This window comes from Stenotrophomonas indicatrix (assembly GCF_050573115.1).
Taxonomy (GTDB): Bacteria; Pseudomonadota; Gammaproteobacteria; order Xanthomonadales; family Xanthomonadaceae; genus Stenotrophomonas; species Stenotrophomonas lactitubi_A.
Genome location: NZ_JBNYZT010000008.1, coordinates 1 through 112641, shown reverse-complemented (window position 1 = coordinate 112641; position 112641 = coordinate 1). Strand labels below are relative to the sequence as shown.

The following is a 112641-nucleotide window of genomic DNA, read 5'->3' as shown; positions in this document are numbered from 1 at the left end:
TGTCGGCGCCCAGCGCTTGGCGCACCGCGTCCAGATCGGCGATGGCCTCAGTGGTCGTATAGAAGCGCGGGTCGGCACGGCCCTTCAGCGACGCAGCGCAGCGTTCCGCGTACTCGCGCAGCAGCACTTCGCTGGGCGCAGCGTCTTCATCCATCGGCAGCTCCTTGCCGTCCGCGCCCAGGCAGTTGAGCGGATTGGAGCCGCCGGTGCCGCGCTGGTCGATCAGGAAGACGTCGCGCTGCTTGCGCACCTGGCGCAGTGCCATATCGACGATGACAGCCACCTCGCTGGCCGCCTGGCCGGGGCCGCCGGCCAGGAAGAACACCGGGTCTGGCAGGCCCGAACCGCTGTTGCCCGACTCCAGCCAGGCCACGCGGAGGTCGATCCTGCGACCCTCCGGCTTGCTCCGGTCCTCCGGCACCTGGAACGTGGCGCACTGCGCCTCGACGTTGTCGTTGGCGCCTTCGGTGGCCAGCGTACAGGGGCGGAAATCGATCTGGCCGTAGCGGCGGCTGGGCGTATCGTCTGCGCCGTCGGTGCCTGCCTGCGGCGGTGCGCTGCAGCCGGCAATCAGCATGCTGGCCAGCAACCCGGCCCGCGCGAAATGGTGTCGTTGCATCGTGCGTGATTCCCCTGGGAATGTTCCTGTCCACCACGACGGTGTGCCGCGGCAGATGTGACCAAACAGATGTGACCCAACTTACACGCGCCGGGCGCTGGCGGCGACAGGTGGATGTCCTAGGCCGGCGTCGGCACCGCCACCAGGCGGTTGCGGCCCTCGGCCTTTGCCCTGTAAAGAGCGGTGTCGGCCAGCGCGATCAAGCCGGAAAGATCGGTCCGGCCATCGTCCAGCACCAGCCCGATGCTGGCGGTCACCGCCACCGGACCGGTATCGAGCAGGGCTGGACGTTGCTGCAGCCCGTGGCGGATCGCGTCGGCCAGCGCTGTCGCCTCATTGCCGTTGCTGCCTGGCAGCAGCAACAGGAACTCCTCGCCCCCATAGCGGCTGAGCAGATGCACGCGGCCGATCGCGCAGCGCTGCAGCACCCCGGTGAAATGCTGCAGCACGTGGTCACCCGCCAGATGACCCCAGCGGTCGTTGACCTGTTTGAAATGATCCACATCCAGCAGCAGCACTGCCAACGGCGTAGCGTGCCGGCGCCCCTGTTCCAGCTGCAGCTGCCCATCCGCCAGCACCGCGCTGCGATTGAGCAGGCCGGTGAGGCCATCGATCCGCGCAGCCCGGCGCAGTTCCACCAGCATGCGTTCGACCAGCAGCAGCACCAGCGCGAAGCAACGGGCCAACTCCAGCATCACCCCGGCCAAGTAGGTCACGAACATCGGCGTGCCGGTGCGCATGATGTCCTCACCTGCGCCGGCAGCCACGGGCAGGAACAGGCGCACCACGTACAGCAGGCCCTCGGCGAGGAATACCGCAGCGGCCAGCCTGCAGCTGGTGCGCTGCTGTGGCGGGGCATGGCGCAGCAGCAGCCAGGCGATCCAGCCGTCGATGATCGCAGCGAACACACTGAATACATGCAGGCGCACCAGCAGGTTCGGCCACGGCACCAGGAACAGGAAGATGCCGGCCATGAACGCGGCCACCAGCAACAGTGGTCGCCATGCCGGCAGGGGTTGGCCCAGATGCAGGGCCATGCCCCGCAGCAGCAGCACCGCGCAGGCGGCCATCGCCGCGTTGCCGGCCAGAATCGCCGGCACCTGCGGCAGGTAGGGACGCAGCGCCAGCAGGGTCACCCCCAGGGTCAGGGCCCACAGGCTGAGCGTCCACAGCCGCAACACCGGTTGCCCGCGCAGTACCACCAGCAGCAACGAGAACCCCAGCGCGATGCCCACGCAGAGCAGGAAGCCAAGCACGGCGACGGTGGGAAAATCCAGGGACATGCGGCGCTGCAGGAAGGGCGGCGCGCGCATCTTAGCGCCTTGCGGCGGCCGCACGGACCGTTGCACCTGGGCAGGGCCAGGCGCGCCATCGAATCCGGTGGCGGAAAATGGCGAGCACGCGGTCCGTGGCACCGACAGAATGCGCGGAAAACCGGGAGACACTCCATGCATGCGTGGCAACTCAGTGGCATCGACCACCAGCCGTTCGAAGCGCTTTTCGAAACCAGCGACGACGCCTTGGCCGCACAGGGAATCGTGCGGCGGCGCGCCGGCGACAGCGGCGGCTTCCCCTGCAGGGTCAGCCTGACTGACGCGCCCGCGGGTGCGGAACTGCTTCTGCTGCCTTACAGACACCTGGCCACGCATTCGCCTTACCGCGCCTCGGGTCCGATCTTCGTGCAGCGCGGTGCGACCCGCTGCGTGCTGCCGGCAGGCGTGGTACCCGCCTACGTGCACCGTCGGCTGATCTCGGTGCGCGCCTATGACAGCGCGGACTTCATGCTGAGCGGCCTGGTCTGCCAGGGCACCGAGGTTGCCGCGCACCTGGACCGGTTGTTCGCCGATGCGACGGTGGCCTTCGTACAACTGCACAACGCAGGGCATGGATGCTTTTCGTGCCAGGTGGATCGGGCAGGCAATCAACAGTCATGACGGTGCGCGCGAACGTGATCGCCGCCGCGCTGCAGGCGTGACCGCCAGCGTATCCGTTCAGCGTGGCGTGAAGCCTGCGGGAAGGGCTTCACACACGTAGTCACGGATCGGCGTTGACGTGGTTTCCCACTGTGCACGGCAGCTCGATACTCGCGGCGGTACCGCTCATCGTCCGTCGCGCGGCTCAGCGCGGGTGCTGCGGTCACCGCTCCCTTCGACGACCACAAGGATGCGCCATGTCTCTGCGATACACCCCATTGCTGTTGGCTACCGTCTTCGTTGGCGCCGGTGTTGGCGTTGCCGGCAACGCGGCCGCACACGGCACGATGATCACCCCGGTCAGCCGCGTCTATGCCTGCTTCCAGAGCAACCCGGAGAACCCCACCAACCCGGCGTGTGCGGCAGCCAAGGCAGTGGCCGGCTCGCAGGCGTTCTACGACTGGAACGGCATCAACCAGGCCAACGCCAACGGCAACCACCAGGCCGTGGTGCCCGACGGCAAGCTGTGCAGCGGCAACAACCCGACCTTCCGCGGCCTGGACCTGGAGCGCAGCGACTGGCAGACCACGCCGATCCAGCCCGATGCGAACGGCAAGTTCACCTTCGTGTTCAAGGCCACCGCCCCGCATGCCACGCGTGACTGGAAGTTCTTCGTCACCCGCGCCGGTTGGCAGCCGGGCAGCCCACTGCGCTGGGCCGACCTGCAGGAATTCTGTTCGCTGGGCAATACGCCGCTGTCGGCCGATGGCACCTACAAGCTGCAGTGCACGCTGCCGCAGCGCAGCGGCCAGCATGTGATCTACAACACCTGGCAGCGCTCGGATTCGACCGAAGCGTTCTACACCTGCATGGATGTGCGCTTTGAGGGCGGCGGCGGTACCACGCCGGTGCCGCAGTGGCAGGATGCCGGGCCGGTCACCGCGCGTACCGAGCTGCCCGTGGGCACCACGTTGGCATTGCGGGTGTTCAATGCCAACGGCAACGACGTGGAACGTGTGGAAGCAACGCTGGCCGCAGGCCAGACCACGCCGGCGCAGTGGCCGTTGGCGCTGGCCCGCAAGGTCAATGCCAGTGCCCAGCATGCGCGCGTCGGCGTGCTCAGCAACGGCGCGATCACGCCGGCCTCCTCGGCCACCGACAACCGCGTGTACCTGAGGGACGGCAACCGCTTCCAGCTGGACACGAAGGTGCCAGACCCGGGCACGCCGTCCCCCGGCGGTGACTTCGACCACGTATACCCCGCCGGCATCGGCAGTTACGTGCCGGGCCAGACCGTGGTGAAGGGCAGCGATGGCAAGCTGTATGCCTGCCGCCCGTTCCCGGAAGGTGCATGGTGCAACGTCAATGCTGAGGCATATCGGCCTGGTGCGGGTGCCGCCTGGCGCGATGCGTGGGTGCCCTACTGAGATGTCATTCGGGGAACGGCGGAAGAACGCCGTTCCCCGAACAATGTGAGCTTCATCTCAGCAAAGTAAGCGCACCTTCCCCTTTCAAACTATTCCTATAGCGACCAGGGGAACGCGTGTCGAAACTCCGCGGGGTTCCATCACCCACAGGAGATTCTCCATGCATTTGTCCCAGCGGGCCGTCCTCGCGCTATCCGTTGTCGCGGGTGTAGCCGTATCTGGCGGCGCTTTCGCACACGGCACTCTGTCCAAGCCATCCAGCCGCGTCTATTCCTGTTACCAGGGCAACCCCGAGAACCCGACCAACCCGGCCTGTGCCGCCGCCAAGGCCATCGGTGGCGCACAGCCGTTCTATGACTGGGCCGGCATCAACCAGGCCAACGCCAACGGCAACCATCAAGCGGTTGTTCCAGATGGTGAGCTGTGCAGCGGCGGCAACAGCAAGTACCGCGGCCTCGATCTGAACCGCAGTGACTGGCCGACCTCGCCGATCCGCGCCGATTCGCGCGGGCGTTACACCTTCGAGTTCAAGGCACCGGCGCCGCATGCCACACGCGAGTGGAAGTTCTACGTCACCCGCGACGGTTGGCAACCGGGCAGCCCGCTGCGCTGGGCGGACCTGCAGGAGTTCTGCACGCTGGGCAACGTGCCGCTTTCCGGCGACGTCTACAAGCTGGACTGCCCGCTGCCCGAGCGCAGCGGCCAGCACATCATCTACAACACCTGGCAGCGCTCGGATTCGGGCGAAGCGTTCTACACCTGCGCGGACGTGCGCTTCGAGGGGGGCGGTGGCGTGACCCCGCCGCCGCAGTGGCAGGATGCTGGTCCGGTGACCGCCCGCGGTGCGCTGGACGTTGGCACCACCGTGACCCTGCGCGTGTTCAATGCCCAGGGCAACGACCTGGAACGCCCGGAGATCACCCTGGCAGCCGGACAGACCGCTGCGAACCAGTGGCCGCTGGCGCTGGCCCGCAAGGTCAATGGCAGCGCCCAACAGGCACGCGTGGGCGTGATGAAGGATGGCGTGATCACGCCCGTCGTCTCGGCCACCGAGAACCGTGTCTATCTGAGGCCGGGCAACCTGTTCCAGCTCGATACCCGCTTGCCGGGTCCGGTCGATCCGCCGCCGGGTGACGACTACGACTTCGTGTATCCGGCCGGTATCGGCAGCTACAAGCCGGGCGAGACCGTGGTCAAGGGCACCGACGGCAAGCTGTACGCCTGCCGCCCGTTCCCGGAAGGCGCCTGGTGCAACATCAATGCAGAGGCGTACCGGCCGGGCGTGGGTTCGGCCTGGCGCGATGCCTGGGTGCCGTACTGAAGCGGGGCGCCGGGGCGGTGTGATGCCGCCTCCGGTGTGCGGGATTGCCGGCCAGCGGCCGGCACTACCCGGGTTCGTGGGGTTGCCGGCCAGCGGCCGGCACTACCCGGGTTCGTGGGATTGCCGGCCAGCGGCCGGCACTACCCGGGTTCGTGGGATTGCCGGCCAGCGGCCGGCACTACTTGCTGCTGACGTACTTCTCGCGGCGGATCTGCGGATTGCCCAGGCCGGCTGCCTTCAATGCTTCGGCGCAGGCATCGACCATGTCCGGGTTGCCGCACAGGTAGGCGATGTCGGTGGCCGGGTCCGGCGTGAATTCCGCCAGCGCCTGCTGCACGTAGCCATGGTGTACGTCCGGGTGCGGCTCGGACGGCAGTTCCCGCGACAGGCACGGCACATAACGGAAGTTCGGCTGCTTTTCGGCGAAGCTGTAGAAATCGTCGCTGTACAGCAGCTCCCCCGGGCTGCGTGCGCCCTGCAGCAGGACCACCTGCACACCGCGCTCGACCATCGCCGTCGCCAGCAACGGCAACATCGAGCGGTACGGGGTGACGCCGGTACCGGTGGCGATCAGCAGGTAGCGGCCATTGTGGTCGCCGGGGTTCAGGCAGAACCGGCCGTAGGGGCCGGACGCGCTGACCTGGCCGCCGATGTCCAGCGCCTCGAACAGCGCCGTGGCGGCGCCACCGGGGACGAAGCTGACCGCGATATCCACCGCCTCGCCCGGGCCCAGCGCGTGGTCGTGGATGGTCGCCAGCGAATAGCTGCGCTTGGTTTCAGTGCCATCGGCATAGCTGAAATGGACCTGGATGAACTGGCCGGGCTGGAAATCCAGCGGCTGGCCGTCGTCACGCACGAACTGGTAATGGCCGATGGAGGGCGCCAGCATGCGGCGGTCGACCAGTTTGATGGGGAATTGGACAGGCACGACTTTTCGGGACAGTGTGTAGCCGGGGCAAGCCCTCGGGGTCTTCTATAATAGACCTTCCCCGCCCCTCTCCAGCGCCAGCCCATGGGCGCGAAGGCTTCGAGCTTGGCTTCCCAGAACGATACGGCGCCCGCCCTGCGCGTGCGCGACCTGCGTAAAACCTATGACAACGGCACCCAGGCCCTGAAAGGGGTCTCGCTGGAAGTGGCCCCGGGCGACTTCTTCGCCCTGCTGGGCCCGAACGGCGCCGGCAAGTCCACCCTGATCGGCATCATCAGCTCCCTGGTCAACCTCAGCGAGGGCCAGGTGGAAGTATTCGGCAGCGACCTGGTGCGCAACCGCAGCGCCACCATGCGCCTGATCGGGCTGGTGCCGCAGGAGATCAACTTCAACCTGTTCGAGAAGCCCTTCGACATCCTGGTGAACTACGCCGGCTTCTACGGCGTGCCGCGCGCGGAAGCCGAGCAGATGGCCGAGGTCGAGCTCAAGCGCGCCCACCTGTGGGAGAAGGCGCAGGTGATGAGCCGCACCCTGTCCGGCGGCATGAAGCGCCGGCTGATGATCGCCCGCGCGATGATGACCCGGCCACGCCTGCTGATCCTGGACGAACCGACCGCGGGCGTGGACATCGAGATCCGTCGCGACATGTGGCGGGTGCTGAAGGAGATCAACGCCGCCGGCACCACGATCATCCTCACCACCCACTACCTGGAAGAGGCCGAGCACCTGTGCCGCAACCTGGCCATCATCGACCATGGCCAGATCGTCACCCAGGGCCCGATGCGCGAACTGCTGGCCAAGCTTGATGTGGAAGGCTTCCTGCTGGATATCGACGGCGCCCTGCCCGCCCAGCTGCCGGTGATCGAGGGCGCGACCCTGATCGCCACCGACGGCCATACGCTGGACATCGACATGCCGCGTGCGATGGATCTGAACCGCGTGTTCGAGGCACTGAACGCGGCGGGCATCCGCGTGCGCTCGATGCGTACCAAGAGCAACCGCCTGGAGGAACTGTTCGTGCGCCTCACCGGCAACCAGGAGACATCCGCATGAGCAGCACCCCGACCCCGGTCCTGACCGACGGCCAGCGCAACCGCATCGCACTGATGACCATCGTGCGCCGCGAAGTCGCCCGCATCATGCGCATCTGGGGCCAGACCCTGGTGCCGCCGGCGATCACCATGACCCTGTACTTCCTGATCTTCGGCGGCCTGATCGGTTCGCGCGTGGGCGACATGGGCGGCTACACCTACATGCAGTTCATCGTGCCGGGCCTGGTGATGATGAGCGTGATCCAGAACAGTTACGGCAACATCAGTTCGTCGTTCTTCGGCGCCAAGTTCGGCCGCCACGTGGAAGAACTGCTGGTCAGCCCGATGCCGAACTGGGTGATCCTGTGGGGCTATGTATCCGGCGCAGTGCTGCGCGGGCTGATGGTCGGCGTGATCGTGTTGATCATCGCGATGTTCTTCACCCCGGTGCGGATTCCGCATCCACTGGTGACGCTGACCACGGTGATCCTGGGCGCGACGATCTTCTCGCTGGCCGGCTTCATCAACGCGGTGTATGCGAAGAAGTTCGATGACGTGGCGATCGTGCCGACCTTCATCCTGACCCCGCTGACCTATCTGGGCGGTGTGTTCTATTCGGTGAAGCTGCTGCCGCCATGGGCGGAGGCGGCCACGCACGCGAACCCGATCTTCTACATGGTCAACGCGTTCCGCTACGGCCTGCTGGGCAGCAGCGATGTGCCGGTGGTGGTGGCGTATGCGCTGATGATCGGTTTCGTGGTGGTGCTGACGGCGCTGGCGCTGTGGTTGTTGAAGCGTGGCGTAGGCATGCGCAGCTGAGGATGCCCTGCAGGGCCTGCGGCCCTGCACCCGCGGGTAGTGCCGGCCGCTGCCCGGCAACAGCAACGTCAACGTCAAAGGCGAGCTATCCGTGGGTTGGCGGGGTGGTGTCGGGTTGTGGGTACGCCGCAAGTACGTCCTTGTAGGCTTGGCCGCGCCATCCATGGCGCGGACACCCCGCAACCCGACACCACCCCGCCTTCGACAGTTTCCCGCTACTGCTGGAACGGCGGTCTGTGCTGCTGTTGGTGGGTGTCGACCTTGGTCGACACAGTAGATCCACGCCATGCGTGGATGGCTGGAGATCATGTAGAGCCGAGCCAATGCTCGGCTCTTTTTGTTTGCGATCTGATGGATATGGATCCACCGGAAAGATGATCACGAGAAACGAGCGGAGCGACCCGCTGTTGCTTTTGATTTTCTTCTTTGTTTTCCGTGGTGGACGCACTCGGAAACTGTCGGGGGTCGGGCGGGATGGGCTCGCGGGGGTGTCCGCGCCATGGATGGCGCGGCCAAGCCTCCATGGACGGATTCACGGCGTCCCCCGCGAGTCCATCCCGCCCGACCCAAACACGGCTTGTGCTTCAAACCACCACGAGGGGCTCCGCCGTTGGCCGCAAACTCCGGCACAATCACTGTAGTGAATCCCCCAACTGCAGTGAGCGTGCAATGCGTATCCTGATCCTCGGCGCCGGCGGTACCGGCGGTTACTTCGGTGGTCGCCTGGCCCAGGCGGGCGTGGACGTGACCTTCCTCGTGCGCCCTGCCCGCGCCGCGCAACTGGATCGCGATGGCCTGGTGCTGCGCAGCCCGGTGGGTGACGCCACGTTCCCGGTGCAGCACGTGACCGCTGACGCGCTGGCGACGCTGGCTGCGGGCAAGCCGTTCGATCTGGTGATCCTCAGCTGCAAGGCCTACGACCTGGACAGCTCCATCGATGCCATCGCACCGGCCGTGGGCGCGAACACCTCCGTGCTGCCGATCCTCAACGGCCTGCATCATTACAACGCGCTCGACGCGCGCTTCGGTCGCGAGGCAGTGCTCGGTGGGCTGTGCTTCATCAGTGCGACCAAGGCGCCTGATGGTGCCGTGCTGCACCTGGGCAAGCCGGCCAAGCTGACCTTCGGCGAACGCGATGGCGGCGCGGTCTCCGCGCGCGTGCAGGCATTCGCTGCAGCCTGCGCACAGGCGAATCTCGATCATCTGGCCAGCGAACACATCGGCCAGGAACAGTGGATCAAGTACACGTTCCTCACCGCGCTGGCGGCGGCCACCTGCCTGCTGCGTGCGGACATCGGCACCATCGTGGCCACCGACGACGGCGACGCCATCGTGCGCGGCCTGTACGATGAATGCCTGGCGGTGGCCGAAGCTGCGGGCGAACCGGTGCCGGAGGCTGCGCAGGACACCGCGCGCGGCACATTGACCCAGGCGGGTTCGGCGTTGAAGGCGTCGATGCTGCGCGACCTGGAAGCAGGCCAGCAGGTGGAGGCGGCTCAGATCGTCGGCGACATGCTGGCGCGTGCACGCACGGCCGGCCAGGAGGCGCTGCTGCTGCAGGTAGCCTACAGCAGTCTGCAGGCCTATCAGGCCCAGCGCGCGAGCTGAGCCGATGAACATGCCTGGCCCGTTGCCGAAGCGGGTACTGATCCTCGGCATGGGCTGGAGTGCGCGCGTGTTGGCTGCGCACCTTCAGGCCCAAGGCGTGCAGGTGGAAGGCACGGTGCGCGATCCGGCGTCGGCACCTGACGATGGCCTGCAGCGTCATCAGCTGCAGGCCGACGCTGCGCTCTCACCCGCACTGCTCGATGCAATCGTGCACGCCGACGCGGTGCTGTGCAGCGTGCCACCCGATGCCGAGGGCGACCCGGCGCTGCGCCTGCTGCATGCCGCGTTGCGTGACAGCGTTTCCTTGCGCTGGCTTGGCTACCTGTCGTCGACCTCGGTCTATGGCGACCGCGACGGTGGTTGGATCGACGAGAGCAGCGTTGTCGATGCCACAGAACCCGTGGGCATGCAGCGTCAACTCGCCGAAACGCAATGGCGTGCGCTGGTGGAGGCACGCGGCATCGCCTCGGCCGTGTTCCGACTGCCGGGCCTCTATGGGCCCGGGCGTAATGCGCTGCTGCAGCTGACGCAGGGCCGCGCGCGGCACGTGGTGCGGCCGGGGCTCGTGTTCAATCGTCTGCATGTCGAGGACATGGCAACCGTGGTGATCGCCGCGATGCGGCGCCCCATGGCCAATGCGCTGTATCTGCCGAGTGATGACGAACCGGCGCCGTCGCAGGAGGTACTGGCCTTCGCGGCGCAGCTGGGGGGTTTTGCCATGCCGCCCGCAGTGGCCTGGGATGATCCATCGCTCAGCGCGACATTGCGGCGCTTCTATCAGAGCAACAAGCGCATCGACAGCCGGGGCACGCGCGAAGCGCTGGAGTGGACGCCGCGGTTTCCGACGTACCGGGAAGGGCTGACGGATCTTGCCGCCTCGCTCGCCGGGCATGGCCCGGCGCTACCGGATCCGGGCGTTCCCGGCTGACGGGTAGTGCCGGCCGCTGGCCGGCAGCACAATTTGTTTGCCGATCAGGCGGCGTCGGGCAGGCGGAAGAACGCACGCGTGGCGGCCGTGGCGTTCGCTGCCGTGGTCTGCACATCCTCGCCACGATCCCGCGCCAACTCTTCCACGACGTGCGACAGGAACATCGGTTCGTTGCGGCGGTCCTTCGGCATCGGCTTCAGGGTGCGCGGCAGCAGGTACGGTGCGTCGGTCTCGATCATCAACCGGTTCGCCGGGATGTTCTTCACCAGCTCACGCAGGTGTCCACCGCGTCGCTCGTCGCACAGCCAGCCGGTGATGCCGATGTACCAGTCCTGGTCCAGGTAATCGAACAATTCCTGCCGCTCGCCGGTGAAGCAGTGCACCACGGCCGGACCGATGCGGCCTTCGAAGTTCTTCATCTGCGCCATGAAATCGGCATGCGCGTCGCGCTGGTGCAGGAACAACGGCTTGCCATTGTCCGCAGCCAGCTGCAGCTGGCGTTCAAACGCGCGGTGCTGCGCCGGGCGCGGCGAGAAATCGCGGAAATAATCCAGCCCGCACTCACCCACCGCCACCACTTCAGCATGGGCGTGCAGCGCGCGCATTTCCGCATCGCATTCGTCGGTGTACTCCACCGCGTGGTGCGGGTGCACGCCGGCGGTGGCGTACAGGAACCCCGGGTGCTGCTGCGCCAGCTGCAGGGCCAGCGGCGAATGCTCGCGGCTGGCACCAGTGATGATCATCTGCACCACACCGGCCTGGCGTGCGCGGTCCAGCACGGCATCGCGGTCGCGGTCGAAGGAGTCGTGGGTCAGGTTGGCGCCGATATCGATCAGATGCATGGGGGCAGCAGGGGCAGGAAAACCCGCGCATTGTACCCGTGCCCGCCACGGCCCCTTATCCTTTGCAGATGAACGTCCCGCAATTCCCCATCTCCCCGCTGCTGCCGCAGATCCAGCAGCACCTGGCCGCGCACCCGCGGCTGGTGCTGGAAGCCCCGCCCGGCGCCGGCAAGACCACCCAGGTGCCGTTGGCGCTGCTCGATGCGCCGTGGCTGCAGGGCCGCAGGATCATCCTGCTGGAACCGCGCCGGGTGGCCGCGCGCAGTGCCGCGATGTTCATGGCGCGCCAGCTCGGCGAGGAGGTCGGCGGCATCGTCGGCTACCGCATCCGCTTCGAGAACAAAGTATCGGCGCGCACCCGTATCGAGGTGGTCACCGAGGGCATCCTGACCCGGATGCTGCAGGACGACCCGATGCTGGAAACCGTCGGCGCGATCCTGTTCGATGAATTCCACGAGCGCCACCTCAGCGGCGATCTCGGCCTGGCGCTGGCCCTGGACGTGCAGTCGCAGCTGCGCGACGACCTGCGGCTGCTGGTGATGTCGGCGACGCTGGACGGTGAGCGCCTGGCGCGCTTCCTCGATGCGCCGCGACTGAGCAGCGAGGGCCGCGGCTATCCGGTGGCAATCAGCCACTTCCCGGCGCGACGTGACGAGGCACTGGAGCTGCAGGTGCGGCGCGCCGTACAGCAGGCGCTGGGCGAGCATCCAGGTGACGTGCTGGTGTTCCTGCCCGGCCAGCGCGAGATCGCGCGCGTACAGGCCGGCCTGCAGGACAGTCTTGATGGTGCTGCAGTGGAGGTGCTGGCCCTGCACGGTGAACTGCCGGTGGAACAGCAGGCGCGCGTGCTCCAGACCTCCAGCGATGGCCGTCGTCGCGTGGTGCTTGCCACCAACGTGGCCGAGTCCTCGGTGACGCTGCCCGGCGTGCGGGTGGTGATCGACAGCGGTCAGGCGCGCGAGCCACGCTACGACCCCAACGGTGGCTTCACTCGCCTGGACGTGGTCGCCATCGCGCAGGCCTCGGCCGACCAGCGTGCAGGCCGTGCCGGGCGTGTGGCCGAGGGCGTGGCCTGGCGGCTGTGGCCGCAGTCGCAACGGCTGGAACCGCAGCGTCGCGCCGAGATCGACCAGGTTGAACTGGCCGGCCTTGCGCTGGAACTGGCCGCCTGGGGCAGCAGTGACCTGCGCTTCCTCGACCCGCCACCGAGCGGGCCGATGGCCGCCGCACGCGAACTGCTGCAGCGCCTGGGTGCGTTGTCCAGCAGCGGCGCGATCACTGCACTCGGCCGTCGCGTGCTGGCGCTGGGCACCCATCCGCGGATGGCGGCGATGCTGCTGGCCGCACCCAATGCCCGCGCACAGGCCCTGGCCGCCGATCTTGCGGCATTGCTGGAAGCCCGCGACCCGTTGCGCCAGGGCGGTGATGCATTGGCCGCGCGCTGGCGTGCACTGGCGGCCTTCCGTAATGGCCGTGCGCCCGCCGATGCCAATCGCAGCGGCCTGGCCGCCATCGATGCCGCTGCCAAACAGTGGCGCCGCCGCCTGCGCTGTGAGGCCGCGCCACCGGCCAGCATCGAGGCGCACGAACTGGGCGACCTGCTGGCCCATGCCTTCCCCGACCGCATTGCCTTCCAGCATCCGAACGATCCGCTGCGTTACCTGCTAGCCAACGGCCGCAGTGCCAGGCTGCATGAACTGAGCGACCTGCGGGGCGAGCCGTGGCTGGTGGCCAGCGAACTGCGCTTCGAGGCGCGCGACGCGCTGCTGCTGCGCGCCGCACCGGTGGATGAAAGCTATCTGCGCAGGAACTGGCCCGACCGCTTCGTGACCGAAGACGCGGTGCGCTGGGATGACACACGCCGCGCCCTGGTCGCGCTGCGCGAAACGCGCTTCGACCGCATCGTGATGGACAGTCGTTCGGCCGGCCGGGTTGATCCGCAGCTGGCCGCGCACGCGCTCACCGATGCCGTTGCCGAGCTCGGCCTGCAGGCATTGCCATGGACCGAGGGCCTGCGCCAGTGGCAGGCGCGGGTGGAATCGCTGCGGCGCTGGATGCCGGAGCTGGGCCTGCCCGACTGCAGTGACGTCGCATTGCTGGCCAACCGTGCGCAATGGCTGCAGCCGGCATTCGCTGGCAGGACACGTCTGGATGCGCTGGACGAGGCCAGTTTCGGCGAAGCGCTGAAGTCGCCACTGGAGTGGTCGCAGCGGCAGCTGGTCGAGCGCCACGCGCCCACCCGGATCACCGTGCCGTCAGGGCTGGAGCGGCCGATCACCTACGCGCTGGACGGCGAAAGCGGCGAGCCGCTGCCGCCCGTGCTGGCGGTGAAGCTGCAGGAATTGTTTGGGCTGGCCGATACGCCGCGCATCGCCGATGGCCGGGTGCCGCTGACCCTGCACCTGCTGTCACCGGGCGGCCGACCGTTGCAGGTCACCCAGGATCTGCGCAATTTCTGGGAGAACACCTACGCCGAGGTGAAGAAGGAGATGAAGGGCCGTTACCCGCGCCACCCGTGGCCGGATGATCCGTGGACGGCCACGGCGACCCACCGGGCCAAGCCTCGCGGGACCTGAGTGGCGGGGTCGGATCCCTTTGCATGGCAAAGGGCTCTGACACCAAGGATGCGCGCCGGGGTCAGAGCCCTTTCCCAACGGAAAGGGATCCGACCCCAGCCCGCCCGTTCCTGAATGGCTGCGGTAGAGTCACACCACGCGCCCGCCTGACTGACATACCGTTTACGGGCAACAGGCGACACTGGACTTCGACCCGAGGCAAGGACACCCCCGCATGAGCAAACTGACCGTAATCACCGACCGCGCCCTGGAGCGCGCCCTCGACCTGGCCCACACCGCGGGCGATGGCCTGAAGAGCGCTGGCGGCAGCCTGCGCCACCTCGGCCCGCAGGCCAGCGACTGGATCAAGACCGGCGCCGCGCTTGGCGCAGTGAAGACCGGCGGCAAGGTCGCCACCAAGTTCGCCCGCCGCAACCCGGCGGTGACCATCGCGGCGGCTGCCGTGGGCGTGGGCCTGCTGGGTTATGCGCTGTACCGCAAGCAGCAGAAGAAGAAGGCCGCCAATGGCCAGGTCGTGAATGGCCAGGCCCAGCGCATCAATGCGCGCGATCGCCGCAACGACACCGTGGTCGACGAACACAGCGATATCGGCAGCGACGCCTGATTGGCCGGGATCGGATCCCTTCCGCAGGAAGGGCTCTGATCCCATGACGCTGCACGAGGGTCGGACGCCGCGAGGCCTCCGGCCCTTTTTCGTTTCAGCCGATCTGCCGCCACTGCCCCGGCTGCAGGTCATCCAGCCGGTACGGCCCCATTGCAGCGCGTACCAGGCGCAGCGTCGGCAGGTTCACGGCAGCGGTCATCCGCCGCACCTGGCGGTTGCGTCCTTCGCGGATCGTGATCGCCAGCCAGCTGTCGGGCACCGTCTTGCGGAAACGCACCGGCGGATCGCGGGGCCACAGCTCAGGCGCAGGATCGAGGCGCTCGATCTTCGCCGGCAGCGTCGGCCCATCATTGAGCACCACGCCATTGCGCAGCTGCTGCAGCTGCTCGTCGCTGGGCGTGCCTTCCACCTGTACCCAGTAGAGCTTGTCCGCCTTGTGCTTCGGGTCGGTCAGCTTGTGCGCCAGCGTGCCGTTGTCGGTCAGCAGCAGCAGTCCTTCGCTGTCATGGTCAAGGCGGCCGGCTGCGTAGACACGCGGCGGCAATCCAAAACCCGCGAGGGTCGGCCGCGGCGGCACGCTGCGATCGGTGAACTGGCAGAGCACGTTGAACGGCTTGTTGAAGGCAATCAGCATCGCGGGGACGACAGGCAGTGGTGACGCATTGTCCCATTTCGGCCTGTCAGCCGAATACCTGCCACTTCAGCATGAAGGACACCAGCACCAGGGCGATGCCACAGGCACTGACGATGTTCGCCCGGCGCCGTCCAGTGCCCTGCGCAGGAAGGGCCTGCCTGCCGGCACGCTGCTCCAGCACGATGCCCAGCGCCAGCAGACCGAAACCTGCGGCACCCACCAGGTCATGGGCATTGCCACCGTAGAAGATGTAGTCGATCAGGCGGATCGCCACCAGCACCGCGACAATGACCAGCAACAGCTTTTTCAAGATTCCGCTCCATGGACGTGCGACCGGTGGCGTCGGGCACTTCCCGACGCCACCGCTGCGATGCGTTACGGCTTCACGAAACGCAGGGTCATGCGGTCGCTTTCACCGATGGCCTGGTACTTGGCGTCGTCCGCCTTGTCGTGCTGGTTGGTCGGCGGCAAGGTCCAGACGCCATTCGGATGGTCCTTGGTATCGCGCGGGTTGGCATTGACCTCGGTACGCGCGTCCAGCTTGAAACCGGCGGACTCGGCCATCGCGATCACCTGCTGCTGGCCGACATAGCCGGTGTCGTCAGCGTCGGCCACGTCGGCCTTGGCGCGGTGCTCGACCACACCAAGCACGCCGCCCGGCTTGAGCACGTTGAAGAAGCCCTGGAACATGCCCTGCGCCTGGCCGGCCTTGCGCCAGTTGTGCACGTTGCGGAAGGTCAGCACCACATCCGCCGAGTTGGCCGCGCCGAACACCGGCTTGGCCGGGTCGTAGGCGACCACGGCGGTCTTGTCGAACTGTGCCGGTGCGGCGGCGTACTTCTTTTCCAGACTGTCGCGGCTGCGCTGCTGGTAGTCGCGGCCGCGGCCTTCCGCCACGGCCTGCGGATCGACCACCGCGGCGATGTAATGACCCTTTTCGCGCAGCAGCGGCGCCAGGATTTCCGAGTACCAGCCATTGCCGGGCGTGATCTCGATGACGGTCTTTCCCGGCGCCACGCCAAAGAAGCCCAGCGTCTGCGCAGGATGACGGAAACCGTCGCGCTTGACGTTGGCCGGGTCGCGGGTGGAGGCCTTCACCGCCGCATCAATCGCCGGCGACACCTGGATCTTTGCCGGTGCGACCGTGGCCGGTGCAGCGAATGCGGGAACAGCGACCAGCAGCGCCGAGGCAAGCAGCACACGGCAACCACGCAGGGATGAGGCAGCAATCATCGGGCGACTCCAGCGGAAGATGCGGCGAGACTAGCAGCCGCCGCGCCGCAGGTGTTCACAAAACGTTAGCCGCGTGCGCGTCGCGGAACACAGTTTTGTGGTCAGCGCCGCAGCGCGGTCACACATCGCGCTCTATCCTGAAGGACTTCCCCCAAGGAGTCCGTGCCCATGACGGCAATCCGCGAACTGGGCCGTTCCGGCCTGCATGTAGCTCCGCTCGCCTTCGGTGGCAACGTGTTCGGCTGGAGCGCCGATGAGAAGGCCAGCTTTGCGCTGCTGGATGCCTTCGTCGATGCCGGCTTCAACCTGGTCGACACCGCCGACGTGTACTCGGCGTGGGTACTTGGCAATCAGGGTGGCGAGTCGGAGACGCTGCTCGGCAAGTGGTTCGCGCGCAGCGGCAAGCGCGACAAGGTGGTGCTGGCGACCAAGGTGGCCAAGTGGGCCGAGCGGCCCGGCCTGACCCCGGACAACATCAATGCGGCGGTGGAAGATTCGCTGCGTCGCCTGCAGACCGAGGTGATCGATCTGTACCAGGCCCACGAGGACGATGAGTCGACGCCGCTGGAAGCCACCCTGGCGGCGTTCGGTCGCCTGATCGAAGCGGGCAAGGTGCGCGCGATCGGTGCGTCCAACTACAGCGCCACGCGCCTGGCCGAAGCGCTGAAGGTGTCCACCGACTACAAGCTGCCGCGTTACGAAACCCTGCAGCCGGAGTACAACCTGTACGACCGCGCCGGCTACGAGAAGGAGCTGGAGCCGCTGGTGCAGCGCGAGCAGATCGGCGTGATCAATTACTACGCACTGGCAAGTGGCTTCCTCAGCGGCAAGTACCGCACGCCGGACGATGCCAGCAAGAGCAGCGCGCGTGGCGCTACCGTGGTCAAGCGCTATCTGAACCCGCGCGGCCTGCGCATCCTGCAGGCGCTGGATGACGTGGCCAGCAAGCACAACGCCACTGCTGCGCAGATCGCGCTGGCCTGGCAGATCGCACGGCCGTCGATCACCGCACCGATTGTCAGCGCCACCAGCGTGGAGCAGCTGCACGACCTGCTGGCGGCGGCGAACGTTGCGTTGAGCGTGCAGGACGTGGCGCAGATGGATGCGGCCAGCGTGGAAGGTTGAGGAAGGGCGGTGCCGACCAACGTCGGCACCGTTCAGTAGATCCACGCCACGCGTGGATGCAGTAGCTCAACGCGGCAGACTATCTTCGCCGACCAGCGCATGGTGCACGCCGATACCCGCGCGCACGCCTTCGGCCATGGCCAGGGTGATGTTGCCGACCGTGGTCGCATCACCGGCCGCATGGACGTTCGGCACCGAGGTCTGTTTCATCATGTCCACCTCGATCAGCACGCCCAGCGGACTCTCCACCAACGCGCAGCCCAGTTGCTGTACCAGCGGCGTGGCCATCGCCTGACCGGCAGGCACGAACAGCGCGCGCTGGGCGATACGGCGGCCATCGGCCAGCTCGACCTCCAGCCAAGTGGGCTGATCGCCCTGCACGCCGATGACCGGCGTGGTTTCGATCTGCACACCACGCTGCTGCATGGCGGCCAGTTCCTCGTCGCTGATCGGCAGGCCCTGGCTGAAGAAGGTGACGTTGCCCCAATCGGCGAACAGCGGCGCCTTGCCAGCCGACATCGGATGGCCGCCGAGCAGGCCGATCGAACCGCCACCTACTTCGTAACCGTGACAGTACGGGCAGTGCAGCACCGTGCTGCCCCAGCGTTCGGCCATGCCGGGCAGGTCGGGCAGCTGGTCGGCGATGCCGGTGGCCAGCAGCAGCTTGCGCGCGGTCAGCACCTGGCCGTCGGCGGTATGCACCTCCACACCCTCGGCGCCGGCCGTGGCCCGCACCGCTTCGGCATTCAGCCAGCGCACGGTCGGATAGTCCAGCAGTTGCTGGCGTGCGTTCCTAAGCAACTCAGCACCACTGATGCCGTCCATACCCAGCACGCCGTGCGAATGGCTGGCGAAGCGGTTGCGCGGCGAACCCGCGTCGATGATCGTGACCGGCCGACGCGCACGCGCCAGGATCAGACCGGCGGCGATACCGGCGTAGCTGCCGCCGACGATGAGGACATCAGGATTCATGGTGACCTTCCAGGGAACGGTGATGGGCAAGATGGCGGGCGAAGTCGGCGCCGAGCTGGTCGAGGGTGGTTGCCTGCAGCCGCTGCTCGAGCAGGCGCTGTGCTTCGCGGGCACTCTCCAGCAGGGCCTGGTTGACCAGCTGCTGGATCGGGCAGCCGCCCATGCCTTCGCGGGTACCGACCTGGACCATCGGCGGCGCGCCGATGGCCTGGTAGACGTCGTACAGGGTGATCGTCGCCGCGTCGCGGGCGAGCTGGCTGCCACCGCCGTGGCCGCGCGTGCTGCGGACCAGGCCGGCCTTGTGCATCTGCGCCAGCAGGCGGCGGATCACCACCGGATGGGTCGGCAGGCAGGTGGCCAGCTGTTCGGAGGTTCGCGGCCCGGGCTGGCCGACCAGATGGGCCATCACGTGCAGGGCGTCGGAAAGCGGATTCGCGGATTTCATGTAACTACGATAGTTACATTTAAACCAGCTGTCGAGGGTCTGCTTTCGTTCCATATGGACACATTTGTCCTATGAAACACATTCTTCACATCACTAAACAGAACGGGAATGTGACACGCATCGCACTTCAGAGACCTAAAGGATGGTCGATACCGCATCGCACCCCTTCCGAGATCTCGTCCCATGAAAGCCTCTTCCCATGCGCCGCGGCTGCAGTCGAAGCTGCTCGGCGCCGTTTCTGTTGGTCTGGCCGTTGTCCTGGTATGCGCCTTGGCGGGCCTGGCGTCTGCCTGGTTGAAGCTGTCCACCGAAGTCCCCCCGGAGGTCACCCACAGCCGCGACGCCGAGCGCCTGCAGCGTGAGTTCCGCGGGCAGGTGCAGGAATGGAAGAATGTGCTGCTGCGTGGTCACGATGACGCGTTGCGCCAGCACCACCTGCAGGCCTTCGACAGCGAAGGCCGCCTCGTTGCCGAACTGGCCAAAGGCCTGGCCGCCAGCCCCGATGCGCGCACGCGTGAACTGGCTCAAGCGTTTTCCGGCCTGCATGCTCAATTGCAGCTGGATTACCACGCGGCACTGCAGGCCTTCGCTGACGCCGACTACGATCCTGCGGCCGGCGATTCACTGGTACGTGGCAAAGACCGACCGGTGGCGACCGCGCTGGATGCGCTGGGTACGCAGGCCTCCCAGGTGGCCGAAGCCGCGGTGACCGCGCGTTCGCAGCAGGCACGGCAGACGCTGCTGCTGTGCGCTGCGCTGACCATTGGCGCGGCCGTGCTGCTGTTGATCGGCCTGGGCTGGTGGCTGCGGCGCGCCGTGGTGCAGCCGGTGCTGGCCGTGGAAGCGGCCGCGCGTGCGGTCGCTGCTGGCGATCTCGACTACCGCGTGCAGGTGCGCAGCCGCGACGAGATCGGTCGCCTGGCACAGGCGATGCAGGCCGTGCAGAGCACCGTGCGCGGCGTGCTCGACGCGCAGACCGCGATGGCGAAGGCACACGATGCCGGCACGATCAGCCACCGCATGGACAGCAGCGCCTTCCCCGGCGCCTACGGCACGATGGTGGCCGATACCAACACCCTGGTCGATGCGCACATCCAGGTGAAGATGCGCGCGATCGCGATCATGGGCCGCTATGCGGTGGGCGACCTCAGCCTGGACATGGAGCGTCTGCCGGGCGAAAAGGCGGTGATCACCCAGGCACTGGATGCGGTCAAATCCAACCTCGGCGCGATCAACAGCGAGATTCGTCACCTGGCCGAAGCCGCTGCCGCAGGTGACTTCAGCCAGCGCGGCGACAGCGCGCGCTTCGAGCATGATTTCCGCGCGATGGTCGATGGTCTGAACCGGTTGATGCAGACCACCGAACACAACCTCGGCGAGGTCTCGACCATGCTGCGCGCCATTGCCGATGGTCGCCTGGGTGCACGCATGCACGGCGATTTCCAGGGCGTGTTCGCGCGCATTGCCGGCGATGCCAACACCACGGCGGCACAGCTGGCCACGATCGTCACCGACATCAAGCACGCCTCGGGCAACATCCACACTGCCGCCGCCGAGATTGCCGCCGGCAACAACGACCTGTCGCGCCGCACTGAACAGCAGGCGGCGAACCTGGAAGAAACCGCTGCGTCGATGGAAGAACTGACCTCCACGGTGCGTCAGAACGCCGAGCATGCGCGGCAGGCGAACCAGCTGGCGATCGGTGCACACAGCGTGGCCTCACAGGGCGGTGAAGTGGTGGGTCAGGTCGTGGCGACGATGGACGCGATTGAAGGCTCCTCGCGGCAGATCGCCGACATCATCAGTGTGATCGACGGCATCGCATTCCAGACCAATATCCTGGCGCTGAACGCGGCGGTGGAAGCGGCACGTGCCGGCGAGCAGGGCCGCGGCTTTGCGGTGGTCGCCAGTGAAGTGCGTACGCTGGCACAGCGGTCGGCGGCAGCGGCCAAGGAAATCAAATCGCTGATCGAGGCGTCGGTGGAACAGGTTGGCCACGGTGCGCAGCGTGTGCGCCAGGCCGGCGACACCATGGCCGAGATCGTCGCTTCGGTGCAGCGCGTGACCGACATCATGGCCGAGATCTCCGCTGCCTCGCAGGAGCAGTCGGCCGGCATCGAGCAGGTCAGCCAGACCATCATCCAGATGGACGGCACCACCCAGCAGAATGCTGCGCTGGTGGAAGAAGCGAGCGCGGCGGCACGCAGCCTGGAACAGCAGGCGAACCGGTTGATCGACTCGGTGGATGTGTTCGATCTGTCGAACACGGCGGCGAGCAAGGGTGCGCTGGCGCGCGCGGCGTGATTGTGTCGTGTGCCGGCCAGCGGCCGGCACTACCGGTAGTGCCGGCCGCTGGCCGGCAACCCACACAATGCATCAGCGCAGGTAATCCGATGCGGCCATCGCTTCACCCAGGTAATCCAGGAACGAGCTGATCCGCGCCGATACGGCCGTGTTGCGGTAGTACACCGCGTGGATCGGCTGGTACACATCCAGCGTCTGTGCGGCCAGCACCGGCACCAGCGTGCCGGCCGCACGATCGCGTTCGGTCACGAAGTCGGACAGGCAGGTGATGCCCACGCCTTCCACCGCCAGCGTGCGCAGCGTCTCGCCGCTGGATACCGCGATATCCGGGCGCACCAGCAACTGCCCGTCGGCATCGCCCGGCAGCGGCCAGCGGTTCAGCGATTCCGGTTCGTTGAAGCTGAGCAGCGTGTGCTGGCCCAGCGCCGCCACGCTGGCCGGTTCCCCGTGCGCAGCCAGATAGCCCGGGCTGGCCAGCACCTGCAGCCTGCAGCGCCCCAGAGCCCGCGCATGCAGCGTGGAATCAGCCAACGGGCCGATGCGGATCGCCAGGTCGGTACGCCGTTCCAGCAGGTCGATGTAGCGCTCGGAACTGTTCAACTCCAGCTGCACTTCCGGATAGCGCGCGCGGTAGCCGGCCACCAACGGCGCGATCACGTGCAGCACGAACGGCATCGCCGCATCCACCCGCAGCCGGCCAGCCGGGCGCTCGCGGCGCGCAGCCATCTGCTCCTCGGCCGATTCCACTGCATCGATGATCGCCCGCGCATGACGCAGGTAGGCCTCGCCCTCGGCGGTCAGGTGCAGGCGGCGCGTGGTACGGGTCAGCAGGGTCGTGCCCAGCTTGTCCTCCAGCCGACCCAGCGCGCGGCTCACGCCTGAAGGCGTCTGTCCCAGCTGCTCGGCAGCCGCGCTGATCGAACCGCTGTCGATCACCGCCAGGAAGGCCTGCATTTCGTCGAGGGTGGTTTTCATGACGCCATTATTGACCACCAGGCAAGAGTGATTGGCGTGAAGACCGGTTTTTCGGCAAAGGTCGGCCGCGCACACTGCGCCCCTTCCTTCCCTCTGGACACTGTCATGATCCGTGGCATTCCGCTCGCCCTGCTGGCGCTGACCCTCGGCGCCTTCGCCATCGGCACCACCGAGTTCGTCATCGTCGGCCTGATCCCGACCATCGCCGCCGACCTGCAGGTCAGCCTGCCGTCGGCCGGCCTGCTGGTGTCCCTGTATGCGCTCGGCGTGGCCGTCGGCGCACCCGTGCTCACCGCACTCACCGGCCGCGTGCCGCGCAAGACCCTGCTGGTCGCGCTGATGGTGCTTTTCACCCTCGGCAACGTCATCGCGTGGATGGCACCGGGCTACACCTCGCTGATCGTCGCCCGCATCCTCACCGGCCTGGCCCACGGCGTGTTCTTCTCCATCGGCTCGATCATCGCCACCGCGGTGGTGCCGAAGGAGAAGGCCGCCAGTGCCATCGCCATCATGTTCACCGGCCTGACGGTGGCGCTTGTGACCGGCGTGCCGCTGGGCACCTTCATCGGCCAGCACCTGGGTTGGCGCGCCACGTTCCTGGCCGTGGCCGGGCTGGGCGTGATCGCGCTGCTGGGCGCTCTGCTGTTCGTACCGCGCGGCCTGGCGCAGAGCGCGCCGGCCACCTTCCGCCAGCAGCTGGGCGTGCTTGCGCAGCCGCGCCTGCTGATGGTCTACGCCATCACCGCACTCGGCTACGGCGGCACCTTCCTGTCCTTCACCTACCTGACGCCGATCCTGCAGGACGTCACCGGCTTCTCGGCCAACGCGGTCAGCCTGGTGCTGCTGGTGTATGGCGTGTCGGTGGCGATCGGCAACCTGTGGGGCGGCCGCATGGCCGACCGCATGGGGCCGGTGCCCGCACTGAAGCGCATCTTCGCGCTGCTGGCCGTGGTGCTGCTGGTCATGACCTTCACCGCCCACAACACCTGGCTGATGCTGCTGACCGTACTGGCATTGGGCGCAGTAGCGTTCGGCAACGTGCCCGGCCTGCAGGTGTATGTGGTCAAGCAGGCACAGCGCTACGCACCGCAGGCCACCGATGTGGCCTCGGGCCTGAACATCGCCGCCTTCAACATCGGCATCGCGCTGGGTGCATCGCTGGGCGGCCTGGTCGTCGAACACATCGGCCTGATGCACACGCCGTGGCTGGGTGCACTGGTGGTGGTCGGCGCGTATGGCCTCACCGTACTGAGTGGCCGTCTGGACCGTCGCGACGGTATCGATGATCGCGCCGACGGCATCACGGTGGCGGCACATTGATGAGCGCAATGCACCGTTGCCGGCATGCACACGGCCCCTGCCCTACCCTTTGTGATCACCTCCTTCCCCCGCTTTGGAGTTCCCCATGACCGTTCCCGCTTTCGGCCTTGGCACCTTCCGCCTGAAAGACCAGACCGTGATCGACTCGGTGCGCAACGCACTGGACGTCGGCTACCGCGCCATCGATACCGCGCAGATCTACGGCAACGAAGCCGAGGTCGGCCAGGCCATCGCCGAGTCCGGCGTGCCGCGTGACGAGATCTACCTGACCACCAAGGTGTGGATCACCGAGTTCCAGCGCGACGCGCTGCTGGCGAGCCTGCGCACCAGCCTGGAAAAGCTGCGCACCGATCATGTCGACCTGGCGTTGATCCACTGGCCGTCGCCGAACGACAAGGTCGACACGCCGATGGAGGAGTATCTGACCGCGCTGGCTGAAGCCAAGGCACAAGGGCTGACCCGCGAGATTGGCATCTCCAACTTCACCATCGCCCAGACCCGCAAGGCGATTGAGATCCTCGGTGCCGATGCGATCGCCACCAACCAGATCGAGATCCACCCGTACCTGCAGAACCGCCTGCTGGTGAAGTTCCTGCAGGACAACGGCATCCGCGTCACCGCGTACATGAGCCTGGCCTATGGCGAGGTGATCAAGGACCCGGTGATCCAGGCCATCGCCGGCCGCCATCAGGCCAGCCCGGCGCAGATCGCACTGGCATGGGCGCTGCAGCAGGATTACGCGGTCATCCCTTCGTCGACCAAGCGCGAGAACCTGGCCAGCAACCTGGAAGCGGCAGCGATCCGCCTGACCGAGGACGACATGGCGCAGATCGCCAAGCTGGACCGCGGCCATCGCCTGGCCAACCCAGAAGGCATTGCGCCGGCCTGGGATTGATCCCAGCGTCGGGCACGGGCAGGTTTTGGTAGATGCCGACCTTGGTCGGCGCTTTCCTCTGGTCGATCGATGAAACACCGTGCCGACCAAGGTCGGCACCTACCAGAAGCGTAGGTTCAACCCTCGCCCTGCAACAACCACCCGCGCATCGCTGCACTCACCTCTTCCGGCTTTTCCATCGGCGCCAGATGCCCGCAATCGGGCACCACCACCAGCTGCGAATGCGGCACCAGCGCATGCATTTCCTCGCTCACCGCCAACGGCGTGATGCGGTCGTTCGCACCACAGACGATCAGCAGCGGATCGCGGTAGCCGGCCAGTACGTCGTGGCCATCAAGGCGCTCCAGCGCGCTCTGGCGCAGGAACACTTCCGCACCCAATCGCGCCGTCATGTCGCGCACGCGCTGCACCAGCACGTAGTCGTCCAGCCGCGAGGCGTCGATGTAGCTGCGCATCAGCGTATCGCCGAAGCCGTGGAACTTACCGGGCAGGCGCACGCTGGCACGCTGGCTGCGGCGCTGTTCGGCGCGTTCCGGGGAATCGGCATGGATAGAGGTATCGATCAGGGCCAGCTGCATCACGCGCTCCGGCGCGATGCGCAGGATCTGCTGGGCGACGAAGCCTCCCAGTGAGAACCCAGCCAGCGCGAAACGCGCGGGCGCCTGCGCCAGCACGTCCTCGGCCACCGCCTGCAGGGTCTCGCCTCGGGTCTGGTCGCCCACGGTGCAGTCGGCGATATCGGCCAGGTCGGCCAGCTGCGCGCGCCAGAGTTCGGCGTCGTTGAGCAGGCCGGGGAGGAGCAGCAGGGGAATGCGGCAGGTCATGGGGCATTGTCGCGCCAGTACAGTGACAGGGCCATTCCGCAGATGGCCTACTGCGTTGCAGGGCGAGCCCGGCAGCGAACCGGCGCGGTAGGATGCGGCTCTCCACCCTACCCTGCTCCACGGACGCGACCATGGCTGACCCCTACAACAGTGGCACTCCCACCACCTCCGCAGCGCGCTTCGATGATTCGATGGTGACCACCGCCTTCGAGCTGCCCGGCTACCGCATCGAGCGCAACCTGGGCGTGGTGCGCGGCATCACCGTGCGCTCGCGCTCGATCGTGGGCAACTTCCTCGGCGGCATCCAGACGATCTTCGGTGGCAACATCACCATCTACACCGAGCTGTGCGAGCAGGCACGCGAGGAAACCTACCGCGACATGGTCAAGCACGCGCGGCAGCTGGGCGCCAACGCGGTCATCGGCATGCGCTATGACGCCACCGATGTGATGACCGGCCTGACCGAAGTGCTGTGCTATGGCACGGCGGTGGTGGTCGAGCCGCTGCGGTAACCTGCGAAACCCTGCCATGATGGATGTGAGGATCTACCGTCCCTGCGAGGCCAGTGATGTCCAGAGTGCCGACGATTGTGCTGTTCCTTTGCTTGGCTTGCCCTCCCTCCTCAGGTGATGCCTCCGCCAGGGATGGTCTGGCCACGCTGCCTGCGGCGGTAAGAGCCAACATACTGGCTGCGCAGAAGCAGCCCGAATGCGTACGTGTCGTGGAGGCCTACGTCCGGCGTACCAGGGCTTGGAATACGACAACGTATCTCGTAGCCACATCGCCCCCCGTATCCGGCGGCCGCGGTTTTGCCGTGCTGCATCAGGAAGATCTTGCAGATCCGCTGTCCATGCAGGAACGCAGATCGTTCCATCTGGAGCTGGATCAGTCGTGCAGCAAGGTTATCGAGGAGTTCTGGTTCCAGTAGAAGCGCCAAGGTGAAATGAACGAGGTGCCGATCACACGGGAACGTCGGGCACTTCCACCTGCTGCACCGGCAACGTCACCATCATCACCGTCGGGTCGTCCGGGTCCAGTTTGGTCTTGAAGCCCAGGCTCTGGCACATCGCCAGCATGGTGCTGTTTTCGCGCAGCACCTGGCCTTCCACCACGTCCAGGCCCAGCCACTTGGCGTACTCGATCATGATCGCCATCAGGCGCCAGCCGATGCCATGGCCCTTCAGGTCCGAGCGGATCAGGATGCCGTACTCGCCGCGGTGATAGTCCGCATCGGCATGCAGTCGCACCGCGCCGAGCATTTCGCCGCTGCGCGGTTCAATGGCCACCAATGCAATCGAGCGCGCGTAATCCAGCTGGGTGAGGCGGGCGATGAACTCGTGGCTGAAGTGCTTGACCGACTGGAAGAAGCGCAGGCGTAGATCCTCGTCGCTGACGCGCGCGAAGAACGCGCGGAACAACGCGTCATCTTCCGGCCGCACCGGGCGTACGAACGCGCGACCGCCGTCGGACAGCTCGATGGTGCGCTCCCATTCCTTCGGGTACGGGAACACGGCGAAGCGCGGATGGCCACGCCCTTTGTGCAGGATGCGCGACGGGGCAACCGCCACGCGCGCGTCCAGCGCCAGGATGCCCTTGCTGTCGACCAGCAGCGGGTTGATGTCCAGCGTGCGCACTTCGGGAATATCTGCTGCAAGCTGCGCCAGTTTGACCAGCGCCAGCGCCAGCGCGCGCTCGTCGGCCGCCGGCACGTCACCGTAGGCCTTGAGGATGCGTGAGGCCCGGGTCTGGCCGATCAGCTCGTGGGCCAGGCGCAGGTCCAGCGGCGGCAGCGCCAACGCCTTGTCATTGATCACTTCCACCGCCGTGCCACCACGGCCGACCACGATTACCGGGCCGAACGTGGCGTCGTCGGCGATGCCGACGATGAGCTCGCGTGCCTTCGGGCGGACGATGGTCGGCTGCACCAGCAGGCCGTCGATGCGGGCGTCCGGTCGCAGCTGTCGCGCACGGGCAAGGATCGCCTTCGCAGCGCTCTGCACCGCCGGCAGCGTCGCCAGATTCAGGCGCACGCCATCCACTTCGGATTTGTGCGGAATATCGGGCGACAGGATCTTCAGCGCGACGGTCGCGCCACGCTCCAGCAACGGTTGCGCCAGGTCCATCGCCTCGTGTGCATCGCGTGCGTGCATCACCGGCGCGGAGGGGATGCCATAGGCCTTCAGCAGTTCGTGGGTGGCCAGCGGATCCAGCCAGCCTTGACCGTTGGCCAGCGCGGCCTCGACCAGCGCGCGTGCACGCACGGTATCCACGCTGAAGTCCTGCGGCAGGCTGGGCGGCGTTTCCATCAACGCGTTCTGTGCTTCGCGGTAACGCACCAGATGCTGGAAACCGCGCACGGCCTCGGCTTCGGTGGGATAGGTCGGCACGCGTGCCGCATTGAGGGTGGCGGTGGCCTGGTCGTCGTTGCCCAGCCACACCGCGAACACCGGCTTGTCACGGTGATGGCGCGGGCGCAAGCCCAGCGTGCGGGTCAGTGCCTGCGCGGCGTCGGCCGAGGAGGTGAACGCCGTGGGCACGTTGACCACCAGCACCGCGTCGTTCTCGTTGTCGGCCAGCAGCGCCTCGATGGCCGTGGCATAGCGATCACCATCGGCATCGACCACGATGTCGACCGGGTTGCTGCGCGACCAGCCCTGCGGCAGTACTGCATCGAGCTTCTGTACGGTGCTGTCGGACAGTTGCGCCAACGTGCCATGCAGGGCGATCAGCTGGTCCACTGCCAGGTGGCCGACACCGCCACCGTTGCTGAGGATGGCCAGACGACGCCCGGGGAAGGTCCCCAGGCGGCCCAGCGACTCGGCCGCGGTGAACAGTTCGTCCAGCGCGCTCACCCGCAACAGGCCGGCACGGTTGAATGCCGCGCCGTAGACATCATCGGCGCGTGCCAGTGCCTGCACGTGGGTATCGGCGCTGCCCGGCTGCACCCGTTCGGCGCGCCCGGACTTCACCACCACCACCGGCTTGGCACGCGCAGCGGCGCGTGCGGCCGACATGAACTTGCGGGCGTCCTTGATCTGCTCGACGTAGAGCAGGATGGCGCGCGTGCGGTAGTCGGTGGCGAAATAGTCCAGCAGGTCGCCGAAGTCCACGTCCATGGTGTCGCCCAGCGAAACCACGGCGGAGAACCCCACCGAGCGCGCCACGCCCCACTCCACCAGGGCGGCGGCGATCGCCGAGGATTCGGAGATCAGCGCGAGGTCGCCGGCCTGCGGGAAATGCGCGGCGATGCTGGCATTGAGCCGTGCATGCGGTGCGATCACGCCCAGGCAGTGCGGGCCGAGGATGCGCAGGCCATGCTTGCGCGCCACTGTTTCCACCTGCTCGGACAGCGAGCCCGAACCTTCACCCAGATGCGCGGTGAGGATGATCGCGGCCTGCACGCCACGTTCGGCAGCGGTGCGTACCACCTGCGGCACGATCGCCGCCGGCGCGGTGATCACCACCAGTTCCGGCACCCAGTCCAGGTCCTTCAGCCGCTTTACCGTGCGGATGCCATCGATCTCGGCATGGCGCGGGTTGATCCATGCCACCTTGCCGGGGAAGCCGGTGCCACGCAGGTTGCGCATCACTGCGCGGCCGGCCGAGCGCTCACGCGGGCTGCCGCCGATCACCGCGACCGACTGCGGACGGAACACGGACTGCAGGTGGTAGGTACTCATGTGCCTACGGTACCCAAATTCCGTGGTGATGGGGTCAGATCCCTTTCCACGGGAAAGGGCTCTGACCCCTGCGCGCCGACCAAGGTCGGCACCTGCCAGAGCATGCTGGTTCTGGGGTCAGAGCCCTTCGCCAAGCGAGGGGATCCGACCCCCGCTTACAGCAGCGTGCCGTGCAGGATCATCGCGGCGATGCTGAAATAGATCACCAGGCCGGTCACGTCCACCAGGGTGGCGACGAACGGGGCCGAGGCGCTGGCCGGGTCGAAGCCCAGCCGCTTGAGGATGAAGGGCAGCATCGACCCGGACAGCGAACCGAAGGTGACGATGCCCACCAACGCGGCGCCGATGGTGATCGCCAGCAGGATCCAGTGCTCGCCGTAGTCATGGAAGCCACCGAGCTGCCAGATCACGATGCGCACGATGGCCAGGCAGCCGAGGATGGCGCCGAGCACCATGCCGGTGGGCACTTCGCGCAGGGCCACTTTCCACCAGTCACGCAGGCGCAGCTCGCGCAGGGCCAGGCTGCGGATCAGCAGCGAGGTGGCCTGCGAACCGGAGTTGCCGCCCGAGCTCATGATCAACGGAATGAACAGGGTCAGCACCACTGCGCGCGCCAGTTCATCCTCGTAGTGCTGCATCGCGCTGGCGGTCAGCATCTCGCCCACGAACAGCACGCTCAACCAGCCGGCGCGCTTGCGCAGCATCTCGAAGAAGCCGATCTGCATGTACGGCTTGTCCAGCGCTTCCATGCCGCCGAACTTGTGCGCGTCTTCGGTGGACTCTTCGATCAGTGCATCGAGGATGTCATCGACGGTGACGATGCCGAGCATGTGCTGCTGCGCATCCACCACCGGGATCGCCAGCAGATCGTGGCGGCGGATCAGTCGTGCCACGTCTTCCTGGTCCATCTGCGCATCCACCATCACCGGCGGATTGACCTGGGCCACGTCCAGGATCGATTCCTCCGGCAGGCCGGTGATCAGCCGGCGCATGGTCACCACCTGCTGCAGCCGCTGGTTGGCCGGGTCGAGGACGTAGATCGCATACACGGTCTCGCGCGTGCGCTCGACCTGACGGATGTGCTGCAGGGTCTGGGCCACGGTCCAGGTGGCGGGCACGGCGACGAACTCGGTGGTCATCAGCGCGCCGGCGGTGTTCGGCGGGTAGCTCAGCAGCTTCTGGATGGTCTGCCGGGCTTCGTTGCCCAGCAGCGGAATCAGCCGCGCGCGTTCTTCTTCATCCAGCTCGTGGACGATGTCGGTGGCACGGTCGTCGGCCATCAACCCCAGCAGTGCGGCGGCGCGTGCCGGTGGCAGCGCGGCAACCAGTTCGCCACTGCGGTGCAGCTCCGGCGCCTCCAGCATCTTCACTGCACGCGGCAACGACAGCGCAGCCAGCGTCTCGGCGGCGCGCTCCAGTTCGAGCGTGTTGAGGAATTCCACCGCGTCGGCGGTGTTGTAGTTCGCCAGCGGTGCCGACAATGCTGCGGCATCGGCCACCGGACGCAGCAATTGCTTCTGGTTCATGGTGATTCGCCTTCATGGGGTGCGACATCGCGCAACGCCAACGCAGGCAAACCGTCCCGATGTCAGGCGGTGGCCATCGCTGGCGTCGACCGAGGTCGACTTCTACTGTCGCTGGACATGGGTTGGGGACTCCGGAGGGGTGTACTGACGGACATGCCGGCAGCGGCGGGCAGTCTGGACCTGCGGTCGGTGCAGGTCAACCCGCGACCGGTGACCGGGCCATGGGCCCACTGCCGTTCTCGTGCGTACACAGCCGCGCGCGCATAATGCCCAAGTGGCATCCGCCGCGCTTCCCCCCGCCGAACGGACGCACAGCCGGCCTCCCGATGACCAGGTATTCCCATGCATAGCGGTGGTCTGGAACTGGCATTGGTCCTGCTGCTGGCCGCGGTGATCGCGGTGCCGGTGTTCAAGAAGTTCGGCTTCGGCGCGGTGCTGGGCTACCTGGCGGCCGGCGTGGTGCTGGGGCCGGATGGCCTCGGCTTCGTACAGGACGCCGACCGCATCCTCGGCGCGGCCGAGATCGGCGTGGTTATGCTGCTGTTCGTGATCGGGCTGGAGCTGTCCCCTGCCCGCCTGAAAGTAATGCGGCGCTCGGTGTTCGGTGCCGGTGCGGCGCAGGTGGCGCTGTCCGGGCTGGTGCTGGGCGGCCTGCTGCTGCTCGATCACTTCCAGTGGAAGAGCGCGCTGGTGGTGGGCGTGGCGCTGGCGCTGTCGTCGACCGCAGTCGGCCTGCAGCTGCTGTCCGAGCACAAGGCGATCAACAGCGACCACGGCCGGCTGGGGTTTGCCATCCTGCTGTTCCAGGACCTGATCGCCATTCCGCTGCTGGCCGCGATTCCGCTGCTGGGTGGGGTCAAGAACGAGACGCTGCGCTGGGAAGATGCGGCCGTCGCGCTGGGTGCGCTGGCAGTGGTGATCCTGTTCGGGCGGCCGGTGCTGCGCCGCCTGTTCGGCATCATCGCGCGCACCCGCAGCCCGGAAGTGTTCACCGCCACCGCGCTGCTGGTGGTGCTGGGCACCGCCTGGTTCATGCAGGAAGCCGGCCTGAGCCCCAGCCTGGGGGCGTTCCTGGCCGGCGTGCTGTTGTCCGATTCGGAATTCCGGCACGAGCTGGAATCGCAGATCGAACCGTTCAAGGGCCTGCTGCTGGGCCTGTTCTTCATCGCCGTGGGCATGGGCATCGACCTGGACCGCATCGCCGCCGAACCGTGGATGATCGCCGCGGGTGTGGCGATCCTGCTGGTGGTGAAGTTCAGCCTGCTGTACGCCATCGGCCGCATTGCCAAGCTCAGTTCCCGGCAGTCGCTGCTGCTGGGCAGCGTGTTGTGGCTGGGCGGCGAATTCGCCTTCGTGGTGTTCAACGAAGCACAGCGTGCGCACCTGCTGGGCAATGCCAACCATGACCGGCTGGTGGCGATCGTCGGCCTGTCGATGGCGATCACCCCGTTGCTGATGATCGCCCTGCTGCGCCTGCTCGGCGAGGAGAAGGCCGCGCCACGGCAGGCGGCGGAGGCCGACAAGGTGGCGCCGGACAATCGCCCGAAGGTGCTGATTGCGGGCATGGGCCGCTTCGGCCAGGTGATCGCGCGCCTGCTGACCGCGCAGAAGGTGCCGTTCGTGGCGCTGGAAGCGAACCCGGACACGGTGGCCGACCTGCGCCGCTTCGGCAACCAGCTGTACTACGGCGACCCGACCCGGCCGGAGATGCTGCGCGCCGCCGGTGGCGAGCACATCGACGTGTTCGTGATCACCGTGGACGACCCGGAAACCAACCTGCGCGCGGTGCGCATGGTGCGCCGCCTGTATCCGGACGCGACGGTGCTGGCACGCGCGCGCAACCGCCAGCATGCGTGGCGGTTGATGGACATGTCGGCCGAACCGTTCCGCGAGGTGTTCGGTACCAGCCTGGAAATGAGCGGGCGCGTGCTGACCGCGCTGGGCGTGGCCCCGAACGTGGCCGAGCGCCATGTGCAGCAGTTCCGCGAACACGACGAGAAGCTGCTGCGCGACCAGTACCTGGTCTACGACGACGAGGCGGCGGTGATCCAGACCTCGCGCGATGCCCGCAACGACCTGATGCACCTGTTCGAAGCGGACGCGGAAAGCGACGACAAGTAGATCCACGCCATGCGTGGATGCTTCTCTGTTTCGCCGGACGATCATCCACGCATGGCGTGGATCTACTGAAAGCATCCTGCCGACCAACGGTCAGCACCCACCAGGGGTCGGATCCCAAGGTATTGGGGTCAGAGCCCTTTCCGTTGGAAAGGGATCCGACCCCGAGCCGGTCAGCCGTTGTCGCGCAGGAACCTGGCCATCGACGATACGCCCGGCACGCGCGGCTCGAACTCGGCGGCGACGTCGATGAAGCCGCGCATCACCGCGATCTCGCGCGGGCTGCGGTTCAAGCCATCGCGCGCTTCCGGGTCGGCACCGGCGCGCAGCAGGCGCTGCACCAGCAGCGGCAACCCGTGCAGGGCGGCCAGATGCAGCGGGCCGAAGCCACGCGGATCGCGCACGTCCAGGCTCACGTCTTCATCCAGCAGGCGCTCGACGGCGGCCATCACCACCTGCTCGTCGCAGGCGGTGCCCGGTTCGGCGCGCGCGCCCATCAGCAGCAGCAACGGCGTGACCGCACCGGCAGCGGCCTGGTCCGGCTCTGCACCGGCCAGCAGCAGGGTATCGAGCAGCGCCAGCAGGCGCGAACGGTCGCGCGCACTGAAGCCATACAGGGCCGCGCAGTGCAGCGGCGCCAGCTGCTGGGCATCGCCGGCATGCACGTCGGCACCGGCGGTGAGCAGGCGCGCCACGATGTCCGGCAGCCCCAGCGCCGAGGCCAGCATCAGCACGGTGACCCCGCCTGGCAGGCGATGTTCAAGCTGCGCCCCGGCGTCAAGCAGGGCCGAGACGATATCGACCTGGCGCATGCTGACCGCCGCCGACAACGGCGTCGCACCACTGGCAGCGGCATGCTGCGGATCAGCGCCGCGCGCCAGCAGCAGGTCGACCACGGCCAGATGGCCACCGCCGGCAGCACGCAGCAGCGCGGTGCAGCCCTGCGCATCAACGGCGTCGATGGCAAAGCCGAGATCATTCAAACGACGCACGGCATCGACATCACCGGCCATCGCGGCGGCCGGCAGATCGCCTTCGCGCAGGGTCCTGCGCGGCAGTGGCCAGACCCGCCAGTCCAGCCAATCAGCCAGATCGCGACGACCGATCGACAGCGCCACGCCCAGCGGCGTCTGCCCATCGGCAGCACGCGCTTCGGGTGAGGCACCGTGCTGCACCAGCAGCTTCAGAGCACTTTCGCGCGCCAGTGCGGTGGCCAGATGCAGCGCGGTCATGCCATGGCTGTCGCGTGCTTCACGGTCCACGCCGGTCGTGAGCAGGGCCTGCTGCAGGCGCAGCCAGCCCAGGCGCACCGCCAGTGACAGCGGCGGATCACCGGCCGGCGAGGCCGCAAACGGATCGGCGCCGCGTTCCAGCAGTTCCAGCGCCAGCTGTTCCAGGCCACGCGCTGCTTGGTCGTGCTGCGCGCACGCGGCCAGGAAACGCGCCAGTCCACCACGGCCGGCCGGCGACAGACCATGCTGCAGCATCACCTGCAGGGCCGGCACGGCATCGATGCCACGCGACAGCAGCGCGAACATCGGCGTATCGGCACAGGCGTCACGCACGTACGGATCGGCACCATGAGCGAGCAGCCAGTCGACCGCACGCGGCTCCAGCGCCAGCTCCGGATCGAGCAGCAGGCCACCCAGTTCTTCCGGCTGGCACAACCTGGCCAGCGCGGCCATGCCATCGGTATTGCCGAATCCCAGCGCCTCGCGCAGCAGGGTCAACGGCGGGCGATCAGGCAGCAGGCCGCTGGCACTGGCCGCCTCACCGCGCTCGGCCAGGCCATCGCTGACGGCGGCGGGCAACGGGTAGGAAGGGTCCAGCAGAGCCACGATCGCCCAGCGACCGGCTTCGGCGGCGTAGTCCACCGCACGTCGACCGGCCGGATCGCTGCCGTCGGCGGCGATGCCCAGTTCCAGCAGGCGCTTGATCAACAGCGGCGAAACGTCCTCGGCCATCGTTGCCAGCAGCACCGCGTTGCGGCCGTCGGTGTCGACTGCGATCAGGTCGGGTTTGTGCGGCAGCAGATGCTCGACCACGGCCGCGCGACCGGCACGTGCGGCTTCCAGCCACGGAGTACGACCGAGCGCGTCGCGCGCTTCCAGGTTGGCACCGGCGGCAAGCAGCACGCCGATGATGTCCACGTGGCCGGCCAGTGCCGCTTCATGCAGCGCGCTGCGGCGCTGGCGGTCACGCGCGTCGGCACGAGCCTTGTGCTTGAGCAGCAGCTGCACGCCGGCCGGATCATCGTCTTCGGTGGCGGCCGCAGCCAGCAGCACCGGGGTGCCGTCAGCCGGTTCGCTGCGGGCGCCGCGCTCCAGCAGGAAGCGCGCCAGGCGCCAGTTGCCGACCTGGCAGGCCACCGCCAACGGCGACCAGCCATCGCGGTTCAGTGCGTCGACTTCAGCCGCCGCGTCACGCAGCAGCGCGGCCACGCCCGGGTCGGAACTGCGCGCGGCATGGTGCAGGGGCGTGTTGCCCTCACTGTCGGTGGCGCGCGAATCGGCACCGTTGGCCAGCAAGGTCATCACCGCCTCCGGACGCCCATGCCAGCTGTCGCGGGTCGCGGCCAGCAGCGGGGTCATGCCGCGATGCGGCGCGTTCACATCGACGCCGCGGCCGATCAGCTCACGCAGCAGGCGCAGGTCCGGCAGTACAGCGGCGAGCACCGCCAGGCTGCGCTGGTCGCGCCAGTTCGTGTCAGGCAGGGAATACGGATCGGCGCCGGCCTGCAGCAGCTGCAGCGCACGGTCGATGCGGCCGTGGCGTGCGGCTTCGTACAGGGCCGGGGTCAGCTCCTGCGGCGCCAGGGCTTCCAGCGGCGTGGTGTCCACGACCGCGCTGAACAGCGTTTCGCGATCGACCGGCAGTTCAGCGCCAACCGCGCTGCGCAGCGAGACCAGCGGCGCCGGTGCAATACGCTGCAGCAGCAGATGCAGCAGCGGCGACAGCAGCAGCACCGCCAGCGCCGACGGCCAACGCGCGCTTTCCGGCAGCAGGTCCGGCCAGGTCGGCAGTACCACCAGAGCCGCCAGGGCCATCACCAGTGCCGCCACGCCAAGACCACGCCAGGCGCTGAGGTCACGACCAGCCAACGCCTGCCAATGCTGGGCCAGGCCACCATCGAGACGCTCGACATCGTTCCACAACGGCCAGGTGCGCCAGGCCGCCAGCAGGCCGGCGCTGACCAGCACGCTCAGGCCCAGCACCGCGGCCAGGCTGCCGCTGTCGCGCAGCGCAGCCAGTGGCCAGGCCAGCAGCAGGGCCAGCAGCAACGGCGCGGCGGTCCACAGCGCCAACAGTGCCGGCAGGTCCTGGCGGGCGATCACCTTCGGCGGCAGCAGCGCGCGGCTGCGCCGCCACCACGATATCCCCAGCGCGAACGCCGGTTGTGCCAAGGCCGCCAGTACCGCGCCGGGCAGGCCACCCAGCGCCGATCCCAGCGCCAGCAAAGCACCGAGGATGAAGGCCAGCGACAGAGCGCGGGAGCGGGAAAGCTCAGTCATAGTGGCGCAGCATCATGCTGCTCACCGACGGTGGCACCTGTAGATAGAACCCGCGCTCGGTCAATTCGCTGCGCACCTTGGCCGGGTCGGCCTGGGCCAGCCGGCGCTGCGCGTCCAGGGTCACTTCCAGCACGAAGACGAGCGAACCCAACGACGCCGACAGCGGCGCAGGCAAAGCGCTGAAGTCATCGCGTCGGGCGAGATAGACGTAGGTGTCCGGCTTGAGTTGGCTTTTATAGACGTAGGCGTGCATGTCCACGGGACGATAACCCGGGAAGAGCCGTGATTGTGTCGGAAAGCCGACACCGGGGAAAGCCGTCACGCGACGATGGCGGCGCGATCGACGGCGTTTCCCCGGTGAGGTTCAGCAATGTGGCGACGCCGTTCAGCCAGCGCCCCCGGTCGACTGCGCTTACTTGACCTTGGCGTAGGTGCCCTTCAAGGCCACGCCGGCAACGAAGGTGCCAGCCCAGCACTCGTAGTTGGTCGCGCTCTTGAACTCGTTCTTCTTGTAGTAGCTGACGATGTCGACCACGGCGTTGGCGCCGCGCGACTTGGCGCCGTCCTGCAGGGCCAGCAGCGCCGACAGGGCAACCCAGTTGCAGGCCTCGACGTCGCTCTTGTTGGCGGCGTTGGTCTTCTTGTTGGTCACGTCTTCGCCTAGGCGCTGCTGCACGCTGACCGGCTGGCCGGCCAGGTAGAAGCGCACGCTGCCGTCGATGCCGGCATCTTTGGCGGCCTGCGAACTGATCAGTTCGCGCAGGGACTGTTCGACGCGGGTATCGCGCGCCGAAGCGGTGGAAGTCAGGGCCAGCAGCGCGGTGGCAGTGGCGATCAGCAGGGTGCGGCGCATCGGAACGTCTCCTTGTTGAGGTGCGGGTACGGCGGGATCACGCGTTCCAACGGCGGAACACCAGCGAGGTGTTGATGCCGCCGAAGGCGAAGTTGTTGCTCATCACGTACTCGGCCTGCAGCTCGCGGCCTTGCCCGGTAATGAAGTCGAGCTGGCCGCAGCGCGGGTCCACCTCGACCAGGTTCAGGGTCGGCGCGAACCAGCCGGCGCGCATCATCTCGATGCTCATCCAGGCTTCGAACGCACCGCAACCGCCCAGCATGTGGCCGACGTAGCTCTTCAACGAGCTGATCGGCACACGGCTGCCGAACACCTGGGCGGTGGCCTGGGTCTCGGCGATATCGCCGTGGTCGGTGGCCGTGCCGTGGGCGTTCACGTAGTCGATCTGCGCCGGCTGCAGACCGGCGTCTTCCAATGCCAGGCGCATGGCCTGGGCCATGGTGTCGGCGCTGGGCTGGGTGACGTGCTGGCCGTCGCTGTTGGTGCCGTAGCCCACGATCTCGGCAAGGATGGTCGCGCCGCGTGCCTGCGCGTGTTCCAGATCCTCCAGGATCAGCGTGCAGGCACCCTCACCCAGCACCAGGCCGTCACGGCCGGCATCGAACGGGCGCGGGGTGGTGTGCGGTGCATCGTTGCGCGTGCTGGTGGCGAACAGGGTGTCGAACACGGCCGCGGCGGTGGCGTCGAGCTGCTCCGCGCCACCGGCCACCATCACCGTCTGCTTGCCGCTGCGGATCGCTTCGTAGCCCGCGCCCACGCCCTGGCTGCCCGACGTACAGGCACTGGAGGTGGTGTAGACACGCCCGGACAAGCCGAAGAACACGCCGATGTTGACCGGCGCGGTGTGGCTCATCATCTTCAGGTAGGTGGTGGCGCTGATGCCGTCGGTGGTGAACTCATGCAGCATGCGACCGAATTCGCCGGTGGCCTCGTGGCTGCCCGACGATGAGCCGTAGGCCACGCCGGTGCGGCCACTGCGCAGCACCGGGTGCTCGAACAGGCCTGCCTCACGCAGGGCAACCTCGGTGGCGCGCACCGACATGATCGCAACCTTGCCCATCGAGCGGGTGGTCTTGCGGTTGTAGTTCGGTGGCAGCTCGTAGTCCTGCGCCGGTGCGGCCAGCTTGGTGTTCAGGCCCGCATACACATCCCATTCCGGCATCGAACGCACCGCGTTGCGGCAGCTGCGCAGATGTGCCTGGATGGTCGGCCAGTCGTGGCCGAGCGGACTGATGGCCGCGGCACCGGTGACCACCACGCGACGATCGGCGGCCATCAGATCATCCCTCCATTGACCGAGATCACCTGGCGGGTGATGTACCCGGCCGGCTCGGACAGCAGGAACGCGACCGTGGCCGCCACTTCCTCGGGACGGCCGACGCGGCCGGCCGGGATCAGCTTCAATGCGTGTTCGACCACTTCTTCGTTGAGCATGTCGGTCTCGATCAGGCCCGGGGCCACGCAGTTGACGGTGATCTGACGGCTGGCCAGCTCCAGCGCCAATGCCTTGCTGGCACCGATGATGCCGGCCTTGGCCGCACTGTAATTGACCTGGCCACGGTTGCCGGCCACGCCGGACACCGAGGACAGGGTGACGATGCGGCCGGGCTTGCGCCGCCGCACCATCGGCATGATCAGCGGATGCAGCACGTTGTAGAAGCCGTCCAGATTGGTGTGGATCACCTGATCCCAGTCATCCTCGGACAGGGCCGGGAAGGCGCCGTCACGGGCGATGCCGGCATTGCACACCACGCCGTAATAGGCGCCATGTGCCTCCACGTCCGCTTCCAGCGCGGCACGTGCGGCGGCACGATCGGCCACGTCGAACGTCAGCACGCGGGCCTGCTGGCCCAGTGCCTGGATCTCGTCGGCCACTGCCTGTGCTTCTTCCACACGGCTGCGGCAATGCACCACCACGTCGAAGCCATCGCGCGCGATACGCAGCGCAATGGCCCGGCCGATGCCCCGGCTCGCGCCGGTCACCAGCACGCTTCGATTTCCTGTCATGCCTGTCCACTCTCCAGATAGGCCATCGAGTCGGCCGGTTCGAACACCGACACGTTGGCAACCGCCCATTCTTCTTCGCCTGCCAGGATGCGGCAGGCAAACATCCCTAATCCATTGTCGCCCAACAGCTCGCAACGCGCCTGTACCTGCAGGCGGGTGCCGCTGGGGAAGCTGCTGCGCGTGCTGGTATAGCGCCGGCTGCCGAGCAGGAAGCCCAGCTGCGGCGGATTGCCGGCCGTGCGCGCACGGCAGCCGGCCCAGGCCGCGATGGCCTGGGCCATGTATTCGATGCCGACCCAGGCCGGAACAGCGCCGTCTTCGATGAACAGGCCGGCCTCGGGCACCACCAGCTCCGCCTCGATGCCGTCCTGGTCCCAGCGCAGGATCCGGTCGAGCAGGCACATGTCCTGGCGGTGCGGCACCACCTCTTCGATGGCATACAGCGGCAGGTTCATCGGCGCTCCAGTGCCAGCACGGCATTGCTGCCACCGAAGGCGAACGAATTGCTCAGCACACGTCGCGGCGACTGCTGCAGGAACGTTGCCGGGGCCACCAGCGGCAACGCTGGCAGCGCCGGATCGGCCACGCCGTCCCACCAGTGCGGCGGCAGCTGCTGCTGCGGATTCTCGGCCAGCAGGATCCAGCACAGCGCCGCTTCGATCGCACCGGATGCACCCAGCGTGTGCCCGGTCAGTGGTTTGGTCGAACTGGCCGGCACATCGGTGCCCAGCACCTGCGCCACCGCCAGACTTTCCATCGCGTCGTTGTGGCCGGTCGCGGTGCCATGCAGGTTCACGTAATCCACTTCCGAAGGCGCCCAGCCGGCACGCTGCAACGCCTGCTGCAGGGCATCGATGGCACCCAGACCCTGCGGATCCGGTGCGGACATATGGTGTGCGTCGGCTGACTCACCCCATCCCGCCAGGCTGACCGGACCCGGTTCGCGGGTCAGCAGGAACAGCGCGGCGCCCTCGCCGATGTTGATTCCGCAGCGATGCTGCGAGAACGGATTGCAGCGCTGCGCCGACACCGATTCGAGCGCACTGAATCCAGCGACGGTGAACCGGCACAGGGAATCGGCACCACCGGCGATGATCGCATCGACGATGCCCGAACGCAGCATGCGCGCAGCCGACATCAACGCCTTGGCGCTGGACGAACAGGCTGTGGACAGCGTCCAGGCCGGGCCCAGCGCGCCACTGCGCTCCCGCACGAACTGCGCGGCGGTGCCCATTTCCTGCTGTGCGTAGTCGAACCCTTCGGGCCAATGGCCGTGCTCGGCGCGGGTACGCAGTGCCTGTTCGGATTCACCGATGCCCGAGGTACTGGTGCCCAGCACCACGGCCACGCGTTCGGCGCCGTAACGGCTGATGGCATCGGCAACGGCCGGCGCAATCTGCGCCAGGGCGACGTCCAGCAGCGCATTGTTGCGGCCACGCAGGGACACCGGCAGGGCTTCCAGCGTCGGCAACGGGCTGTGCACTTCGCCCAGCGCCAGAGTGCGACCTGGCAGCAGGGTAGCGTTGTCGCTCAACCCGCCGGGCACGTCGGCAAACAGCGCAGCCGCCACTGCGGCGCGGCCGTCACCCAACGCGCAGACCACGCCGAGGTCGTTGAGGAAAATGGGCGCGCTCTTCATTCCTGGCCGGCCATGTCGATCGATTCGATGCGCAGGGTGTAGCCCTCGGCGCGGTTATCCAGTTGCACGCTGCCATCGGCCAGGCGCTGAAGCTGCAGCCACACGGCGCCGTCGCGCGACAGGCTGCGCTGGCGGCCGTCATCGCTCACGTGCCAGCCTGCCGGCAGCGCGGCGGCAATGGCGTCGGTCGGCCACAGCGCGAACTGCAGGTCATCCAGCACGCGTTCGGCGCGCACCTGTGGCGGCAGCCATGGTGCACGCTGCTGGGTCAGCTGCTGGCCATCCCACTGCAGGCGCACGCCGGTCTGGCCCATCGCCTGCACCGCCAGCCGCACCTGCTGCGCGTCGGCTTCCAACAGCGCGTCCAGATCACGCTCGTGGCTGCCGAAGCGGAAGTGCAGCTGCTGCTGCAGGGCCAACGGTGCCGGCAGGCTGGACGGTGCCAGCCGCAACGGCGGCAGTTCGACCAGCGGCCGCGGCATGCGGCTGGCACAGGCGGCCAGCAGCAGGCACAGCAGGACCGCAGAGAGGCGGGCAATCAGGCGCTGCACAGTTCCTCCAGCACACGCATGCGGCGGCCACTGTCGTCGGCCACATACGGATTGTTGGTATCCCAGGCGTAACCGGCCAGGATGGAGCTGATCATGTCGCGCACCTGCGGCTGCTGGTCGGGGTGGTAGATGATCTTCTGGAAGCCGCCCTGGTACCAGCTTTCGACGAAGCGGCGGAAGGTCTTCACGCCGGCGCGCAGCGGAATCGAGAAGTCGTTTTCCCAGTCGACCGTTTCACCCGCGTAGCGGCGCTTCAGGCATTCGCTGGCCAGCTGCGCGGATTTGAACGCGATGGTGACGCCGGAAGAGAACACCGGATCGAGGAACTCGCCGGCGTTGCCCAGCAGCGCATAGCCCGGGCCCCACAGCGAGCTGACATTGGCCGAATAGCCGGTGATGCGGCGCACCGGCAGCACGGCCCATTCGGCATTGGCCAGCAGCGAGGTCAGGTTCGGGTCCTCGCCGACGATGGCCTGCAGCTTCTGCAGATCATCGCCTTCGTAGCGCTCGAAGAATGACGGCTCGGCAACCACGCCCAGCGAGCAGCAACCGTTGGAGAACGGGATCGTCCAGTACCAGACGTCGATGTGCTCGGGATGGGTGGTGATCAGGATCTTGTTGCGGTCGAAGTCCGCTTCGGCCGGGATGTTGTCACGCACGTGGCAGAAGATCGCACCCCGCACCGGGAAGTTGGACGGTGATTCCAGGTTGAGCAGGCGCGGCAGCAGGCGTGCGAAGCCGGAGGCGTCGAGGATGAAATCGGCTTCGATGCGGTACTCGCTGCCATTCGGGCGGCGCACGTTCACCACCGGCTGCTCGCCCGGTTCGACTGCCAGCACTTCGTCGCCGAAACGCAGGGTCGCGCCCATGCGCTCGGCGCCACGCGCCAGCACGTTGTCGAAGTCGGCGCGCTGCACCTGGTAGGTGGTGCCCCAGCCCGGCGAGAACTTCTTCCTGAAGTCGAACGCAGTGCGTGCTTCGCCGTGCACGAAGGCCGCGCCATTCTTGTACTGGAAGCCCGCCTCGACCACGTCCTGCAGCAGACCGGCCGCTTCGATGTATTCCATGCTCTGCGGCAGCAGGCTCTCGCCGATGGAGAAGCGCGGGAACTGCTGGCGCTCCAGCATCAGCACCTTGCGCCCCTGCTGGCGCAGCATCGCCGCGGCCACCGAACCGGCCGGGCCGGCGCCGATGATCAGGATTTCGGTACGTTCCACGTCTTCGTGGCTGGAAGAATCAGCGGCATCCACAGCAGTAGTCATCGGTGCGTCCTTGTTGCTCGATCAGGTGGAAAAGCGGAGGAATCGGAACGAAGCGTGTCCGCTCAGGCCGGCGGAACGTCATGCGGTGGCGGCCGGAACAGCGGCGAGATCAGCCAGACCAGGCCGATGCCGAACAGCAGGGTGAGCCCGAACGCGCGCAGCGCCGGCGTCTGCGAAAGACCCAGCAGGCCGAACGACAGCCACGTGCTGGCCGCACCCACGCACACCGCCAGCCAGGCACTGGCGTCGCCGCGGTGCTCGATCAGGAAGATGCCGTAGTCGATGCCCATGCCCAGCAGCAACATCAGTGCCAGCACGTTGAACAGCTGCAGCGGCTGACCGAACAGGCCAAGCAGGCCCAGGGTGAGCGCACCGGCGACCAAGGTGGGTGCGAACACGCGCCAGGCCTGGCGCCGATAACGCAGCCACAGGGCACCAAACACCAGCGCGATGCCGACCAGCAGCAGGCCGCCCATCAGCTTGCGGTAATGGCCCAGCAGTTGCGAAAAATCAGCGGTGCGGTCGACCCAGCGCACGCCGTCCAGGCCTTCTGCAGCGCCACGCAGGGTGGCCAGCGCATCGGCACGCGACAGGTCATCGACCATCACCACGCTGATCATCTGCCCGCCTACGTTGCCCACCCACAGGTGACGGAACGGCTGCGACGCGGGCGAAGCGAGGAAGGCCTCGGCGCTTAGTGGCGCCGCCGCGAATGCAGGGCGCTGCAAGGGCTCGCCCACCGCTTCGCCGACCGCGGCCAGCACACCCGGTTCAACTCGGGCGGTCAGCGCCGCATCGGCCTGCTGCCGCGCGGGCGACGGCAGCCAGTCGCTGATCGCGCGGTAACCACCGATGCGCTTGTCGTGGGTCAGCTCACGCAGGCGCGTGGTCAGCGCTTCTTCGCGTTGCAGCAGTTGTGCGGCATCGCGGCCCTGCACCAGGTAGAACTGCGCCGGGCTGGGCATGCCCAGCAGTTGGCTGAGGCGGATCTGCTGGGCCATCAGCGCCGGCGGCGACGACTGCAGGCTGCGCAGGTCGTCATTGCTCTGCAGGCGGGCGATGCCGATGGCCGACACCAGCGCGGCCATGCCGAGGAAGATCGCCACCGGGCGACGCCCGTGCAGGCGCGGGAAACGCTCGAGCGTATTGCCCAGCCATTGCGCGAAGCGGGTGGTACGGATCTCGCCACCGTCCAGCCACGGGAACCAGAAGATCACCGTGAGGAAGGCCGCAGCCAGACCAACCACCGAGAACAACGCCATCTGCCGCAGGCCGGGGAACGGCGCCAGGCCCAGTGCCAGGTAGGCCAGCGCACTGGTCAGCAGGGCAAGCCACAGGCCCGGCAACAGATGCCGCAGCAGCTTCCAGCGGCGATCGGCCGGCTCGGCCTGGCGCGAGGCAAACCAGTGGATGCCGTAGTCCTCGGCCACGCCGACCAGCGAGGCACCGAACACCAGGGTCAGCACATGCACCTTGTCGAATACCAGCACGGTGACCGCCAGCGCAACACCACAACCGATCAGCAGCGAGGCGGCGACCAGCAGGATCGGCCGCAGCGACCGGAACGCCAGCCACACCAGCAGCAGCACCGCCGCCAGCGAGCCCCAGCCGATGGTGTTGATCTCCTGGTTGGCCTGCACGGCGGCTGCTTCGGCATGCAACGGCACGCCGGCATGCAGGATCTCCAGATCCGGCGCAGCGGCCTTGGCTGCCTGTCCGGCGCGTTCGAGCAGGCCATCGAGATGGCGCTCACCATCGAGCCTGAAGGCCGAGCCCGGCGTATCGAACTGCAGCGCCGCCCAGTGCTTGCCCTCGGCTTCGAGCAGACCATCGTCGCCCAGGCGCAGACCGGAGCCCTGGGCCTGCTGCTGCCACCACTGCGGCCAAAGCGACAGCGGATCCTGCCGCCACTCGGTCAGGCGCGGCGCGCCCATCGGACCGTACAGCGCACCGAGTGCCTGTTCGGCCAGCGCAGCGGGTTCGGTCTGTTGCAGCTGCTCGCGCTGGGCCGGGGTCAGCAGGCGATCGCGGTACGGTGCGTAGAACGCACGCGCGTCATCGAACCAGCCTTCGATCGAACCACTGGGCACCAGCAGCGCGCTGTCGGCGTCACTGGCCATTGCCGCAGCGAACGCGGCCTGCGCGCGCTTGGCAGCAACGCCATCGGTGCTGCCGAGCAGCACCACCACCTGCCGCGAGCTGCCATCTGCGATGCGTCGGGTGACGTCGCTGAGCAGACGGTCGTGCGCGTCCTGCGGCAGCAGGGCGAGGATATCGGTATCGATCCGCGATTCCTGGCTCCACAGGCGCCACTGCTGCGCGCCCAGCACCAGCAACAGCAGCAGCCAGGCGATGCCCAGCCAGTGCCACCAGCGGCGCAGGCGATCCGGTGCGGCGCTGTCACTCAAAGCGGCGCGCCTCGTCGGCGTTCAACGTAGCCGGAGCTTCGCTCAGCGCAGTGAACTGGATACGGGTGCGATCCTGGTTGGCTTCGACGATCTCGACCTGGCGCACGTAGCGGTCGCCCTGCAGGGTCAGCGACTGGAAGGCCTTGGCCAGCATCGCCGACTTCGGCGTCAGCTTCAGCCGCCAGCCCTGCCCTTCGCGCGTGGCCTCCACATTGAACTGGCTGGACAGCGCCTGCACGTCGCCACTCATCAACGCGAACATGATCGCGTTGACCGAGCGCATCGCCGGCTGCTGGCGCGCGTCCAGTTCGACGCGGGTGCTGCCATCGCGCTGGCGGCTGAGGATGCGGTCGGCGGTGACCACCACCTCGGACGGGAACGGCTTGAGCGTGGACCAGATCACGCCATGCTTGCGTGCGACCACGAACTGGCCCTGCGAGCGCAGCGGGTTCTTGAAGCCGCTGACCTGCTTTTCCTGGCTGAACTGCCCGCGCAGCACGTCCGGCCGGGCGACGGCCTGGGTGATGGCATCGACGGCGGGATCGGCGGCCTGCAGCAGCGGCGCGGCAACCAGCAGCAGCGCGCACAGCAGCACGCGCGGAAGACGATGGATTCGGATCACGGGGCAGGCACTCCAAGACGCTGCCACAGCACCGGCGGGCACTGGTACAGCATTTCCTTGCTGGCCGCGTCGACCGCGACCTGGATGGTCATCGCGCGGGTCAGCACCTGGCCGCTCTCCGCATCGAGGATCTCGTATTCGATCTTCAGCCGGTTCTCCCACTCGACGATGCGCGAGCGCACGCGCAGCGCCTGGTTGAACAGCAACGGCCGCACGTACTTCACCCGCGCATCGACCACCGGCCACAGGTAGCCCGATTCAAGCATCTGCGGATAGTCGTAGTCGTAGCGCTTCAGCAACGCGCAGCGCGCGATCTCGAAGTACTTGAAGTAGTTGCCATGCCAGACCACGTTCATCGGATCGCAGTCATGGAATGCGGGGGCCAGCTCGATTTCGCCGACCAGTTCGTTTCCTTCATTCACCGACATACAGCTCCCAGCGTTGCGCGCGGATCTCCACCAGCAGTTCCCGCAGTTCGCGATCCAGCGCGCGGTCTTCTTCGACCAGGGCGATGCGCTGCCCCAGGTCGGCGTACATGTCGGCCAGACTGCCATGCAGCTGCGCGTTCATGCCAACCCGTTCGCGCAGCGCCAGCCCCTGGCGGGCGGCGATCAGCATGGCCGCCACCACCTGTTCAGTCAGTTCGATCACGCGCAGGCAGTCGCGCGCGGCGATGGTGCCCATGCTGACCTTGTCCTGGTTGTGGCATTCGGTGGAGCGCGAGAACACGCTGGCCGGCATGGTCTGCTTCAGGGCTTCGGCAGTCCACGCCGAAACGCTGATCTGCAGCGCCTTCAGGCCATGGTTGATCGCCGCACGCGGGCCGGTGGCCGCCGACAGGTTGGCCGGCAGGCCATGGTTGTAGCGGGCATCGACCACCAGCGCCAGCTGCCGGTCGAGCAGGTCGGCGATGTTGGCCACGGTGTTCTTCAGCGTGTCCATCGCCAGCGCGATGTGGCCGCCGTAGAAGTGGCCACCATGCAGGATCCGCTCGCCGTCGGCATCGATCAGCGGGTTGTCGTTGGCGCTGTTCAGCTCGGTTTCGATCAGCTGGCGCAGGAACGGCAGGGTGTCTTCCAGCACCCCGATCACGTGCGGTGCGCAGCGCAGCGAGTAGCGGTCCTGCAGGCGCTGTTCATTGCGCGGCGGGCGCTCGCTGTGCAGGTCGCTGCGCAGGCGCGCGGCAATGCGCGACTGCCCCGGGTGCGGCTTGGCGGCGAACAGGGTTTCATCGAAGTGGTGCGCGTTGCCGTCGCTGGACAGCACGTTGAACGCGGTCAGGCGCGTGGCCATGCGTGCCAGGTAGTCGGCGCGCTGCCAGGCCAGGCAGGCCAGGCCGGTCATCACCGCCGTGCCGTTCATGATCGCCAGGCCTTCCTTCGGCCGCAGCTTCAGTGGGGTCATGCCGATCTTCGCCAGCACATCGGCAGCCGGCTGCACGCGGCCATCGTGCAGCACCTCGCGTTCACCGCACAGCACGGCTGCCACGTACGACAGCGGGGTCAGGTCACCACTGGCACCCACCGAACCTTCGGCGGGAATCAACGGCAGCACATCGTGCTGTAGCAGCGTGGCCAGGCCTTCCAGCAACGGCACGCTGACACCGGACATGCCACGCACCAGCGAGGCCAGGCGCGCAGCCAGCACGGCGCGGGTCTCGGCCGGGTCCAGGTAACGGCCCAGGCCGCAGCCATGGTAGGTGTACAGGTGGTGCGGCAGCTCGGCGACCAGTGCCGGCGGAATGTTCACCGTGCACGAATCGCCGTAGCCGGTGGTCACGCCATAGATGACGCCATCCTCGCGCAGCAGGCGGTCGAGGAAGTCGGCGCCACGCTGGATATGTGCGCGGAACGCCGGGGCATCGCTCAGCGCGGCCTCGCACGTGCGCTGGGCCAAGGCGACCACGTCTTCGATGGTCAGCGGTGCATCGCCGAAACGGCACACGGGTACGGCGTCAATCGTCATGAGGAGCCTGATCCCAGAAGGGGAAGAAATTGAACCAGTCCAGCGGGGACTGGATGACCTGGAGTTCCAGCCAGTGCGCGAAGCGCTGCGCCTGTTCGGCCAGTGCTGCATCGCGCGAACCGCGTGGCAACACCACGCGCTCGGCGAACTGTTCGAAGGCCACGCGATAGCCGTCGCCCTGGTGCAGGCACGACATCGTGTAGACCGGGCAGCCCAGCGCGGCCGCCAGCACGTAGGCGCCGATCGGGAACGGCGCACGGTGGCCGAGGAAATCGGCCATCACGCTGCGCCCGCCCTGCACCGGCACGCGATCGCCGACGATGGCGACGAAGCCACCCGAGGCGACCTTGTCGGCCAGCATCACAGCCGTGGCCGGGCCCATTTCGGTGACCTGTACCAGCTCCACCGCGGCCAGCGGGTCCAGCCGCTGCAGCAGGCGGTTGAAGCGCTGCGCGTGCGCGGTGTGCACCAGCACGGTGATGCGGAACCCCGGCACCTGCTCGGCCAGCACCTGGCACAGTTCCAGGCAGCCAATGTGCGCGGTGAGGATCAGCCCGCCTTCGCGGCGTGCGATCTTGCCCAGCACCAGGTCGCGCTGCAGGTGGATACGCTCGGGCGGATAGCGGCCGCCTAGGCCGAGAATCTTGTCCAGCATCGTGTCGGCGAAGCTGAAGAAGTGGCGCAGGCTGTCGCGCCGGGTGGGTGCATGCCCCAGCGCGCCGGTATGCGCCTGCAACCGCTGCAGGTACTGCATCGAGGCCTGACGGCCGACGCGGTTACCCAGCCAATGGCAGGCCACCACCGGCCACACGCACAGGCGGAACGGCCAACGCCCGAACCAGCGGTGCACCCAGCACAGGAACAGCACGCCAGCCACCGAGGTGGACTCGCCGATGTCGGCCCAATGCGGGGCGTCGTGCGCCTGGCTCATCTCAGCCCTGCCCCTGCAGCCGGCGCCACAGCAGGCGCGGCGCACGCCAGAGCATGCCGAAGAACAGCCGGGTATGCATGCGGCTGATGCGCACGTTGTCGCGCCACACATCGAAATGCGAGACCCCGTCGGCGGGATAGGTCACGCGCGTGGCCAGATGCTCGACCGGTACCTGTCGCCAGTACAGGCGCACCATCACTTCGGTATCGAAATCCATGCGCCGGCCGATGGTTTCCTCGCCGATCAGGCGCAGCACCGGCGGCAGCGGATACACGCGGAATCCACACATGGTGTCGCGCAGATGCAGCGACAGCGTGTTGATCCACACCCAGATGTGGGTGGCGTAGCGGCCATACAGGCGCGCCTTCGGCACGCTGGCATCGTAGGCGGGAATGCCGCAGATCACTGCGTCCGGGCGCGCGCGCGCGGCATCGATGAAGCGTGGCAGGTCGCCAGTATCGTGCTGGCCGTCGGCATCGATCTGCAGCACGTGGGTGTAGCCGCGACGCTGCGCTTCAGCGAAACCGGCCAGCATCGCACCACCCTTGCCCTGGTTCACGTCCAGCCGCAGCAAGTCGACGCCCGCTCGCTGTGCCAGTTCCCGCAGCACCCGCGCGCAGGAGGGCTGCGAGCCATCGTCGACCAGCAGGCAGGGCAGACCCGCGGCCTGCACACCATCGACCACCGCGCCGATGGCGTGTTCGTGGTCGTACACGGGAATGACCACCAGCGGCGCGAACGCGCCGCCATCAATGACCGGCTCAATGCGCATCGGCGAAGACCACCCTGCCGCTGGCGTGCACGCCATGCACGGAGGTGTAGCGGAAGGTCAGCACACCGCGTTCGGCGTCCCACTGCAGTTGCAGGGTCAGCTCGTCGCCGGGGCGGGCCACGCGCTGGAACTTCACTGCATCCATGCGCTGGAAACCGGTCGGCAGCACGAAGGCCTGTCGACCGAAGCGCACCGCCCAGTCCAGCTGGGCCACGCCGGGCAGGATCGCCGCCTGCGGGAAATGGCCCTGGAACGCGCGCAGCGCGGGGTCCAGCGTCATCCGCAGAGTAGCCACCGCCTCTTCGCGACAGTCCCAGACCGGCACCGGCATCAGCGGCTGGAACAGCGCGACCAGCGCCGCCTGGGTGACCTTGCCCTGGGCATTGAGCGGCAGTGATTCGACCAGGCGCCAGCGGCGCGGTCGGGTGACCGCATCATGGCCCTGCGCCAGCCGCGTGCCCAGCCGTTGCCCCAGCACACGCCGTGCGCTGTCACCGGCACGTGCCAGTGCCGGATCGGCCGGCACCACCACGGCCGCCAGCTGTTCGCGCTGACCCTGCAGTACCAGCACGCGCACGTCCTCGACCTCTGGATCCTCGCGCAGCGCGCGCTCCAGTGCATCCAGCGAAACACGCCGTTCTTCGATCTTGACGATGCGGTCGGCGCGGCCCAGCAGGCGGAAACGGCCATCGGCCAGTGCTTCCACGCGATCCTGGGTGCGCCACCAGTCCGACGTCTCCAGGTGCGGCGAGGCGACCGCCAGACAGTCCTCCTCGATCCGCCACTGTACGCCCGGCAACGGCTGCCACGGCGGCGCATCGGTGTCCCAGCGCCGCCAGGCGATCCCACCGGTTTCACTGCTGCCATAAACCTCGGTGGGCGCCAGGCCCAACCACTGGCGGACCTGGCGCGCTGCGTCCTCCGGCAGCGGGCCGCCCGAAGAGAACACCGCGCGCAGGCGACCGTGAAGGCTGGCCCAGTCGAGCTGCTCGGGCAGGCGCTTGAGATGGGCCGGGGTGGCGACCAGCACCGTATCGGTACCGGCCAGCGCGCCCACCAGGTCTTCGTGGAAGAAGCGCCGGGGCTGGATCGCGCGGCCGGCAGCCAGCGGCCACAGCACGCGGAACAGCAGGCCGTAGATATGCTGGTGGGACACGGTGCCATGCACCTGGGCGCCGTCCAGCTGGGCGCCGAAGGCGGCCTGCAGCGCATCGACCTCGCGCGCCAGCTGGTCCAGCCGCTTGCTGATCGCACTGGGCTGGCCGGTGCTGCCGGAGGTGAACACGCACAGTTCGCAGGCGCGCTCGTCCAACGGCTCCAGCGGCGCATCGTCGGCGACAGCGGTAGCCTGCAACGGCTGGTAATCCGCCGACAGGTCGCCTGCAAAACCACTCACCTGTGGCTGCAGCGCCAGCAACGTGGCGGGCAGGTTGTCGGCAGCCAGGAACACCCGCTTGCCGGCGTGCCAGGCACCGAACAACGCCGCAGCGAAGGCTACGGTGTCATCGAAGTAGAGCGCCCAGTCGCGGCCTGTGGCAGTGCTGAAAGCGTCATGCCAGGCCAGTACACGCAGGCGGAAGGCAGCGTGGTCGACGGCAACGCCATCGCAGATACCGATGTCGCGGCCGGGCTGCGCCGTGGTCAGCAGCCGATCCAGGGCGATCCAGTCAGCCATGCGCGTGCGCTGCCTTGACCCGACGCCGTACCAGCCATTCGCCCCCGAACAACAATCCCATCATCACGTACGCCAACAATCCGTTGTAGAGCATCCAGACCCGGTCCGACGCGTACAGCGCGGTAAGCAGGGCGAGACCACCATTGAGAACGAAAAAGCCGCACCACACCTGGGTGACACGACGGGTATAGACCACTGCGAACGGTGGCAGATCCGGCTCCTGCAGGCGCGCCAGGCGTTCCACCAGGGGCGGACCGAAGCGCAGGCTGGTGGCGAACACCGTCAACATCACCACGTTCACCAGCGCCGGGTACAGCTTCAGCGGCAGGGCCTGGTTGAGCACGGTGGCCAGCCCGGCCAGCAGGCCGGCGCCGGCGGCGGCGGCCCACCACAAGGGTTGCCGGGTGCTCAGCGCACGCAGCACCGCCAGCGCAAACAGCAGCAGCGACAACCAGCGCGGCTCGAAGCGGCCCATCGCCGCGTAGACCAGCACCGGATAGGCAAGCGAAATCGCTGCCACCACGACCATGCGTGCCCGTGCCATGGTCGCGGCGTCCGTGCTGCTGTCAGGCAGCGGCCTGACCGGGCAGCAGGCCATGCACGACATCAACGATGTCCTGCACGGTGCGCACGGCCTTGAACGCTTCAGGCTGCAGGTTGCGGCCGAGCAGCGGCTTGAGCTGCACGATCAGGTCCACGGCATCGATGCTGTCGATGTCCAGGTCGTCGTACAGGCGCGATTCCGGGCTGATCCGCGCCGGCTCGATCTCGAAGCTGTCGGTCAGGATGCGGACGATGCGCTCGAACAATTCATTCTTGGTCATGGCAGTTCCTGGCGCCTTACGACTGGCGGGCGGCGACGAACTCGCCGAGCGCACGCACGCTGGAGAAATGGCGACGGGTTTCTTCCGAGTCGGCCGAGAGGCTGACACCGTACTTCTTCTGCAGCGCCAGGCCCAGTTCCAGCGCATCGATCGAATCCAGGCCGAGGCCTTCCACGAACAGAGGCGCGGTCGGATCGATGTCCTCCGGGGTGATGTCCTCCAGTGAAAGCGAGGAAATGATCAATTCCTTGATCTCGTGCTCAAGTGCTTGCACGGGTCGGATCTCCAGACAGGTCGAAATAACGAGTGAGGTGGTCGGTGACGCGACGGGCCGCCAGGGCATCCCCCCTTGGCGAGTCATCTTCGGCCAGGAACGGCGCGATCGGGATATCTTCGCCGATCTGCAGCTGAACGTGAAAACGACGTGAGGGTACACGATACCACTTCTGGCCCTTGGTCAACGTCGGCGGAGTGCAGGTGATGCGCACCGGCGTGATGTCCAGGCGCCCGCGCACGGCGATGTTGGCGGCGCCGCGCTGCAGCCGCAGCGGCTGCCCGGGCACGCTGCGGGTGCCTTCCGGGAAGATGACCAGGGTGCCGCCGGCGTGCACGGCCGCCGCGCAGTCATCGACCAGGCCAGCGCCGTCGTCATTGGAGATGTAGCCCGCCGCACGCACCGGGCCGCGCATGAACGGGTTGCAGGCCACCGCCCGCTTGACCACGCAGTCGGCGTTGGGCAGCAGGGCGATCAGGCAGACCACGTCGATCAGGGTCGGATGGTTGGCCAGCACCAGCAGGCCGTCGCGCTGCAGGCGCTCGCGCCCTTCGACCTGCAGGGTCATCACCCCCAGCCGGCACATCAGCCACACGTGGCTGGCGAAGGCGCGCTGGACCAGCCGGCGGGCCCGGCGACGACGCGCGACCGGGTCGCGCATCAACAGCAGCACCGGCATCACCAGCACGCCCAGCAGTAGCCCGCCCACGCCGAACGCAGCAAAGCTGAAGCCGGTGCCGAACACCCGCCAGGCATGATCGAGGCGGCGCAGCGCTTCAGCCACGGCGGCGCCAGGACCAACGCTGGCCTTGGGTCACATGCTGCAGCAGCGGATCCCCGGCCAGCAGGAAGCGGTGCAGGTCCAGCGCATGTGGCAACAGGCCCGGAGCGGTCGGATCGACGCCGTCTGCGACCTGCCAGGACAGCGAAAGATCGGTGCCACCGGCGGTGCCGGCGGGTGCCAGACGCCAGCACCAAGCAAAGAACGGGTCGGGTTCGTCGGCGAATTCGGCGTAAACGTCGGGCAATGGCGACTCATAGACCACGATCCGTACTTCACTGGCCCCATCACCAAGCAGGCCGACGGCCTCCAGGCACGCCGCTTCCACTGTCGACTGGCCGGCGGACAACGCCAGGTAGTTGCCACGGTGGCCGCGGGCAATCGAATACAGCGCGGCGATCGCGTTGTGCACCGACAGGCCGAAGCCGGTGGGTGACAGCGGCTGATCGGCCACCAGCGAGCCCAGCAGGTCCATCGAACGGGCGACATCGCCATGGCGGCTGGCGAACACCAGCGGCACCTGACTGTCGGCGCCCTGCCCGTCCTCGCACCAGCACGCGGCCTGGATCGCCATGCGGCCCAGGCGCTCGATACGGCGGCGCTGCATGGCCGGAATCTCGGCCAAGGCCGGCGTGTCCTCGCCCTGCGGCAGGAACGGCGACCCGGCCCAGCCCATCCATTGGCTACGCTCGGTCAGGCCAGGCGCCCAGGCGGCCCAGTCGACAACGGAAAATTCGATCATTACCGGTGATGTTTCGATGGGCGAACGAGAGTCTCGAGCCATTACGGCGACACGCGGCTGCCCCCCATTCCTGCAGCCATGCATCCGTCCAGGACGTCGCCGGCTGCCCCCCTGGCTGCCGGAAAGGAGCGCACGCTAGCACGTCCGACACAGGGATGACATGTTTCACAAAACACAACGGGGAACGGTCAGCGACCGCCCCCCGCGTGGATTGATCCAGCGAACGGATTCAGTGATAGCCGGCGTCGGCGCGCACCTTGCCGCGGAACACCCGGTACGACCAGGCCGTGTAGCCCAGGATCACCGGCAACAGCACCACCAGCCCGACCAGGGTGAAACTGAGCGACGAGGCCGGCGCGGCGGCCTGCCACAGGGTCATCGACGGCGGCAACAGGTACGGCCACATGCCCAGCACCAGGCCAGCGAAGCCAAGCACGAACAAGGCCAGGCTGAGCAGGAACGGCGGCAGGTCGCGACGCGGGTGGGTGGCACTGCGCCACAGCGCGATGGCCACCGCCAGGGTCAGCAGCGGCACCGGCGACAACCACCAGAAGTTGCCGTCGCTGAACCAGCGGTCCATCAGCCGCGACTGCAGGAACGGCAGCCAGCTGCTGACCAGGCCCATCGCCGCGATCACCGCCACCACCAGCGGGCGGGTCATCTGCCGGGCCAGCGCCTGCACGCGCCCTTCGGTCTTCAGGATCAGCCAGGTGCTACCCAGCAATGCGTAGCCGGCCACCAGCGCGGCACCGGTCAGCATCGCGAACGGGCTGAACCAGCCGAAGGCGCCGCCCTGGTACACGCCATCAACCAGCGGCAGGCCCTGCACCAGCGTGCCGAGGATCACGCCCTGGGCGAACGTGGCCAGCAGCGAACCGAGGCCAAACGCCACGCTCCACAGCCGCCGCGACCGGTGCGCCTTGAAACGGAACTCGAAGGCCACGCCACGGAACACCAGCGCCACCACCAGCAGCAGCACCGGCAGGTACAGCGCCGACAGCAGCACCGCGTAGGCCTTCGGGAACGCTGCCATCAGGCCAGCGCCGCCGAGCACCAGCCAGGTCTCGTTGCCGTCCCAGATCGGCGCGGCGGTGTTCATCATCAGGTCCAGTTGTTCCTCGTCCTCGGCGAACGGAGCGAGGATGCCGATGCCGAGCACGAAGCCATCCAGCACCACGTACATCAGCACGCCGAAGCCGATCACCGCGAACCATGCCACCGGCAGCCAGGTCATCAGGTCCATGTCAGCGCTCCTCCAGCGGTTCGTCGGCGGCCGACAGCGGCCGCGCCGGGGTGTGGCTGCCATGGTCCAGCGACGGCCCTGCGTCGTACGGCTGCGGGCCATGGCGCAGAATCTTCACCAGGTACCAGATGCCCCAACCGAACACGAAGGCGTAGCCGACCACGTACACCGTCAGCGACAGCGCGGTCATCCACGCGCTCTGCGGACCCACCGCATCGGCGGTGCGCAGCACGCCGTAGACCACCCACGGCTGCCGCCCCATCTCGGTGACGAACCAGCCCGATATCAGCGCGATGAAACCACTGGGCAGCATCCAGTTCCAGCCGCGCAGCAGCCACGGCGAATCCAGCAGCTTCTTCCGCCACAGCTGGATGGCCGAGACCCAAGCCAGCACCAGCATCAGCGTGCCCAGCCCGACCATGATGCGGAAGGCGAAGAACACCGGCGTCACCGGCGGCCGCTCGCTGGCCGGCGCCGACGTCAGCGGATCGAACGTACCGTCCAGGGTATGGGTGAGGATCACGCTGCCGAGCTTGGGAATGGCCACTTCGAAATCGTTGCGCTCTTCCTTCTCGTTGGGCAGTGCGAACACCACCAGCGGCACGCCCTCGCCCTGCTTGGTCTCATGCCAGTGCGCTTCCATCGCCGCGATCTTCATCGGCTGGTGCTTGAGCGTGTTCAGGCCGTGCATGTCGCCAACGAAGATCTGCAGCGGCACGGTCAGCGCAGCGAACGCCACCGCTGCGATCAGCATGCGCCGGCCGGCCTCCACGTGCGTGCCCTTGCGCAGGTACCACGCACCGACGCCACCGATCACGAAACAGGTGGTGATGAACGAGCCCAGCGCCATGTGCGCCAGACGGTACGGGAAGGATGGGTTGAACACCACCTGCCACCAGTCGACCGGATGCACGATGCCGTTGACCATCTCGTAGCCGGCCGGCGTATGCAGCCAGCTGTTGGACGCCAGGATCCAGAACGTCGAGAACAACGTGCCCAGCGCCACCATGCAGGTGGAGAAGAAATGCAGGCGCGGCGAGACCCGGCCCCAACCGAACATCATCACGCCGAGGAAGCTGGCTTCCAGGAAGAACGCGGTCAGCACCTCATAGGTCAGCAGCGGGCCGATGACCGTGCCGGCCACTTCGCTCAGCCGCGGCCAGTTGGTGCCGAACTGGAAAGCCATGACGATGCCGCTGACCACCCCCATGCCGAACGACACCGCGAAGATCTTCTGCCAGAAGAAATACAGCTCGCGCCATACCGGCAGCTTGGTTCGTAGCCAGCGCCATTCGATGAAGGCCAGCCAGCTGGCCGTGCCGATGGTGAAGGCCGGGAACAGTACGTGGAAACTGATGACGAATCCGAACTGGATCCGCGACAACAACAACGCGTCCAAGGGACGCCTCCTGCCGGGTACGGGTGGGATACCGGACCACTTTAGGAGGATTTAGTTAAGGTGGGATGCGACCGGGTGACGCGCTGCTTCACTTTGTCGCAGGTGGAGGCGGGTTCTGGGATGAATGGGCTAAAGGGGCTTCAAGAGCGCCAGGGGCGCCTCCCGAACAGTACGCAGTGCCCTGGGAATCAGCGCGGCAAGGCTTGCCGTCATCACCAGCGCAACGGCGATCATCCCGCTCAGCCACGACGACATCCACATGCCGTCCTGTGGCGACCATACGAGATGAAGCGAAAGTGCCCCCAGCAAGGCGCCGGGAGTGGTGAAAACACTGACTTCGAAGATGATCTCGGAAAAGATTACGGACCCACGAGCACCCAGCGTGCGTCGGATGCCGATGGAGCGTCTTCTTCGATCAAGCCATGCGCCGACCACCCCGGACACTCCCGCCATCAGCACACCCAGGACCACCACGGCCATGAAGGCCAGCATGGCTGTCGTGAAGCGGTCCGCGCGAACGTATGCATCGCGGTATCCCGCCAAGGTATCAACGCCTGCCGGGTTCACGATGCGATAGGAGCGCCGTAGCGCTTCGACGGCGCGGTCAAGCAACACGCGGTCAACGTCCAGATCGGACTTCGTAAGGTAGTACCGGTTCGCGCCTGATGGAAAACCGGGAAACAACGCCCACTGTGAATCCCGATCATTTCCTCCCGGTGCGGGTCCAACGACAGACGAAAACACGCCCACAACGACCCTGCTGCTCCCGGGTCCGAAGTGCAGCCGACGTCCAACTGCGTTCTTTGCCCCGAAAAGATGGGTGGCAAGCGCCTCACTGATCAGCACCACATCGGCTGCATCGGCAGTTTCATGCTCCGTCGGGCTGCGTCCCAGAACGATACCCGCGCCCAGCATCGTCAACAGACCCGGGCTGGCAGTTATCACGGCAATACGATCGCAGCCTGCCACGTTACTCGTACCTGCGGCCATGGAATGCGCCATGGCCGCATCGCTGATGCAGGCGCCGTAGTGATGGGCTCTGCCCCCGAACGGGACCGAGTCGCTTGCCACGGTCTGCCGGACGCCGGGAAGCTGGATCGCAGACAGGTCGGATCGCACCATCGACGGCTCCACGCCTCCTTCGACGTCCGAGACGCGGATGACGCCAATCGATCCTGCATCTGGAATGCTGCTCATGTTCAGCTTTGAAAGACCGCCTACGGCGGATTGCAGGGCAACCGTGCACGCCAGACTGGCAAGCGCCGCCTGCACGAACAGCAGCGCCGCACGACCTGCCTGGTTCCGGACCTCTCGCATCGAATCCAGCATCTCAGGCAGCTCCCTTTGCGAACATCCGCGATAGTGAATTGCTCCGGCAGATATCCAGCGCTGGAATGAGTGCACAGAGCAGCGCTGTTGCAAACCCGAGACCGGCGGACATCAAAACTGCCCTTGCATCCCATGTGGTTATCGCGGACGGAAGCACATCGGCCGCAGCGACCAACAGCATGCCCGTCACGTACGCGGTAGCGGCCAGGGCCGCACTGGCCAATCCAGACCAGGCGCATTCCCACATGAGCTGGGCAAGTACATCCCGCCGCCGAGCACCCAGCGCACGACGTATTGCAAGCTCCCGGCGACGTGCCCCCAGGCTGAAGCCGAGCAGCGCTGCGGCATTGACAATGCAGACCACGAGCAGGAGCAGCGACAGCCGAAGCTGCATCTGGGTGCGGTCGGGTACGAGCCCTTGCCGGTCCAGCCATTTCACCAGCGGCCAAAGACCGACCTGATCGGTGTCCGGATGGGTCTGCAGACCCTTCGTGTGTGCATATCCGCGCAGCATCGCGCTGTACCCAGCTACATCGTCCGGTGTGGGCAACCAGGCCCACAACTGCAGCCAGGAAACCTGAGGCCCCGCGAGATCCACCCCCTCTCCTCCACCCCAGACCGTCATGCCATCGACCACGGTCAACTCGTCCGCGATGGCAGTTTCAATGGGCAGATAGATCTGGTCGGGCGCCACGAAGGGACGGCGCACCACATCCCCTTGGAACATCGGCACTGGATGCCAGTTCTCCGCAACGCCGATGACCATGTAATTGCGCCTGCTCAGTTCCAGCTGATGCCCGATGCATCCCTTCGGGCACTCGACTGCCGCCAGCGCGTGCGACAGCACAGCGACCCGACTGCCAGACTGCCCTTCCTCCGCCGTCCATGGGCGCCCTTGGACGATGGTGATCCCGAGCACGTTGAAGATCTCCGGCGTTGCGTATCTGGCACGGAGTCTGGCGCTGAATTGTCCGGGCTTCAGAAGCGTCACGGCGCCGCCCGCCATGGCAGCCTGCGACCACGCCTTGCCCTGGTGCAGAAGTGCTTTGGCATCAGGCCAGGTCAGCGCTTGACCGGAATCGGGGGCTCCTGCTCGCTGAACGCTCGGCCGGCTGTCCAGGTGCGGGCGGAAAAGCGACTCACTACGACCGGGAGCCGGATCTGATGATGCCTGGAGAACAATGGACAGCATCACCATTGCAGTTCCCACGCCAACACCGAGCATGAGAGCGATGGCCATATGGACACCGATGCGCTGCCTGAATCGTTTCAGGGCAAGAAAAAGATAGTAGAAATGCACGAGTCCTCCGTGGGGTCGGCCTCGCTCCGACCAGCGCCAGCGGTTGCCGACGACTGAGATTTCTCCAACCTGTGCATCGATATCAACAGCGACGGAGGACTTTGCAACTATCCTCATGAGACGCGCCGACGCAGAATGATTGACAGCAGATTCGACGCCAGAACGATGGCGCTGCCACGTCGCAATCCGGCGTTATTCGCCACTGACTGACGCGGCTCACAGATGCGAGGGAATTCACGAACAGTCCGGTGATACGCCAGACCGCGCAGAATGCGTCTCACGCACCGCCGGATACGGTCAGCGCCAGAAGTACCAGATCGCCCCCGCCAGCAGCGCGCCCAGCAGCACCACCTGCACCACCACATAACCCACGCCGCTGTGACGCGACTCAGCCCCGATCCGCTCCCGCAGCGCCTCACTCACATCCGGCGTCTCTTCCTGCTGCGCCTGCTCACGCAACGCGTCTGCCAGCGCGCGCTCTTCCGCATCGCGAGAATCGGTCGGTCGGTTCACAACAGTTCTCCGGCGGTGGCATGCCGCACCAGTTCCTGCTTCAGGACCTGGCGCGCACGGTACAGGTGGCTCTTGATGGTACCGCGAGCCAGGCCAGTCACCTGTTCGATCTCGGCCAGATCGAAATCCTCCAGATAATGCAGGCCCACGATCAGGCGCTGCGGCGCACTCAATCGTTCCAGCGCCGCGCCAAGGTGACGGCCGGCCTGCAATGTCTCGCTGAGTCCGGAAGGACCCGGACCCTCGTCACCAACCCCCAGTTCCTCGGGCGCTTCCACCGCCACCATCCACTGCGCTTCCAGTCGCCGCCGCCGCAGGTACTGCAGCGCGGTGGTGTAGGCCACGCGCGAAATCCAGGTACGCAGTGAAGATTCGAAACGGAACCGATGCAGCTGGCGGAACACCGCCAGGAACGTTTCCTGCAGCAGGTCGGCCACGTGGTCGCGGTCGCCGACCATGCGCCCAATCACATGCGCGCAGGTGCGCTGATGTGTTTCCACCAGTTGCGTGAAGGCCGGTTGCGAGCCGTCGATGATGGCGCGCACCAGCGCCTGGTCCGCATCCAGCGGCTCGGCGGGTATGGCCGCCGTCGCGGCATCCTGCCGACGTCGCCCCCGCAATGCGGCCAGCGCCTCCCCCAGCAGGCTCATGCGTGGGGCTCCCCCTGTGCCCGCAGCATGCGCAGGCTCAGCCCTTGCGCACTGCGGGGCGGGTGAAGTGCCAGGCCAGCAGCTGACCCAGGCCGGCACTGCCGACCATCGCGGCGGCGGCGCCGAACGTCAGGTCGCGTGCACCGATGGCTTCCAGCAGCGCCATAGCCAGTGCCAGGCAGACCAGGCTGATGCCCCAGCGCAGCGCGCCTTGGCGGCGGCGCTCCTCCTCCAGCACCGCCAGCGAGCGGATCACCTCTTCCGGCACGTGCGGTGCCACCAGCTTGCCGCGCGCACGCGCATCGGCGATGGCATGGATCGCATAGGCGGTGCAGATGAAGAGAGTGATCGGGATGAGTTCCTGCATGGTCGTGCTCCTGTCCGGTGAATGATGCGGGTTCAGGAGATTGGATGCGCGACCCTGCCGACCGGTTGCACTAGGCGTCGTCGGCTTCGGGCGCCGGTGGTTCGTCCGGGAAATAGGTTTCCAGCTGGAAGCCCACGCGCAGGTCCGCCATCAGTCGTACAAGATCGGCATCCAGCTCGAAGCCGGCCCACGCGCGCTTTCCGAAGATGCCAATCCGCAGGCCGATCTCCGCCCCTTCCTGATTCAACGCCTGAATCACCTGGGCACGTGCCTGAAGCGTCTCCACGACTTCCGGCCACGCGTCCATCAACCAGCCGTCCTTGTCCTTCGGCAGCTGGAACAGCACCCAGGTAAACGCGTACACACGGATCAGGCTGCCATCCTCGCGACGCAGATCGGTGCCCACATCGCGGAAGAACTCGCGTTCCATTCCGAGGCGGGCTGAGATATCGGCGCTGGCCGCGGACGGGTGCTTGATCCCCAGGGAGATGGTGTAGTCGTAGCGGTACATATCGGTTCCTTCCGAAGTGAACCCCCATCATGCGCCAGGCCGGACCCTGCCATGCCCTTTGCCCAAGCGGTCTGCATGACCTGTGGCCCCTTCCCCCGGCCCTTGCGGCTGCTACGCTTGCCCGGTTTCCTCTTCTGGTGCTGTCCGCCCATGTCCCGAGTGCTGCCCCTGTCCCTCCTGCTGTCTGCCGTGCTGGCCGCTCCGGCCGCCCAGGCCGCGCCGACGCCGATCACCATCGAACAGGCCATGGCCGACCCGGACTGGATCGGTCCGCCGGTGGAGAAGGCCTGGTGGTCGTGGAACAGCCAGCAGGTGGAATACCAGCTCAAGCGCAACGGCAGCCCGGTGCGCGACACCTTCCGCCAGCCGGTGGCCGGTGGCATGGCCGCACAGGTGGCCGATGACCAGCGCGGCAGCCTCGACGTGGCCGATCCGGTCTATGACCGCAGCCGCAGCCGCAGCGCCTTCGTGCGCAACGGCGACGTGTTCGTCCGCGACCTGCGCAGCGGCGCGCTGACCCAGCTGACCCGCAGCAACGAACGCGCCGCCGGCGTGAACTTCGCCGCCGACAACGGCGTGATCTGGCGCGTCGGCCAGAACTGGTTCCACTGGACCGCCGCCAGCGGTGTGCAGCAGGTGGCCAGCCTGAAGGCCGACAAGGATCCGAGCACGCCGCCGAAGGCCGACGTGCTGCGCGACCAGCAGCTGCGCACGCTGGAAACCCTGCGCCGCGACCGCGAACAGCGAGAGACGCTGAAGGACCAGGACCAGCGCTGGCGCCAGGCCGACCCGACCCGCGCACCGGGCCCGGTGTTCCTGGGTGCCGACGTCGAGATCGTCGACAGCGTGCTGTCGCCGGACCTGGGCCACCTGATCGTGACCACCAAGCCGAAGGACTTCGATGACGGCCGCGGCGGCAAGATGCCGCTGTACGTGACCGAGTCGGGCTACGAGGAAACCGAGGACACCCGTCCCCGCGTTGGCCGCAACGGCTTCGAGCCGCACACCCTGTGGTTCGTGGATGTACGCAGCGGCAAGGCCGAGAAGCTGTCGCTGTCCAGCCTGCCGGGCATCGGCACCGATCCGCTGGCCGAGCTGCGCCGCAAGGCCGGCAAGGACGCGCTGAAGGGCGACCGCAGCGTGCAGGTGATGAGCGACTTCATGGGCGGTGGCATCCGCTGGAGCGCCGATGGCCAGCAGGCCGCGGTGATGCTGCGCGCCAACGACAACAAGGACCGCTGGATCGTCAGCGTTGCTGCCGCCGACGGCCGCGTGCAGAACCGCCATCGCCTGACCGACAACGCCTGGATCAACTGGGGCTTCAACGATTTCGGCTGGATGGCCGATGGTCGCACGCTGTGGCTGCTGTCCGAGGAATCCGGCTTCTCGCACCTGTACACCCAGGCCGGCGGCGGCAAGCCGCAGGCGCTGACCAGCGGCAAGTGGGAAACCTCGGCGCCGGTGCTGTCGGCCGACGGCAAGGGCTTCTACTTCCTGTGCAACCAGCAGGCCCCGCACGACTACGAAGTCTGCGCGGTCGATACCACTGCCCGCCAGGTGCGCGAGCTGACCAGCCTCAACGGCGTGGAAGACTTCTCGCTGTCGCCGGACGGCCAGCAGCTGCTGGTGCGCTATTCCGGCGCCTACCTGCCGGCGCAGCTGGCGGTGGTGCCGAGCACCGGTGCCGGCCAGGCGCGCGTGCTGACCGATACCCGCACCGCCGACTACAAGGCGCGCCAGTGGGTCCAGCCGAAGCTGGTGGCGGTGCCGTCCAAGCATGGCGCCGGCGTGGTCTGGGCCAAGTACTACGAACCGGAAAACAAGGAAGCCGGCAAAAAGTACCCGATCGTGATGTTCGTGCACGGTGCCGGCTACCTGCAGAACGTGCACCAGCGCTACCCGGCCTACTTCCGCGAGCAGATGTTCCACAACCTGCTGGTGCAGAAGGGTTACATCGTGCTGGACATGGACTACCGCGGCAGCGAGGGCTACGGCCGCGACTGGCGCACGGCGATCTACCGCAACATGGGCCACCCGGAGCTGGAAGACTACAAGGACGGCCTGGACTGGCTGGTCGACACCCAGCAGGGTGATCGTGACCACGCCGGCATCTATGGCGGTTCCTACGGCGGCTTCATGACCTTCATGGCGCTGTTCCGCTCGCCGGGCACGTTCAAGGCCGGCGCCGCGCTGCGCCCGGTGGTCGACTGGCACCAGTACAACCACGGCTACACCAGCAACATCCTCAACACCCCGGACATCGATCCGGAGGCGTACCGCGTGTCGTCGCCGATCGAGTACGCACAGAACCTGCAGGACAACCTGCTGATCGCCCACGGCATGATGGACGACAACGTGTTCTTCCAGGATTCGGTGAACCTGACCCAGCGCCTGATCGAGCTGCACAAGGACAACTGGTCGATCGCGCCGTACCCGCTGGAGCGCCACGGCTACGTGCGTGCCGATTCCTGGCTGGACCAGTACAAGCGCATCCTCAAGCTGTTCGAGCAGAACCTGAAGTGAGTGCTGCCGCGGCCACGATCCACATCGTGGCCGCGGTCATCCTCGATGATCGCGGCCGGGCGCTGGTGGTGCGCAAGCTCGGCGCCAGCCGCTTCATCCAGCCGGGCGGCAAGCCCGAGCCGGGCGAGCAGCCGTTGCAGGCACTGGCACGCGAACTGCACGAGGAACTGGGTGTGCGGTTGGATGCCGCCTCGGCGCTGCCGTTGGGCACGTTCGAGGACTGGGCAGTGAACGAGCCCGGCCACCGCGTACAGGCGCAGGCCTGGCGGGTGTGGATCGAAGGTGAGCCGTGCGCGCGTGCGGAGATCGCCGAACTGGCCTGGGTACCGCTGCAGCCGCCGCACGGCCGGCCCTTGGCACCCTTGAGCGAACACCATATCCTGCCGGCGGTCGCTGCCCTGGCGACGGCTCGCTGACGAAGCGGGCACCGCCCAGCCGGACAACGGATGTCAGCCTCGATTCCCCCGATCCCCGCACCGACCCCACCCCCACCCAACAACTGGGTCGCCGCGGTGGCGCAGGGCTCGTTCTGGCTGTGCCTGCTGGTCACCCTCTACTTCCTCGCGCAGGCGCTGATGGCGGCGGCACTGGCCCGCACCGAGTTCTGGACGACGCTGGTGACAGTGGCGTGGGAACAGCAGCTCGACGGCAGCCTGTGGTGGATGCTGAAACATCCGGCGGCCACCTCGCTGCTTGTTGCCCTGCTCTGCCTGGTCTCGACCCTGGCCAGCTGGGGTATGTGGCGCGGGCGCCGGTGGGGGCTGTGGGCCTATGTGTGGATGCTGGGCCTGAGTGCGTTGGCCAACTTCGTGATCGCCTGGTGGATGGACCGCCTGCTGCTGGTGTTGATCGCGCTGCTCGCCAGCGACCCGTCGGCGCAGCATGAGCTGCAGGTGCAGCGCGTGCTGTTCACCCTGACACTGGTCGGCACCTCGGTGCTGTTCGCGGGCCTGCAGGGCTGGCTGGGCTGGCGACTGCTGCGGCCGGACATCCGCGCGCGCTTCCACTGAGTTGCACCGTTCCCGCACGACAAGGATCGTCGCATGCGTTTATTGAACTTCCTGCCCACCCTGTTTCTGCTCATCGCACTGCCGGCCGGTGCCGATGCGCTGCGGTGTGGCGAATACCGCAGTACCGATGGCGGCATGGCGCTCGTGTTCATCACCTCCAGCACCGGCTACCGCCACAACGACATCGGTGAGCCGGAGCCGCTGTGGGTCGATCGCAGTGCAGCACAGACCCGGCTGGTCATGCTCGACGATGGCGTGGCGCAGCCGATCCGGATCAGTGCTGATGGGCAGCGCATCGAGGACGACGTCGTCGTGGCCTACACCCTGCGCCAGTCCCGCGCCTGCGCCATCGAACCCAGCGCGATGGACGGCAGCTGCCGCGCCGCCGGCAGCCACTGCATCGCGCAGCTGCCTACGGCCTCGCCCGGTCAGGCCAAACGCGCGTGCAACGAAGGCGTTGGCGCGGGCTGCTCGACGGTGCTGCGACAGCTGCGCGATGAAGTGACTGCGATGGGAAGCGACGACATCGGCCCCGCGCGCTTCGAGCGCCCGCCCGTCTGCCGCGAACACACGCCCGGACATGACACAGCAGCCTGCGAGGCGCTGACCGACGATGCGCTGGCTGCCGCCATGCAGCGGGTGGGTGAACGTCTGCAACGGGAAGACGAAGCCACACTGGATTCGCGCCTTACGGCCGCTGCACGCGATCACCTGCAGCAGCTGTGCCTGCAGCACCGCAGTGGCCGCTTCTGCGTCGAAGTGGCCGCACAGCAGTTGGATGCACTGGAACCTGCGCTGGCGGTGCAGGCCCTGCAGGTGGTCTGCGATGCGGGGCGCGTCAGCGCCTGCGAACGTACCGCACCATTGCGTGGACTCGGTGCCGATCTACGCCTGGTGCCGCTCCTGCAGGTGCCTTGCGGCCGCTATCAGGCCGATGGTGGCGTGATCGAGACGCTCGACTTTGGCGATGGCACACGCGCCCGCTTGCAGGAAGGCGCAGTCCACCTGCAGCAGGACGGTGAAACCCTTGTGCTGCGCCAGCTCGGTAACGGCGACCTGCTTGGCATGGATGCGCAGACCGGCTACCAGCGTTACCAGCCGGTGCCCGGCACGGCACAATGCACGCCCGCGCGCGATGGCCGTGGTTCGCCCTAGCGCCTGGAGTGTCCCGTTCGATCGTCAAGGAGACGACATGCCTTCACCCGCACCGCACCGCCGCTGGCTGGCCTGGGCGTTGCTGCTGGCCACGCCGATGGCTGCTGCACAATCGCCACAATGCGGCTTGTTCAAGGCCGATGAAGGCAGCAGCACGCTGCGTATCAGCTCACCCAATCGCGGCGAGCAGAAGCATTTCGGCAGCGCGCCGTCTCCGGTCGCCTTCCAGCAGATCGACGGAAAACTGCAGCTGGTGAGCCTGGAATACGGCCTGCCCAGCGCGCTGCAGGTGCGCGATCGTGGCCGCACCGTCGAAGTGGATGGCACGGTATACACCCTGCAGACGCCGGCACAGTGCGCTGCGGCTGCCACACCTGCCGCTGGCAGCTGCCTGGCCGATGCGGCGGCGTGCCTGGACAATCGCACCATCGCCCCGCTTTCCGTTCTTGAATCGGCCTGCCAGGAAGGCGTGCCGGGCATGTGCCTGCAGTTGGCTGATCGTTGGCACGATGAGGCCAAACCTGCGGTCGACGCCGATCCTGCCGTGCAGAAGGCTGCGCTCGACGCCGCCCTGTCCGGCATTGAGCTCCCTGCCGCCTGCCGCGACGGCGGCTTCGAGCAGGGAACCCCGGCCTGTGCCGCAGCCCTGGAGGCCGCCCCTGCGGTGCAGGAGCAGCTGGTCAAGGCAGCGATGACCGCAGCCATGGCCGAAGCAGTGGTGACGATGGCGGCGCCGACCGCTCCGGTGATCGTGCCGGCTGAGCGCCGCCAACAGCTGCTGCAGCTGTGCCGGAAGGTACCGCACGGCGGCTTCTGTACCCGCGTGGCTGAGCTCTCCTGGGAAGCGGGAGATCCCCAGCAGGCGGTGCAGGCACTGGCTGCGGCCTGCCCCCCCGGCAATGAAACCTCTGCCTGCGAGCGCCTGCCTGCGCTGCAGGCGGTGGGCGCATCGCTGCGACCGCAGCCCGCAACGGCCCTGCCCTGTGGCAACTACCGGTCCGACGGCGGCCTGATGGACACGCTGGATTTCGGTGACGCCGGTCTGGTCGGTGTTGGCTGGAGCAGCCAGCTGCGTGCGCGTGTCGAGAGCGGCGACATCCGTATCCGCCATGACAAGGGCGGTGACTTCGTGCTGCGTCCGCTGCCTGGCGGCCAATTGCTGGGCCTGGACAGCTGGACCCGCTTCCAGGTGTTCGCGCCCACGGGTGAGGGCGCAACCGGCTGCAGCGCACCGAAGCAGTACACGGTGCTGCCACTGCCACAGGATTGCCCGCTGGCACTGGCCGATGGCGGTGGTGCCGAGGCCTGCTGCGCACAAGGCAAGCTGCAGGGCTGCAACATCCTCGGCAACCGCCTTGCGCTGTCCGGGAACTGGCTGCAGGCCGCCGAACACTACACCACGGTCTGCCGCGCAGGAGTGCGCGAAGGGTGCGAGAACCTGGTCACCGCGCAGGGCAGCGGTGCCGGTGTGGACGCACGTGCGACCCTGGAACAGCTGTGCAAGGCCGACCGCAACGGCCTCCACGTGGCCTGCGACGTGCTCGAAACACAGAACTGGAAGCTGATCGTTCTGGGGGGCGCCCTGCAGAAGGCGGCCGATGAGACGGCAGTGGACGACACCCCGGCGCCACGCAATTCCAACCGCAAGCGCTGAGCCCGCCAGAGCCTGCCCGCAGCTTCGGGCAGGCCCTGCGGTAAAGTACGCGCCATGAACGAATTCGAGCGCGTGCGCGCCTACCTCACCGACCTGCAGGACCGCATCTGTGCGGCGATCGAGGCCGCCGACGGCCAGGCCCGCTTCCAGCAGGATCTGTGGCAGCGCGCCGAGGGCGGCGGTGGCCGCACCCGCGTGCTGCGCGATGGCACGGTGTTCGAGCAGGCCGGCATCGGCTTTTCCGATGTGGCGGGCAGTCGCCTGCCGCCGTCGGCCTCGGCCAATCGGCCGGAACTGGCCGGCGCCTCATGGCGCGCCACCGGCGTGTCGCTGGTGTTCCACCCGCTCAATCCCTACGTGCCCACCACCCACGCCAACGTGCGCTTCTTCCAGGCGCAGCGCGATGGCGAAGTGGTGGCCAGCTGGTTCGGGGGCGGTTTCGATCTGACCCCGTTCTACCCGTTCGACGAGGACGTGCAGCACTGGCATCGGGTGGCACGCGATCTGTGCGCGCCGTTCGGTGAAGAGCGCTACGCCGCGCACAAGCGCTGGTGCGATGAGTATTTCTTCCTGCGCCATCGCAACGAGACACGCGGCGTGGGCGGTCTGTTCTTCGATGATCTTCACGGCGATTTCGAGCGTGACTTCGCCTACCTGCGCGCGGTCGGCAATGGTTTCCTCGATGCGTATCTGCCGATCGTGCAGCAGCGCAAGGACATGCCGTACGGCGAGCGCGAACGCGAGTTCCAGCTGTACCGCCGCGGCCGCTACGTCGAGTTCAACCTGGTCTACGACCGCGGCACGCTGTTCGGCCTGCAGAGCGGCGGCCGCAGCGAGAGCATCCTGATGAGCCTGCCCCCACGCGTGCGCTGGGAGTACGGTTTTACCCCGGAAGACGGCAGCGCCGAAGCGCGCCTGGCCGATTACCTGGTGCCACGCGACTGGCTGTAGGCGCTTCGGGTACCGGACGCTGCACGCGTTGCCGCTGCGCGGACCGCCGCCCGCGCGGCGATGCGTGCCGCTGCGGCGTGCCCCGCTTCATTCCCCCCTCTTGTCTTGAATCAAGGAAGACCGTGATGCCCGTTGTTGTTTCCCCACGCCGCCGGATGATCACCTGGCGCGCCATGCTGCTGCTGGCGCTGGCCGTGCCCAGCCTGCCGGTGGCCGCGCAGTCGATGGCCTGCGGCACCTACCTGCAGGACGATGGCAACGCCAGCCTGACCATCGAAAGCGAAGCCCACGGCTTCCTCTCGGGCCCCTACCAGGCCACGGAACGGCTGCGGCTGGTACGCCAGGACAACCTGCTGGGCACCGGCAACCTGTCCACCGGCCGCCTGGAAAACTGGGAGTTCAGCGACAACGACCGCACGGTCAGCGGCGGATACCACACGTTCCACCTGAAAGCAGCGGCCGCCTGCAAGCCGGTACCGGAGATGGTCGAAGGCAGCTGCATGGCCGACACCAGCGACTGCCTGGAGGCACTGCCTGAGGCCGCACCCACGCAGCTGCACGCTTGGTGCGGCGAGGGCGTGGAGGCGGCCTGCACCCAACTGCAGGAGACCTACCAGCGCCAGGCCAAGGAGGCGCAACCGCAGCTTGCCCAGGCCGAACCGGAGATGCCGCCCTACTGCCGCGACGACGCATCTGCCGAAGAGGGGGAAGCCTGCATGGCCGTCATGAAGGCCATGGCCGGCGAACTGATGGGCAGGGCGGTGATGGGCCTGGAGCGGACCCTGGACGCACCGCTGCCGGCACCGCAGCTGGATGAACTGGCGGCGCTGTGCGCGCAGCAGCAGGGCGAATCGTTCTGCAGCAACGTGGCCGAGGCGCTGTGGAACGGCGGACGCCTGCAGCAGGCGCAGCAGGCCCTGCAGCGCTCCTGCACGCAGCGCGAGGGCACCTACGCCTGCGGCCCGGCCAAGGGCCTGGCGATGCTGACCCCGCTGGCGCCGTCGGCGCTGGCCCCGGTCGCAGCTACCGCGCTTCCGTGCGGCCGTTTCGAGGCCGAGCTGGGCCTGCTGTCGTCGCTGCGGTTCCTGGATGCCGGCCTGGTCGAAGTGGAGGGTGTCGGCACCCGCCTGCGCGCGCGCGTGCAGGACGGCAGGATCCTGATCAGTCGTGACGTCGGCAGCGATTTCGTACTGCAGCCACTGAGCAACGGAACCCTGGCCGGGATGGACAAGGACAATCGCTACGGCTACTACCAGCGCATGGACAAGTCCGCGACGAGCTGCCAGCCGCCGCCGGCATTCGTGGAGATTCCACAGCCGCTGGACTGCCCGATCCTGGCCCGCAAGGGCGGTGCCGCGTCATGCTGCAACGACGGCAAGCTGCTCGGCTGCAAGGTCGCGGGGGAGGAACTGCACAACGCCGAGAAGTGGGTGCAGGCCCAGCCCTATTTCATCAAGCTGTGCAGCGCCGGCGTGCGCGATGGCTGCCTGGGGCTCGCCGCAGGCTATGCACATACTGCCGACCCCAAGGTACCGCAGACGATGGCGGCGATCTGCGCCAAGGACGGCAAGGGCACCCATGTGGCCTGCGACATCGAGGCGACGCGTGACTGGGCAGGCATGAAAGCGCAGGCGGCCGAACAGTAAACCGTACTGCCGGGGGCCGGAGGAATACTGCCTTCGGCCCACGCTGTGGCGCGCGTCACTCGTCCTTGCGCTTGGGAATGATGGTGATGTGGCCGTTGGTTTCCAGCAGTGCCAGTTCCACCTCTTCCACGCCGATGCAGCTCTGCTGGCGCATGGCGACCTCGAAATCGGCGCGGCTGACCAGCTCGCGCCGCAGCACACTGTCGAAGAGCTTGCCATTGCGCGCGATCACCACCGGTTCGCCCTCGATCAGCCGTTCCATGCGGCGGCTGCGGGCGGTGAGCCAGCCCACACCGTAGTTCAGCAGGATCAGCGTGGCGGCCAGCAGCAGGCCGCCGGCCAGCGAAGTATCGGTGCCCAGCAACGCGTTCTGCACCGCGTTGCCCAGCAGCACGATCAGCAGCACATCGAACGGCGTGACCTGCCCCAGCGCGCGCTTGCCGCTGAGCCGCACCATGCCGAGCACGACCGCGTAGACCACCACCGCGCGCAGGATGAATTCCCACCACGGCATCGCCAGGGCGAACAGATCGGGCATTGCGGGTTCCCCTGCTGAGCGATGGCCCAGCGTGGCGCAGCAGCGCACAAATAAAAAGCCCCGCTGACCAGGGGGAGGTCAACGGGGCCGGGGAACGGGTGCTTGGGGAGGAGCCCCCGTTCCGAGATCTGCTCCAGGGGATGGGAGAGATCCACAACAGGCGTTGCGCCTGTCGGGAGTTATAGAAGCACTCCGAACACTAACGGTTCGTGAAGGGGCCCAATTTAATAAGCACCCCTCAGGGAAACATTCATGTTCGAGTCAGAAATATCACGCAAATGAACGAATTCACGGCATTTTCGGCCTGAATGCGACTCAGTGCGCCTCATCCCAGTTGCTGCCAGTACCGGTATCGACCACCAACGGCACACGCAATTGTGCCGCTTGCGACATGTGCTGCACGACGTTGCTGCGCAGCTCTTCAATGAATCCGGTCTCGGCTTCAAATACCAGTTCATCGTGCACCTGCAGGATCATCCGCGCCGGAGCACCACTGTCACGCAGCCACTGATCCACCGCGACCATGGCGCGCTTGATGATGTCAGCGGCCGTGCCCTGCATCGGTGCATTGATGGCCGCACGTTCAGCACCGGCACGCAGGCCCTGGTTACGTGCATGAATGTCGTTCAGGTACAGGCGGCGACCGAACAGCGTCTCCACGTAGCCCTGCTCCCGGGCCTGCTCGCGCATGCGCTCCATGAAGTCGCGCACGCCCGGATAGCGGCTGAAGTACAGCGCCACGTAGTCCTGCGCCTGGCCACGGTCGATACCGAGGTTGCGGGCCAGCCCGAACGCGCTCATGCCGTACATCAGGCCGAAGTTGATCGCCTTCGCCGCGCGACGCTCGTTGCTGGTCACTTCTTCCAGGGTGCGGCCGAACACCTCCGCGGCGGTGGCGCGATGCACATCGGCGCCCTGCTCGAAGGCGCGCACCAGGCCCGGGTCTCCGGACAGGTGGGCCATGATCCGCAGCTCGATCTGCGAATAGTCGGCCGCCAGCAGCTGGAAGCCTTCCGGGGCGATGAACGCGCGGCGGATGCGGCGGCCATCCTCGGTGCGGATCGGGATGTTCTGCAGATTCGGATCGGACGAGGACAGGCGACCGGTGGCGGCACCGGACTGGTGGTAGCTGGTGTGCACCCGGCCAGTGTCTGGGTTGACCATTTCCGGCAGCTTGTCGGTATAGGTGCTGCGCAGCTTGGCCAGGCCACGGTATTCAAGGATCACCCGCGGCAGCTCGTGCTGCTCGGCAATCGCCTCCAGCGCCTCTTCGTTGGTGCTGGGCTGGCCCTTGGGGGTCTTCACCACCGCCGGCAGCTTCAGCTCATCGAACAGCACCGCCTGCAGCTGCTTGGGCGAATCCAGGTTGAAGCTGCGCCCGGCCAGTTCGGTGGCCTTCTGCTGCGCGGACAGCATGCGCGAGGACAGGTCCTGGCTCTGCCGGCGCAGTTCGTCGGTGTCGATCCGCACGCCGTTGGCTTCGATGCTTGTCAGCACCGGCACCAGCGGCATCTCGATGCTGCGGTACACGCTGTCCAGGGTCGGTTCGGCCAGCAGCTGCGGCTGCAGCGCGTGGTGCAGCCGCAGGGTGATGTCGGCGTCTTCGGCGGCGTAGCGGCTGGCCTCGTCGATGCCCACCTGCGAGAACGAAATCTGCTTTGCGCCCTTGCCGGCCACCTCCTCGAACTTGATGGTGTTGTAGCCCAGGTAACGCAGGGCCAGCGAATCCATGTCGTGACGGGTGGCGGTGGAATTGAGCACGAAGCTCTCGAGCATGGTGTCGTCGTGGTAGCCCTGCACGTCCACGCCATGGCGGCGCAGCACATGCAAGTCGTACTTGCCATGCTGGCCCAGTTTCTTCTTCGCCGGGTCCTGCAGCATCGGCCGCAGCGCATCGAGCACCTGTGCCAGTGGCAGCTGTGCCGGCGCACCCGGATAGTCATGGCCGACCGGGATGTAAGCGGCCTTGCCCGGCTCCACCGCCAGGCTGATGCCCACCAGTCGCGCACGCATCGCGTCCAGCGCGTCGGTCTCGGTATCGAAGCTGATCAGATCGGCCTGCTGCACGCGTGCCACCCAGGCCTGCAGCTGCTCTGTGGTCAGAACGGTCTCGTACTCGCCGGGCGCCGACAGTGCCGGATCGAGCTCGCCCGCCGGAGGTGCTTCGGCGCCGCCACGGGCAAAGCCGGCCGCGGTGCCGCGCAGGCTCGGCGTCGCGTCGTTGGCCACCGCAGGCGCTGGTACCGGCCCACCCAGTTCCTTCAATGCCTGGGTGAAGCCGTAACGCAGGTACAGCTCGCCCAGCGTGGGCACGTCCGGATCACGCAGCGCCAGCGTGGTCGGGCTGGCGTCCAGCGCGACGTCGGTGCGGATGGTCACCAGCTCCTTGTTCAGCGGCAAGCGCTCCAGCGCGGCGCGCAGGTTCTCGCCGATCTTGCCCTTCATGGTCGGCGCGGCCGCGATCACCCCGTCCAGATGCTGGTATTCGGCCAGCCACTTGGCCGCCGTTTTCGGCCCGCACTTCTCCACCCCGGGCACGTTGTCCACGGTGTCACCCATCAGCGCCAGCAGGTCGACGATCTGGTCGGCACGCACACCGAACTTGTCCATCACCGCCGCGTCCGAATCCATGCGGCTGCCGGTCATGGTGTTGACCAGTTCGATGCCCGGGCGCACCAGCTGGGCGAAGTCCTTGTCGCCGGTCGAGATGGTGACCTTCAGGTCCTGTGCCACGCCCTGCAGAGCCAGGGTGCCGATTACATCGTCAGCCTCCACGCCGTCGATGCGCAGGATGCTGATGCCCAGCGCTTCAACGATGCGGCACATCGGCTCGACCTGGCTGCGCAGTTCATCGGGCATCGGCGGGCGGTTGGCCTTGTACTGGTCGTACAGGTCGTCGCGGAAGGTCTTGCCGGGCGCATCGACGACGAACGCGACGTAGGCCGGGCGTTCCTTAAGCGTCGAGCGCAGCATGTTGACCACACCGAAAAGCGCGCCGGTGGGCTCACCCTGTGCATTGGACAGGGGCGGCAGCGCGTGGAACGCGCGGTACAGGTAACTGGACCCGTCGATCAGGACTAATCTGCTCATGTGTCGATTCTACGCGCCTGTTCCTGCATCGCGGCGACACGGCAGCGACGCGGCGTTGGGGCATAATCAAGGCTCTTTCCAGGCAAAGGCCCCGCCGATGAAGACCCTGATGCTGGCTTCCCTGCTCCTGCTTGCTGGCTGCGCCAGCATGGGCGGCGCGGGCGCTCCCCCGGTGGACGTCAAGGGCGCGGATGTCTCCAAGCGCACGATGGACAACGGTGACACCATCGAGGAGTACCGGGTGTCCGGCCAGTTGCGCATGGTCAAGGTGACGCCGGCACGCGGCGCGCCGTTCTACATGTACGACAAGAACGGCGATGGCCGCTTCGACAACGACAAGGACGGTGTGTCGCCGGTGTACTGGAAGCTCTACAGCTGGTGATGTGGCCGGGGTCGGATCCCTTTCCTCAGGAAAGGGCTCTGACCCCATCGCGATCGGCAAGGCCCATCCACGCATGGCGTGGATCTACTGGGTATTGCGGCGGCCCTATCCACGCATGGCGTGGATCTACTGGGCGCCGGAAAAAACAACGCCGGCGCGCATCCTGCGGCCGGCGTCGGGTCCCCTCCCCGGGAACGCTCTGTATCAGCGGATGACCAGCACCGGCAGCGTGCTGCGCGCCAGCACTTCGGCGGTCTGGCTGCCCAGCAGCACGCGGGTCACGCCGCGGCGGCCGTGTGAGGTCATCACGATCAGGTCGCTGTTGCGCTGGCCTGCCGTCTCGATGATGCCGTCGGCCGCATAGCGGTCCAGCACATGCACCGGGTTGGCGGTGATGCCCTGCTCGGCCGCCTTGGCCAGGGCAGGCTGCAGCACCTTCTGCGCACCTTCCTCGCGGTCGGCCTTGTACTCCGGGCTGTTCATGTAACCCACGCTCCAGCCCATGGCGTCGTACATGCCGACAGCCCATGGCTCGGAGACGGTGACGATGTCGACCTCGGCGTTGAGGTCCTTGGCCAGCTCCAGGCCCTTGGCCAGGCCCTTGTCGGCCAGTTCGGACCCGTCGGTGGCGATCAGGATGCGCTTGTACATGGTGGGGCTCCGCGGTGATCTACCCAGTGGGAACGACACCATTACATACCCGATGTGGAGATCGTGCCTTGCGCAGGATCAATCCGGCAGCGCGCAGCGATGCCTGCGCAGCGCGGCATGATCGGCCGATGCGCGGCCGGGCATCGCCCGGCGCAACGTGCCCAGGATCGACACGCGGCTGCGATGCTCCGGTAGCGCCGGGCCATGCCCGGCGGGCACTCAGGCCTGCACCGTCACCCGCCAGCCACCCTCCTGCGGTTGCCAGTCGAATTCCACCGGCAGGAACTTTTCGATCAACCGCGCATTGCTGACCAGGTGATCGCTCAGCACGTGGGTGGTGAACGCACCGCCGCCCGCCAGCGCCATCGGCAGCAGCAACTGGTCGGACAGGTACTCGCCAACGGCACCCGCCCCATCCAGGTACTGCTTCACCTGCCCGGCCAGGCGCGCGCCGACCTGCTCGGCCGAGACACTGCGCTCGCCATGCCCGCTGAACACCTCCACGTGGTCGCCATGACGCACGCGCACCAGGGCAACGTTGCCTGGTCCCAGCGCCGGCCGTATCGACTGCACATGGCGCGGATGCGGGTCCACACCCAGCGTCTCGGCCAGTACCTGCAGTTCGCGCAGGCCGATGCCGCTGGACAGACCGGACATCAGCACCTGTGCCTCGATCGCCTGCAACGGCGCACGCTCCTCCAGCGACATCGGCAGCAGCGCCATGCACGGCTGCACCTGCACCTCCATCACGCCACCACCCGCTGGATGGAAGCCGTGCTGCAGCAGCTGCATCGACGCTTGCACGCCCATCCGTTGCAGCGCCGGCAGATAGCTGTCGGCGATGAAGTCCGCACTGGGCGCCAGCGGGTTGTGGGTACCGCCTTCCAGGCGCAGCTGCGACGACCCCTGCGCCCGCCACAGTGCCGGCAGCACGGTCTGCAGCACCAGCGTTGTCGAGCCGCTGCTGCCGGTCGCGAAATGATAGTCGCCAGCGCTCACCGCGCCCGGCTCGAAGCGCAGCGAGGTAGCGCCCAGTTCTGCACCATGCACACACGCGTTGCCGACCCGCGCCGCGGCGTTGACCGCGGTCAAGTGCTGGCGCATCAATCCCGGCTTGCGCCGGATCGCGCGGATGTTGTGCAGCGTGAAGCCTGTACCGGTGCACAGGCTCAATGTCAGTGCCGAGCGCAGCAGCTGTCCGCCACCATGCCCGCCATCCAGTTCAATCATGTCCATCTGTCTGTTCCTCCATGCCCGTTGTTTCGATGCCGGGCCCTGCTGCCGTGCGCGGCGCAGTGTACGCCGCGCACGGGTTGCCTCATCCCTTCACGCACACCACCTGGCGCAGCGTGTGCACGATCTCGACCAGATCGCGCTGGGCCTCCATGACCGCCTCTATCGACTTGTAGGCCGCCGGCGATTCGTCCACCACCTCCGCATCCTTGCGGCATTCCACGTGCGCGGTGGCCTTGGCGTGGTCATCCACGGTGATCAGCTTGCGCGCCTGGGTACGACTCATCACGCGGCCGGCACCGTGGCTGCAGCTGTGGAAGCTGTCCTCGTTGCCGAGGCCTCGCACGATGAAGCTCTTGGCACCCATGCTGCCCGGAATGATGCCCAGCTCACCCTTGCGCGCACTCACCGCGCCCTTGCGGGTCAACATCACCTCCTTGCCGAAGTGGGTCTCGCGGTTCACGTAGTTGTGGTGGCAGTTCACCGCCTCGGCCTCGGCCTCGAACGGCTTGCTGATCACCGTGCGCACTGCAGCCACCACGTTGCGCATCATCACTTCGCGGTTCATGCGTGCGAAACGCTGCGCCCAGTCCACTGCGAACACGTAGTCGCCGTAGTGCTGGCTGCCCTCGGGCAGGTAGGCCAGGTCCTGGTCGGGCAGGTTGATCATCCAGCGGCGCATTTCCTGCTTGGCCAGCTCGATGAAGTAGGTGCCGATGGCATTGCCCACGCCACGCGAACCGGAGTGCAGCATGAACCACACGCGCTGCTCCTGGTCCAGGCAGACCTCGACGAAGTGGTTGCCGGTACCCAGCGTTCCCAGGTGCTTGAGGTTGTTGGTGTTCTTCAGGCGCGGATGACGCTCGCAGATCAATGCGAAGTCATCCACCAGCTGCGCCCAGCCTTCCACCGCCAGCTCGGGCGGCGTGTCCCAGCTGCCCTTGTCGCGGCCACCGCGGTTCACGCTGCGGCCATGCGGCACCGCCCGCTCGATCGCGCTGCGCACGGCCGACAGGTTGTCCGGCAGGTCGCTGGCAACCAGCGTGGTGCGCACCGCGATCATGCCGCAGCCGATATCCACGCCCACCGCTGCAGGAATGATCGCGCCGATGGTCGGTACCACCGAGCCCACGGTCGCGCCCTTGCCCAGGTGCACGTCGGGCATCACCGAAATCCACTTGTGGATGAAGGGCAGCTTGGCGATGTTCTGCAGCTGCTCACGCGCCTGGTCTTCCAGCGGCACGCCGCGGGTCCACAGCTTGATCGGTGCAGCACCCGGCTGCTGGATCACGTCGTAATTGAGGGTGGTCATGGTGATGTTTCCTTTCATCCAAAGCAAAAACAAAGAAGGTGCGGTGACAAGGGTGGTGGAACATTCCGTCGCCCACGTTGCCGTGGGGGACGGCCGGGACTTGAACCCGACCCCGAAGGGCTTCCGATGTAGTTCCACCTGCATTCCCCGCGCAACGAAAGCGAAGGTGCCGGCAGCACGACAAGAATCTGGAGGAACATCCTGCTCTACCACTGAGCTACCGCCGCGTTGCCGCGGCAGGCGGGAGTCGAACCCGCGACCTGGAGCTTAAGAGGCTGTAGTTCCTCCGGCATTCGCACTGCCGGCGGTGAAGCATCGGCGCCGTTGCCGGTGCCGTTTGAAAAGGTGCGGTGACAAGGGAAGTGGAACGTCTGCTTCCTCACGACAGGCAGGAAACGCGGGACTCGAACCCGACCCCGAAGGGACAACCAATGTAGTTCCACCAGCATTCACCGCAGAAACGAATTCCTGGCCCTGCCCGGCTGGCCCCATTGCCAGCCGGGCGGTCCGTGGCGACATCCTTGCCGCCTTACAACGCCATGTCCTGGATGCGCTCGACCCAGCTGCTGCCGTCTTCGGCCGCAGCGGCGTACTGCGCGATCAGGTCGAACACCGCATCGCTGAAGCCTCCGATGTGCAGCACGTCACCGCGCTGCACGGTCTGGCTGCTGGACACCGGCTGCAGGTCGATGCACACCAGCCGCGCCTGCGGGCAACGACGCTTCAGTGCATCCCACTGCAGCATCGTGGCCGTCTGGCCGCCGCTGCGGGTGTCACGCCAACTCTCGTTGTCCGACACCATCACCACCAGGTCCACCGGCTCGCGCCGCAGGTTGAGGTAGTGCAGCGGCGCGCTGACCGACGTACCGCCACCGTTGATCGCCAGCTGGCGGGCCAACGTCATCACGCTGTCGCGCGGGTTCAGCCGCACGTGGCGCACCTCGGTGTCGAACGGCAATACCTTGGCCTGCGGCTGCCCGCGCAGTACGCAGGCTGCAACCAGCGCCGCCACGTCCACACAGCGTGCCGCGGTACTGGCGCCCTTGCGGTAGCCGGTTACCGGCGACTGCATGGAACCGGATACGTCCACCGCCACCACCACCCGCCCCGGCAATGCCGGCGCCGATGCCGTCGCGATCTCCATCGCATCCTGCAGCGCTTCCAGGATCGGCGGCGGCAAGCCAGCGCCCGCGTGGAACGCCATCAGCAGCTGGTAGGGCAACACACGGGCACGACGCACCTGCTGCGGATCACGCAGGCGATCCGCGATCACCTGCACCATCGCCGGATCATCGAACACGCCATTGCGGGCGAACGTGTTGAGGTTCATCCGCATCGACTGCCACGATGCGTTGCGGGCCAGTGCCGACCACTGCGCCGCATCCAGCGGCAGCGTGCTGTAGTACTGGAACGGCAGGTCCGGCGGCAGTCCGCGCGGGTCACGCTTGAACGCCTCGTACGCCTGCACCACTGCCGGCAGCTGCACCTCGTCGTACGGACGACCGATGATCCATGCATACAGCGCCTTGCGCTCGGCGTTGGCCGGCTTCGGGTGCACCATGCGGATCAGGTCGGCCAGCGACGGCTGCTGGCCGATTGCCGCACGCACCAGCGTTTCCGCCGACGCCTGCTGGATCCACTCACGCACCCTGCGCTTGGGCAGCGAGCCCAGCGAACGGCGCCCCACCTGGCCGCTACGCATGATCTGTACGAACGTGCGCAGCTGGCGGCCGTTGTCGATCACCCGCGGGAACACCAGGGCGAACGCCTCCGGATCGCGCAGGCTCAGCACCGCCAGCAGCAGTGCCGGCATGTCCTTCATGTGCGCAACCTGGCGGGCGTACAGCGCGGTGCGGGCGATGAAGCGCGGCTCGACCTGCGCGGTCAGCGCCAGCACCTGCTGCAGCTGCGCCTCGGCGTCGCTGTAGAAAGTGTTGTTCAGGCACCCGGTGGCCGCATACAGCGCCAGCGCTGCACGCGAGTCGCGGCGGTAGGCCAGGCCACCGGCTTCATTGACGGTGTCTGCCTGCGGCGGCTGCGGGGTGCGCATCCAGGAGAAGAGCGAAAGGTTGGCCATGTTGATGTCCTCGGCGGGAACAGCCCGCGTCGTGTCTTGCTGGATATAAAGCAATGGCCGTGCCAACTTTTTCCATGAGAATCCATGTGATTGATTTTCATGACATTTCTTGTGAATCGAGCTGTCTTGATCAGCGGATCGTTGTAAAAAGATATATATTTTCGGCGCATCTTTTATAGGAATGGATATGGCGCGTCGACAGGTGGTCTTCGGCATGCTCGGCACCCAGCTCGACGCGGGCGAAGGGCCGGGCCGCTGGCAGAAGTGGCGCCCGACGGTGTCGCTGGGCATGCATGAGGATTTCCTGCCCGACCGCATCGAGCTGCTGCTGGATGAGCGCCGCTACAGCAAGCTGGCGCGCGTGGTCTGCGAGGATCTGGTACAGGCTGCGCCGGGCATCAGCGTGCAGCGCCACGACACCTACCTGGCAGATCCGTGGGAATTCGAAGGGGTCTACGCCACCCTGCATGACTTCCTCGCCAGCTATCCGTTCCAGCCGGAGGAGGAGGACTACTACGTCCACATCACCACCGGCACGCATGTGGCGCAGATCTGCTGGTTTCTGCTGACCGAGAGCCGGCACTTTCCCGGGCGACTGCTGCAGACCTCGCCGCCGCGCAAGCAGGACGGCGCCGCCGGCACGTACGCGGTCATCGACCTCGATCTATCGCGTTACGACCACATCGCGCAGCGTTTCGCCCAGCAGCAGCTGCAGGACCGCGACCTGCTGAAGGGCGGCATCGCCACCCGCAACGCCGCCTTCAACCGCATGATCGAGCAGATCGAAACGGTGGCCACGCGCTCGCGCGCGCCGATGCTGCTGATGGGACCGACCGGCGCCGGCAAGAGCCAGCTGGCCAAGCGTGTGTTCGAGTTGAAGAAGCTCAAGCATCAGCTGCCGGGCCGCTTCGTCGAGGTGAACTGCGCCACGCTGCGCGGCGATGGTGCGATGAGCACCTTGTTCGGCCATACCAAGGGCGCCTATACCGGTGCTTCCAGCGACCGCGCCGGCCTGCTGCGCTCAGCCCACCAGGGTCTGCTGTTCCTGGACGAGATCGGCGAACTCGGCCAGGACGAACAAGCGATGCTGCTGCGGGCACTGGAAGAGAAGCGCTTCCTGCCGGTGGGCAGCGACCGCGAAGTGGAGAGCGACTTCCAGCTGATCGCCGGCACCAACCGCGACCTGCAGCAGTCGGTGCTGGAAGGTCGCTTCCGCGAAGACCTGCTGGCGCGCCTCAACCTGTGGACCTACCACCTGCCCGGTCTGGCCCAGCGCATGGAAGACATCGAACCGAACATCGAGTTCGAGCTGGAACGCTGGTCGCAGGACCAGCATGCGCGGGTTCGCTTCAACGTTGAGGCACGCACGCGCTATCTCGCGTTTGCCACGAGCCCGGAAGCGGCGTGGCGCGGCAACTTCCGCGACCTGGGCGCGTCGATCATGCGCCTGGCCACGTTGGCGAGTGCCGGGCGCATCCAGATCGAGGGCGTGGAGGACGAGATTGCGCGCCTGCGGGCACAGTGGCGCGGCGGCGATGCGCCGTCACCGCTGGATGCACTGTTGGGCGATGCCGTGGACACGCTGGACCGCTTCGATCGCGTACAGCTGGAAGAAGTGGTGCGGGTCTGTGCGCGCTCGAAATCGCTGTCCGCTGCGGGTCGCGAGCTGTTCGCAATCTCGCGCACGCAGCGCGCCAGCACCAACGACGCCGACCGCCTGCGCAAGTATCTGGCCAAGTTCGGGCTGGACTGGGAGCAGGTGCGGGGTCCGGCCCGGTAACGCGACGGCACAGCTTGCGCGTGCACCGGCCACGGCGCATGCTCCGGCTGCAACCACCCACCTGAACGGAGATTTCCCATGCAGGACCGTCCCCGCTCGACCTCCAAAACCGGCCTGATCATCGTGCTGGCCTGCGTCGCTGCCTTCGTTCTGCTCGTGGGTGGCTACCAGTTCGGCAAATCACTGGCCAAGGCAGACAACGCACAGCAGGCCACGGCCGCCCCGCTGGCACGCTGACCGCGCTCCGGTAGTGCCGGCCACTGGCCGGCAGCCGCAGCTTCAGGCGATCTGCACCACGCGTGCGTTCTGGCACAGCGGATAACTGCCGACGAATTCAGCGATTGCATCACGCATCGCCTCGAATGACTGGCCGTACATGTACAGCGCGGTCTCGCTCGGCCCCTGCCACCAGCTGCAGATCTCGCCCAGGCCATCGATGCGCTCGGACAGCTGCTCGAACACATGGTTCGAATCGCACTGCTCGTACACCTCGTCCGGCAGGGTCAGGCCATCGAGGTAGATGCCCAGGCCCTCGGTCACGCCGAAGCTGCGATCGGCCTCGCCTGCGCCCTGTACCTGCGAACCCTTCGGTGCACCCAGCTGCTCCAGCAGGTCAACCAGCTTCGGCACGCCCGCGACATCAACCAGTGCCACTTCGATATCGCCGTATTCGACTTCGCCTTCGTCGGACATCGCGGTACCGCCACCGGTGATGCCACCCAGCTCGGCCGCCTGCAGCAGCGCATCGAGTGGATCCTCGAACAGCTCATGGCGATGCTCGGGCTGCAGCTTGGCGTTCAATTTCACGGTGACATGCAGCGTGGGCTCGGTCATGAGGGCGTTCCTGGGAGATGTGGCCGCTATTGTAGAACCGAGCTTGCCCAACTGCTTCTGCCTGACCAAAGCCACTCCCCCTGTCTGTCAGCCGAGCGATAATGCGCGGCGCAAGGACACCATTCCAACAGGGGGAATACATGAAGTCGATCATTGCTTTTTCGGTGCTGCTGCTCCTCACCGGCTGCGGCATCCGCACCGAAGTGGTGCGCGTGAATGTGCCCGATATCCGGGTGAATCCGGAACAGGGTCCGGTGGTGGTGGTGGCGCCGGTGCGCGACAACCGCCCCCAGTACTTCCCGCAGGTGCAATCGGCAGCGCGCGCGAAGAACATCGGCGGCGTCATCCGTGCCGGCAATGGTGTCCTGGTGGAACTGGAAACGTCCACGGCCTCGGACAAGGCCCGCGAGATCATGATCCAGGCCCTGCGCAACATGGGCTACCGGACTGCCGACAATTGTGATGCATCGTGCACGCGCCTGGAGGCTACGCTGACCGATCTGTCGGTAAGTTCTCCGGTGAATGTTTGGCGCGCAGCGACGTACACCCAGCAGATGCTTGCAGACATCGCGGTACAGGTGACGGCGCGCAAGGATGGGCAGACACGCACCTTCACGGCTACCGGCCACGGCGCAAACATCTTCCAGGTAGCCTCGCGGGAGAACTGGGAGATCGCACTGGAACGCGCGGTAAAGAGCTTCACCAGCAGCCTGCAGCAATCCATGTCCGAACAGGATGCGGCGGCCGGTTCAAAGGCGCAGGACTGACGCTCTGCCCTTCTAGTAGAGCCGAGCCATGCTCGGCTGCTTTTCCCGCCAGAAGCAGCCGAGCATGGCTCGGCTCTACAGAGCTGGCGGTCAGCGCAGGAACGGCGACACTTTCCGTTTCAGCAGTTCCACCAGCACCGGGTCCATGTACTCGTAGTCGTCCGGGATATCCAAGCAGATCACACGCTTGCCCTTCAGCCACGGTTTGTAGCGGCTGGACAGCCGGTTTCGGTGGGCCCGCTCCATCACGAACACCAGGTCGGCCCACTGCAGCAGCTCGGGGCTGAGGATCTCCTCGGCGTCGGCGAGCAACCCGGCCGAGGCGGTCTCGATGCCCGGCCAATCGGCGAACACCTGCTCGGCCGTCGGGCTGCGCAGGCGGTTCTGGCTGCAGAGGAAGAGCACGTTGCGGGTCATGGACGCAGCGTATCGGGGTCGGGCCCCTTTTCCAACGGAGCAGGGCGCTGACCCTGCGCAGTACCTTCAGAGACGTTGCATGACCGCCACAGGCTTCATCAGCGATCATGGGCTATCGCACCCTGGACACGCTCATGATTACCAAAGATGACCTGTTGCAGGAGTTCGGAGAGGTAACCGAGGTCCACGGCTGCTGCTTCGCCATGTACCCCGTGGCGACATTCGATCTTCATTGCTGCCTGCGGATCGCAGACGGCCAGGATCTCGCGGTTGTCTCAAAGAACATCAACGACCCGGAATTCGCCTCCAGCGTGGCACTGCAGGCGCCAGCCGGGATGCCCCACGACAGACCAACGATCTTCGAGATTCCGGCCAACGGCTATGGGTTCACCCACGCAATGGCGGTGCCCAGCACGTATCACGGGTTCCTCAACCAGATCGAGGGTCGTGCGAACCTGTTCCTGTGCCTGCCGATCTTCCGATGTGAGTTCAGCGGCGAGGAATCAGCAGAGGAGTTCCGGCTGGCCACGACGCATGTCGTTCCGGTCTACGAGTGGGACAGAACCGTGCAACCCAGGATCAGCGTGTACTTCGACAACCCCCGCACCGGCGGCGGCACGGACGAGTCCGGCGCCCTCGTGCCGTTGCGTGTACTTCTGGCGGAAATCGAGAATCTGAGCGGCGTTGGCGACGGCTTCATCGAGATCACCAACTACCGGGGCGAGGTGATCGAGGTGCTGTCGCCGGAGGAAGGCAACTACGTGCTGATCCGCAACCGGCAGGACGAAGAGGTGATGGACCGTGCTCGGCTGGTGGCGGCAGTGGAGACGTTCACCACCGACTGACGGCCGGCTGCTGTTGTAAGGCCGGGCCTATGCTCAGCTGAGTTTTCCCGCGTTGGGGTCAGAGCCCTCCCTTCGGGAGGGATCCGACCCCGACGGTGATCAGATCACCGTCAGGTTGGCGTAGGCCATCACCAGCCACTTGCTGCCGGCGTCGGCGAACTCGATCTGCACACGTGCGTGGGCGCCGTTGCCTTCGTAGTCAGTCACCATGCCTTCGCCGAACTTGGGATGATTGACCAGCGCGCCCAGCTTGATCGGCGGCGCTTCGATGGCGGCGTGACCCATCACCCGGCTTGCGCCCATCGAGGCCGGTCGCGAGACCTGCACCTTCGGCCGTACTTCGTGCAGCAGCTCGCGCGGAATCTCGCGCAGGAAGCGCGACGGCAGGCTGTAGTTGTCCTGACCGTGAATGCGCCGCGATTCGGCGTAGCTCAGCACCAGCTTCTGCCGCGCGCGGGTGATGCCGACGTAGGCCAGCCGACGCTCTTCCTCCAGCCGCCCGCTTTCCTCCAGCGACCGTGCGCTGGGGAACAGGCCTTCTTCCACGCCGGCCAGGAACACCAGCGGGAATTCCAGGCCCTTGGCCGAGTGCAGCGTCATCAGCTGCACGCCCTCCTCGCCCGCCTGCGCCTGGCCTTCACCAGCTTCCAGCGCGGCATAGGCCAGGAACGCGACCAGCTCATCCATGTCCTCGCCCACTTCCTCGATGTCGTCGGCACGGCGCACGAAGCGCGAGGCCACGGAGACCAGTTCGTCGAGGTTGTCGGTGCGCGATTCCGAATCCAGCGCGTTGCGGCTTTCCTTGCTCCAGTGCTCGCGCAACTGGGAGCGCACCAGGACATGGTCCACGCGCTCGGCAAGGGTCATCTGCAGGGTCTGCGCCTGCAGTTCATTGACCAGCACCAGGAAGCCGGCCAGCGCATTGCGGGCACGCGCTGCCAGTGCACTGCCCTGCGTCACCAGCATGGTGGCTTCCCACAGCGAGATGCCCTGGGTGCGTGCTTCGCGGCGCACTTCGTCCAGCGTGCGGTCACCGATGCCACGCGTGGGCGTGTTCACCGCGCGCTCGAATGCAGCGTCGTCGTTGCGGTTGGACAGCAGGCGCAGGTACGCCAATGCATCCTTCACTTCGGCGCGCTCGAAGAAGCGCATGCCGCCATACACGCGGTACGGAACCTGTTCGCTCAGCAGTGCTTCTTCCAGCGCGCGCGACTGCGCGTTGCTGCGGTAGAGCACGGCCACTTCGGTATAGCTGCCACCGTCGCGCACCCACTGCCGCGCGCGCTCGACGATGTAGCGCGCCTCGTCCATCTCGTTGTACGCCGCATACAGGTCGATCGGATCGCCGTCACCGCTGTCGGTCCACAGCTGCTTGCCGATGCGGTCCGGGTTGTGCGCGATCACCGCGTTGGCGGCGTTGAGGATGTTGGCGGTGGAGCGGTAGTTCTGTTCCAGGCGGATGGTTTGCGCGCCCGGGAAATCGCGCAGGAAGCCCTGCACGTTCTCGACCTTGGCGCCGCGCCAGCCATAGATGGCCTGGTCATCGTCACCGACCACGAACACGTGGCCCTCATGCCCTGCCAGTACACGCACGAAGGCGTACTGGATGGCGTTGGTATCCTGGAATTCGTCCACCAGGATCTCGCGGAAACGCGCACGGTAATGCGACAGCAATGGTGGGTTGTCGCGCAGCAGTTCGTGCGCGCGCAACAGCAGCTCGGCGAAATCGACCAGGCCGGCGCGGTCACAGCGCGCCTGGTACTCGGCATAGGCTTGGCGCATGGTTTCCAGCCACGCGTCGTTCGGCTCGGGCTGGATGTGCTGCGGGCGGCGGCCCTCATCCTTCTGCGCGTTGATCCACCAGGCAATCTGCTTGGGCGGGTACTTGCCGTCATCCAACTCCAGTGCCTGCACCACGCGCTTGACCAGGCGCAGCTGGTCGTCCGAATCCATCACCTGGAAGCTTTCGGGCAGCTTGGCGTCCTGCCAGTGCAGGCGCAGCAGGCGGTTGGCCAGGCCGTGGAAGGTGCCGATCCACATGCCGCGGCTGCCATGCGGCAGCTGTGCGTCGATGCGATGGCGCATCTCGCCGGCCGCCTTGTTGGTGAAGGTCACCGCGAAAATGCCGTGGGTCGGCACGCCTTCGACTTCATGCAGCCAGGCAATGCGGTGGGTGAGTACGCGCGTCTTGCCCGACCCGGCACCGGCCAGCACCAAGTGGTGACCGAGGGGAGCGGAGACGGCTTCGCGCTGGGCCGGGTTCAGGCCATCAAGCAAGTGGGAGACATCCATGCCTCCATTTTACGGCATCGACGTCGCAGCTCCTGCGACCACCTGCGCAGCCAGTGCCTGCGCCTGCTGACGCAGTTCAGGCACCGCCAGGCTTTCCCACAGGTTGCCGATGCGCAGGCTGCCGAGTACCCCCACGCGCGCCTGTGGCTGGCCACCGGCTGCGCACAGCCGGTCGCCCGGCACACTGCTGTCCAGGCCCAGCCCATGCCGGCCGGGGCGGGCCAGGCCATCGGCCTGCAGCTGCTGCAGCAAGGGGTTGCGCAGCGCCGAGGCGCGGGTTTCCACGCCCGTGGCATTGACCACCGCGCCGATCGTCCACTGCACGTTGCCGCCGCCCGCCTCGCGGCCCGACAGCCGCAGGGCATCACCGTCGCGCCACACGCGTTGCAGGCGGGCGCGGTGAACGCGCAGCTGGCCGCTGGCCTGCAGCGCCTGCAACTGCTCGGCCACCGGTTCAGCGATGCGGTGGCGGTGTACGTCCCAGTAGCGCACTGCGTGGCGCAGGAAGCGACGCTGGTCGGCCTCGCCCAGACTAAGCCACAGTGCCTGGCCGTGCGGGCGGATGCGATCCATCACGCCCTGCCACGGGATGCCGTCGGCCTGTGCCTGCCGTGCGTGCCGGCGCAGTGCGCGCAGACGCTGGCGCAGGGTCATCGGCAGCAGATCCTGTGGGTCGAACATCGGCAGGCCACCGTGTGCATGCGACAACGGCAGCAGGCCATGGCGCGAGATGACGTGCAGCGGCCCGCTGTGACCCGCAGCCACCAGCGCCAACACGGTGTCCGCCATGCTCAATCCGGAGCCGACGATGGCCAGTGCATGGCCACCGGCCAGCGTGCGTACACCGTCGTAGTCCCAGGCTTCGACCACGTCATCGGCGGGCAGCGCGTCGGCGCCGTCCACCGGCAGTGGCCGCATGCTGTTGCCTGTAGCGATCACCGCCTGCGCTGCATGCAGCGTTTGGCCATCGCCCAGCTGCAGCTGGTAACCGTGATCATCCGGCTGCATCGCCAGCACCGGTTGGGCGAAGACCTGCAACCGCGCCACGCTGGCCGCTTCGGCCTCGCGCAGGCGCTGCTGCAGATAAGCGGCGAAGTAATGGCGACACACGTAACGTTCGCCCAGCACCTCACGCGCCTCGCCCGGGTAGGCGTTGGCGGCCATCAGGTAATCAAGGAAGTCGCCGGGCTGGTCGGGGAAGGCACTCATCTTCGCCGCCGGCACGTTCAGCAGATGCTCCGGCCACGGCGTGGCATAGGCGATGCCCTGTGCCAGCTGCGAGGCCGGCTCGAAGATGGCCAGCGCCAGCGGCGCCCGGGCCTGGCGCAACACCTGGATCGCCACCAGCACCCCGGCGGCACCACCACCGATGATCGCCAGGTCCAGTTCGCCATTACGCGGTGAATCAGTCATGCGCCGATTGTAGGGCATCGACCCTGCCCGGCTGGCGCCGGCCTACATCAGCGCATCGGCCAGGCGCGCGATGCCCTCGCGGCTGCGCAGCCACGCGGGGCGCTTGCGCCACTGCTCCAGGTCCAGCAGGCGCGACTGGCGCAGATAGTCGTCCTCGATGGCGATCAGCTGCGTGACCAGTTGACGGTCGTAGCAGATCAGGCCGATTTCGGCATTCAGCGCGAACGAGCGGATATCCATGTTGATCGACCCGAGCACCGCGATGTCCTCGTCCACACTCATGTGCTTGGCATGCAGGAACTGCGGCTCGTACAGCGCGATCTGCACCCCGCAGCGCAGCAGTTCATCGTAGTAGGCCTCCTGCGCCCACGAGGTCAGCCGCTGGTTGTTGCTCGCCGACAGGATCAACTGCACCTGCACGCCGGACAGTGCGGCGATGCGCAGTGCACTCAGCGTTGCTTCGTCGGGCACGAAGTACGGCGTCACCATCACCAGCCGCCGTCGGGCAAGATGGATCAGCGCGGCCACCGCATCTCGCGCGTTGCTGTAGGGGTAGGCCGGGCCGCTGGGCAGCAGCTGGGTGGCGATGTCCTCGCTGCACACCGGCACGTCGGCGATGACGTCCAGGCGCTGCCCGGTTTCGATGTACCAGTCGCTGGCGAACACCGCTTCAAGGTGCGCTACCGCCGGCCCGCGCACGCGCGCCACCAGCTCGCGGTTGGGGTGGCCAGCAACGAATTCAGGCCGCGCCAGGTTCTGCGAACCGACATAGCCCACTTCGTTGTCGATCACCGCGATCTTGCGATGGTTGCGCAGGTCCATGCGTCCGCTGCGGCGCCAGCGCAGGCCGCCTGGCAGCATCGCGCGCACTTCGACGTCACGCGACCGCAGCCGCTTGCTGTACGCACGCAGGCCGCGCTTGGCGCCCACCGCATCCAGCAGCACGCGGCACTGCACGCCGCGCGCTGCGGCACGCTGCAGGGCTTCGACGATGGCCTCGCCCACCGTGTCATCGAACATCAGGTAGTACAACAGGTGCACCCGGTCCTGGGCCTGGTCGATGTCGGCGATCAGGTTGTGCAGTGATTCGTCGTAGTCGGTCAGCAGGTCGACCGCGTTGCCATGCACCGGCATGAAATCGCCCTGGCGCTGTACCAGCGGCACCACTTCGGCACTGGCCGAGTCGGCCTTCGGCGTCCAGCGCAGGCGGCGCTGCAGCGCCTGTTCCTCGCGGATCACCTGCGAGGCCTCGGCCTGACGGCGGATGCGCTCGCGCGACAGCCACGGATGCCCGAACAGCAGGTAGAGCGGCAGGCCCAGCAGCGGCACGAAGCCGACCAGCAGCAGCCAGCTGCGCGCCGCGCCCGGCGTGGTGCGGGTGGGGATCCAGCACAGCGCCACCAGCCGGATCAGCCAGTCGATCAGCAGCAGATACGAACCCAGCAACCACTCGAACAGCATCAGGCGCGCCCGTCGGGAGGGTGATGGGCCATTCTGCCCAGCGGGGTGGGTAGAGTCGAGCCGCGCCAAGCGTGCCGACCAACGGTCGGCACCCACCGGGGTCGGAACGTGTCGACCAAGGTCGACACCTACCGGGGGCGGGGTCCACAAAAAAACCCGCCACGAGGGCGGGTTTCTTCGGAGGCAATCAGCAATCCTTGCGGATTACTTGATCTTGCCTTCCTTGTACGGGACGTGCTTGCGCACGACCGGATCGTACTTGGAGAATTCCATCTTCCCCGGGGTGTTCTTCTTGTTCTTGTCGGTCGTGTAGAAGTGACCGGTACCAGCGGTCGAAATCATACGGACCTTATCGCGCTTGCCTGCCATGATCGTCTACTCCTCAGACCTTTTCGCCGCGCGCACGCAGCTCAGCCAGAACGGAATCGATACCGTTCTTGTCGATGGTGCGCAGTGCATGCGCGGAAACACGAAGCTTCACCCAGCGGTTCTCGCTGGCAACCCAGAAGCGGCGCTCGTGCAGATTCGGCAGGAAACGACGACGGGTCTTGTTGTTGGCGTGCGAGACGTTGTTACCCGTCTGCACTCGCTTGCCGGAAACCTGGCATACGCGGGACATGGCGCACCTCGATAGTAAGTTGTGTCAACCCGTAGCCCGGGAGACGGCGGCCTCGATGGTTGCCCACCACACGTCAAGAGAATCAAAGGGTTACGCTGGCGTTGGGCGGCCGGGGACGTGCTCCCGGGGGCGCCGCCCGATAGAAAACCGGACACAGCGAGCCGCGCATTATGCACGTGTTCAAGCACTTGCGCAAGTTACCCACAGGCTGGGGCTGAACACGACGGCCGCTCCCCCCCTGTAGAGCCGAAGGTAGCGGCAGGAGCCGCTGCCAACGTCGCTTGCGACGGCCCATAGGGTGACGGTCAGGACGACCGGCATAGCCCACGCTCGGCTCAGGCATTCCGGGACACAGCAGCCGAGCGTGGGCTCGGCTCGACAGAAACGACAGTGCCGGCTCAGCGCAGGTGCGGAATGACCTGGGCCAGCAGATGGGCGTCCTTCAACGCGCCATGCAGGCCACGCGTACCAGGAATGCGCAGGCGCTGCAGCACATCGTCCAGTTTGTTGCCCTGCCCCGGCCAGCGCCCGCGCGCCAGCTTCAGGCTGCAGGTGATGCGGCAGTGCTGGGCCAGTGTGGCGGGAATACCGGCCAGGCGCAGCTCATTGTCGAGGAAGCCCACATCGAACGTTGCGTTGTGCGCGACCATCTCGCTGCCGCGCAGGAAGTCCAGCAGTTCGGCAGCCTTGCTGGAAAACAGCGGCTTGCCCACCAGCATCGCATCGCTGATGCCATGCACGCGCTGTGCGCCCCAATCGACCCTGCGCTGCGGTTGCAGGTAGGTGTGGAACTGGCGCCAGGTGAGCTGGCCATCGATCAGTTCGACGGCACCGATTTCGATCACCCGATGCCCCAGGCGGTGGGAGATGCCGGTGGTTTCGGTATCCAGTGCGACGATGCGGCTCATGCGAGACGAGGTTTCCTGTTGCGTACTGGGGAGATTTTCGCATGCTTGCTACAGCGCTGCCGGAAAGCGCCCTTGGTACACGCCTCCTTAGCTCTTCTATGTTCATCGCTCAATATGGAAACCTTCCCGCACTTGCCGGCACACCTAGCGCGCTTTGCACCGCCGGATGAAAAGGGCCACCGAATCCCCCAGTCATCACCCAGAACAACGTGAAGAACCTCTGCTAGCGATCGAGATAGGCGCTGTCCAATACATTCCATACGTCGCGCAGATCGTTTGCGTAGCTTGCAGAGTAGTTGGCCGAAACCACAACCCGATCCACATCCTCAAGCGACATGCTCAATATAATTTCGCGATTAGAAATCCAAAAAATCTTGAACATTTCACCGTCTAACGCCCGCTCCAAGGACTTGCTTGTTGGAGCGAAATTTTTACTGCCTCCATATGACTTTGAAAAACTTGACAAGCAATAATCAGCGAATGCAAGAACATTTTCGTAAGAGGCACAATTGAAGCAAACTTCAAATACGTACTTGTTCATGACGCTTCCGATTCCCGCACAATCATCGTCGCCACTCTCGTCGTAATACCCACATCCAACTCCGTTGCCGATCGGCGCTTCGACACTTGAAAGCTGGCTCAACAAGTAACCAACATTTCGAGAAGGAACAGTCTTCGCCTTATCAAACTCGGCCGAGTATCGCTCTCTCCATGACTCGATGAACACGCTCGTGCGACCATCGATGTAACGGCTCTTGAAAAGCCCAAACACAAACTGGGACATGTATCTGACCCCATCGATGACCATCTGATTGTCCTTCGACGAGAGATCTCCACCCCATTCAACGTAGAGCGACCTAAATTTGGCAAAAAGAGCAACGTATATGTTTCTAAATGGCCCTACCGTATCTGCGCAACATTGTGCCCGGAACTCGAGAAGATCACTAATACCTTGCACACCACGCTCTTCCATCGAGAGCCTTTCAATGACAGAATCCCCAGTACCGCTCCCCACAACAAACGACATCAGCTCGTTTGCGCGGATATCGAATTCCTTGACCTTAGGATCAAGACCCGGACTCATTGAGTTAACAATGTGAGCCAATGATCTTAGTGCGCCGGAACGCTCAGATGGCCCCGCTCGCTCCACGCAATCTAAGAATGGAAGAGTCTGCATTAAATGAAGTGCGACCTGCCGCTTGTGCCCGACCTCGAAGCGTCCAGCCGCGGCCGCAAACATTGAAATCAACCGAGCTTGCGCCGAATGATTGCCGTCAAAAACTGACCCGCCTAATGTACTGGTGAAATCTCCTCCGTTCAGCATTTTGTCGAAAATGGCTTCATAGGCAGCCGTTGTGTAGAGAGGATCGGGCGCAACGAACCTGACAATCAACTCTAGGTACTTCGCTAAATTCCTTCTATCCCGAGAGTTGATACAAGCAAGAGAGTCCAGTTGCTTTTTGAGCATCTTCTTGCCACTAACACCAACTTCCCGGGCACAGAATAGCCTTCTAACAAGGTACTGCGGACCTGTCAGGAGCGCGGAAGTATAGGCTTCGAAATCTTGATGGTTGTCATGGATCCCATCAGCCCGCGGCTGCAACGAGAAAATTCCTGTGCGCCCTTCGCCTTCTTGCGCATATATATCTCGAAATACGCCAGGAAAGCTCGATTGCAATATAACAAGGTTCAGCAAATCTTGCCGGTTAAAATCCGTCTGCCCTAGCTCAACCTCCTCCATCCCCATGAGCAGCATTGAATTTATGAGGCGCTTGATCTTTCTGATATTTCCGACCGTTTCAACATATCGACCCCCATGCTCCCCCTCCAGAAGATCAGCAAGATCATTCAGAATAGACTGCAGGCCAAGGACCTTGGACGATGAAGACAATTGCTCGCTGGGGATGCCGCGCAGCCACTTTCCCCTAAGGTATTCTGCCAAATCTTTCAGATCAGCGAAAAGCGTGATTTTCGCATTCACGAACTTTTCCAAGTACTCCCGGTACGAGTCATCCCGCGCCCTCGAGACAATTTTTTCCATATCGTACACAAGGACGAAGCTTATATTCGAGGCAGCACCAGATCGTCTGACCATGAATAGAATTCGATTTACCGCATCAATTTCAAGCCGATCGAGGTCGTCTATTATGATTATAGACCGCCTATTGTTCTGACGAAGCACCTCATTTACATCGAATATTATTTCGTCGATCGTGCTGTATTCACCGTTGAAGGACAAATTAACTCCAGGCAAAGACAGCCCCGGCGCAGCCTTGATCATTCTTGAATACTTTGATGCTAGCGGCCGCAACTCTGGAGAAAAATGATCCTCTCCAATTCGGCCAGACAGCTCTTGAATCAGCCCCGTTATTAGATCTTTCTCCCCAAGATATCTTAGCGGCTCAAAACGAAGAGCGATTACCGCGCCGTTTCTATCCCACTCCTTCTTGGCGAAATTTACAAAGCTGCTTTTCCCAACCCCCCAAGGCCCATCCACACCAAAGACGATGGACCCCCTCCTGCTTTCTAGTTCCACAACGCCCGCAAATTTTCTGGCATGGGAAGCCGCCTGAAGACAGTCATGATCCACATCACTTATCTCGTCATCGGGAACGAAAGACAATCTCTCCGTATGAATCGAGCCCACCAATTTAGTACTTCTTAAAGTCGCAGAAGCCAAAGCAACAGTTAGTGCCAGATAGATTCCAAGCGCCCAATTCAAGTAAATTCCTTGAATGCGGGACTCAAGATCAAAATTCACCGCTAGGCATAGAGCCAGATAGGCTCCAGACGCAGCATAGAGAACAAGATCGACCCTTGTGCGCCTTCCATTGAGAAGCCTGCGAATCTCCTTCGGAGCGACTCGCTCATAGAGATAGGTCAGCACCACGATGAGAGTGCCGAAGAACAGCATTATTACGAGATCAGGCCTCTCTCTATACAAACCGTCGTACAGCGCCCCTCCCACATGATGCGCAATGAGAAGTGTGGTTGCCAGCAAGAATCCGTAGACGGCAGATATGAGCATCAACTCAACTTCCGCCATTCTTACGGTGGATCTAGTATCTGTCATTGACGCTCATCGGAATGTTGAAACCTCTAACTATGGCAACTCCCCTGAAACTTGGCAATTTATCTATTGATGACTGCCGGAGGTCGACCACTTCAGGGATCCCGCCGTGTACATTTTGAGAAAATTCAAATGGGTGGAATTCGCAGGGAGGACATCCTATCAGCGCACTCCGCACTCACAGTTCGTCGCAGAAGACGAGTGCAATGATGCTATCCCAGCACCTCCACCACCCAATCAATGAATACCCGCAGCCGCTGGCTCATGTGCCGGTTCGGCGGGAACATCACGTGCATCGGCATCGGCGGCAGCTGCCAATCGTGCAGCACCGGCAGCAACTCGCCGCGCGCCACGTGCGGCTCGGCCATGTAGCTGGGCAACGCGACCACGCCGAGGCCGGCCAGACCCGCCGCCAGATAGGCATTGCCATCATCGAAACCGATTGAATAGCGCCCCTGCACCTCGATGCGCTCGGCGCCGCGCTGCGCGGTGAACACGCGGGCACGGCCACTGCGCGGGCTGAGGAAACCGACGGTGTGATGCTGGGGCCCTTCCAGCGCGCGCGGGTGGTCCGGCGCACCGAACTGCTGCACATAGCCCGGGCTGGCATGGAAGCCGATCGGCAGGCTCGCCAACGGTCGCGCCACCAGCGCCGGGTCGGCCGGGGTACCGCCACGGATCACGCAGTCGACGTTGTCGGCGATGACATCGACCTCGCGGTCACTCACGCCGATATCGAGCTGGATCTCCGGATAGCGTGCCTGGAAGCCGGGCAGCGCCGGCACCAGCAGCAGCCGCGCGAACGGGCCCGGCACATCGATGTGCAGGCGACCACGCGGTTGTGCGGCGGCATCGCCCAGACCACCCTCCACCTCTTCCAGCTCGGCCAGCAGGCGCACGATGCGCGGGTAGTACGCCGCGCCATCGGCGGTGACACTGACCCGGCGCGTGGTGCGGTTGAGCAGCCGCAACTGCAGATGCGCCTCCAGCTGCTGTACCAGCTGGGTGACCGTGGTGCGGCTGAGCTGCAGGGTGTGCGCGGCGCGGGTGAAGCTGCTGGTCTCCACCACGCGGGCAAATGCCCGCATCGCCTCGAAGCGGTCCATGTCAGCGCCCCTGATTGTTTGGAATTACCAATCAATCTAGGCACATCATCGCGGTTTATCCAGACAGCGGCAGCGGGGAGGATGGTGCCCTCCCGTCTGGAATCCGTCTTATGTCCCACCGTGATGTCGTCTTTCCTGCCGGCCGGCAGGCGCTGTACGAGCGCAACCGCTACTCGCCGGCCATTCGATCCAATGGCTTCCTGTTCGTCTCCGGCCAGGTCGGCAGCCGTGAAGACGGTTCGCCCGAGCCAGACTTCGAGACCCAGGTGCGCCGGGCCTTCGAGAATCTCAACGCAGTGCTGGCCGCGGCTGACTGCTCGTTCGACGACGTGATCGACGTGACTGTGTTCCTGGTCGACCCGGAAACCAACTTCGAAAAGGCCTGGGCGATCGTGCCGGAGTACTGGGGCGAAGCGCCGCACCCGACCCTGACCGGCATCGGCGTGACCTGGCTGTATGGCTTCCAGTTCGAGATCAAGGTGATCGCGAAGCTGCCCGCCGACCGGTAGTGCCGGCCGCTGGCCGGCAACCCCCATGAACCCCGGAAGCGCAATGCGTTGCCGGCCAGCGGTCGGCACTACCAGGCGCGCACCTGAACGGGAGGTTCCGACGAATTCCCGAGGTGGCCATTGATATTGTATCCACCGAAAACCGCTTGCTAGCCTCCCCTCCATGCGCCGGATCGCCCGCCACCTTCGTTCGTACCTGCTGATGCTGCTGATGGCGGCGTTCGTGGTCGTGCCGGTGGCCGATGTTCTGGCCTGTGCGGTGGAACCGCACGACAGCACCGTGGTGCATGTGGAGTCGGCTGCCGAAGAGCCCGACGGTGACAGTGACAACGACGGCAAGCACACCGGTGCCTGCAGTCATAACCACTGCCACCACTCCAACCTGAGCCTGCCGGCGAGCACCTTCGCTGCCTTTGGCACGCCGCAACCGGCGCGCTGGATGAATGCAGGCGACGCGGCGACCTATGCGGTCGCCCAGGACGAACTGGCACGTCCTCCCCGGGCGTGAGTTGAGCGCGTCCCGCAATCGCGGGCTCCCGTTTCACTCACAACCGGAATCCCCCTATGTCGATCCTGACACGTCGGTCGCCGCGCGCGGCCGGGCTGGTCGTCGCCGTGCTGCTGGGCTTGATCCCCGCCGCACAGGTCGCCGCACAAGCCGCACCTTCGTACGACACCCTGCTTGAACGTCTCGACCAGCTGCCCGGCACCCGCGTCGGCGCGGCATTGGCCGAGGCGGCCGACGCCCGCGCCGACCAGGCCCGGGCGCTGCCCAACCCCTCCCTTTCCTGGTCCGCCGAAAACGCCTGGGGCACAGGCTCCTACGGCGGCATGGGCAGGGCCGACACCGTGCTTACCCTGTCCCAGCCCTTGGAGGTCTGGGGCCAGCGAAGCGCGCGCGTCCGCGCCGCCCGCGCCGAGGCACAGGCCGCTGCCCTGCGTGGTTCGCAGAGCCGCAGCGATGTCGCCAGCCAGCTGGCGGCGATCTACGCACAGGCGGAAAGCGCCCTGCGTCGTTACACCTTGGCCGACGAAGCGCTGACCCTCACCCGCGATGATGCGGCGGCGGTCACCGCCATGGTCAAGCATGGCCGCGAACCTCAGTTGCGTGCGGTGCAGGCGCAAAGCGAAGTGGCCAATGCCAGCGCCGCGCTGGATGAGGCACAGGCCTTCCGCGATGCCGCGCTGGCCCGCCTGGCCGGTGCGGCCCTGCTGGATGCACCGGTGCAGACCATCGACAACAGCCTGCTCGACCGCGCACCGCCGGCGCCGCGTGGCGCCATCGATGTGGCACTGGCCGTGCGTGTCGCCGAAGCCGAAGTTGATGCGGCCGGTCGCCTGGTCGATGTGGAGCGCAAGCGTGCCCTGCCCGACCTCAGCGTCACCGCCGCGCAGACGCGTTTCCGCGAGGACCGCGAGCAGGCGTACACGCTCGGCGTCAGCCTCTCGATCCCGTTGTTCGACCGCAACCGTGGTGGCATCCGTGCCGCCAGTGCCGAACAGCGCGCGGCCGAGGCGCGGCTGGACCAGCAGCGCCGCGACAGCGAAGCGGAACGGTTGTCGGCGGTGGCGGGCCTGAAGGCGGCCGGCAGCCGCACCCGTGCGGCCGACGAAAGCGTGGTCGCCGCCGAGGAAGCCTATCGCCTGGCCCGCGTCGGCTTCGACGCCGGACGCATCTCGCAGCTGGAACTGCGCAGCACCCGCAGTGCCCTCATCGCCGCCCGCGGCACCGCTGTGGACGCGCGTTTGTCGCGCGTCGGCGCGGAAATCGATCTCGCCCGCCTCGAAGGGCGCGCACCTTTTGTGGAGGCCCGATGAACCTGTCCCGCTCTTTCCCCCTGGTTGGTGGCCTGCTGCTGACCGTATTCCTGGCCGGCTGCTCTGGCAACGCACAGACCCCGGCAGCATCAGATGCCGCCAGCAAGGCAGCGGCCGACGACGGCCATGGCCATGCCGCCGACAGCACCGAAGCGAAGTCCGAAACAAGCAAGGCGCCCGACGCCGATGAAGGCGTGGTGCAGCTGACGCCCGAGCAGATCAAGGCCTCCGGCATCGACGTGGTCGCCGTCGGCCGCGGTGGCGGCGGTTCGACGCGGCTGTCCGGCCGGGTGGAGCCATCGATCGGTGCGCGTGCATCGGTCGCCTCCACCGTGACCGGGCGCGTGGAGCGCGTGCTGGTCGCACCGGGCACGGCGGTGAAGCAAAACCAGGCGCTGGCGATCGTGGTCAGCGGTGAGGCGGCGGTGTTCCGCGCCAATGCGGTTGCCGCCGCCGCGGAAGCCGAAGCAGCGCGCCTGGCCCATGGCCGCGACAAGGCGCTGGTCGAACAGGGTGTGGTCGCCCGCCAGGAACTGGAAACCTCACGCGCGCGCTCGCTGGCGGCACAGGCGCAGGCTGCGGCCGCACAGGCACAGGCCGCCGCCAACGGTTCACCCGACAGCAGCGGCCGCGTGCGCATCACCAGCCCGGTGGCCGGCATCGTCGGCAACGTACAGGTCACGCCTGGTGGCGTGGTGGCGGCCGGCAGCCCGGTGGCCGACGTCGCCGATCCATCGATGAACGAGCTGGTGTTCACCGCACCGCCTGCGCTGGCCGCACAGGTCAGCCCGGGCATGACGCTGGAAGTGACCGTACCGGGCGGCAGCTTCAGTGCCACCGTCACCGGTTCTGCCGCCGATGTGCGCCAGCAGGGTGGCGTGGCGGTGATCCGTGCCACGCCGGTCAATGCCGCATTGCCGCCAGCCGGTTCGCCGGTGTCGGCGGTGGTGGTCACCGACGGCAAGGATGGCGCGCTGAGCGTACCGGCCGATGCCGTGCAGAACGTGGATGGCAGCAGCGCGGTGTTCGTCGCCGTCGAGGGCGGCTTCAAGGTGCAGCCGGTGCTGGCCGGCCGACGCGCCGGCGACCGCATCGAGATCCTCGGCGGCCTCAGCGGCAGCGAACGCATCGTCGGCGCCAACGCGTTCCTGCTCAAGGCCGAACTGGCCAAGGGCGAAGCCGAGCACGGGCACTGAGGACCTTCCATGTTCAAGCTCATCATTGAAACCGCGGTACGCCACCGCTGGCTGGTCGTGGCCTTGGCTGCACTCATTGCCGCCGTAGGCCTGTTCCAGCTCGGCAAGCTGCCGATCGATGCGGTACCGGACATCACCAACCGCCAGGTGCAGATCAACACCGTGGCCCCTGCACTGACGCCCGAGCAGATCGAGCGGCAGGTGACCTATCCGCTGGAAACCGCACTGGCCGGCATCCCCGGCCTGACCACCACCCGTTCGCTGTCGCGCAATGGCTTCTCGCAGGTCACCGCGATCTTCACCGATGCCACCGACATCTACTTCGCCCGCCAACAGGTGGCCGAACGCATGCGCGAGGCCGCCGAAGCACTGCCCGAGGGTGCCTCGCCCATGCTGTCGCCGGTCACCACCGGCCTCGGCGAGGTGTTGATGTGGACGGTGGACTTCACCGCGTTCGACCCTGCGAAGCTGGCCAAGCCCGGCGAAGCGGGCTGGCAGGCCGGCGAGGTCTACCGCACGCCGGAAGGCAATCTGCTGCGCACGCCGGAAGAACGCGCCACCTACCTGCGCACCGTGCAGGACTGGATCATCGCGCCGCAGATGCGTTCCAGCCCCGGGCTGGCGGGCGTGGACACCGTCGGTGGCTACGTCAAGGAATACGGCGTGCATCCGGACAGCGCGTGGTTGGCCGCGCATGGCCTGGGCCTGGCCGACCTGGTGACGGCCCTGCAGCGCTCCAATGTGCAGGCGGGTGCCGGCTTCGTGCAGCGTGCCGGCGAAGGCCTGGTGGTGCGTGCCGATGGCCTGGCGCTGACCACCGACGATCTGGCACAGGCACCGGTGGCCACCCGCAACGGCGTGGTGGTGCGGGTGTCCGATGTGGCCGAGGTTGAGCTGAGCCGCGCACCGCGCCTGGGTGCGGCCAGCCGCAATGGCCATGAAGCCGTGCTCGGCACCGCGCTGATGATCGCCGGCGGCAACAGCCGCACCGTGGCCCAGGCCGCCACCGCGCGCCTGGAACAGGTAAACAAGTCGCTGCCGGCGGACATCGTGGCGGCGCCGGTGCTGGACCGCAGCGAGCTGGTCAATTCCACCATCAAGACCGTGGCCAAGAACCTCACCGAAGGCGCGCTGCTGGTGGTGGTGGTGCTGTTCCTGCTGCTCGGCAACCTGCGCGCAGCGACGATCACCGCACTGGTGATCCCGCTGTCGTTCCTGTTCGCGGTGATCGGCATGAACCGCTTCGGCATCAGCGGCAACCTGATGAGCCTGGGTGCGCTGGACTTCGGCATCCTGGTGGACGGTGCGGTGATCGTGATCGAGTCGACGCTGCTGATGCTGGGCCAGCGCCGTGCCGAACTGGGCCGCGCGTTGACCGCGATGGAACGCCTGCGTGTCGCGGCTGATTCGGCGCGCAAGATGGCGCGACCGGCAGCGTTCGGCCAGCTGATCATCCTGCTGGTGTTCGCGCCGATCCTCACCCTGGAAGGCGTGGAGGGCAAGACGTTCCATCCGATGGCGGCGACCTTCATGCTGGCCCTGGTGGGTGCCTTTATCTTCTCCTTCACCTTCGTGCCGGCGATGGCCGCACTGATGGTGCGCGAGCCGAAGCTGAAGGAAGGCGAGGCACACAGCGATGATGGCGAGCACGAAACGAAGCTGATCCGCGTGCTGCGTGGACGCATCGAGCCGATCATCCGCCAGGCCGTCGCGCGTCCGCGGGCGGTGGTGGCGGGTGCAGGCCTGATGCTGCTGGTGGGTATTGGTTCGTTCGGCCTGCTCGGCCGCGAGTTCATGCCCACCCTGGATGAAGGCAACGTGGCGATGCAGGCACTGCGCGTGCCGTCCACTTCACTGGAGCAATCGCTGGCGATGCAGCTGGCGCTGGAGAAGGCGATTGCCAAGCAACCGGAAGTGGAAACGGTGTTCTCGCGTACCGGTACCGCTGAAGCGGCGATCGACCCGATGCCGACCAACATTTCCGACAGCGTGATCGTGCTCAAGCCACGTGCAGACTGGCCCGATCCGAAGCTGGGCAAGGAAGCGCTGGTGGCCCGCTTCGAAAAGCTGGCCGGCCAGCAGCTGGGCAACAGCTTCGAGTTCAGCCAGCCGATCGAGCTGCGCTTCAACGAGCTGATTTCCGGCGTGCGGACCGATCTGGCGGTGATGATCTTCGGCGATGACTTCAGCCAGCTGCAGAAGGTGGCCGACCAGGTGGCGCTGAAACTGCGTGCGGTGGAGGGTGCGGCCGATGTGCGCGTGGAGCAGATTTCCGGCCTGCCCACGCTCAACGTCAAGATCGACCACGTGGCAGCGGCGCAGTACGGATTGACCGCCGCGGACGTCAGCGATGCGCTGTCCACCGGCATCGGCGGCACGGCGGCAGGCAAGATCTTCGAGGGCGACCGCCGCTTCGATGTGGTGGTGCGGCTGGATGACAGCGCACGCAACGACCCGGATCAGCTGGCCTCGCTGCCGATCGCAACACCGGCTGGTGTGGTGATTCCGCTGTCCTCGGTCGCGCGCATCAGCGTCAGCGAAGGGCCGAACCAGATCAGCCGCAACAACGGCAGCCGCCGGGTGGTGGTGCAGGCCAACGTGCGTGGCCGCGATCTCGGCGGCTTCGTTGGCGAGGCGCAGACCGCCGTGGCCGAGGTGGCGCTGCCACCCGGTGCCTACCTGACCTGGGGCGGCCAGTTCGAGAACCTGCAGCGTGCGGAAAAGCGCCTGGCCACGGTGGTGCCGGTGGTGTTCCTGCTGATCGGCAGCCTGCTGTTCATGGCCCTGCGCAGCGGCAAGGAAGCCATTCTGGTGTTCAGCTGCGTACCGCTGGCGCTGGTCGGCGGCATCCTCGCCCTGCTGCTGCGCGGCATGCCGTTCTCGGTGTCGGCAGCGGTGGGCTTCATCGCCGTTTCCGGCGTGGCCACGTTGAACGGCCTGGTGCTGATGCAGGCGATCCGCGAGCGCCTGGACGCCGGTGACGTGCCGATGATGGCCGCGATCAATGGTGCGTCCAGCCGTATCCGCGCGGTACTGACCACCGCACTGGTGGCCATCGTCGGCTTCATTCCGATGGCGATCGCCAGTGGCTCCGGTGCGGAAGTGCAGAAGCCGCTGGCGACGGTGGTGATCGGTGGCTTGATCACCGCCACGGTGCTGACCCTGCTGGTGCTGCCGACCTTTGCTGCGCGCGTGGCGAAGGTGCGGGCGGCAGGCTGAAAGACGAAAGGGGCGGATCATGCGATCCGCCCCCGTTTTTCGGTAGTGCCGGCCGCTGGCCGGCAATGTCGAACGATTGCGGTGCGTGCAGGTTGCCAGCCAGCGGCCGGCACTACCTTGGTCTGATCAGACCTTCTTGCGCTCGGCGATGTACGCCTGGATCTGTTGCTCCAGCACCGGCAACGGCACCGAGCCCTGCTTCAGCAGCGTGTCGTGGAAGCCTTTGATGTCGAACTTGTCACCCAGTTCCTTCTCCGCCTGCGCACGCAGGCGCACGATGGCGATCTCGCCGAGCTTGTAGCTCAACGCCTGGCCCGGCCAGGAAATGTAGCGATCCACTTCGGTGGTCACTTCGTGCTCGCTCAGCGCCGTGTGGTCACGCAGGTAGGCCAGCGCCTGTTCGCGGGTCCAGCCCTTGCTGTGCACGCCGGTGTCGATCACCAGACGCGTGGCGCGCCACATCTCGTAGGTCAGGCGACCGAAATCCTCGTACGGGGTTTCGTAGATGCCCATTTCCACGCCCAGCTTCTCGCAGTACAGCGCCCAACCTTCGCCATAGGCGGAGATGTAGGCATTGCGGCGGAACTCCGGCAGGTTCTTCTGCTCGGCGGCGATGGCACCCTGCAGTGCATGGCCCGGATCGGATTCGTGCAGGGTCAGCGCCGGCAGGTTGTACAGCGGGCGCGACGGCAGGTTGTAGGTGTTGAGCCAATAGGTGCCCATGCCACCACGGCCGGCGGTCCAGAACGGCGCGATGTCCGGCGGCACCGGCACGATGGTGAAGCGCGCGCGCGGCAATGTCATGTACTTGCCGAGCTGGCCATCGGCACGCTTGGAGATCCATGCGGCACGCGACAGCAGTTCTTCCGGCGTCCTGGCATAGAACTGCGGGTCGGTACGCAGGAAGGTCAGGAACTCGGCAAAGCTGCCCTTGAACTTCACCTGCTTGATGATGTCGTTCATTTCCTTCTGGATGCGTGCCACTTCATCCAGGCCGATGCGGTGGATCTCGTCCGGCGACAGGTCCAGCGTGGTGTATTCGTGGATCTGCTGCTTGTAGTACGCCTTGCCGTCGGGCATCGCTTCGGCGGCGAGGGTGGTACGCGCCTGCGGCACGTACTCGTTGACGAAGAACGTGCGAAGCTGCTGGAACGCCGGCACCACCTTGCCGCTGATCGCCGCGCGGGCCTGTGCCTGCAGCTTGGCCTGCTCGGCAACCGGGACGGTGTTGGGCAGCTTCTTGAACGGCGCGTACAGCGGCGACTCGGTCGGGTCCTTCAGTTCGGCGACGGTGGCGATGGACACCTCGCGGCCATCGAGCACCGCACGCGGCACGCTGAAGCCGCGCTTCAGGCCGGCGCGCATGTTTTCGGTCTGCTGGTTGAAGTAGCGCGGCACGTCATTCAAGCGCGCGATGTAGTTCTGGTAGTCCTGCACGGTCTTCATCTCGCGCCGGGCCATGAAGGACAGGTTGGACCAGAACGAGGAGTCGGCGTTGAACGGCATCTCGTAGCCGCGCAGGCGCACTTCTTCGGCCAGGTTGAACACCTGGTCGCGGTAGATCGCGTAGTTGACCTGGTTGTCAGGCGACAGGGTCTTCGGATCGATCTTCTTCAGCGCGGCCAGGGTTTCGTCCCATACCTTCAGGCGCGCCTGCTGCGCGGCCGCGCCGACGTCGGGCATGCGGGTGGCGTTGGCCGGGGCGTCCTCGTCCTCGCTGGCCTCGCCGCCGCCGTCCTGGCGCCACTTCCACTCCTTCTCGTACAGCGCGCGGAAGGTGGCGTCGGCGGGTGATTCAGTGGCCACACTGGCCGGCGCGGTGGCGGTGGGCGGTGCGGCCAGGGCCACGGCGGGGGCAGACAGGGCGATCAGCAGGGCTACGGCAAGACGGGTTTTCACGAGCACAGGTTCCCGGGAAGGCAGACCCCGATCATGGCACCCCGCACCGCACATGGCATGGGACGAAGGTCCTGCCTCAGTAGATCCACGCCATGCGTGGATGCTCCTGCCGCGGACGCATCGGGCCAACCAAGGTCGGCGTCACCCGGGCCCGGCGGCACCTGCATGGCCGCTCTGGTAGTTGCCAACCTTGGTTGGCACCCGGAGAAACCCAGCGCCGACCAAGGTCGGCATCTACCGGTAACTCAGTGGCTGGCCTTGTCCCGCTTCCAGCCGCGGTGCTTGATGTCCAGCTGCAGGCTGTACAACGCGGTGAATGCAGGGAACAGGTTCTGCAGCACGCCCACCGAGTCCTGCTTGGCCGAGAACAGGAAGTAGCTCAGCGTCATCAGGCTGCCGACCACGCTCATGTACCAGAACAGGCGCGGGATCACCGGCTTGCCGGCGCGCTTGGAGGCGACGAACTGGACCAGCCAGCGACCGCCAAACATCAACGCACCGGTGTAGCCGATCAGCTTCCAGCCGGTCACATGCAGGCCGGTCCAGTACAACCAGGTCAGCGGCTGGTCCAGCCAGTGAAGCTCCAGATCCATCAACGCTCCTCCACCGCGGTGCGCTTGCTGCGGGTGATCAGCCAGGCCACGCCGCGCAGGTCGCGGATGCCGACCAGCGCACGGCCGAGGTTGTTGTACTTGGACACGCCGGCAGTGCGGTGACGATGGTTGACCGGCACGCTGGTGGTCTTCCAGCCGGCGCGCTGCATCAGCGCCGGCAGGTAGCGATGCATGTGGTCGAAGTACGGTAGGTCGAGGAAGGCATTGCGCTCGAACAGCTTGATGCCGCAGCCGGTATCAGGCGTGTCATCGTGCAGCATGCGCGCGCGGATGGCATTGGCCCACTTGCTGGCCCAGCGCTTGCTGCCGCTGTCCTGGCGGTTGACGCGCCAGCCGGCAAACAGCTTCACCTGGGCGTCGGCGGTACCGCGGGCCTCCAACAGCTTGGGGATGTCGGCCGGATCGTTCTGGCCATCACCGTCGAGGGTGGCGATCCACGGTGCACGCGCATGCTTGACGCCGGTACGTACCGCGGTGCTCTGCCCGCTTTGCGAAACGTGGTGCAGCACCCGCAGTTCCGGCGTGGTGGCCTTCAGGCCCTGCAGCACGGCCAGGGTGTCATCGCGCGAATGATCATCGATGTAGACGATCTCGAACGGCAGCCGGCCGCGCAGTGCAGCGGTGATTTCGGCCACCAGTGGCGCGACGTTGTCGCGCTCGTTGAATACTGGGACGACGACGGACAGCTCGGGTTGGCTCATGGGGGGACTCGGCCAAGGAGGGACAAAGACCGCGCATTTTCCGACGCCGAGGTTATCCGAAGATGAATCTGGCAGTGTGAGGATGCGTTCTCACGCGCGATCAGCAAAATACTCGCGACACCACTGCACCACCGGCGGCAGGCCCTGTTCGATCGGCATGACCGGTTCGTAGCCAAATGCGTCATGTGCGCGCCGGGTATCGGCCATCGTGCGCACCATGTCGCCCGGCTGCATCGGCTTGTAGACCTTCTGCGCGGGGCGACCAGCGGCCTGCTCGATCACGCCGATGAAGCGCTCCAGCTCGACCGGCGTGTGGTTGCCGAGGTTGAACACCCGGTGCGGCACCGGACCATCAGCCGGGTGCGCGAGGGCGCCGAGAATACCGGCAACGATGTCGGAGACATGTGTGAAGTCGCGCTGCATGCGGCCTTCGTTGAACACATCGATCGGACGGCCAGCCAGCACCGCGCGCGAGAACAGCAGCGGCGCCATGTCCGGCCGGCCCCACGGGCCGTACACGGTGAAGAAGCGCAGGCCGGTAGCATGCAGGCCATACAGCTGCGCGTAGGTGTAGGCCATCAGTTCATTGGCCGCCTTGGTCGCTGCGTACAACGAACGCGGCTGGTCCACGCGCTGGTCTTCGGAAAACGGCGGCGTTGCCGAATCGCCGTACACCGAACTGCTGGACGCATACACCAGATGCTGCACGCCACGGTGGCGGCACAGCTCGAGCATGTTGACGAAGCCGACCAGGTTGCTGTCGACGTAGGCGTGCGGATTTTCCAGCGAATAGCGCACGCCGGCCTGCGCGGCCAGGTGGATCACCGCGGTCGGCTGTACTTCCTCGAACAGCGCGGCCAGGCCGTCGCGGTCGGTCAGGTCCAGCGTGCGCAGATCCAGCGTCGGGCACAGCGCGGCCACGCGGTCGCGCTTGATCTGTGGGTCGTAGTAATCGTTGAAGTTGTCCAGGCCGACCACCGACTGGCCAGCATCAAGCAGGGCACGGGCGGTGTAGGCACCGATGAAGCCGGCTGCGCCGGTGAGCAGGATGGTCATTGCGGTGAGCCTGGAATTCAACGGTCAATTCAGTAGTGATGGCGTCTGATGGTACGCGCAGGGCCTAGAACAGGCCGAAACGCTTCTTGGCCACATTGGTGCGCCCCGGCTGGATGACATCCTGGATGTTCTTCGCATCGAAGCGATCCAGCAGGGTTTCCGAGTCCTTTTTCAGCTTCAGGTCCATCTCTTCCGGGTACAGCGGCACGATCGCCATGAACTCGATGGTGGTGCCGTCTTCCAGCGCCAGCGTGCCGAAGTCGTCCGGGGTCGTGACCGGCGGCAGCACGATGGCCCCATCGAACCCCACGCCCGGTGCATAGGGCTCGGACGGATGGCCGTTGGGAATGGTGTGGCCGAAGCCCAGCCAGGTGTCGTACTCGTGCGGCAGCCGCGCCAGGGTCTTCAGCAGGCGCACCGGCCAGTAGTTGCGCTCATCCTCGAAGGCATCCTGGGTGATCGGCCAATCCGCCGGCAGGGTCACCATCAGTTCCATGTGCCGGGGGGCGCCCACCTCGTCGGGCACGGCCATCGGCAGATCACTCATGCCCGAGGTCACCAGCCGCAGGTACGGGCACTCGTCGGTGGCGGGCACCACATGCACGTCGATGTGGACGATATCGGAGATGATTTCATGGAAGACGCCGGAGATCGGGCCAAGATGGCGCTCGATGTGCGCGCTGATCTCCTCGATGTGCGACTCGCCCTGGGCCGGGGTGAAGTCCTTCTCGCGGCTGTGTACGAGAATCGGGCTGCCGCCCGGGCTGACGTCGTCTACTTCAATGGTCATGTCCTGCTCCCTGGATGAGCCACGGGGCGGAGCGGCCCACCTGCGGTGGACGACGCGGCCTCCGGCACGCGCGGCGGTGCGTTCCCTGCAATCGACGGCACACGGCAGGAACGGGCCGTGCGCCCATGAAGATGCGCCGGGGTCAGCCCTGGCGCGTGCGCAGCCGCTCCAGCACGCCATCGAGCGTGTCCAGGTTGGCGTAATGGATGATCAGCTTGCCCTTGCCGCCGCGGCCATGATTGATGGCAACCGAGGTACCCAGCACTTCGGACAGCTCGGTTTCCAGCGAGGCGATATCGGCCTGCTGCACCTTGGCCACCGGCTGCGGACGGTTGCTCGGCACCTTGCCGGCGGCAAACGCCTGCGCACGACGCTCGACCTCGCGCACCGACCAGCCTTCATCGGCCGCTTCCTGGGCCAGCTTGCTGGCCAGTTCCGGGGCCAGCGTCAGCAGTGCGCGGGCGTGCCCCATCTCCAGCCGGCGCGTTTCCAGCAGCAGGCGGATGGCGATCGGCAGCTCCAGCAGGCGCAGCAGGTTGGACACCGCCGCGCGCGAGCGACCGACGGCCTCGGCGGCCTCGGCATGGGTCAGGGTGAATTCGCTGATGAGGCGCTGCAGCGCTTCGGCTTCTTCCAGCGGGTTGAGGTCTTCGCGCTGGATGTTCTCGATCAGCGCCATCGCGATGACGGTGCGGTCTTCCAGCTCGCGCACCACCACCGGCACTTCGTCCAGGCCAGCCAGCTGCGAGGCGCGCCAGCGACGTTCACCGGCGACGATCTCGAAGTTGCCTGCCGGCAGCTGGCGCACCAGGATCGGCTGGATCACGCCCTGCGACTTGATCGAGTCGGCCAGTTCGGACAGCTTGCCCTGGTCCATCTCGCGACGCGGCTGGTACTTGCCCGGCTGCAGCTGGCCTACCGGCAGCTTGCGCAGCACTTCACCGGGCAGCGGCTCGATCACCGCCGTACTGGCCTGCACCTGGCTGACCGCGCCCTTCGGACCGAGCAGTGCGTCCAGGCCGCGGCCGAGGCCTCGCTTCTTGGCTGCAGGCTTGCTGCTGGTCATCAGACGGTCTCCACGGCCTTGGTGGCCTTGTTGCGTTCGTTGTTGCGACGGATGATCTCGCCGGCCAGGCCGAGGTAGGCCACGCCGCCGCGCGAAGCACGATCGTAGCCGACGATGCTCTGGCCATGGCTGGGCGCCTCGGCCAGGCGCACGTTGCGCGGCACGATGGTGCGGAACACCCGGTCGCCGAAGTGCTCGGTGAGCTCGGCCGACACGGCATTGGCCAGGTTGTTGCGCACGTCGAACATGGTGCGCAGCACGCCTTCGATCTCCAGCGCCGGGTTGAGGTTGGCACGCAGCGCTTCGATGGTTTCCACCAGCGCGCTCAGGCCTTCCAGTGCGTAGTACTCGCACTGCATCGGCACGATCACCGAATCGGCGGCGGCCAGGGCGTTCAGGGTCAGCAGCGAGAGTGCCGGCGGGCAGTCGATCAGGATGTAGTCGTACTCGTCGCGGATCGGCGCCAGCGCGCGCTTCAGGCGCTGCTCGCGCTCGCTCTGCGCCATCAGCTGGATCTCGGCCGCGGTCAGGTCGATGTTGCCCGGCAGCAGGTCGTAGCCTTCGGCGGTCTGCACGCGCACGTCGGCAGCGCTGGACTCGCCCAGCAGCAGATCGTAGGTGGAGGAGACCAGCTCGCGCTTGTCCACGCCACTGCCCATGGTCGCGTTGCCCTGGGAATCCAGGTCGACCAACAGCACGCGCTTGGGTGCGTTGGCCAGGGAAGCGGCCAGGTTGACGGCGGTCGTGGTCTTGCCGACGCCACCCTTCTGGTTGGCGATGGCGATGATGCGGGCCATGCGGGTGTGCCTCGTCGACGTGTGCTGGGACCGGTCATTATGCGTACAACCGGGCCCGTGCGGAAATCGTGGATCGCCAACCGCTTGTTCCACAAGGGGGTGGCGGCGGGGTTCAGGGGCCTGTGACGGTGACCAGATGGCGTTCGCCGGCCAGGCCGGGCACGCTCAGCGGGACCACCTCGCGCACCTGCCAACCGGCCGGCAGCGCTGCGATCTCCTCATGCGGGTAGACGCCCTTCATGGCCAGCAGCACGCCACCGGGGCGCAGCAGGTGGCCACCGACGCGGACGATGCCGGCCAGGGTGTCCATCGCGCGCGCGGTCAGCTGGTCGTAGCTGCCCGGCTCGGCCAGCGCTTCGGCGCGCGACTCGGCCACGCGGGCATTGTCCAGGCCCAGCTGGCGCACGGCCTCGCGCATGAAGCGGGCCTTCTTGCCGTTGCTTTCCACCAAGGTGACCTGCAGGCCTGGGCAGGCGATTGCCAGCGGGATGCCCGGCAACCCGGGGCCGGTACCGAGGTCGGCCAGGCTGCCATCGGCCACGAACGGCTGCATCGCCAGCGAATCAAGCAGATGGCGGGTGACCATTTCCTGCGGATCGCGGATGGCGGTGAGGTTGTAGGTGCCGTTCCAGCGGTGCAGCAGCGCCAGGTAGCGCAGCAGCGGCGGGGCCAGCTCGGCGGCCAGGCCCATGCTGGCCAGGCCCTGCTGCAGCGTGGTCGCTACGCCGGCGGGAAGATCGTGTTCGCTCATTGCAACATTATCGCCGGTTTTCACTGCAGATTCGGCGATTCACTGCGGATACCAGGCCAATGCGGCGCGGAACTGGCCACTGGCCTGCCACTCGTGCAGGTGCCAGCGCGCCGCCTCGCCCAGTTCCGGGTCGCACCAGCGCAGGTGCAGCGCGCCATCGGCGGCCGGGGCCAGCTGCAGGCGGTGCAGGCCAAAGGAAATGCCCTGCCCGTGCGCCTTCAGCATGGCTTCCTTGGCGCACCACACGCGGAAGAACCAATGCTCGCGGTCGGCCTCGTCCAGGCCCTGCAGCCAGACCACTTCGTCGGGATGGAAGAAGCGCTGGATGATTTCCAGCATGCGTGGGCGCGGCCGCAGCAGTTCCAGGTCCACGCCCAGCCGCACGCCTTCGCCCAGTGCCACCAGCAGCACCTCGCCACTGTGGCTCCAGCCGGTGCCGTAGTGGGCCAGCGCGCCGCTCAGCTCGGGGCGGCCCTTGTCATCGCGCAGCAGCGGCAGCGCATCCGGCTCGCCTCCCAGGGCTTGTGCCAGCACCTGCCGGGCCTGCGGCTCACCGCGCTGGCCGGGCACGTGCGGGCAGCGCCAGACCGTGACCGGGCCAAACCGCCAGGGGCCGTCGAGGGTGGCTGGCAGGCTCATCCGCACGCGGCCATCACGGGATTGCACGACGGGTTCACAGCGTTGCGCGTCAACTGTGCTCTGTTATCCACCGGAGAGTCGATCATGGGAATCATCATCTGGCTGATCGTCGGCGGCATCGTCGGCTGGCTGGCAAGCATCATCATGAAGCGCGATGGCCAGCAGGGCATCATCCTCAACATCGTGGTGGGCATCGTTGGCGCACTGATTTCCGGCTGGCTGTTCGGCGGCGGCATCAATGAAGCGATCACCCTCCGCACGTTCCTGTTCTCGCTGATCGGCGCGGTGATCCTGCTGGCGATCGTCAACCTGTTCACCCGCAAGAGCATACGCTGACGCGGAACACCGCTTGAATACGGGGCCCGGCATCTGCCGGGCCTCGTTGTTTCAGCCCAACTGCACCCAGGCCGGCGCATGATCACTGGGGCGTTCCCAGGTACGCGGCTCGCGGTCGATGCCCGAGGCCACCACACTGCCCTTCAGTGCATCGGAAACCAGATTCAGGTCGATGCGCAGGCCGAGGTTGCGGCGGAAACCGGCCGCCCGGTAATCCCACCAGCTGAAGGTGCCGGCCTCGTCGTTGTGCAGGCGGAAACCATCGTGCAGACCCAGCTGCAGCAGCTTGGTCAGCGCGCCGCGCTCGGCGGTGGAGGTCAGGATGTGGTTCTCGTTCCAGACCTCGGGGTCGTGCACGTCGCGCGCATCAGGGGCGATGTTGAAGTCGCCCATCACGATCAGCTTCGGATGCCGCTGCAGTTCTTCGGCGATCCAGGCATGCACGGCTTCCAGCCAACGCAGCTTGTACTCGTACTTGTCGGTACCGATGTCCTGGCCGTTGACCACATACAGGTTGATCACCCGCAGGTCGCCGAAGGTGCCGGCGATGACCCGCTTCTGCTCGTCCTCGAAACCGGGAATGCCGATCTGCACGTCCTGCGCCGGCTCGCGCGACAGCAACGCCACGCCGTTGTAGGTCTTCTGACCAGCGAACACGCTGCGGTAGCCCGCGGCGATAAGCGCCGAATCGGGGAACTTGTGGTCCTCCAGCTTGGTTTCCTGGATACCGACGATGTCCGGGCCGAAGTCCTTGAGCCACTGCTCCAGGTGCGGCAGGCGGACATTGAGCGAATTGACGTTCCACGAGGCGATCTTCATGGGGGCATTCTACCCGGGTGTGCTTTGGTGGATGCCAACCTTGGTTGGGGCCTGGATGCCGTGCGCCCCGGTAGAGGCCGACCTTGGTCGGCGCTTGGGGTGCCGTGCGCCCCGGTAGACGCCAACCTTGGTTGGCGCTTGGGGTTCACGCGTGCCAACCAAGGTTGGCACCTACCGGAACGGGCCGCGCGGCCTGGCGGCTACCGGTAGTGCCGGCCGCTGGCCGGCAAGTGCAGGGCCTCGCCGAAGGGTCATGAGGTTGCCGGCCAGCGGCCGGCACTACCACCGGGTGCAGCGCCACGCTCTGCCTGGGTTCACCGCAGCAGCAACCTCAACAACCCGGCAATCTTCGAATACGGCGGCCGCAGCCGGTCACTGGCCGCCCAGCGCGACTGCCACAACACCGGCAGCAGTTTGCTCATGGCATCGAACCCGGCCTGCCCGTGATACGCGCCCATGCCACTGGCGCCCACACCGCCGAACGGCAGACCATCAGCGGCGAAGTGCAGCAGCGTGTCGTTCACCGTCACCCCACCGGCCACCACCTGGCCAAGGATGCGCTCCACCGTCGCCGTGTCGTGGCTGAAGGGATACAGCGCCAACGGCCGGTCGCGGGCCACGATGTCGGCCAGCGCCGCATCCAGGTCCGGATAGGCGCGTACCGGCAGGATCGGGCCGAAGATCTCCTCGCGCATCAGGTCCAGGTCATCCGGCGGGTCCAGCACTACCGTTGGCACCAGCAGCCGCTCGCGGTCGGCGCGCGCCTCATCCACCTGCGCCAGCGCAATCACCGGCACACCGCGTTCGCGCGCCTGCGCCAGATAGCCCTGCAGGCGCCGGTATTGGCCTTCGTTGATGATCCGCGTGTAGTCACCCGCATCGCTGAAATCACCGTAACGCTCGCGCACCTGCTGCTGCAGCGCCTGCACGAACTCGCGCTGGCGCACGCTGTCGATCAACACATAGTCCGGCGCGATGCAGGTCTGCCCGGCGTTGAACCACTTGCCGGTGGCCAGCCGCGCCGCGGCTTTATCCAACGGAAAATCGCGGCAGACGATGGCGGGCGACTTCCCGCCCAGCTCCAGCGTCAGCGGCACCAGATGTTCCGCCGCCGCCGCCATCACCTTGCGACCGACCGCGGTGGAACCGGTAAACACGAGGTGGTCCAGCGGCAACGCGGACACTGCCGCTGCAACATCAGCCCCGCCCTGCACCACCGCCACGCGACCAGGCGGAAACACGCTGGCCAGCAGATCGGCCAGGAACGCGCTGGTGCGCGGTGTGTGCTCGGAAGGCTTCAGCAGCACATGGTTGCCAGCGGCAATCGCAGTGGCCAGCGGCACCAACGCCAACGTGACCGGATAGTTCCACGGCGAGATCACCCCGACCACGCCCAGCGGCGTCGGCCGCAGCTGCGCGCGGGCTGGCCACAGCTTCCAGCCTGCAGACGCATGACGCGGCTTCGACCAGCGTCGCAGGTGACGGCGCAGGTGATCGATGGCCGACAGCACGCTCATGCCATCGGCTAGTTTCGATTCAACGTGGGCGCGGTGGCCGAAGTCCTCGGCGATGGCCGCAGCCATTTCGTCCATGCGCTCCTTCAGCGCCTCGCGCAGGCGGCGCAGGTCGGCTTCGCGCTGGTCCAGCGAAGGACGCTGGGCCTGCCACGCACTGCGCAGGGTATGCAGGATGGCGGGGAGGTCGGCGGCTGAGATGCTCATTCCGCGACTATACGGCGTGCGCACGTGAGGCGGCCGGCACTACCAGAGTGCGGGCCGGATAAGCGCGCCCACAAACAGAAAGGCCGTGGTCTGCACCACGGCCTTTCCTTCATGCAATGAAAACCACCGGTTACTTGGTGATATCCACGTTCTTCGTCTCATGCAGGAACAGGCCACCC

The 112641-nt window shown here is 66.5% G+C and carries 102 protein-coding genes (1 of these 102 only partly in view); 33 read left to right on the top strand and 69 right to left on the bottom strand.

What is annotated here, in order from left to right:
- Window positions 1–619 carry the beginning of an alpha/beta fold hydrolase gene (locus ACQ5SA_RS17810; protein WP_499315328.1) on the bottom strand. 908 nt of this gene lie to the left of the window's left edge, so only the first 619 of its 1527 coding nucleotides appear in the window; it begins with the start codon at window positions 617–619; its stop codon lies beyond the left edge, outside the window.
- A gap of 119 nt (window positions 620–738) precedes the next feature.
- The gene (locus ACQ5SA_RS17805) at window positions 739–1932 is read right to left on the bottom strand and encodes a GGDEF domain-containing protein (protein ID WP_499315326.1); all 1194 of its coding nucleotides are present in this window, start codon (window positions 1930–1932) and stop codon (window positions 739–741) included.
- A gap of 135 nt (window positions 1933–2067) precedes the next feature.
- On the opposite strand from ACQ5SA_RS17805, the gene ACQ5SA_RS17800 reads away from it, so the two are divergent.
- From ACQ5SA_RS17800 to ACQ5SA_RS17790, 3 genes are all read left to right on the top strand, one after another.
- Window positions 2068–2553, top strand: a complete 486-nt coding sequence (locus ACQ5SA_RS17800) for a DUF1203 domain-containing protein (RefSeq protein WP_353101527.1) — start codon at window positions 2068–2070, stop codon at window positions 2551–2553.
- Window positions 2554–2789: 236 nt separating this feature from the next.
- Window positions 2790–3959, top strand: coding sequence for a lytic polysaccharide monooxygenase (locus ACQ5SA_RS17795; protein WP_499315324.1), 1170 nt, complete (start codon window positions 2790–2792; stop codon window positions 3957–3959).
- 160 nt (window positions 3960–4119) lie between these two features.
- On the top strand, window positions 4120–5280 hold the full coding sequence (locus tag ACQ5SA_RS17790) for a lytic polysaccharide monooxygenase (RefSeq protein ID WP_312108580.1): 1161 nt from the start codon (window positions 4120–4122) through the stop codon (window positions 5278–5280).
- A 178-nt stretch (window positions 5281–5458) separates the two neighbouring features.
- Here the strand turns inward: ACQ5SA_RS17790 and ACQ5SA_RS17785 are convergent, their stop codons facing one another.
- The gene (locus ACQ5SA_RS17785) at window positions 5459–6208 is read right to left on the bottom strand and encodes a ferredoxin--NADP reductase (RefSeq protein ID WP_312786359.1); all 750 of its coding nucleotides are present in this window, start codon (window positions 6206–6208) and stop codon (window positions 5459–5461) included.
- A gap of 84 nt (window positions 6209–6292) precedes the next feature.
- Between ACQ5SA_RS17785 and ACQ5SA_RS17780 the strand changes: the two genes are divergently transcribed.
- From ACQ5SA_RS17780 to ACQ5SA_RS17765, 4 genes are all read left to right on the top strand, one after another.
- The gene (locus ACQ5SA_RS17780; RefSeq protein ID WP_312786358.1) at window positions 6293–7261 is read left to right on the top strand and encodes an ABC transporter ATP-binding protein; all 969 of its coding nucleotides are present in this window, start codon (window positions 6293–6295) and stop codon (window positions 7259–7261) included.
- Window positions 7258–8058: an ABC transporter permease gene (locus ACQ5SA_RS17775; RefSeq protein WP_165378408.1), complete on the top strand. Its 801-nt coding sequence runs from the start codon at window positions 7258–7260 to the stop codon at window positions 8056–8058. Before ACQ5SA_RS17780 ends, ACQ5SA_RS17775 begins: the two co-directional genes overlap by 4 nt.
- A gap of 669 nt (window positions 8059–8727) precedes the next feature.
- Complete coding sequence (gene panE / locus ACQ5SA_RS17770) at window positions 8728–9666, top strand: 2-dehydropantoate 2-reductase (RefSeq protein WP_499315320.1); 939 nt, start codon at window positions 8728–8730, stop codon at window positions 9664–9666.
- A 10-nt stretch (window positions 9667–9676) separates the two neighbouring features.
- On the top strand, window positions 9677–10594 hold the full coding sequence (locus tag ACQ5SA_RS17765; RefSeq protein WP_499315500.1) for an NAD-dependent epimerase/dehydratase family protein: 918 nt from the start codon (window positions 9677–9679) through the stop codon (window positions 10592–10594).
- Window positions 10595–10638: 44 nt separating this feature from the next.
- Here the strand turns inward: ACQ5SA_RS17765 and ACQ5SA_RS17760 are convergent, their stop codons facing one another.
- Window positions 10639–11436 carry a TatD family hydrolase gene (locus ACQ5SA_RS17760; protein WP_499315318.1) on the bottom strand — a complete coding sequence of 266 codons (798 nt, stop codon included), beginning with the start codon at window positions 11434–11436 and terminating at the stop codon, window positions 10639–10641.
- A 68-nt stretch (window positions 11437–11504) separates the two neighbouring features.
- Between ACQ5SA_RS17760 and hrpB the strand changes: the two genes are divergently transcribed.
- Together hrpB and ACQ5SA_RS17750 are read left to right on the top strand one after the other, a co-directional pair.
- The gene (gene hrpB / locus ACQ5SA_RS17755; RefSeq protein ID WP_499315316.1) at window positions 11505–14012 is read left to right on the top strand and encodes an ATP-dependent helicase HrpB; all 2508 of its coding nucleotides are present in this window, start codon (window positions 11505–11507) and stop codon (window positions 14010–14012) included.
- Between the two features lie 214 nt (window positions 14013–14226).
- The gene (locus tag ACQ5SA_RS17750; RefSeq protein WP_353099589.1) at window positions 14227–14616 is read left to right on the top strand and encodes a hypothetical protein; all 390 of its coding nucleotides are present in this window, start codon (window positions 14227–14229) and stop codon (window positions 14614–14616) included.
- Between the two features lie 94 nt (window positions 14617–14710).
- Here the strand turns inward: ACQ5SA_RS17750 and ACQ5SA_RS17745 are convergent, their stop codons facing one another.
- The 3 genes from ACQ5SA_RS17745 to ACQ5SA_RS17735 all read right to left on the bottom strand — a co-directional run bounded on the left by ACQ5SA_RS17745 (window position 14711) and on the right by ACQ5SA_RS17735 (window position 16483).
- The gene (locus ACQ5SA_RS17745) at window positions 14711–15250 is read right to left on the bottom strand and encodes a pseudouridine synthase (protein WP_499315314.1); all 540 of its coding nucleotides are present in this window, start codon (window positions 15248–15250) and stop codon (window positions 14711–14713) included.
- Window positions 15251–15296: 46 nt separating this feature from the next.
- Entirely contained in the window at window positions 15297–15560 is a 264-nt protein-coding gene (locus ACQ5SA_RS17740; protein WP_499315313.1) for a hypothetical protein, read from the bottom strand.
- Between the two features lie 65 nt (window positions 15561–15625).
- Window positions 15626–16483, bottom strand: a complete 858-nt coding sequence (locus tag ACQ5SA_RS17735; protein ID WP_499315310.1) for a class I SAM-dependent methyltransferase — start codon at window positions 16481–16483, stop codon at window positions 15626–15628.
- A gap of 168 nt (window positions 16484–16651) precedes the next feature.
- On the opposite strand from ACQ5SA_RS17735, the gene ACQ5SA_RS17730 reads away from it, so the two are divergent.
- Complete coding sequence (locus ACQ5SA_RS17730; protein ID WP_499315308.1) at window positions 16652–17608, top strand: aldo/keto reductase; 957 nt, start codon at window positions 16652–16654, stop codon at window positions 17606–17608.
- Between the two features lie 66 nt (window positions 17609–17674).
- On the opposite strand, the gene ACQ5SA_RS17725 is transcribed toward ACQ5SA_RS17730, so the two are convergent.
- Together ACQ5SA_RS17725 and ACQ5SA_RS17720 are read right to left on the bottom strand one after the other, a co-directional pair.
- Window positions 17675–18580 carry an NAD(P)/FAD-dependent oxidoreductase gene (locus ACQ5SA_RS17725; protein WP_353099593.1) on the bottom strand — a complete coding sequence of 302 codons (906 nt, stop codon included), beginning with the start codon at window positions 18578–18580 and terminating at the stop codon, window positions 17675–17677.
- Window positions 18570–19025, bottom strand: a complete 456-nt coding sequence (locus tag ACQ5SA_RS17720; RefSeq protein ID WP_353099594.1) for an Rrf2 family transcriptional regulator — start codon at window positions 19023–19025, stop codon at window positions 18570–18572. The genes ACQ5SA_RS17725 and ACQ5SA_RS17720 overlap by 11 nt, the downstream gene beginning before the upstream one ends.
- A gap of 183 nt (window positions 19026–19208) precedes the next feature.
- On the opposite strand from ACQ5SA_RS17720, the gene ACQ5SA_RS17715 reads away from it, so the two are divergent.
- The gene (locus ACQ5SA_RS17715; protein WP_353099595.1) at window positions 19209–21329 is read left to right on the top strand and encodes a methyl-accepting chemotaxis protein; all 2121 of its coding nucleotides are present in this window, start codon (window positions 19209–19211) and stop codon (window positions 21327–21329) included.
- Between the two features lie 72 nt (window positions 21330–21401).
- On the opposite strand, the gene ACQ5SA_RS17710 is transcribed toward ACQ5SA_RS17715, so the two are convergent.
- Entirely contained in the window at window positions 21402–22304 is a 903-nt protein-coding gene (locus tag ACQ5SA_RS17710) for a LysR family transcriptional regulator (protein ID WP_230112231.1), read from the bottom strand.
- A 105-nt stretch (window positions 22305–22409) separates the two neighbouring features.
- On the opposite strand from ACQ5SA_RS17710, the gene ACQ5SA_RS17705 reads away from it, so the two are divergent.
- Both ACQ5SA_RS17705 and dkgB read left to right on the top strand, forming a co-directional pair.
- Window positions 22410–23624 carry an MFS transporter gene (locus ACQ5SA_RS17705; RefSeq protein ID WP_108267738.1) on the top strand — a complete coding sequence of 405 codons (1215 nt, stop codon included), beginning with the start codon at window positions 22410–22412 and terminating at the stop codon, window positions 23622–23624.
- 85 nt (window positions 23625–23709) lie between these two features.
- A complete protein-coding gene (gene dkgB, locus ACQ5SA_RS17700; protein ID WP_499315305.1) occupies window positions 23710–24519 on the top strand; it encodes a 2,5-didehydrogluconate reductase DkgB in 810 nt (269 codons plus the stop codon).
- A 116-nt stretch (window positions 24520–24635) separates the two neighbouring features.
- On the opposite strand, the gene ACQ5SA_RS17695 is transcribed toward dkgB, so the two are convergent.
- Window positions 24636–25343 (bottom strand): alpha/beta fold hydrolase, encoded by a 708-nt coding sequence (locus ACQ5SA_RS17695; RefSeq protein ID WP_499315304.1) that lies wholly within the window; start codon window positions 25341–25343, stop codon window positions 24636–24638.
- 131 nt (window positions 25344–25474) lie between these two features.
- Here ACQ5SA_RS17695 and ACQ5SA_RS17690 point away from each other — a divergent pair, with 131 nt between their 5' ends.
- On the top strand, window positions 25475–25855 hold the full coding sequence (locus tag ACQ5SA_RS17690; RefSeq protein ID WP_100553975.1) for a YbjQ family protein: 381 nt from the start codon (window positions 25475–25477) through the stop codon (window positions 25853–25855).
- Window positions 25856–26302: 447 nt separating this feature from the next.
- Here ACQ5SA_RS17690 and ACQ5SA_RS17685 read toward each other — a convergent pair whose 3' ends face one another.
- Window positions 26303–29023, bottom strand: a complete 2721-nt coding sequence (locus tag ACQ5SA_RS17685; protein ID WP_346602543.1) for a bifunctional acetate--CoA ligase family protein/GNAT family N-acetyltransferase — start codon at window positions 29021–29023, stop codon at window positions 26303–26305.
- A gap of 155 nt (window positions 29024–29178) precedes the next feature.
- Window positions 29179–30549 carry a magnesium transporter gene (gene mgtE / locus ACQ5SA_RS17680; RefSeq protein WP_176022321.1) on the bottom strand — a complete coding sequence of 457 codons (1371 nt, stop codon included), beginning with the start codon at window positions 30547–30549 and terminating at the stop codon, window positions 29179–29181.
- A gap of 342 nt (window positions 30550–30891) precedes the next feature.
- Here mgtE and ACQ5SA_RS17675 point away from each other — a divergent pair, with 342 nt between their 5' ends.
- Window positions 30892–32670, top strand: a complete 1779-nt coding sequence (locus ACQ5SA_RS17675; RefSeq protein ID WP_230112249.1) for a monovalent cation:proton antiporter-2 (CPA2) family protein — start codon at window positions 30892–30894, stop codon at window positions 32668–32670.
- Window positions 32671–32840: 170 nt separating this feature from the next.
- Here ACQ5SA_RS17675 and ACQ5SA_RS17670 read toward each other — a convergent pair whose 3' ends face one another.
- The 29 genes from ACQ5SA_RS17670 to ACQ5SA_RS17530 all read right to left on the bottom strand — a co-directional run bounded on the left by ACQ5SA_RS17670 (window position 32841) and on the right by ACQ5SA_RS17530 (window position 60797).
- Window positions 32841–36179 (bottom strand): ankyrin repeat domain-containing protein, encoded by a 3339-nt coding sequence (locus tag ACQ5SA_RS17670; protein ID WP_499315303.1) that lies wholly within the window; start codon window positions 36177–36179, stop codon window positions 32841–32843.
- Window positions 36172–36432, bottom strand: coding sequence for a YcgL domain-containing protein (locus ACQ5SA_RS17665; RefSeq protein ID WP_176022324.1), 261 nt, complete (start codon window positions 36430–36432; stop codon window positions 36172–36174). The genes ACQ5SA_RS17670 and ACQ5SA_RS17665 overlap by 8 nt, the downstream gene beginning before the upstream one ends.
- Window positions 36433–36591: 159 nt before the next feature.
- Window positions 36592–37032 carry a hypothetical protein gene (locus tag ACQ5SA_RS17660; RefSeq protein WP_025877987.1) on the bottom strand — a complete coding sequence of 147 codons (441 nt, stop codon included), beginning with the start codon at window positions 37030–37032 and terminating at the stop codon, window positions 36592–36594.
- A 37-nt stretch (window positions 37033–37069) separates the two neighbouring features.
- Window positions 37070–38308, bottom strand: coding sequence for a beta-ketoacyl-ACP synthase (locus ACQ5SA_RS17655; RefSeq protein WP_230112251.1), 1239 nt, complete (start codon window positions 38306–38308; stop codon window positions 37070–37072).
- Window positions 38308–39039 (bottom strand): 3-ketoacyl-ACP reductase FabG2, encoded by a 732-nt coding sequence (locus ACQ5SA_RS17650; protein WP_499315302.1) that lies wholly within the window; start codon window positions 39037–39039, stop codon window positions 38308–38310. Before ACQ5SA_RS17650 ends, ACQ5SA_RS17655 begins: the two co-directional genes overlap by 1 nt.
- Window positions 39036–39494 carry a hotdog family protein gene (locus tag ACQ5SA_RS17645; protein ID WP_499315301.1) on the bottom strand — a complete coding sequence of 153 codons (459 nt, stop codon included), beginning with the start codon at window positions 39492–39494 and terminating at the stop codon, window positions 39036–39038. The genes ACQ5SA_RS17650 and ACQ5SA_RS17645 overlap by 4 nt, the downstream gene beginning before the upstream one ends.
- On the bottom strand, window positions 39491–40678 hold the full coding sequence (locus ACQ5SA_RS17640; protein ID WP_499315300.1) for a beta-ketoacyl-[acyl-carrier-protein] synthase family protein: 1188 nt from the start codon (window positions 40676–40678) through the stop codon (window positions 39491–39493). Before ACQ5SA_RS17640 ends, ACQ5SA_RS17645 begins: the two co-directional genes overlap by 4 nt.
- Window positions 40675–41229, bottom strand: a complete 555-nt coding sequence (locus ACQ5SA_RS17635; protein ID WP_499315299.1) for a DUF3261 domain-containing protein — start codon at window positions 41227–41229, stop codon at window positions 40675–40677. The genes ACQ5SA_RS17640 and ACQ5SA_RS17635 overlap by 4 nt, the downstream gene beginning before the upstream one ends.
- A complete protein-coding gene (locus ACQ5SA_RS17630; RefSeq protein ID WP_499315297.1) occupies window positions 41217–42491 on the bottom strand; it encodes an NAD(P)/FAD-dependent oxidoreductase in 1275 nt (424 codons plus the stop codon). The genes ACQ5SA_RS17635 and ACQ5SA_RS17630 overlap by 13 nt, the downstream gene beginning before the upstream one ends.
- Before the next feature lie 62 nt (window positions 42492–42553).
- On the bottom strand, window positions 42554–44899 hold the full coding sequence (locus ACQ5SA_RS17625; protein WP_499315295.1) for an MMPL family transporter: 2346 nt from the start codon (window positions 44897–44899) through the stop codon (window positions 42554–42556).
- Window positions 44892–45512 (bottom strand): outer membrane lipoprotein carrier protein LolA, encoded by a 621-nt coding sequence (locus ACQ5SA_RS17620; RefSeq protein ID WP_499315499.1) that lies wholly within the window; start codon window positions 45510–45512, stop codon window positions 44892–44894. The genes ACQ5SA_RS17625 and ACQ5SA_RS17620 overlap by 8 nt, the downstream gene beginning before the upstream one ends.
- Window positions 45513–45517: 5 nt before the next feature.
- Entirely contained in the window at window positions 45518–45949 is a 432-nt protein-coding gene (locus ACQ5SA_RS17615) for an acyl-CoA thioesterase (RefSeq protein ID WP_100553989.1), read from the bottom strand.
- Complete coding sequence (locus ACQ5SA_RS17610; protein WP_089237748.1) at window positions 45936–47486, bottom strand: HAL/PAL/TAL family ammonia-lyase; 1551 nt, start codon at window positions 47484–47486, stop codon at window positions 45936–45938. The genes ACQ5SA_RS17615 and ACQ5SA_RS17610 overlap by 14 nt, the downstream gene beginning before the upstream one ends.
- Window positions 47476–48417 (bottom strand): lysophospholipid acyltransferase family protein, encoded by a 942-nt coding sequence (locus tag ACQ5SA_RS17605; RefSeq protein ID WP_499315293.1) that lies wholly within the window; start codon window positions 48415–48417, stop codon window positions 47476–47478. Before ACQ5SA_RS17605 ends, ACQ5SA_RS17610 begins: the two co-directional genes overlap by 11 nt.
- Window position 48418: 1 nt before the next feature.
- Complete coding sequence (locus tag ACQ5SA_RS17600; protein ID WP_499315291.1) at window positions 48419–49189, bottom strand: glycosyltransferase family 2 protein; 771 nt, start codon at window positions 49187–49189, stop codon at window positions 48419–48421.
- Window positions 49179–50864, bottom strand: a complete 1686-nt coding sequence (locus tag ACQ5SA_RS17595) for an ApeI family dehydratase (RefSeq protein ID WP_353098842.1) — start codon at window positions 50862–50864, stop codon at window positions 49179–49181. Before ACQ5SA_RS17595 ends, ACQ5SA_RS17600 begins: the two co-directional genes overlap by 11 nt.
- Window positions 50857–51408, bottom strand: a complete 552-nt coding sequence (locus ACQ5SA_RS17590) for a COG4648 family protein (RefSeq protein WP_230112261.1) — start codon at window positions 51406–51408, stop codon at window positions 50857–50859. Before ACQ5SA_RS17590 ends, ACQ5SA_RS17595 begins: the two co-directional genes overlap by 8 nt.
- A gap of 22 nt (window positions 51409–51430) precedes the next feature.
- The gene (locus tag ACQ5SA_RS17585) at window positions 51431–51688 is read right to left on the bottom strand and encodes an acyl carrier protein (RefSeq protein ID WP_025878014.1); all 258 of its coding nucleotides are present in this window, start codon (window positions 51686–51688) and stop codon (window positions 51431–51433) included.
- Window positions 51689–51704: 16 nt separating this feature from the next.
- Window positions 51705–51962, bottom strand: a complete 258-nt coding sequence (locus ACQ5SA_RS17580; protein ID WP_005411610.1) for a phosphopantetheine-binding protein — start codon at window positions 51960–51962, stop codon at window positions 51705–51707.
- Complete coding sequence (locus tag ACQ5SA_RS17575) at window positions 51949–52746, bottom strand: lysophospholipid acyltransferase family protein (protein ID WP_230112262.1); 798 nt, start codon at window positions 52744–52746, stop codon at window positions 51949–51951. The genes ACQ5SA_RS17580 and ACQ5SA_RS17575 overlap by 14 nt, the downstream gene beginning before the upstream one ends.
- Window positions 52739–53485, bottom strand: a complete 747-nt coding sequence (locus ACQ5SA_RS17570) for a beta-ketoacyl synthase chain length factor (RefSeq protein WP_499315288.1) — start codon at window positions 53483–53485, stop codon at window positions 52739–52741. The genes ACQ5SA_RS17575 and ACQ5SA_RS17570 overlap by 8 nt, the downstream gene beginning before the upstream one ends.
- Before the next feature lie 229 nt (window positions 53486–53714).
- A complete protein-coding gene (gene cydB / locus ACQ5SA_RS17565) occupies window positions 53715–54728 on the bottom strand; it encodes a cytochrome d ubiquinol oxidase subunit II (RefSeq protein ID WP_089237760.1) in 1014 nt (337 codons plus the stop codon).
- A gap of 1 nt (window position 54729) precedes the next feature.
- The gene (locus tag ACQ5SA_RS17560; protein ID WP_499315286.1) at window positions 54730–56127 is read right to left on the bottom strand and encodes a cytochrome ubiquinol oxidase subunit I; all 1398 of its coding nucleotides are present in this window, start codon (window positions 56125–56127) and stop codon (window positions 54730–54732) included.
- A 129-nt stretch (window positions 56128–56256) separates the two neighbouring features.
- Window positions 56257–57456 carry an ABC transporter permease gene (locus ACQ5SA_RS17555; protein ID WP_499315284.1) on the bottom strand — a complete coding sequence of 400 codons (1200 nt, stop codon included), beginning with the start codon at window positions 57454–57456 and terminating at the stop codon, window positions 56257–56259.
- Window position 57457: 1 nt separating this feature from the next.
- Entirely contained in the window at window positions 57458–58756 is a 1299-nt protein-coding gene (locus ACQ5SA_RS17550) for an ABC transporter permease (protein WP_499315283.1), read from the bottom strand.
- Between the two features lie 297 nt (window positions 58757–59053).
- Window positions 59054–59269 (bottom strand): hypothetical protein, encoded by a 216-nt coding sequence (locus ACQ5SA_RS17545; protein ID WP_499315282.1) that lies wholly within the window; start codon window positions 59267–59269, stop codon window positions 59054–59056.
- A complete protein-coding gene (locus ACQ5SA_RS17540) occupies window positions 59266–59919 on the bottom strand; it encodes an RNA polymerase sigma factor (RefSeq protein WP_499315280.1) in 654 nt (217 codons plus the stop codon). The genes ACQ5SA_RS17545 and ACQ5SA_RS17540 overlap by 4 nt, the downstream gene beginning before the upstream one ends.
- A 37-nt stretch (window positions 59920–59956) precedes the next feature.
- Window positions 59957–60286, bottom strand: a complete 330-nt coding sequence (locus ACQ5SA_RS17535) for a hypothetical protein (protein ID WP_353098834.1) — start codon at window positions 60284–60286, stop codon at window positions 59957–59959.
- Window positions 60287–60356: 70 nt separating this feature from the next.
- Window positions 60357–60797, bottom strand: coding sequence for a hypothetical protein (locus ACQ5SA_RS17530; protein ID WP_499315278.1), 441 nt, complete (start codon window positions 60795–60797; stop codon window positions 60357–60359).
- A gap of 150 nt (window positions 60798–60947) precedes the next feature.
- Here ACQ5SA_RS17530 and ACQ5SA_RS17525 point away from each other — a divergent pair, with 150 nt between their 5' ends.
- The 7 genes from ACQ5SA_RS17525 (at window position 60948) to ACQ5SA_RS17495 (ending at window position 69736) form a co-directional block, all read left to right on the top strand.
- Window positions 60948–63320 (top strand): S9 family peptidase, encoded by a 2373-nt coding sequence (locus tag ACQ5SA_RS17525; RefSeq protein WP_499315276.1) that lies wholly within the window; start codon window positions 60948–60950, stop codon window positions 63318–63320.
- Window positions 63317–63736, top strand: a complete 420-nt coding sequence (locus ACQ5SA_RS17520; protein WP_499315274.1) for an NUDIX hydrolase — start codon at window positions 63317–63319, stop codon at window positions 63734–63736. The genes ACQ5SA_RS17525 and ACQ5SA_RS17520 overlap by 4 nt, the downstream gene beginning before the upstream one ends.
- A gap of 30 nt (window positions 63737–63766) precedes the next feature.
- Window positions 63767–64330: a hypothetical protein gene (locus ACQ5SA_RS17515; protein WP_499315273.1), complete on the top strand. Its 564-nt coding sequence runs from the start codon at window positions 63767–63769 to the stop codon at window positions 64328–64330.
- A gap of 33 nt (window positions 64331–64363) precedes the next feature.
- Window positions 64364–65485: a hypothetical protein gene (locus ACQ5SA_RS17510; protein ID WP_499315271.1), complete on the top strand. Its 1122-nt coding sequence runs from the start codon at window positions 64364–64366 to the stop codon at window positions 65483–65485.
- A 37-nt stretch (window positions 65486–65522) separates the two neighbouring features.
- Window positions 65523–67139 (top strand): hypothetical protein, encoded by a 1617-nt coding sequence (locus ACQ5SA_RS17505; protein ID WP_499315269.1) that lies wholly within the window; start codon window positions 65523–65525, stop codon window positions 67137–67139.
- Window positions 67140–67193: 54 nt separating this feature from the next.
- Window positions 67194–68090, top strand: a complete 897-nt coding sequence (gene hemF / locus ACQ5SA_RS17500) for an oxygen-dependent coproporphyrinogen oxidase (protein ID WP_499315268.1) — start codon at window positions 67194–67196, stop codon at window positions 68088–68090.
- A gap of 125 nt (window positions 68091–68215) precedes the next feature.
- A complete protein-coding gene (locus tag ACQ5SA_RS17495) occupies window positions 68216–69736 on the top strand; it encodes a hypothetical protein (RefSeq protein WP_499315266.1) in 1521 nt (506 codons plus the stop codon).
- A gap of 55 nt (window positions 69737–69791) precedes the next feature.
- On the opposite strand, the gene ACQ5SA_RS17490 is transcribed toward ACQ5SA_RS17495, so the two are convergent.
- Both ACQ5SA_RS17490 and polA read right to left on the bottom strand, forming a co-directional pair.
- Window positions 69792–70274 (bottom strand): DUF421 domain-containing protein, encoded by a 483-nt coding sequence (locus tag ACQ5SA_RS17490; RefSeq protein ID WP_499315264.1) that lies wholly within the window; start codon window positions 70272–70274, stop codon window positions 69792–69794.
- Between the two features lie 315 nt (window positions 70275–70589).
- Window positions 70590–73364, bottom strand: coding sequence for a DNA polymerase I (gene polA, locus ACQ5SA_RS17485; protein WP_499315262.1), 2775 nt, complete (start codon window positions 73362–73364; stop codon window positions 70590–70592).
- Window positions 73365–73461: 97 nt separating this feature from the next.
- Between polA and ACQ5SA_RS17480 the strand changes: the two genes are divergently transcribed.
- Window positions 73462–73746 (top strand): DUF2782 domain-containing protein, encoded by a 285-nt coding sequence (locus tag ACQ5SA_RS17480; protein ID WP_025878043.1) that lies wholly within the window; start codon window positions 73462–73464, stop codon window positions 73744–73746.
- Between the two features lie 204 nt (window positions 73747–73950).
- Here the strand turns inward: ACQ5SA_RS17480 and ACQ5SA_RS17475 are convergent, their stop codons facing one another.
- The 4 genes from ACQ5SA_RS17475 to ACQ5SA_RS17460 all read right to left on the bottom strand — a co-directional run bounded on the left by ACQ5SA_RS17475 (window position 73951) and on the right by ACQ5SA_RS17460 (window position 79019).
- Entirely contained in the window at window positions 73951–74397 is a 447-nt protein-coding gene (locus tag ACQ5SA_RS17475; protein WP_025878044.1) for a universal stress protein, read from the bottom strand.
- Between the two features lie 219 nt (window positions 74398–74616).
- Entirely contained in the window at window positions 74617–75633 is a 1017-nt protein-coding gene (rtcA, locus tag ACQ5SA_RS17470; RefSeq protein WP_499315261.1) for an RNA 3'-terminal phosphate cyclase, read from the bottom strand.
- Between the two features lie 82 nt (window positions 75634–75715).
- Window positions 75716–76942 carry an RtcB family protein gene (locus ACQ5SA_RS17465; RefSeq protein ID WP_499315259.1) on the bottom strand — a complete coding sequence of 409 codons (1227 nt, stop codon included), beginning with the start codon at window positions 76940–76942 and terminating at the stop codon, window positions 75716–75718.
- Between the two features lie 529 nt (window positions 76943–77471).
- The gene (locus tag ACQ5SA_RS17460; protein WP_499315257.1) at window positions 77472–79019 is read right to left on the bottom strand and encodes a VWA domain-containing protein; all 1548 of its coding nucleotides are present in this window, start codon (window positions 79017–79019) and stop codon (window positions 77472–77474) included.
- 187 nt (window positions 79020–79206) lie between these two features.
- Here ACQ5SA_RS17460 and rtcR point away from each other — a divergent pair, with 187 nt between their 5' ends.
- Both rtcR and ACQ5SA_RS17450 read left to right on the top strand, forming a co-directional pair.
- On the top strand, window positions 79207–80799 hold the full coding sequence (gene rtcR, locus ACQ5SA_RS17455) for an RNA repair transcriptional activator RtcR (protein ID WP_499315255.1): 1593 nt from the start codon (window positions 79207–79209) through the stop codon (window positions 80797–80799).
- 78 nt (window positions 80800–80877) lie between these two features.
- Window positions 80878–81036, top strand: a complete 159-nt coding sequence (locus ACQ5SA_RS17450; protein WP_442244219.1) for a hypothetical protein — start codon at window positions 80878–80880, stop codon at window positions 81034–81036.
- Between the two features lie 42 nt (window positions 81037–81078).
- Here the strand turns inward: ACQ5SA_RS17450 and ACQ5SA_RS17445 are convergent, their stop codons facing one another.
- Entirely contained in the window at window positions 81079–81633 is a 555-nt protein-coding gene (locus ACQ5SA_RS17445) for a hypothetical protein (RefSeq protein ID WP_499315253.1), read from the bottom strand.
- A gap of 140 nt (window positions 81634–81773) precedes the next feature.
- Here ACQ5SA_RS17445 and ACQ5SA_RS17440 point away from each other — a divergent pair, with 140 nt between their 5' ends.
- Window positions 81774–82400, top strand: coding sequence for a YajG family lipoprotein (locus ACQ5SA_RS17440; protein WP_353098818.1), 627 nt, complete (start codon window positions 81774–81776; stop codon window positions 82398–82400).
- 90 nt (window positions 82401–82490) lie between these two features.
- On the opposite strand, the gene ACQ5SA_RS17435 is transcribed toward ACQ5SA_RS17440, so the two are convergent.
- Window positions 82491–82817: a low molecular weight protein tyrosine phosphatase family protein gene (locus tag ACQ5SA_RS17435; protein ID WP_499315251.1), complete on the bottom strand. Its 327-nt coding sequence runs from the start codon at window positions 82815–82817 to the stop codon at window positions 82491–82493.
- A 107-nt stretch (window positions 82818–82924) separates the two neighbouring features.
- Here ACQ5SA_RS17435 and ACQ5SA_RS17430 point away from each other — a divergent pair, with 107 nt between their 5' ends.
- The gene (locus ACQ5SA_RS17430; protein WP_499315249.1) at window positions 82925–83662 is read left to right on the top strand and encodes a hypothetical protein; all 738 of its coding nucleotides are present in this window, start codon (window positions 82925–82927) and stop codon (window positions 83660–83662) included.
- 99 nt (window positions 83663–83761) lie between these two features.
- Here the strand turns inward: ACQ5SA_RS17430 and uvrD are convergent, their stop codons facing one another.
- From uvrD to ACQ5SA_RS17390, 8 genes are all read right to left on the bottom strand, one after another.
- Window positions 83762–85954: a DNA helicase II gene (gene uvrD, locus ACQ5SA_RS17425; RefSeq protein ID WP_108267661.1), complete on the bottom strand. Its 2193-nt coding sequence runs from the start codon at window positions 85952–85954 to the stop codon at window positions 83762–83764.
- Between the two features lie 9 nt (window positions 85955–85963).
- Window positions 85964–87385, bottom strand: coding sequence for an FAD/NAD(P)-binding protein (locus ACQ5SA_RS17420; protein ID WP_499315247.1), 1422 nt, complete (start codon window positions 87383–87385; stop codon window positions 85964–85966).
- A gap of 24 nt (window positions 87386–87409) precedes the next feature.
- Window positions 87410–88828 carry a cardiolipin synthase gene (gene cls / locus ACQ5SA_RS17415; RefSeq protein ID WP_499315245.1) on the bottom strand — a complete coding sequence of 473 codons (1419 nt, stop codon included), beginning with the start codon at window positions 88826–88828 and terminating at the stop codon, window positions 87410–87412.
- A gap of 204 nt (window positions 88829–89032) precedes the next feature.
- Window positions 89033–89200, bottom strand: coding sequence for a 50S ribosomal protein L33 (rpmG, locus tag ACQ5SA_RS17410; RefSeq protein WP_170272460.1), 168 nt, complete (start codon window positions 89198–89200; stop codon window positions 89033–89035).
- Between the two features lie 10 nt (window positions 89201–89210).
- Window positions 89211–89447, bottom strand: coding sequence for a 50S ribosomal protein L28 (gene rpmB, locus ACQ5SA_RS17405; protein ID WP_005411638.1), 237 nt, complete (start codon window positions 89445–89447; stop codon window positions 89211–89213).
- Window positions 89448–89845: 398 nt separating this feature from the next.
- Complete coding sequence (locus tag ACQ5SA_RS17400) at window positions 89846–90355, bottom strand: DNA polymerase III subunit epsilon (RefSeq protein WP_499315243.1); 510 nt, start codon at window positions 90353–90355, stop codon at window positions 89846–89848.
- Between the two features lie 223 nt (window positions 90356–90578).
- Complete coding sequence (locus ACQ5SA_RS17395; protein ID WP_499315241.1) at window positions 90579–93401, bottom strand: KAP family P-loop NTPase fold protein; 2823 nt, start codon at window positions 93399–93401, stop codon at window positions 90579–90581.
- A 236-nt stretch (window positions 93402–93637) separates the two neighbouring features.
- Window positions 93638–94531, bottom strand: coding sequence for a LysR family transcriptional regulator (locus ACQ5SA_RS17390; RefSeq protein ID WP_499315239.1), 894 nt, complete (start codon window positions 94529–94531; stop codon window positions 93638–93640).
- A gap of 110 nt (window positions 94532–94641) precedes the next feature.
- On the opposite strand from ACQ5SA_RS17390, the gene ACQ5SA_RS17385 reads away from it, so the two are divergent.
- The 5 genes from ACQ5SA_RS17385 (at window position 94642) to ACQ5SA_RS17365 (ending at window position 101273) form a co-directional block, all read left to right on the top strand.
- Complete coding sequence (locus ACQ5SA_RS17385) at window positions 94642–95040, top strand: RidA family protein (RefSeq protein ID WP_499315237.1); 399 nt, start codon at window positions 94642–94644, stop codon at window positions 95038–95040.
- A gap of 163 nt (window positions 95041–95203) precedes the next feature.
- Window positions 95204–95548: a hypothetical protein gene (locus tag ACQ5SA_RS17380; RefSeq protein WP_165378463.1), complete on the top strand. Its 345-nt coding sequence runs from the start codon at window positions 95204–95206 to the stop codon at window positions 95546–95548.
- 56 nt (window positions 95549–95604) lie between these two features.
- On the top strand, window positions 95605–96858 hold the full coding sequence (locus ACQ5SA_RS17375; protein ID WP_499315235.1) for a TolC family protein: 1254 nt from the start codon (window positions 95605–95607) through the stop codon (window positions 96856–96858).
- Window positions 96855–98054 (top strand): efflux RND transporter periplasmic adaptor subunit, encoded by a 1200-nt coding sequence (locus ACQ5SA_RS17370; RefSeq protein ID WP_499315233.1) that lies wholly within the window; start codon window positions 96855–96857, stop codon window positions 98052–98054. The genes ACQ5SA_RS17375 and ACQ5SA_RS17370 overlap by 4 nt, the downstream gene beginning before the upstream one ends.
- A 9-nt stretch (window positions 98055–98063) precedes the next feature.
- Window positions 98064–101273 (top strand): efflux RND transporter permease subunit, encoded by a 3210-nt coding sequence (locus ACQ5SA_RS17365; RefSeq protein ID WP_499315231.1) that lies wholly within the window; start codon window positions 98064–98066, stop codon window positions 101271–101273.
- A 126-nt stretch (window positions 101274–101399) separates the two neighbouring features.
- Here ACQ5SA_RS17365 and ACQ5SA_RS17360 read toward each other — a convergent pair whose 3' ends face one another.
- The 9 genes from ACQ5SA_RS17360 to ACQ5SA_RS17320 form a co-directional block, all read right to left on the bottom strand.
- Entirely contained in the window at window positions 101400–103172 is a 1773-nt protein-coding gene (locus ACQ5SA_RS17360; protein ID WP_499315230.1) for a DUF885 domain-containing protein, read from the bottom strand.
- A 245-nt stretch (window positions 103173–103417) separates the two neighbouring features.
- On the bottom strand, window positions 103418–103765 hold the full coding sequence (locus ACQ5SA_RS17355; RefSeq protein WP_025878793.1) for a lipid-A-disaccharide synthase N-terminal domain-containing protein: 348 nt from the start codon (window positions 103763–103765) through the stop codon (window positions 103418–103420).
- On the bottom strand, window positions 103765–104487 hold the full coding sequence (locus tag ACQ5SA_RS17350; protein ID WP_499315228.1) for a glycosyltransferase family 2 protein: 723 nt from the start codon (window positions 104485–104487) through the stop codon (window positions 103765–103767). Before ACQ5SA_RS17350 ends, ACQ5SA_RS17355 begins: the two co-directional genes overlap by 1 nt.
- 90 nt (window positions 104488–104577) lie before the next feature.
- On the bottom strand, window positions 104578–105543 hold the full coding sequence (locus ACQ5SA_RS17345; RefSeq protein ID WP_033832549.1) for an NAD-dependent epimerase/dehydratase family protein: 966 nt from the start codon (window positions 105541–105543) through the stop codon (window positions 104578–104580).
- 64 nt (window positions 105544–105607) lie between these two features.
- A complete protein-coding gene (locus ACQ5SA_RS17340; protein WP_499315225.1) occupies window positions 105608–106333 on the bottom strand; it encodes a suppressor of fused domain protein in 726 nt (241 codons plus the stop codon).
- A gap of 142 nt (window positions 106334–106475) precedes the next feature.
- Window positions 106476–107399 carry a ParB/RepB/Spo0J family partition protein gene (locus ACQ5SA_RS17335; protein ID WP_025878789.1) on the bottom strand — a complete coding sequence of 308 codons (924 nt, stop codon included), beginning with the start codon at window positions 107397–107399 and terminating at the stop codon, window positions 106476–106478.
- Entirely contained in the window at window positions 107399–108196 is a 798-nt protein-coding gene (locus ACQ5SA_RS17330; protein WP_025878788.1) for a ParA family protein, read from the bottom strand. Before ACQ5SA_RS17330 ends, ACQ5SA_RS17335 begins: the two co-directional genes overlap by 1 nt.
- 112 nt (window positions 108197–108308) lie before the next feature.
- Window positions 108309–108947 (bottom strand): 16S rRNA (guanine(527)-N(7))-methyltransferase RsmG, encoded by a 639-nt coding sequence (gene rsmG / locus ACQ5SA_RS17325; RefSeq protein WP_499315223.1) that lies wholly within the window; start codon window positions 108945–108947, stop codon window positions 108309–108311.
- A 39-nt stretch (window positions 108948–108986) separates the two neighbouring features.
- Window positions 108987–109586, bottom strand: coding sequence for a 4'-phosphopantetheinyl transferase family protein (locus tag ACQ5SA_RS17320; protein ID WP_089237883.1), 600 nt, complete (start codon window positions 109584–109586; stop codon window positions 108987–108989).
- An 84-nt stretch (window positions 109587–109670) separates the two neighbouring features.
- Between ACQ5SA_RS17320 and ACQ5SA_RS17315 the strand changes: the two genes are divergently transcribed.
- Window positions 109671–109922, top strand: a complete 252-nt coding sequence (locus ACQ5SA_RS17315) for a GlsB/YeaQ/YmgE family stress response membrane protein (protein WP_025878785.1) — start codon at window positions 109671–109673, stop codon at window positions 109920–109922.
- A 51-nt stretch (window positions 109923–109973) separates the two neighbouring features.
- Here the strand turns inward: ACQ5SA_RS17315 and xth are convergent, their stop codons facing one another.
- Complete coding sequence (xth, locus tag ACQ5SA_RS17310; RefSeq protein WP_499315221.1) at window positions 109974–110741, bottom strand: exodeoxyribonuclease III; 768 nt, start codon at window positions 110739–110741, stop codon at window positions 109974–109976.
- Window positions 110742–111055: 314 nt separating this feature from the next.
- The gene (locus ACQ5SA_RS17305; RefSeq protein WP_499315219.1) at window positions 111056–112462 is read right to left on the bottom strand and encodes a coniferyl aldehyde dehydrogenase; all 1407 of its coding nucleotides are present in this window, start codon (window positions 112460–112462) and stop codon (window positions 111056–111058) included.
- Window positions 112463–112641: the final 179 nt, after the last annotated feature.

Bases quoted from the DNA above. Each gene is read 5' to 3' on its own strand.
- ACQ5SA_RS17805 (WP_499315326.1), bottom strand. From the start codon at position 1,932: ATGCGCGCGCCGCCCTTCCTGCAGCGCCGCATGTCCCTGGATTTTCCC.
- ACQ5SA_RS17800 (WP_353101527.1), top strand. From the start codon at position 2,068: ATGCATGCGTGGCAACTCAGTGGCATCGACCACCAGCCGTTCGAAGCG.
- ACQ5SA_RS17795 (WP_499315324.1), top strand. From the start codon at position 2,790: ATGTCTCTGCGATACACCCCATTGCTGTTGGCTACCGTCTTCGTTGGC.
- ACQ5SA_RS17790 (WP_312108580.1), top strand. From the start codon at position 4,120: ATGCATTTGTCCCAGCGGGCCGTCCTCGCGCTATCCGTTGTCGCGGGT.
- ACQ5SA_RS17780 (WP_312786358.1), top strand. From the start codon at position 6,293: ATGGGCGCGAAGGCTTCGAGCTTGGCTTCCCAGAACGATACGGCGCCC.
- ACQ5SA_RS17775 (WP_165378408.1), top strand. From the start codon at position 7,258: ATGAGCAGCACCCCGACCCCGGTCCTGACCGACGGCCAGCGCAACCGC.
- panE (WP_499315320.1), top strand. From the start codon at position 8,728: ATGCGTATCCTGATCCTCGGCGCCGGCGGTACCGGCGGTTACTTCGGT.
- ACQ5SA_RS17765 (WP_499315500.1), top strand. From the start codon at position 9,677: ATGCCTGGCCCGTTGCCGAAGCGGGTACTGATCCTCGGCATGGGCTGG.
- ACQ5SA_RS17760 (WP_499315318.1), bottom strand. From the start codon at position 11,436: ATGCATCTGATCGATATCGGCGCCAACCTGACCCACGACTCCTTCGAC.
- hrpB (WP_499315316.1), top strand. From the start codon at position 11,505: ATGAACGTCCCGCAATTCCCCATCTCCCCGCTGCTGCCGCAGATCCAG.
- ACQ5SA_RS17750 (WP_353099589.1), top strand. From the start codon at position 14,227: ATGAGCAAACTGACCGTAATCACCGACCGCGCCCTGGAGCGCGCCCTC.
- ACQ5SA_RS17745 (WP_499315314.1), bottom strand. From the start codon at position 15,250: ATGCTGATTGCCTTCAACAAGCCGTTCAACGTGCTCTGCCAGTTCACC.
- ACQ5SA_RS17735 (WP_499315310.1), bottom strand. From the start codon at position 16,483: ATGATTGCTGCCTCATCCCTGCGTGGTTGCCGTGTGCTGCTTGCCTCG.
- ACQ5SA_RS17730 (WP_499315308.1), top strand. From the start codon at position 16,652: ATGACGGCAATCCGCGAACTGGGCCGTTCCGGCCTGCATGTAGCTCCG.
- ACQ5SA_RS17725 (WP_353099593.1), bottom strand. From the start codon at position 18,580: ATGAATCCTGATGTCCTCATCGTCGGCGGCAGCTACGCCGGTATCGCC.
- ACQ5SA_RS17720 (WP_353099594.1), bottom strand. From the start codon at position 19,025: ATGAAATCCGCGAATCCGCTTTCCGACGCCCTGCACGTGATGGCCCAT.
- ACQ5SA_RS17715 (WP_353099595.1), top strand. From the start codon at position 19,209: ATGAAAGCCTCTTCCCATGCGCCGCGGCTGCAGTCGAAGCTGCTCGGC.
- ACQ5SA_RS17710 (WP_230112231.1), bottom strand. From the start codon at position 22,304: ATGAAAACCACCCTCGACGAAATGCAGGCCTTCCTGGCGGTGATCGAC.
- ACQ5SA_RS17705 (WP_108267738.1), top strand. From the start codon at position 22,410: ATGATCCGTGGCATTCCGCTCGCCCTGCTGGCGCTGACCCTCGGCGCC.
- dkgB (WP_499315305.1), top strand. From the start codon at position 23,710: ATGACCGTTCCCGCTTTCGGCCTTGGCACCTTCCGCCTGAAAGACCAG.
- ACQ5SA_RS17695 (WP_499315304.1), bottom strand. From the start codon at position 25,343: ATGACCTGCCGCATTCCCCTGCTGCTCCTCCCCGGCCTGCTCAACGAC.
- ACQ5SA_RS17690 (WP_100553975.1), top strand. From the start codon at position 25,475: ATGGCTGACCCCTACAACAGTGGCACTCCCACCACCTCCGCAGCGCGC.
- ACQ5SA_RS17685 (WP_346602543.1), bottom strand. From the start codon at position 29,023: ATGAGTACCTACCACCTGCAGTCCGTGTTCCGTCCGCAGTCGGTCGCG.
- mgtE (WP_176022321.1), bottom strand. From the start codon at position 30,549: ATGAACCAGAAGCAATTGCTGCGTCCGGTGGCCGATGCCGCAGCATTG.
- ACQ5SA_RS17675 (WP_230112249.1), top strand. From the start codon at position 30,892: ATGCATAGCGGTGGTCTGGAACTGGCATTGGTCCTGCTGCTGGCCGCG.
- ACQ5SA_RS17670 (WP_499315303.1), bottom strand. From the start codon at position 36,179: ATGACTGAGCTTTCCCGCTCCCGCGCTCTGTCGCTGGCCTTCATCCTC.
- ACQ5SA_RS17665 (WP_176022324.1), bottom strand. From the start codon at position 36,432: ATGCACGCCTACGTCTATAAAAGCCAACTCAAGCCGGACACCTACGTC.
- ACQ5SA_RS17660 (WP_025877987.1), bottom strand. From the start codon at position 37,032: ATGCGCCGCACCCTGCTGATCGCCACTGCCACCGCGCTGCTGGCCCTG.
- ACQ5SA_RS17655 (WP_230112251.1), bottom strand. From the start codon at position 38,308: ATGGCCGCCGATCGTCGCGTGGTGGTCACCGGTGCCGCGGCCATCAGT.
- ACQ5SA_RS17650 (WP_499315302.1), bottom strand. From the start codon at position 39,039: ATGACAGGAAATCGAAGCGTGCTGGTGACCGGCGCGAGCCGGGGCATC.
- ACQ5SA_RS17645 (WP_499315301.1), bottom strand. From the start codon at position 39,494: ATGAACCTGCCGCTGTATGCCATCGAAGAGGTGGTGCCGCACCGCCAG.
- ACQ5SA_RS17640 (WP_499315300.1), bottom strand. From the start codon at position 40,678: ATGAAGAGCGCGCCCATTTTCCTCAACGACCTCGGCGTGGTCTGCGCG.
- ACQ5SA_RS17630 (WP_499315297.1), bottom strand. From the start codon at position 42,491: ATGACTACTGCTGTGGATGCCGCTGATTCTTCCAGCCACGAAGACGTG.
- ACQ5SA_RS17615 (WP_100553989.1), bottom strand. From the start codon at position 45,949: ATGTCGGTGAATGAAGGAAACGAACTGGTCGGCGAAATCGAGCTGGCC.
- ACQ5SA_RS17610 (WP_089237748.1), bottom strand. From the start codon at position 47,486: ATGACGATTGACGCCGTACCCGTGTGCCGTTTCGGCGATGCACCGCTG.
- ACQ5SA_RS17605 (WP_499315293.1), bottom strand. From the start codon at position 48,417: ATGAGCCAGGCGCACGACGCCCCGCATTGGGCCGACATCGGCGAGTCC.
- ACQ5SA_RS17600 (WP_499315291.1), bottom strand. From the start codon at position 49,189: ATGCGCATTGAGCCGGTCATTGATGGCGGCGCGTTCGCGCCGCTGGTG.
- ACQ5SA_RS17595 (WP_353098842.1), bottom strand. From the start codon at position 50,864: ATGGCTGACTGGATCGCCCTGGATCGGCTGCTGACCACGGCGCAGCCC.
- ACQ5SA_RS17590 (WP_230112261.1), bottom strand. From the start codon at position 51,408: ATGGCACGGGCACGCATGGTCGTGGTGGCAGCGATTTCGCTTGCCTAT.
- ACQ5SA_RS17585 (WP_025878014.1), bottom strand. From the start codon at position 51,688: ATGACCAAGAATGAATTGTTCGAGCGCATCGTCCGCATCCTGACCGAC.
- ACQ5SA_RS17570 (WP_499315288.1), bottom strand. From the start codon at position 53,485: ATGATCGAATTTTCCGTTGTCGACTGGGCCGCCTGGGCGCCTGGCCTG.
- cydB (WP_089237760.1), bottom strand. From the start codon at position 54,728: ATGGACCTGATGACCTGGCTGCCGGTGGCATGGTTCGCGGTGATCGGC.
- ACQ5SA_RS17555 (WP_499315284.1), bottom strand. From the start codon at position 57,456: ATGCTGGATTCGATGCGAGAGGTCCGGAACCAGGCAGGTCGTGCGGCG.
- ACQ5SA_RS17540 (WP_499315280.1), bottom strand. From the start codon at position 59,919: ATGAGCCTGCTGGGGGAGGCGCTGGCCGCATTGCGGGGGCGACGTCGG.
- ACQ5SA_RS17535 (WP_353098834.1), bottom strand. From the start codon at position 60,286: ATGCAGGAACTCATCCCGATCACTCTCTTCATCTGCACCGCCTATGCG.
- ACQ5SA_RS17530 (WP_499315278.1), bottom strand. From the start codon at position 60,797: ATGTACCGCTACGACTACACCATCTCCCTGGGGATCAAGCACCCGTCC.
- ACQ5SA_RS17525 (WP_499315276.1), top strand. From the start codon at position 60,948: ATGTCCCGAGTGCTGCCCCTGTCCCTCCTGCTGTCTGCCGTGCTGGCC.
- ACQ5SA_RS17515 (WP_499315273.1), top strand. From the start codon at position 63,767: ATGTCAGCCTCGATTCCCCCGATCCCCGCACCGACCCCACCCCCACCC.
- ACQ5SA_RS17510 (WP_499315271.1), top strand. From the start codon at position 64,364: ATGCGTTTATTGAACTTCCTGCCCACCCTGTTTCTGCTCATCGCACTG.
- ACQ5SA_RS17505 (WP_499315269.1), top strand. From the start codon at position 65,523: ATGCCTTCACCCGCACCGCACCGCCGCTGGCTGGCCTGGGCGTTGCTG.
- hemF (WP_499315268.1), top strand. From the start codon at position 67,194: ATGAACGAATTCGAGCGCGTGCGCGCCTACCTCACCGACCTGCAGGAC.
- ACQ5SA_RS17495 (WP_499315266.1), top strand. From the start codon at position 68,216: ATGCCCGTTGTTGTTTCCCCACGCCGCCGGATGATCACCTGGCGCGCC.
- ACQ5SA_RS17490 (WP_499315264.1), bottom strand. From the start codon at position 70,274: ATGCCCGATCTGTTCGCCCTGGCGATGCCGTGGTGGGAATTCATCCTG.
- polA (WP_499315262.1), bottom strand. From the start codon at position 73,364: ATGAGCAGATTAGTCCTGATCGACGGGTCCAGTTACCTGTACCGCGCG.
- ACQ5SA_RS17480 (WP_025878043.1), top strand. From the start codon at position 73,462: ATGAAGACCCTGATGCTGGCTTCCCTGCTCCTGCTTGCTGGCTGCGCC.
- ACQ5SA_RS17475 (WP_025878044.1), bottom strand. From the start codon at position 74,397: ATGTACAAGCGCATCCTGATCGCCACCGACGGGTCCGAACTGGCCGAC.
- rtcA (WP_499315261.1), bottom strand. From the start codon at position 75,633: ATGGACATGATTGAACTGGATGGCGGGCATGGTGGCGGACAGCTGCTG.
- ACQ5SA_RS17465 (WP_499315259.1), bottom strand. From the start codon at position 76,942: ATGACCACCCTCAATTACGACGTGATCCAGCAGCCGGGTGCTGCACCG.
- ACQ5SA_RS17460 (WP_499315257.1), bottom strand. From the start codon at position 79,019: ATGGCCAACCTTTCGCTCTTCTCCTGGATGCGCACCCCGCAGCCGCCG.
- rtcR (WP_499315255.1), top strand. From the start codon at position 79,207: ATGGCGCGTCGACAGGTGGTCTTCGGCATGCTCGGCACCCAGCTCGAC.
- ACQ5SA_RS17450 (WP_442244219.1), top strand. From the start codon at position 80,878: ATGCAGGACCGTCCCCGCTCGACCTCCAAAACCGGCCTGATCATCGTG.
- ACQ5SA_RS17445 (WP_499315253.1), bottom strand. From the start codon at position 81,633: ATGACCGAGCCCACGCTGCATGTCACCGTGAAATTGAACGCCAAGCTG.
- ACQ5SA_RS17440 (WP_353098818.1), top strand. From the start codon at position 81,774: ATGAAGTCGATCATTGCTTTTTCGGTGCTGCTGCTCCTCACCGGCTGC.
- ACQ5SA_RS17435 (WP_499315251.1), bottom strand. From the start codon at position 82,817: ATGACCCGCAACGTGCTCTTCCTCTGCAGCCAGAACCGCCTGCGCAGC.
- ACQ5SA_RS17430 (WP_499315249.1), top strand. From the start codon at position 82,925: ATGGGCTATCGCACCCTGGACACGCTCATGATTACCAAAGATGACCTG.
- uvrD (WP_108267661.1), bottom strand. From the start codon at position 85,954: ATGGATGTCTCCCACTTGCTTGATGGCCTGAACCCGGCCCAGCGCGAA.
- ACQ5SA_RS17420 (WP_499315247.1), bottom strand. From the start codon at position 87,385: ATGCCCTACAATCGGCGCATGACTGATTCACCGCGTAATGGCGAACTG.
- cls (WP_499315245.1), bottom strand. From the start codon at position 88,828: ATGCTGTTCGAGTGGTTGCTGGGTTCGTATCTGCTGCTGATCGACTGG.
- rpmB (WP_005411638.1), bottom strand. From the start codon at position 89,447: ATGTCCCGCGTATGCCAGGTTTCCGGCAAGCGAGTGCAGACGGGTAAC.
- ACQ5SA_RS17400 (WP_499315243.1), bottom strand. From the start codon at position 90,355: ATGAGCCGCATCGTCGCACTGGATACCGAAACCACCGGCATCTCCCAC.
- ACQ5SA_RS17395 (WP_499315241.1), bottom strand. From the start codon at position 93,401: ATGGCGGAAGTTGAGTTGATGCTCATATCTGCCGTCTACGGATTCTTG.
- ACQ5SA_RS17390 (WP_499315239.1), bottom strand. From the start codon at position 94,531: ATGGACCGCTTCGAGGCGATGCGGGCATTTGCCCGCGTGGTGGAGACC.
- ACQ5SA_RS17385 (WP_499315237.1), top strand. From the start codon at position 94,642: ATGTCCCACCGTGATGTCGTCTTTCCTGCCGGCCGGCAGGCGCTGTAC.
- ACQ5SA_RS17380 (WP_165378463.1), top strand. From the start codon at position 95,204: ATGCGCCGGATCGCCCGCCACCTTCGTTCGTACCTGCTGATGCTGCTG.
- ACQ5SA_RS17375 (WP_499315235.1), top strand. From the start codon at position 95,605: ATGTCGATCCTGACACGTCGGTCGCCGCGCGCGGCCGGGCTGGTCGTC.
- ACQ5SA_RS17370 (WP_499315233.1), top strand. From the start codon at position 96,855: ATGAACCTGTCCCGCTCTTTCCCCCTGGTTGGTGGCCTGCTGCTGACC.
- ACQ5SA_RS17365 (WP_499315231.1), top strand. From the start codon at position 98,064: ATGTTCAAGCTCATCATTGAAACCGCGGTACGCCACCGCTGGCTGGTC.
- ACQ5SA_RS17355 (WP_025878793.1), bottom strand. From the start codon at position 103,765: ATGGATCTGGAGCTTCACTGGCTGGACCAGCCGCTGACCTGGTTGTAC.
- ACQ5SA_RS17350 (WP_499315228.1), bottom strand. From the start codon at position 104,487: ATGAGCCAACCCGAGCTGTCCGTCGTCGTCCCAGTATTCAACGAGCGC.
- ACQ5SA_RS17345 (WP_033832549.1), bottom strand. From the start codon at position 105,543: ATGACCATCCTGCTCACCGGCGCAGCCGGCTTCATCGGTGCCTACACC.
- ACQ5SA_RS17340 (WP_499315225.1), bottom strand. From the start codon at position 106,333: ATGACCATTGAAGTAGACGACGTCAGCCCGGGCGGCAGCCCGATTCTC.
- ACQ5SA_RS17335 (WP_025878789.1), bottom strand. From the start codon at position 107,399: ATGACCAGCAGCAAGCCTGCAGCCAAGAAGCGAGGCCTCGGCCGCGGC.
- ACQ5SA_RS17330 (WP_025878788.1), bottom strand. From the start codon at position 108,196: ATGGCCCGCATCATCGCCATCGCCAACCAGAAGGGTGGCGTCGGCAAG.
- rsmG (WP_499315223.1), bottom strand. From the start codon at position 108,947: ATGAGCGAACACGATCTTCCCGCCGGCGTAGCGACCACGCTGCAGCAG.
- ACQ5SA_RS17320 (WP_089237883.1), bottom strand. From the start codon at position 109,586: ATGAGCCTGCCAGCCACCCTCGACGGCCCCTGGCGGTTTGGCCCGGTC.
- ACQ5SA_RS17315 (WP_025878785.1), top strand. From the start codon at position 109,671: ATGGGAATCATCATCTGGCTGATCGTCGGCGGCATCGTCGGCTGGCTG.
- xth (WP_499315221.1), bottom strand. From the start codon at position 110,741: ATGAAGATCGCCTCGTGGAACGTCAATTCGCTCAATGTCCGCCTGCCG.
- ACQ5SA_RS17305 (WP_499315219.1), bottom strand. From the start codon at position 112,462: ATGAGCATCTCAGCCGCCGACCTCCCCGCCATCCTGCATACCCTGCGC.